We start from the raw sequence: 115,343 nt of genomic DNA, 5'->3' as shown, positions 1-115,343 counted from the left end.
CGACATGATTTGAAGGAACGTGTGAGGCTCAGTTTCAGATGCCCCCCCGGACAGCAGGAGTTCTATCGCGAGGCCATAGCGAAGACTCATCAAGAGGATGCGCTCGGGAGGTACTTGAGCGCCATCTCAATGGATCAGACACCAAACAGGGAGGTCATTCTTCTCGATCTGGCGATCAATTTCGACGCTGACTTGCATCTCGAGGAACATGCTCCGTCAGATATAACGTTCGTCGCCGACCTTCCGCTTGAAAGAGCCCTAAGTTGAACGCCATAGTCTTTTCAGCGCCATTCACTGCGGAGTTCGACGCCAACAACCAGGAGTTTTCACTGGCGGGCGTGATCCGGCCGCATTCGGTGGACGAGATCGCGGCAAGCATTTCTATGCTGAAAAGCGCGATAGCTGATGTGCGAGGGGTCCTCCACATCAATTTGCGACGCCTCGTCCAAATGAATAACACCGCTTTCCAGGCCATTTCTCGCGTCGTTCTTGATGCCTGTCGGGCGAGGCCGGATCTCCGGTTCGTCGTGGTGACCTCAAGCGTCGTCGGCTGGACCGAGCGCATGTTCACGCACCTGAACAGGATCGAACCGCGGGTGACCGTGGAAGTTTATGATTCCAAATTCTATCCCGGCCAAAGCTTCGTGGAGGATACGAGCTTCATTCCGATATTGCGGACTCAAACCAAAATGACATGGCGCCATGAGCGCACAATCCTTCCCCGTCACGGCATGCGTCCGGGAATCGTGATGGCCGATATCTGTTGTGGCATCGGTGATTTCGCCATTCTTGTCAAAAAAGAGTTCCAGCCAACGCGCATCGTGGCGCTCGACCACTCGAAGGCAAGCCTTGACTATGCGCGCGACATGGCGGCCAGATTCGGCATTGCCGATGTCGAGTATACCTACGGCGACGCATCGGAAATGCTGCTCGAGGACAATCAGTTCGACTTGGTGACCTGCCGGCATTCGCTTCAGATATTCAATCGGCCGACGGCGCTTTTGAAGGAGCTTTATCGGATCTGCAAACCTGGCGGGCGGGTGTATATTACCAACGAAAAGAATTCGCACTGCCTCGGAGAACCCCGATCGCAGAGCATTCAGTGGACATATGATGAGGTTGCAAAGCTATTCAGCCACTTCGAAATGGATGTGGAATTTGGACCCAAGAGCCGTCGACATCTCGTCGATGCCGGCTTCGACGATATCCTGGTGGAATCCTTCATGGTTACAAATTTGGACGGAGATCCCCAGGACTTTGCCGACGTGATTGCGGCATGGGAACAGGTTTACGCAGGAGAAATGGCCGTAAAACGTGGCGATCCTCCCGAATTCATTGAACGGTTCCGCCAGGGGTTCAGGGATCACATCTTTGCCGCCCTTCACCCTAAGGGATACGCCGGCTGGCCAATCTGGGCGGCATCCGGACGTAAACCACTATGAGGACATCAAGCCAGCAGGTCGCACGGTTTGGATTGCGCTCGTTCCGCGCGAAATTCGTAATCGTCGTCGGAAGCGCGGTTCTCTTCGATTTGCTCGTAACGGGTGGACTAGCGCTTTGGAATGTGCGACGTCTCTCGCAAGACGCAACCGCCGAGGTCGGCCAGGGGCTGGAAGAGGCCAATCAGGGTTATATCCGTTCTTACGCGGAGACGACGGCCGAGCATGTCAATCTGCTCCTGAACCGCGTCCATTCCGACGTAAACACGCTGGCGGGCGTCCTTCAGGCGCAGATTGACGGCCCTCCGATGGCAACCCAGATCGGGGAGGCGGTGGCTCGCAGTGCTCCGGAAACGGTCGAGGTCGTTTACGACGCCAAAGGAGGATGGGCCCAGAACCTGCCCGGCCCGCCATCCGTCGTCAGCGTGTGGGGATATCTCCTCGGTTCCGATCATCTCCCGGTGCCCGAAGTGCAGAAGGATATCGAGAACAGCACAGTCCTCGACCTCATTGCACCAAGTCTGCTGGCAAATGGTCTGTCAAAGCTGCAGATGTATTACATCGGCCCCAAGGAACGACCGATCTTCCGCACGGCGCCTTACACGGATCAGGCCCAGACTTTTGACAAGCTCTATCCGGGCCATAACAGCGCGGAGTTCTGGACCTTCTTCTTTCCGGGGCTTTACGAGTCCTGGGAGCAATGGGCCAAGGATCCGAACCAGCGGCCGGTCAACGATGATATTACCCAAACAGCCCCTTATACGGATGCGATCACCGGCAAGCTCATCGTCAGCTTCTTCCAGCCGCTCTGGTCTCGCGACCGCACGAAGGTTGCAGGCGCCGCCGGAACCGATATCACCCTCGACCAACTGGCAGAAATTGTCGAAAACGTCAAAGTCGCCGATAATGGCTTCGGCTTTCTCACCATGTCGGATGGCAATGTTGTTGCCATCAATCCCATCGGCGAGAAGATCATGGGCCTGCAGGCGTTGAGCGATACGGGCGGCGAAGGCGTGACGGGTCTGAGCCGCTCCCTCAGGCGGAGCATACAGCCGGAAATCGCGCAATTGCCGCTGGGGGAAGATGGACTGTTGCGGCACATCCTCCTCGACGAAAACGGCGAGAAGGTTCCGTATCTCGTCGTCCTAAAGCAGTTGCAGCCGACAAATCTCTGGGTCTCCGGCCCTGTCGGGCGTGAAGCCATGCTGCTCGGAATTATCGTGCCGGAACGCGAAATCTACGCTTCGCTGTTTGCCGCCCAGGCGGGGATTTCCAAGGCGACCAACCGGATCCTGATTTACCAGGTTCTTGCTCTTGCCGTATCCCTGTGCTTCGTCATCGGAGCGGTCTTCGCCATATCCAAGCGCATAACCAGAGGCATCAGCGCGCTCGCCGATGCCGCCAAACGCATTCAAGCTAAGGATTATTCTGTTCGGGTGGATATTCCGACGCATGATGAGGTCGGCGAAGCCGGACTAGCCTTCAACCGCATGGCGGAACAGATCAGTTTCCATACGGAAAACCTCGAACAGCTCGTTGACGACAGGACGAGGGAGATCGAAGAGGCGAACCTGCAGATTTCCGCCTTGAATCAGAAGTTGCGCAGCGAAAACCTGCGCCTCGGCGCGGAACTGGCCGTGGCGCGCCGAATCCAGATGATGGTGCTTCCAAAGGCCGGTGAGTTGGAAGAGATAACCGATCTGGAGATCACGGCCTACATGCGGCCGGCCGATGAGGTCGGGGGCGATTACTACGATGTCCTGAAGGACGGCGAGCGACTGAAGATCGGCATCGGCGACGTGACCGGGCATGGCCTCGAAAGCGGCGTCCTGATGCTGATGGTCCAGTCGATCGCACGGGCCTTGCAGGAGGCAGGCGACATGGATCCTTCGCAGTTCCTGAACAGCATGAACCGTGCCATTTACAAGAACCTTGTGAGGACCAGCACGAACAAGCACCTTTCCCTCGCCTTCCTGGATTACGACGGAAGGCGCCTCACGCTTTCGGGTCAACACGAGGAGTTGATCGTCGTGCGCAAGTTTGGAAAGGTGGAACGGATCGACACGCTCGATCTTGGCCTGCCGATTGGACTGGAACCGGACATTTCGCCGTTCGTGGCAACACGAGAAGTCACCTTCGATCGGGGCGACATGATTGTTCTTCATACGGATGGCGTGACCGAGGCAGAAAGCCCGGACGGCGAACTATTCGGGATCGAGCGGCTATGCGAAAGCGCCGGCCGGCGATACGGTTTGAGCGCGGAGGATGTGAAAAACGGGATCATCGACGACCTGATGGCCCATATCGGTACGCAGAAAATTCATGACGACATCACGCTCGTGGTCATGAGACACAGGTGATCGAATGACAACTTTATATGGGCTGGAAGCTCTGGCAATCGGAACCGGCGAAAAAGTCACACGGCTTTGCCTCTTCGAGGGACCTCTCGAACTCGGTTGGAAGCATTGTGCCATCACATCCGATTTTGTCGCCGAATTCGTCGCATTGCGCTACCGTACATCCCGCAACCTTTATAAGGAGGTTCGGCACAATGTCGGTTATCTGACGAATGAGCTTATTGAGAACGCCGTGAAGTTCCGTGCAGCCGGCGAGGTCGTCGTGGAAGCTTCGGTCGACGACAATGTTTTCCGGGCAAAAGTCTCCAATCTTATCGATGAGGAGCCCGCGCTGCAGTTCCAGCATTTGCTGTCGGAAATCACGACTGGCGACCCAGGGGACCTTCTTATAAAGCGGATCGAGGCGAATGCGACCAGCACGACCGAAAATGGCTCGGGCCTTGGGCTTTTGACCCTCATGAGCGATTATGGCGCTCACTTTGCGTGGGTTTTCGGAGCCGAGGAGCCGGGCGGCAAGATCCCGCTCGAAACCTACGCATCTATCGCGGTTCCAGATGTCTCAAATTAACGGGCGGTTCAATATGGAAGTCACGGAAGACGAATATCGTGTCTGGTCAGAGGGTACGGAGATTTATTTCGACGGGTCCATGCGCTTGCCCAACACAGAGGCCTACGCGCCTATCTTTTCCCTCGTCATGAATATCATTGAAACCGAACCGGATCGCGTTACGGTGGATCTTACTGGGTTGCAGTTTCTCAATTCATCCGGGATCAACCTGCTCGCAAAACTCACGATCGAGGCGCGCAACAGGCCGAATATCCGATTAACGGTGCGCGGAAGCTCGGAATATCCTTGGCAGGCGAGGTCCCTTCCCAACCTGAAGAAGCTTCATCCTGGCGTCGATCTCACGCTCACTTGACTGAAGGAGCCCATATCTCCCGGGCAACAAGGCCTGATTAACCTGCCAGCGCCAGCCAATCGCCGATCGTTGTCTCGTGACTGTGTGTGGCAAAAGCCGCCGTGCTGGCCACGTGTTCCGTCGCCATCGCCCTTCGGATTTCGCGAGGGCTAACTCCGAATTCATGGCTGAAAGCGCGTGTGAAATTAGCCGCCACGTCGAAGCCGGCAGCGTCTGCGATCTCGGCGATCGGCCTGTGGTTGGTTCGATCGCTCAGCTCCGCATACGCTTGCTGAAGACGACGTTTTCGAATGTAGTTTAGCACGCCTCCACTGGATTCGAACAGTTGGTAGAGGCGCGTGCGCGAGATGCCCAGTGCCTGGCACATGGTGTCGGGTGTCAGATTACCTGAGTGAAGGTTGAGATGAATATAGCGATGTGCCCGCTCCATCATCCCCATGTTGGTCTGCATCTGTTTTGCGTCCAGCTTCGTCGATGAAGTGACGCTTGCAATAACCATGTCCTTGACCGCCCGTATGACCCCCGGCACTTCCCCTGCCGTGAGGCTGCTAAGCTTTGCCTCCATTTCGTTGATATAAGTGACGAGCAAATCGGCGAGGCTGCCGGATAGGATGGTGTTGTTGGCCGCCTGCAGAAGGCTGGCATCATTCGCCAGCGATTCATAGGAGAAGAAGAGGAGTACGGCTGTAGAATCGGTTATCCGCCCGCGATAGGGATAACTGAGAGACCTGAAGAATATCTCCTCCGGGGCGGTCTCTGTGACGTGGCGGTCAACTTCGGTCCATGCTCGGCCGCTACGAAGAAGACCGAGATTCCAATGGTCGATCGGGCTCGATCGGAGCATGGCCTGGTCACGGATATAGCTGTGCTCGGGTGTACGTTGCTGAACGACGAGCATATCGCCGAGCCGCCACCCGATCTGCTCGGCAAGGAAACCATCATCGGGAGACTTCCCATTCGGCAAATGCACCTCGACGAGTGGAGCCATATGTGCCCGCCACGCTTCGAATTGCTCCAGAAGAGGCAGATCCAGTGTCGAGAACCTCAGGGGGATCAGTGCGGGTGGAGCTTCGGGACGGTCTTCTTTCTGGGTAGCAGGCTCGCGCGGCCACCGCCGCCGCTCCAGATGGTCTGGCCACCCTTCTCCCTTTGCCGGTTTGTTTGCAGATCCGAACTCTTCACTCATTCAAATCCTCCGGCTCACAAACCGAGCCCGGGCAGCCTGAAGTTAAGAACGGCAATCTCGGAGCGCCTGCCGAAAAGGGAGAAAATCCCGAAGTGCCACAGCTAAAAGTTATAATCCATATTACTTATTTAGAAAAAATGTACAGAGCGATAATTTTTAGGATGTGATGATAACGACAACTGTCCCATTTGCTTGTATCTAAATAAAAAAGCAAGACCCCCGGAGAGATACCCGGAAATATCTAAATATTCACCTGTGCCAGCATCCAAGGCGAACGTCGTTGGATAGGTGAAACTGCGTCTTATTAAGAAAAATCCGACGAGTATGGAGGTAGTCGTGAACTATCTTGGTAAAATTCGTGCCCAATCTTCTGCAGAAGCGATTTATAGGAGGCGTTCCTCACCACAAAAAACCCAGAAGTCAAAAAAGATTATTGTCGCCGGAGGTGCCGGCTTTCTGGGATCACATCTTTGCGAGACTCTTCTCCAGGCCGGTCATCAAGTCGTTTGCCTCGATAACTTCTCCACCGGTTTGAGACGCAATATAGCCCATCTGGAGCGGTTTGACACGTTCAAGGTCATCGCGCACGACATAGTGCAGCCGTTCGACCTGAAGGTCGACGAGATATACAATCTCGCCTGTCCGGCATCGCCTCCGCATTATCAGCTCGACCCGATCCACACCACGAAAACCTGCGTATTGGGTTCGCTCAACCTGCTGGAACTGGCCTCACGCACTGGCGCACGCATTCTCCAGGCATCCACCTCGGAAGTCTACGGCGACCCGAACGTCCATCCCCAGATCGAAAGCTACTGGGGCAATGTTAATCCCTTCGGCCCGCGCTCCTGCTACGATGAGGGCAAGCGTTGCGCGGAGACTTTGTTCTTCGACTTTCACAAGAAGCTTCAGGTCGAGGTGAAGGTCGTTCGCATCTTCAACACATACGGCCCACGCATGCGTCCGGATGACGGCCGCGTCGTCTCCAACTTCATCGTCCAGGCTCTCACGGGGCAGGATATCACGATATACGGCGACGGTTCGCAGACCCGCTCATTCTGCTTCGTCGATGATCTCGTTGAGGGTTTCCTCCGCATGATGGCCTCCCCGCCGTCGTTGACGGGGCCTGTCAATCTCGGCAATCCCGGGGAATTCACGATCGGGGAACTGGCCGAACAGGTGATAGGAATGACCGGTTCCCGGTCGAAAATCATCCATCATCCGCTGCCAACCGATGATCCCCGCCAGCGCCGCCCCGACATTTCGCTCGCCACGCAGGAGCTCGGCTGGCGTCCGCATGTGGATTTGGCGCAAGGCCTCGTACAGACGATCGACCATTTCGGGCGCCTTCTCGCTCGCCCGACGCGCGAGCTTGCGGAGGCCATGTGATGACCACGCCACGGATCCTTGTCACGGGCGGGGCCGGTTATATCGGTAGCCACACCGCTAAGCTGCTCCGCTCGGAAGGGATCGAGCCGGTCGTCTACGACAACCTGACGACCGGAAACCGTACCTCGGTGCGCTGGGGCCCTTTCGTCGAAGGCGATGTCCTCGACCTGCAATGCCTGATCGAGACCATCGAGAAATACGTACCGGATGCCGTCATCCACTTCGCAGCGTCCGCCTATGTGGGCGAATCCGTGCAGAACCCGGCGAAGTACTACAACAACAACGTCTGTGGCGCGTTGTCACTTGTGGATGCCTGCCGACAGACCGGCCTCCAGAACATCATTTTCTCATCGAGTTGCGCGGTCTATGGGGTGCCCTCCGTACTGCCGATCGACGAGGCGACGCCAAAGGCGCCGATAAACCCTTACGGCAGAACCAAGTTGATCGGCGAATATATGCTCGCCGATTATGCGGCGGCATTCGGCCTGCGTTACGTCGCCTTGCGCTATTTCAATGCCTGCGGAGCCGATCCCGAAGGAGAGCTCGGCGAATGGCATGTTCCGGAGACCCATCTCATCCCGCGGGCCCTGCTGGCAGCGGCCGGCAGAATTCCGCATCTGGAGATATTCGGCGACGATTATGATACGCCGGACGGAACCTGCATAAGGGACTATATCCACGTCGCCGACCTCGCGCAGGCACATCTGCTGGCCTTCAGGCATCTTGCCGGAGGTGGAAGCAACCTTGCTGTCAATCTTGGCTCCAGCCACGGTTTCTCCATCAGGGAGGTCCTGATGGCGATTGAGGAAATTACCGGGAGCAAGGTCCCAGTCATGATGCATACGCGTCGGCAGGGCGATCCGCCGAGCCTCTATGCAGATGCCAGTCTCGCGCGCCGCACCCTGGGTTTCCAGCCACGATATTCCGATCTCGAAACCATCGTGCGTACGGCTGCCCCCTTCTTCGGGCTGGAGGTGCGGTCGTGACCGAGCTGGCAACCACGAAAGTGCAGGACATCCCGAATGTCGCTCAGGAGCCGCTTCTCGTGCCGGTTCTGGCCGGGTCCCGCCGGGTGGAATATCTGGTCCTGGCCGGGCTCTGGGCCCTTGCCCTTCTCTACTTCTGGGCTTGGTGGCTGGAGCCGCGCCATCACAACGACGCTTTCGGCTCCGTGATCGTAAGCCTGGTGCTGATCTGGATCACCCTGCTGCCCGCCTATTTTATCGTCATCTTCTATCGGGCAACCAAACCAAACGGCCCCTTGCGCCTGCCGGCCGAAAGCCGGGTGGCCATGGTCGTGACCAAGGCGCCTTCTGAGCCGTTCTCCGTCGTCAGGAAAACCTTGCAGGCGATGCTAGCCCAGGATGTGCCGCACGATACATGGCTCGCCGACGAGGACCCGTCCTCCGAAACGATCGCCTGGTGCCGCAGCCATGGTGTCTCCGTCTCGACCCGCAAAGGGCGAACCGATTACCACAGGGCCTCCTGGCCGCGACGCACGCGATGCAAAGAGGGCAATCTCGCCTTCTTCTACGACCACTATGGTTACGATCGTTATGATTTCGTCGCGCAGCTCGACGCCGACCACGTTCCCGAGCCCGGTTATCTCTTCCAAATGCTGCGCCCGTTCGCCGACCCGAAAGTCGGCTATGTCTCCGCACCCAGCATCTGCGACAAGAACGCGGCTGAAAGCTGGTCGGCTCGGGGAAGGCTCTACGCAGAAGCGAGTATGCACGGTTCGCTTCAAGCCGGCTATAATGCAGGACTGGCGCCATTGTGCATAGGATCGCATTATGCGGTGCGCACGTCGGCGATCAGACAGATCGGCGGCCTGGGGCCGGAACTGGCGGAAGATCATTCCACCACGTTGATGATGAATGCCGCCGGTTGGCGGGGCGTACATGCCCTTGACGCTATTGCCCATGGCGACGGGCCTGCCACGTTCAGCGACCTTGTGACACAGGAATTCCAGTGGTCGCGCAGCCTCGTCATGCTGCTTCTGCAGTATTCTCCCCGCCTCGTCGGCCGGTTGCCATTCAGGCTCAGGTTCCAATTCCTGTTCTCCCAGCTCTGGTATCCGCTTTTTGCTTTCTTCATGCTGCTGATGTTTGCAACGCCAATTGTCGCGCTCGTGCGCGGTGAAAACTTCGTGGCTGTGTCCTATCCGGATTTCCTGCTGCATTTTGCAGGGCTCGCGATCACTCTCGTGGTGATGGCCTATCGCTGGCGGGCCAGCGGTTCGTTCCGCCCATACGACGCCAAGGTCCTGAGCTGGGAATGCATGCTCTTTCTTTTCGCGCGCTGGCCATGGGCGGTTGCCGGCACGTTGGCGGCAATCCATGACTGGTTCACAGGATCCTTTGTTGATTTCCGGGTCACTCCAAAGGGGCGGTCCGAAGTCGATCCGCTGCCGCTGCGTGTCCTGGCCCCCTATGCCTTCCTTGCGCTTGTCGCGGTGCTGCCGGCGTTCGCCATCGCCGATGCCGGAGCGACGAAGGGGTTTTACCTCTTTACGATCCTGAATGCTGCGATCTATGCCCTGCTGTTGCTGGTCATCGTCATCAGGCATTCCCGCGAAAACAGGATTGCCACGCCCCGATTTTATCGTCCCGCCATGGCGCTTGCGCTGTTGACGCTCGTCATCCTCCCCGGAGTTGCAACGACTATGCGTGGAAAAGACGGGGTTGAGGCGCTCGCCTGGGGGGGCAGCCTTCAATTCTTCACCGAACGCTACGGGGTCGCCGGGGCGGGCAGAGGTGGAGCCGCGCTACGCACGATCATCTTGAAGCCACGATGGGTTTCCGTTCCGGCGGGAACTGAATTGAGAACGGATGCCGTTTATCCGGATTGGCGATATCCGAGCCTGAAGGAGGAGGACAATGCATAACCTGTCGAAAGTAATAGCCTTGTCGTTAACCAGCCTGTTGTTGTCGGGATCTGTCCTTACGGCGATCATGCCGCGCAATCTTCCCGAAGCAGGACTACTTGCGTTTGCTGCGCCATCAGCCATGACAGCGGCGACACGGTCGATAAAGAGGCCGATCGTCACCCCTGATTCAATAACCTTCGGCGCCTATGACCCGCATGGCGACTTCGACGAACCGTCGAGTTCCAGGATCGAGCACCTCTTCCTGCCTTGGGAAGACGTCGACCTGTCCACGCTGACGCTCGCCGACGACTACGCGCAAGCACGCGGCCGTTCGCTGCTGATTTCAGTCGAACCATGGTCCTGGTCGCCTGACTGGCGCTTAACGCCGCAGGAACTGCTGCAGGGCATTCTGAACGGTTCGCGGGACGAGTACATGGCGACCGTCTGCTCTGCCGCCGCGACATTGAAAAGCCCGGTCATCATCCGCTGGGCCCAGGAAATGGATGAGACAGACAACCAGTTCTCGTGGTCGCACTGGCAGAGCAACGACTATATAGCCGCCTACCGCCGGATGGTGCAGGTTTGCCGGACCCATCTGAAGACGGCCCAATATATGTGGTCACCAAAGGGCAATGAGGGCCTTGAGGCCTTTTATCCCGGGGATGACGTGGTCGATGTCATTGGCCTCTCGGTCTTTGGCTTTCAGCAGTACGATCGCTATACGACCGGCCGGGACCAGACGTTTTCTGAACGGCTGACGCCAGGATATGGCCGTGTCTCGCGTTTTGGCAAGCCGATCATGGTCGCCGAACTCGGCTATGAAGGTGACGAGTCATACGTTCGTAACTGGGCCGAAAGCGTGACCAGACGGTATCCCGACTTTCCGGTCCTGACCGCAGTGATCTACTTCAACGACCGCGAAGTCTATCCCTGGCCGAACGGCTTTGGCCGGCCGGATTGGCGGGTGGCCCGCGAAACCACGAATTGAAGAAGGAACTCCGACATGCTGACATTTCCGAAAATGTTTCTGGCGTTCGCTTTAGCCGGTGGTTTTGCGACGGCGGCATCCGCTGCCGGGTCGTCCGGAGGCGCCAACGTGAAGGCCACTACCCCCCTGAACAATACAGAAATCTACAGGCTTTATGGCCAAAACTCGTGGATCTGGAAGGCTGGTGCGGGCCATTTTTCGGTGCGGGCGCGACGGTTCACAGCCTGGTCAAGGGAAGAAGGTCCTCCTTCCTATGGGGTCGGCCGATGGTTTATTACCAAGCCGGGCAAGCTCTGCTTCAATGCTCGTTGGTACGCCCAAAGCGGCTCGGCTCCGGCAATCACCTGCTTCAGCCATCGCAAGAAGGGAAACGTCATCTACCAGAAACGTGAACCTGACGGTCAGTGGTACATCTTCAGGAATGCGCCAGTGAACTCCTCCGACGAGTTCACCAAACTACGCTATGGCGACTATGTAGGCGCGCAATTGGGCAAGATCCAGGCGATCGTCGGCAAAGCCCCATAACCGGGCCGGGGGGAGGGGAGTTGCGCGCCTGGCATCACTGTCGATTCGGTACAGCGTATTGACCTGATGCCGGCGCGCAACTCCTACCGCATGAAACAGCGCGACGTGCTTCCGAAACCGCTCGGCGTGCAGATATAGGGGGCACGACCGAGGTAGCTCGTCTGGATGATCTTTGCTTCTTTCTGCTTCACGATCGCTTGCCCGCGTTCGACAGGTTTTCTCGTCGGCACCGAATAGCCGACCTGCTTGACCGACAGCGGCGTCCGCTGACCCTGATCGGGTACGAACGAACATCCGGCAATGCCTGCCACAAGCAACGTTGCGACGGCGCAGCACAGCGTCTTCTTCGCGAAGGTCTCGGGCAAAAATTTGATTGGCAATGTCACGGCGAGTTCCCCTTTTTGATGACCCCGTGCCGATAACCCTAGCTAAAAGGCTTTAATTAGGCGTTTCTGAAAAAGTGATAATCCACGGAATTCGTACAGCTTGATCGGCTGGCGCTTCATCCAAGTAAGACCTGCCGAAGCGGCTCAGGCCCTCTTCAAAACGCGGTCACTGGCTGCGTATGTTATTACGTAACATTTCATTTGACGAACGTAATAACATTACCTAAAGAAACGCTTCCAGTTTTCGAGGGCGCGATGAGCGATATCAGCCTGAAATCCAAACATCCGACGCCCGGCTATCAGGACCACGCGGCGCTCCGTCATCTTTGCGGGGCACTGGCGCATGGTTCGCTCACCGTGATCGTAGGCGAGACCAGGCGGGTATCGATCCATGAAGCTTGGCCGAAGTCTCGAAGGACGACGTCGAATATGGCGTTGCGGCCTGCGAAGTGAGGCTGAGCGGACAATTTGATATCCAATCAAAAATGGAGAATGCGATGCGCATGATGAAGGCGCTTTTCCTAACGCTGACGCTCGGAGCGCCGATATCGGTCAGTTCCGCCTGCGCCGAAACGCTCAAGGTCGCGGGACCCTGGGAGATTGCCGGCATCGAACCGGCGCAGACCGGCTATGTCTTCAGCCGGCTTCAGGTCGCCGAGACGCTTGTCACGACCGACAAGCAGGGCACGCTCGCCCCCGGCCTTGCGAAAAGATGGACGGTTTCCGATGACGGTTTGAACTGGTCCTTTGCGCTTCGCGACAACGCCGTTTTCCACGATGGGACGAAGGTCACCGCAGAGGCCGCCGTTGCCAGTCTTAGGCGGACGCTTGGAGGGGTAGGCGTCCTTGCCCAGGCTCCGATTGCCGAAATCGCAGGCGAGGGCGGCGAGATCCGCATCAAGCTGCACAAGCCGTTTTCTGCCTTACCCGCCTATCTCGTGCATTTCAGCACCATTATCCTTGCTCCGTCTTCATTCGACGGTGCAGGCAAGATCACCGGCATCGTAGGGTCCGGGCCTTATCAGGTGAAGACACTCACCCCGCCGGCCCGGCTCGAACTGGAGGGCTCGGGCAGGTGGTGGGGCGGCGAGCCCGGCATTTCGGAGGTGAGCTATCTCGCCGTGGGGCAGGGGGAAACCCGCGCGCTTATGGCCGAGAGCGGCGAGGCCGACCTCGTCTTCTCCATGCTCCCGGTCTCGGTCGATCGCCTGAAGGCCAATCCGAAGCTGGACGTCCAGATCGCCACGATCCCGCGCACCCGCATCCTCAAGGTCAATGCCGCGTCGCCCTTCTTCGATCAGATCGAGGAGCGGCAGGCGATCAGCGCCGCCATCGATCGGGTGGGGATCACCAAGGTCATCCTGCGCAATGCCGATCTGGCCGCCACCCAGCTTTTCCCGCCGGCGATGAAGGGTTGGAACATAGCTCGTGTCGAGCCGCTTACGCAGGATGTCGAAAAGGCGAAGGCGCTGCTGGCGGCAGCCGGCTGGACGCCGGGCAGGGACGGCATCCTCGAAAAGGATGGAAAGCGCTTCAGCGTCACCATGCTGACCTATTCCAGCTGGCCGGAACTGCCGCCGCTCGCAACAGCGCTTCAGGCTCAGCTTCGCCGGGTCGGCATCAACGTCAAGGTATCTGTCGGCAACAGCTCGGAAATCCCCGCCCGCCACAAGGATGGAACGCTGGAGATGGGGTTGATCTCACGCCTCTACTCGATCGTGCCCGATCCCGTCGGCACGCTTCTGCAGGACTATGGTCCGGGTGGAAGCGACTGGGGCGCTACGGGGTGGGACAACAAGGAGATGCAGGCTGTCGTGGAAAAGCTCGCCGCGACAAGCGATGCCTCTGTCCGCGCTCCCCTCCAGACACAAGCGGTCGAGATCCTGCAACAGGAACTGCCGAGCATCCCCGTTACTTGGTCGGAACTTGCCATCGTTTCCAGCAAGCGCATCACGGGCGTCGCGGTGGATCCGCTTGAGGTGAACTACGGCCTCTCCTCGATCCGTTGGGTAAAGTGACGGGCAGCGCGATGAAGAACTTCCTTGTCGCGCGCCTGCTGCAAGCCGGCATCGTCTCGGTCGCGGTCGGGGCCTTGTGCTTTATCCTGATGCGCGTCCTGCCGGGCGATGCGGCCATGCGCATTGCGGCGGGCCGCTACGGGCCGGATGCAAGAATTGCCGATGCGGCGGAAAAGGTGCGTCTCGAACTTGGTCTCGACCGGCCGATCGCGATGCAGTTCCTGGAATGGCTTGGTAGCCTGGCGCGTTTCGACCTCGGCCATTCGCTGGTGACCGGCCGCGCCGTTGCCCACGAACTGCAGGTGCAGCTCGGTGCTTCCGTCTGGCTGGCGGCGGCTGCTCTCGTGCTGTCGCTGCTGATCGGTCCGATCGTCGGGCTCTTCGGCGGCCTCAAGCCGGGGGGAGCCGCGGATCGTCTCGGTCTCATGGGCGCCGTCATCTTTCGCGCCATTCCGCCTTTCGTGCTGGGGCTGATCCTGATGCTGGTCTTTTCCCGGCAGCTCGGTTGGCTGCCGCCGGCCGGCTTCGGCTCGCCGCGCGAGATCCTGCTTCCGGCATTGACCCTGGCGCTTGGGCTGGCGGCCATGTCGAGCCGGGTCACCCGCAATGCGGTCGCGGCCGTTGCCCAGGCACCCTATTTCGCCTTCGCTCGCTACAAGGGACTTTCGGAACCCATCGTCGTGCGCCGTCATGGGCTCCGGAACGCGGCCATTCCCGTCGTCTCCTATCTTGGCCTCCAGGCGATCTATCTGATCGAAGGGGTCGTGGTGGTGGAGTCGCTCTTTGCGTATCCGGGCATCGGGCATGCGCTGGTGCATGCGATCGTCGAGCGCGACATCCCGATGGTGCAGGGGACGGCGCTGATGATGGGGCTGATGTTCGTCGCGATCGGAGCCGCCGTGGACCTTCTCACCCTCTGGCTGGACCCGCGTACAGGGAAAACCGTATGAGCACCATCGACAACATGACATCCACGAGAGCCAGAACGGGTGTCGGGACGGCGCGACTGGCCGGCGCCGGGCTGCTGATCCTGCTCGGCGGCTTTGCCCTTCTTGGACCTCTGGTCATCTCATCCGATCCGTCGGCACAGGATCTCGGCGCAAGCCTGGCCCCGATAGGCGGCGATTACCTGCTGGGTGCGGATCACTACGGGCGCAGTCTCCTGGCGCGTCTCGCCCACGGCGCACGCCTCTCCTTCGGCATGGCGTTTCTCACCATGCTGGCGGCGGCGGTGCCCGGCATCCTGCTTGGTCTTGCCGCGGCGTGGAAAGGCGGATGGGCAGAACGCATGCTTGAGTTTGTGGCGACCGTGGTGCTGGCCTTGCCGGGGCTCATGCTGGTGCTGCTGCTGCTCGCCTTTTCTCCGGGCGATTACGGGCCGCTCTTCCTCGGGCTGTCGCTAACCCTATGGGTCGAGTTCTACCGCCTAACCAAGGCGACGACGCGGACGGTGCTTGCCCAGCCGCATATCGAAGCGGCGCGCATGCTTGGTTTCGGTTCCCGCTATATCCTCGTCCATTATGTGTTGCCGGTCATCGGGCCGATGATCGCCACGCTGTCTGCTTTCGCCATGGCGACCGCCATTATTGCCGTTTCGACGCTAAGCGCGATCAGCGTTGGATTGCAGCCCCCGACGCCGGAACTGGGTAGCATGATCGTCGAACTTCTCCCCTATTTCGCTGAAGCGCCCGTTCATGTGTTGCTTCCGGCCGTCCTGATCTTCCTGCTCGTACTTGGCCTGCAACTGCTCGCGCAAGGAGATCGGGCATGAACATACCCATCAATACCGACCTTTCCGTCTCCGACCTATCCGTGCATTCCCAGTCGGGTCCCATTGTTTCCGGTGTATCTCTTGCCGTGGGTCGCGGTCGGCCCTTGACCCTGCTCGGAGAAAGCGGGTCTGGAAAGTCCCTCGTTGCCCAGGCGATCATGGGCAACCTGCCAAATGAGTTGCGCGCCACAGGCCATATCCTCTTCAAGGGCGCGGAAATTCTTCGGGAGACGCCGTCGGAGCGACGTCGCCGCTGGGGCCGCAGCATCAGCCTCCTGCCGCAGGAGCCGTGGCTGGCGCTCGATCCGACCATGCGCGTGGCGCCGCAGGTGGCCGAGGTCCATCGCTATGTGAAGGCAAAGTCGGTTGAAGACAGCGCAGTAGCAGCAAGGAGCAATCTTTCCGATGTTTCCCTCCAGCAGGCGGCCGAGCTCTACCCGTTCCAGATGTCCGGCGGCATGGGCCAGCGGGCGGCGATTGCCATCGCGCATGCTGCGGATGCCGAGCTTCTGATCGCCGACGAGCCGACCAAGGGTCTTGATGCGGCGCTCAGGCGTTCGGTAACGGCCCGTCTGCTGTCGGAGGTAGAGGCAGGGCGTCTGCTGCTGACGATCACCCACGACGTTGCCGTCGCTCGCGCCCTCGGCGGAACTATAGGCGTCATGCTGGACGGACGCCTCGTGGAGTACGGCGAGGCCCGGAAGTTGCTGGAGGCACCCGAGCATTCCTACACAAAAGCGCTGCTGGCTGCTGAACCGGCGCGATGGGAGCCGCGGAAACAGAAGAACGCGGGCGAGATGGTCGTTGCCGGGCGTGGACTGGAAAAGCGTTACGGCGACAAGGCTCTGTTTTCCGGCCTCGATATCGAAGTCGCGGCCGGCGAGATCGTCTCGATCTTCGGCCCGAGCGGCTGCGGCAAGACGACCATCGGCAACATCCTGCTTGGCCTGGCCAAATCAGACGAAGGCATGGTCGAACGCAAGCCCGACCTTTCGCCGCTACGCTTCCAGAAGCTCTACCAGGACCCGCCGGCGGCGTTCGCACCCCATCAAACCATCCGCAAGGGACTGAAGGATCTCGTCCGGCTGCATGGCAAGGACTGGGCCGATGTCGAAGCATTGGCAGGTCGCCTGCGTTTGTCCGATATCTTGCTCGACCGTCTGCCGGGGCAGATTTCCGGCGGAGAGTTACAGCGGTTTGCTCTGCTGCGGGCGTTGCTCCTCGCCCCCGTTTTCCTGTTCGCGGACGAGGCGACATCCCGTCTCGATCCCGTCAGCCAGAAGGAAGTGGTCACATTCCTGCGGGAGATCGTGGAGGAAACCGGGCTTGCCGTCCTACTGGTGACCCACGATCGGGATGTTGCCGAGAAGATTTCGACGCGCATGATCGATCTTGGGGGCAGCAGGCTGCGTGATAGATGACGCCGGCTCTTTGCCCGCTGCATTGGCGTGGCTTGCGGCTCTGCGGAAGAAGCTCTCATATCCGTGAGAGCTTCTGGAATTCACCTTGCTACGACCCCGAGTGGCGATACCGAGCGCAGATCGGGGTCCGGCAGGCCTGTGACTCTTGTGACCTTGGCACTGCTCATGCTGTAACCGTAATCAAGGATACGCACACCATCCATGATGAACAGTTGCGCCTTGTCGAGGCCAGGCCTCAAAGAGCCTGTCACAGTGATGACCTCGTATACGCGCGACATCCGGAAAGGCTCGTCCGAAACCACGTGGACCAGTTGATTGGGCGGCGGCGGCGCGCTGTGGCTGCATGCGCCGGCCCACGGCACCAGCATGAATTCGTAGACGAGATCGCCGTCCTGATCGATCGGCAGGATGAAGCCCGTCAGTTCGATCACGCGTCCCTCTTCATGCCATGCGAGCGTTTCGCCTTGCGAGCGGCTGATTGCCATGCCGGGCAACGGCATTGTCGCAGTCGACTGGTCGGAAGGTCGCAGGGCATTCCACTGAATGGGCTGCGCATCAGCAAGAACACTGGATGTCTGGCAGGCGAGGGCGGCGGCAAGCGCCACAGGTTTCAGGATGGAAAGAGTAAGCCTCATCTCTGTGTCTCCATGCCTCAGGGTCATATCATGGCCACGGGGCATGGCGATGGTATTTGCAACACCGCTCAGTCGTCAAAGCAAAAAGGTGGCGAACAGCTCCAGCAAGGCAAGCAGGTCTCAATAAGCCATGCGGCGCACATCACTCCGCATCGGCGGGGTTTTGGTCGCTGAACGCGCGCACCATCGTTTCGGCCGAGCTTTGGCTTGCGATCAGGCTGGACAAAAGAATGCGCGCCTGGGCGGGGCGCAGCGTCTGGGAATGAACCGCGCCGGCCTTGGCCAGGTCGTGCCCGCCGCCACCGCCGCCATAACCAGGGGTCAGAAGCCCCACCGGAACGCGGCTGGAGATAACGACGGAAACGCCACGCTCGGTGCAGTGCCTGACGGCGTCGACTATGGCGGGATTGGCGTTGCCGGAGCCGAGGGCCGCGAGCACGATGCCATGGGCGCCTGCGTCGACGCTTGCCCGGATATGGGCGGCATCGCAGCCGGGATAGATTGCGACGATATCGACGCGGATGCCGTCGACCGGCGCCGGCAGATGCGGACTTTCGGCAAAGGGAAACGAACGGGCAGACCGGAAAGCGTCCGCCTCGTCGCTGCTATGCTTGAAGAGCCCCCATGCGGGCAGGGTTCGACCGCCGAAGGTTACAAGAACACCCCGCTCCGCGTTGGCGGGATCCGTTGCGAGCCGGATGGCGGCTAAGAGGTTTGCCGGGCCGTCCGCGTCGGGATGATCCGCCGTGAATTGCGCACCGGTGAATATTACCGGTTTCTGCGTCGTAAGCTGCAGATGGACGAGCAGGGCGGTTTCTTCCATCGCGTCCGTGCCGTGCAGCACGACAATACCTCCCACATCGGCATCATTGAGCTCCAACTTTACGGCATCGCTGACGCGCTGCATGTCGGACAAGGTCAGGCTGGCGGAATCCTTCGACATCAGGTCGACCGGACGCAGATGCGCATCGGCCTGCGGGAGGAGCGCCAGAAGATCCTCACCGGTAAGCGTCGGGGTGCTTGCGCCGTTCGTGCCGCGCTTGCTTGCAATGGTGCCGCCGGTGGCGATAACCGCCACCAACGGCTTCGTCGCGCTCTTTTTCAACGCTCGTTCACTCACCTGCGATCCCGGGTGCAAGAGTGCGTTCTGCTGCAAGGCGGTTGATGCGATCACGCAACAGATACCAGCCGATGGCAAGCGCAGGCGCGATGAGCGCCAGCGACGCGATGGTCCAGGTCCCGACGGGATAGTCGAAAGCCATCAGCACCAGCACGCCGAAGAGGAAAAGAAGCGTCAGGATACCGGTATAGGGCGCACCGAACATGCGGAAATCCGGACGGACAAGCTCGCCCCGGCGGGAGAGGTGCCAGAGCTTCAGCTGGCAAAGCACGATGACGCCCCAGGCGCAGATGATGCCAAGCGCCGAGAGGTTGAGGGCGATCTCGAAAGCGGCGGCCGGGATAATCGCGTTCAGCGCCACGCCGATCACGGTGACGACGGCGGTCACCGCGATGCCGCCATAAGGTACGCCCGCCTTGTTCATCTTCGCAAGAGCAGCCGGAGCCGACCCGGAAACCGCCATCGAGTGCAGGATGCGACCGGTGGAGTAGAGCCCCGCATTGAGCGAGGAAAGCACGGCCGTCAGCACCACCAGATTCATGATGATGTCGGCACCTTCGACGCCGATCGTCCCGAAGAAGGTGACGAAGGGGCTCTCGCCGGCTTTGTATGCCGTATAGGGCAGGAGCAGGGAGAGCAGCAGGACCGAGCCGACATAGAAGACGATCAAGCGGAAAACGACCGTGCGGATCGCGCCCGGCATGACCTTGCGAGGGTCCTCCGTTTCACCGGCGGTGGTGCCAATCAGCTCGATCGAGGCATAGGCGAAAACGACACCCTGAATGATGACGAAGGCCGGCAATATGCCGTTGGGGAAAAGGCCTCCGTTGTCGCTGATGATGCTGAAGCCGGCAGGATGACCGTCAGTCGGCGTGCCGGAGACGACGAAGTAGATGCCCACTAAGAGGAAAGTCGCAAGAGCCAGGACCTTGATCAGGCTGAACCAGAATTCCAGTTCACCGAAGACCTTGACCGACAGGAGGTTCATCGCCAGCACGATCACCAGCGCAACGAGAGCGAACACCCATTGGTCGATGCCGCCGAGCCACGGCACATAGTGTTTGAAGAAATTCATGTAGAGCGCGACGGCGGTCACGTCCGCCACTGAGGTCATCGCCCAGTTCAGCCAATACATCCAGCCGGTGACGAAGGCCGTCTTTTCCCCGTAGAACTCGCGGGCATAGGAGACGAAGGAACCCGAGCTCGGACGATGCATGATCAGCTCGCCGAGCGCACGAAGGACCAGGAACGCAAAGAAGCCGCAAAGGGCATAGACCAGGATGAGCGCGGGTCCGGCTTGGGCAAGGCGTCCGCCTGCCCCGAGAAAAAGACCGGTTCCGATCGCGCCTCCGATTGCGATCATCTGGATCTGGCGCGGCTTCAGCGCCTTATGATACCCGCTATCCTCTTCGATGAACACTTCGCGGTCGACAGCGGCGGCTTTGATGGCTTCCGTTGACATGGCTCCTCCCTATGAGCGTGCTTTCCCACGATCCCCGCAACAGTAAAGGGATCGCCTCTCTAAGCTGTTTTACAGATTCTCGATTTCAATCTCTGCGTCTTGTGCAGACGTTGCTCGGCGATCTGTAGCCCTTCTTGCGACATTTGCGGAAATCTGTCAAACAGCTTTACAGATTTACCCGTAATCAGTCCAGGAGGAAAATGTGGCCGAGATGCGTATCGAATATGATCTGCTGGGAGCGAAGGAAGTACCGGCCGAGGTCTATTGGGGCGTTCACACCGCGCGGGCGGTGGAGAATTTTCAGGTTACCGGCATGCCGATCGGGCGTTTTTCGCACCTCGTCCGCGGCCTGGCTTTTGTGAAGGAGGCCGCAGCGCTTGCCAATCATGAGCTTGGTCTTCTGGATGACAGGCGGCTCGAGGCCATCGCCCTCGCATGCCGCGAAATTCGCAATGGTGCGCTGCACGACCAGTTCGTGGTTGATGTCATTCAGGGCGGGGCAGGCACTTCGACCAACATGAACGTGAACGAGGTGATCGCCAATCGTGCGCTGGAACTACTCGGCCATCGCAAGGGCGACTACTCTCACCTGCATCCCAACGATCATGTCAATCTGAGCCAGTCGACCAACGACGCCTATCCGACGGCGGTCAATGTCGCGCTGATCGAGGCGATCGACGGCCTTTCGGCATCGATGGAGATCTTGCAGGCCTCGTTCGAGCGGAAGGCGTGCGAGTTTGACGGCATGCTCAAGATGGGGCGCACGCAGCTTCAGGACGCTGTCCCGATGACGCTCGGCCAGGAATTCCGCACCTTCGCCGTCATGCTCGGCGAGGACAGGGCGCGTCTTCTGGAGTCCGCCAAGCTGCTCCACGAGATCAATCTCGGCGCGACCGCCATCGGCACGGGCCTGAACGCGCCCGCCGGATACGCCGCCTGCGCCTGCGCCCATCTCTCACGTTTGACGGGGCGGCCACTGGTGACGGCGAGCGATCTGATCGAGGCGACCCAGGACCCCGGCGCCTTCGTTCACCTCTCCGGCGTGCTGAAGCGCGTCGCGGTCAAGCTGTCGAAGACGTGCAACGACCTGCGCCTGCTTTCATCCGGTCCAAGGGCGGGGATCGGAGAGATCAATCTGCCTCCCGTACAGGCGGGCTCAAGCATCATGCCCGGCAAGGTCAATCCGGTTATACCGGAAATGGTCAACCAAGTTGCCTTCGCCGTGATTGGCAACGACATCACCATCACCATGGCGGCCGAGGCGGGCCAGTTGCAACTGAATGCCTTCGAGCCGATCATCGTCCGTTCGCTTTCGGAGAGCATCAGCCATCTGAGCGCCGCCTGCCGTATCCTGGCCGAGCGCTGCGTCGATGGTATCAGCGCGAACCCGGAGATCATGGCGCGCCGCGTGGAAGAATCGATCGGCCTGGCTACGGCGCTCAATCCGCTTATCGGGTATTACGCAGCCACGAAGGTCGCGCAGGAGGCGCTCGCAACCGGGCGAACGGTCCCGCAGGTGGTGCTCGAACAGGGCCATCTGACGGCGGCGCAACTTGAGGAGGCGCTGAAACCCGAGCATCTGGCAAACCTGTCGCCTGCAAGCCTTGCTGCCGAAGCATAGCGTGAGCACTTTTAAGATAGGAGATAGAGCGGCCTGTTACGGGCCGCTCTATTGCAGTGGTTGTGCCGGATCGTTTCCGATGATCGTGGTGACGACCTGCTTGACCTCGCCGAGATGCGCTTCCATGGCTTTACGCGCCCGCTCCTCCGAGCCCTCCCGGATCGCGTCGACGATCTGGCGATGCTCGATGTTGGACGCTACGCGACGCCCCGCCATGAGGTTGACCAGCTCGGACTGCTGCATCAGCGCGTCCCGGGCATCGGCGACAATCTTCGCGAAAACGGCATTTCCCGAAGCTTCGGCGATGGCACTATGGAACCCGGAATCCAGAAGTACCCATTGATGTGGGTCCGTCTGCCTATCCATCTCGTCACAGATGGCGAGCAGCGCCGCCAGCTGTTGCTCGCTGCGTCGCAAGGCAGCCCATCCAGCGGCCGGGCCTTCGATAAACGGGCGAGCCTCTATAAGATCGCGGGCAGAATAGCCGCCGTAGTTGAGATCGGGGTTGGGTGAGGCGGTCAGGACATAGGTGCCGCTGCCAGTGCGCGTCTGGGTAAGGCCAAGTGTCTGGAGCGAGCGCAGCGCCTCGCGGACAATGGGTCGGCTTACCCCATATCTGCCGGCCATCTGAGCTTCCGAGGGCAATCGGGTGCCGACGGCAAGCCGCCCTGACGTAATGGCTGAGCGGAGGTCTTCGAAGATGGCTTCCGCCGCGTTCTTCCGACTGATCGGACTTGTATCAGATAGCCAATCAGTCAAACCGTTCATGCCCAAAGCTTCCATCGATGCGCCAATCTGTCAAGCTGCTCGGCAGCTTAGCACAGCTTTCATACTACCGGGAGGCCGACCCGGAGCCTGGTGGGCGCAATGGTTCCTCAATTTCCGTTCCCAGCGCATTGACAAAAAGCCGATAGGGATCTTTATTGCTCAGATGTCAGACCAATTTGAACGTCGTGGGCTAATCCCTCTGCTTCCCCCGATTGACAGGGCTCGCCAAGTCGGGGAGGCGCTGGCCGATTACGTGGAGAACGGCGATCTGAAGGCAGGCGACCGGTTGCCGGCCGAGCGGGAGCTGATGGCAGCCCTCGGCGTCGGGCGCTCGACGATCCGTGAGGCGATCCGTTGGTTTCAGGCGCTTGGCGTCGTCGAGTCCCGAAAGGGAAGCGGGAACTACCTGCTAAAGCCCATTTCGCGGCGCACGATCCATATGCCCCTGTCGCTCGATACCGCCAACCTGCGCGACGCGCTTTTGCAGACGCTGCAGGTACGCAGGGGGCTGGAATGCGAAGCGGGAATGGTTGCTGCGCGAATGCGGACGGAAGAAGACCTGAAGATCATCGAGGCGCGACTGGAGGAGATGGAACGGGTCCACCATGCCAAGGGCGCGTCGGGGCCGGAAGACCTGGCGTTCCATCTCGCCATCTACGACGCTACCCACAATCCGCTCTTCCGTCAGCTGCTTGAACAGATGCGCGAAACGTTCGAGCGGTTCTGGAGCCACCCGTTCGAACGTTTCGATTTCGCGCGCCGGTCCTTCCCTTACCACCGGACCCTGTTCAACGCGATCGTCGCGCAGGATGCTGAAGCCGCGCGCGGCGAGACACTGAAGATTCTCCAGATCGTCGAGGAAGATATCAAGGAAATGTCCAAATGAATGACGGCCTCGACCCATTCGAACTCGCTTCGCTGATCACCGCCCATGACGACGGCAATTTCGCAGAGGCGGTGGTTCCGCCGATCTTCCAGACCTCGCTCTTCACCTTCTCCGACTACGACGACATGATCTCCGCCTATCGCGGTGAGAAGATGCGGCCGATCTACACGCGTGGTCTCAATCCGACCGTACGCGCCTTTGAGGAAATGCTGGCAAAACTTGAGGGCGCGGAGGATGCCCTCGGTTTCGCGAGCGGTATGTCGGCGATCTCGTCTGCTGTGCTGAGCTTTGTCGAACCGGGTGACCGGATCGTGGCGGTGAACCACGTTTATCCCGACGCATTCCGGCTGTTCGGCACCATCCTTAAGCGGATGAAGGTCGAGGTCACCTATGTCGACGGCCGCGACGAGGAGGCTGTCGCCAAAGCGCTACCGGGCGCCAAGGTCTTCTACATGGAAAGCCCGACGAGCTGGGTGATGGAAGCCCATGACGTCGGTTCGCTGGCGGCGCTCGCCAGGAAACATGGCGCAGTGTCGATGATCGACAACAGTTGGGCGAGCCCCTTCTTCCAGCGGCCGATAACTCTAGGGGTAGATCTCGTCATCCATTCGGCCTCGAAATATCTCGGCGGCCACAGCGATGTCGTCGCAGGCGTCGTTGCGGGGTCCAAGGAGATGATCGCCCGGCTGAAGGCCGAGGCCTATCCCTATCTCGGCGGCAAACTTTCGCCCTTCGACGCGTGGCTCCTGATCCGCGGGCTCAGGACGCTGCCGATCCGCATGAAGGCACATGAGGCTGCAGCCCTCACTATCGCCCGCCGCCTGCAGGAACTCGACGTGGTGGAAAAGGTCTGCCATCCGGGCTTGGCGAACCGGCTTCCGGCGGGGCTCAACGGCACGTCGGGCCTCTTCTCGTTCATCTTCCGCGACGGCGTCGATATCCGCGCTTTTGCCGACCACCTCAAATTCTTCAAGCTCGGCGTCAGCTGGGGCGGCCACGAAAGCCTGATCGTGCCAGGCGAAGTGGTCCTGCAGCAGAAGGCCCAGCCGAATTCCGCGCATGCCTTCGGCATTCATGCGCGGTCCGTCCGTCTCCATGTCGGCCTCGAGGGAACCGAGGCGCTGTGGAGCGATCTTCAGGAGGCGATCGCCGTCGCCTCTTAAAGCATCAACCGATAACTACTGGGAGAACGACAATGAAGACGCTAATAACAACCGTACTTTTTGCCACGCTGATGGCCGGCAGCGCGCTGGCCGATACCACACTCAAGCTGGTCGAAGTCATCACCAGCCCGGAGCGCACCGAAACGCTGAAGTCGATTGTCGGGAAGTTTGAAGCCGCCAATCCCGGCACCAAGGTCGAGATCATCTCGCTGCCGTGGAACGAGGCCTTTCAGAAATTCGCGACCATGGTTTCCGCCGGCGACACGCCGGACGTGATGGAAATGCCCGATACCTGGCTGTCGCTCTACGCCAACAACGGAATGCTGGAGAGCCTCGAGCCCTATCTTGCGAAGTGGGAGCAGACCAAGGAACTGACGCCCCGGGCGCTCGAACTCGGCCGCGACGTCAAGAAGACCGCCTATATGCTGCCTTACGGCTTCTATCTGCGTGCCATGTTCTACAACAAGAAGCTGCTCGAGCAGGCCGGCGTCAAGGAACCGCCGAAGACCATGGACGAGTTCACCAAGGCCTCCGAAGCCGTCTCCAAACTGCCTGGCAAATATGGCTACTGCATGCGCGGCGGCCCGGGTGGCCTGAACGGCTGGATGATCTTCGCCGCCTCGATGGCCGGCGACAACAAATATTTCAAGGAAGACGGTACCTCGACCATGAACAGCGAAGGCTGGGCCAAGGGCATCGAGTGGATGGTCGATCTCTACAAAAAGGGGTACGCACCGAAGGACAGCGTCAACTGGGGCTTCAACGAAGTCGTCGCCGGCTTCTATTCCGGCACCTGCGCCTTCCTCGATCAGGATCCGGACGCGCTGATCGCGATCGCCGAGCGCATGAAGAAGGAGGATTTTGGGGTCATCCCGCTGCCGAAAGGACCTGACGGCAAGTCCTTCCCGACCATCGGTTATGCCGGCTGGTCGATGTTCTCCACGACGAAAGACAAGGATCTGTCGTGGAAGCTGATCGCGACGCTGGAAGGTAAGGAAGGCAATCTCGAGTGGAACAAGAAGATCGGCGCCCTGCCGGCCTATACGTCCGCCGAACAGGACCCGTTCTACGCGGGCGACCAGTTCAAGGGCTGGTTTGAGGAACTTGCCGATCCGAACACGGTGCCGACGGTGATGCCGACCTATCTGGAAGAGTTTGCCTTCTTCAAGGATTCCTTGGCAATCAAGACCTCACAGCAGGCGCTTCTCGGCGACATCACCCCGAAGCAGCTTGCCGACCAGTGGGCTGAATATCTCACCAAGGCGCAGCAGAAGCATCTGGCGAAGAAGTAAGGGATAGGGCTCCGAACCCGGAGCCCCCTCATCCGCCTGCCGGCACCTTCTCCCCAATGGGGAGAAGGGAAGTTGCTGTAATGCCTCCCGTTCTCCTCTCTCCTAGAGGAGGGGGTGGCCGAGCGTTAGCGTAGGCCGGGTGAGGGGGCCGCAGGTGGTGCCACCAATTGAAGAACACACGGAAAGCCGACCATCGATGACCATCACCGCCGATACGCTTGGCAGGGACCACGACCACAGGCCGTGGCTGACGCGGCTCGCGCATGCTTGCGAGCCCTATCTCTATAGCGCCCCGTCGCTGATCCTGATCGTTGTGGTCATGCTGGTGCCGCTGGTCATCGGCATTTCCTATGCGTTTCGGGATATCCAACTGCTCAATCCGTTTTCTGGAGGTTTTATCGGCCTTGAGCATTTTCGAGAACTTTCCAGGGACGCCGCCTTCTATGGCGCCTTGAGAAATACCCTGTGGTGGACAGGCGCTTCCGTCCTCTTGCAGTTTGTCTTTGGGCTTATCCTTGCTCTGCTGCTCGATAAGCCTTTTTGGGGGAGAGGCCTTGTTCAGGCGCTCGTATTCATTCCCTGGGCTGTGCCCTCATTCCTCGCCGGCCTGAATTGGGCGTGGCTTTTCAATCCGGTGATCGGACCGCTGCCGCATTGGCTGTTCGGGCTCGGCCTGATGTCGCAACCGGGCAACATCCTCTCCGATCCGCAATATGCGATGTGGGGGCCGATCGTTGCGAATGTCTGGTGGGGCATCCCGTTCTTCGCCATCACCCTGCTCGCCGCGCTGCAGGCGATCCCGCGCGATCTCTACGAGGCGGCGTCGATCGACGGGGCAAATTGGTTCCAGCGGTTCTTTTCGATCACTCTGCCCTTTCTTGCGCCGACGATCGCCATCACCGTGCTGCTCCGCACCGTCTGGATTTCCAATTTCGCGGATCTCATCGTGGTCATGACCGGCGGCGGCCCTGCGGATCGCACCCAGATCGTCGCGAGCTATATCTTCACTCAGGCCTTCAAGGCGCTCGATTTCGGCTACGCATCGGCGATCGCGCTGGTGCTGCTCGTGCTGCTGCTCGCCTATTCGATGCTGATCATCCTGCTGCGGCAGACCTTGCTGAACAAGGATTGAACCCATGAAACAATCCCTTCTGCCGACTGTCGCGCATCGCATTGCGATCCTCTGCTATATCGCCTTTGCGCTCTTCCCGCTGTTCTGGCTGCTGAAAGTGTCGGTGACGCCAAACGATCTTCTTTATTCGGAAGGCGTGCGGATGTGGCCCTCGCGCACGACGTTCGATCATTATGCCTTCGTGCTCCGGCACAGCTCCTTTCCGACCTTCTTCAAGAACAGCCTGATCGTCTCGGGATCGACGGCCGTGGTCGTCACCGTCTGCGCATCGCTTTCCGGGTATGCGCTCTCCCGCTTCAGCTTCCGGGCGAAATACTGGATCGTCGCGCTGATGCTGCTGACCCAGATGTTTCCGCTGGTCATGCTGGTGGCGCCGATCTTCAAGATCCTCTCGCCGCTCGGCCTCACCAACAGCCTGACAGGTCTGGTATTCGTTTATTCGGCGTTCAACGTGCCCTTCGCCACGTTTCTGATGCAGTCCTTCTTCGACGGCATTCCGAAGGACCTGGAAGAGGCGGCGATGATCGACGGGGCGACCAAGTTCACGGCCTTCCGGCAGATCATCCTGCCGCTGACGTTGCCAGGCATCGCCGCGACGCTCGGTTTCGTCTTCACCGCCGCCTGGAGCGAGCTTCTCTTCGCGTTGATGTTGATCAACGGCAACGCTGCGGCCACCTTCCCGGTGGGTCTCCTGACCTTTGTTTCGAAATTCTCGGTCGACTTCGGCCAGATGATGGCAGCCGGCGTCCTCGCCCTCATCCCGGCCGGGCTCTTTTTCCTCCTCATCCAGCGTTACCTCGTCCAGGGTCTGACGGCCGGCGCGGTCAAGGGTTAGTCAAATGGCATCGATTGAGATCGAAAAACTCGAAAAATCCTACGGCCATGTCTCCGTGCTGCATGGCATCGACCTCGACATCCGCGACGGGGAATTCATCGTCCTGGTCGGCCCCTCGGGCTGCGGCAAGTCTACCTTGCTCAGGATGATTGCCGGGCTGGAAGGCGTCAGCAAGGGTGAGATCCGCATCGCCGGAAACCGGGTTAACGACCTGCATCCGAAGGACCGCGACATCGCCATGGTGTTCCAGTCCTATGCGCTTTATCCACATATGAACGTTGCCGGCAACATGAGCTACAGCCTGCGGCTCCGGAAAACGGCAAAGGAAAAGATCGGCGCGGCCGTTGCCGGCGCGGCGGCCAAGCTCGGGCTCGAACCGCTTCTGGAACGCCGCCCGAAGGCGCTTTCCGGCGGCCAGCGCCAGCGTGTCGCAATGGGCCGCGCCATCGTGCGCCAGCCGAAGGCTTTCCTGTTCGACGAACCGCTGTCCAACCTCGACGCCCGGCTGCGCGAGCAGATGCGGGCCGAGATCAAGAAGATGCATGCCGACCTGAAGGCGACATCAATCTACGTGACGCACGACCAGATCGAGGCGATGACGCTAGCGGACCGCATTGTCGCAATGCATGGCGGCGTGGTGCAGCAGGTTGGAAGCCCTCTCGATCTCTACGACCGGCCAGCCAATCTGTTCGTTGCGGGCTTCATCGGCTCGCCCGGGATGAATTTCCTCGACGTGACCTATTCAGGTGGGGCGTTGCGATTGAAGGATGGAAGCCAGATCGAGGCCAGCGTCCCGGAATCCACCCCGGAAGGAAGCAGTCTCACACTGGGCATCCGGCCGGAGCATGTGGTGATCACCAGCGATGGAAGGGGCAGGCGCGCCCTTGTTGAGCTCATTGAGCCGACCGGATTTGGCATCATCCTGCATCTTTCGCTGCATGGCATAGCCTTCAAGGTCTTCACGCTGGATCGGCAGGCATTGGCTGTCACCGGTGAGATCATGGTGGCTTTCCCGGCCGAGCACATTCACCTGTTCAATGATGAGGGGAAGCGGATAGGTTAGCGTAGCGGCATTCGCCCGCCGATGGAACGCTTGCAACATCTAACGTGGACGGGAGGCGGACCCAGTGGGTTCGTTCGCCCAACGAAAGGGTTAGGCCGCCGTATGATCCGGGCCCGTTCGGGGACGAGCGGACACCGCGTAGATGCGGTCGATCACCTCGGCTACGTTGACAAGCCTGTCGCAGGCGGGATCATACGCTTCTCCAGCTGCCAGCTTTCGGACCCAGTCCGCTGCCGCTCGTCCGCCCCAATCGTCGGGAGGCCGGATGAGGACTTCGCGCGACGTCCCGTGGAAGCGTTGGACCATAAAATCGTAGAACGACCCTTCGACGTTGTGCATCGATATCCCGCCGCCGGTGCCGTAGAAGCTGGCTTCGATAATCGCCTCGCAGCCTGCCTGCAAACGCCATGAGCAGGCGAGGCGGATAACCGTTCCATTGTCGAGCGTCAGGCTCGCGACGCCGTAATCCTCGACCTGATGATCGTCTAAGGCGATCGGCCGACCGCCGGCCATCAAGTGACCGGAGACTGATGCAATAGTCGGGAAGTCCAGCGACCAGAGAGCCATGTCGATCAGGTGGACACCGAGATCCATCAAGCAGCCACCACCCGATAGATTCTTATCGTAGAACCAAGGCTTGTCGGGCCCGTAGGCGTTATGGAACACGAGATCGGCTGCGAATATCTTGCCCAGTTCTTCTGTCCGCATGACTTCCCGGATCCGGTTCATGCTCGCGGTATGACGATAGGAGAGGTCGACCCCGAGCAAGCGGTTGGCCTCTCTTGCTCTATGCACGACGGCTGCGGCCTCCCTAGCTGTGCGTCCCAGCGGCTTTTGGCAGAAGACGGCGACGCGGGCCTCCAGCGCCTTGATCGACTGTGCCGCATGTTGTGCGCTTGGGGTGGCGATGACGATCCCGTCGATATCGCAGGTCAATAATTCATCCAGGCTCTCGGCCAGGATGGCGTCGGGTGCGAGCTTTTTTGCTTCTGCGGCCATCTCGGGCGACGGATCGGCGATCGCGACCGCTTCAGCGACGCCGGTATCGAGGATTGCCTGCATGCGGTGTCGGCCGATCCAACCGACGCCGAGAAAGCCGAGCCGAACCGGTTTCGGAGAGACCGAAAGTGTTCTCTCAGCAAGCATTTCATTCATCGTACATCACCAGTGCCTTGAGGAAATTTTGCGGACGATCGCGGGTATCGTTCAGCGCCTGGTCGAGTTGGTCCAGACGGTAGGTATGTGTATAGAGGGACGAGGGATCGAACTGGCCGGTCGCGACGGCGTCGACCGCTTCGCGAATACCCTGAACATAAGTGGCCGGATCACGCTCATGCGCGTTGACGACATCCAGCCCGCGCCAGTTCCAGAGCTGCATGTTGACTTGCCGGGGCCCGTCCTGGTGGTACCCGGCTATGATCAGCCGGCCACGCTCCATCGCCAATTCGGCGGCAAGATCGAGCGGCCATTGCTTGCCGACGGCCTCGATAACGCGATCGCAGAAGCGCCCGTCGGTGAGTTTCCGCACGTCCTCGATGATGCGCCAGTGGTCGTCCATGGCGATCGTCTCGGCCGCTCCCATTCGTTCGGCTATTTCGAGCGAGAACGGTCGTCGCGAGATAGCGATCACCCGGGCGCCGGCCTTCGACGCGATCTGGGTCAGGAGCGCGCCCAAAAAACCGATACCGATGATCGCGATGGTTTGGCCGGCCGTTATTCCGCTGCGGCGGAAGATGTTCATTGCGCAACCGAGCGGTTCCCCGGGAAACGGTTTGCCGTTCAGCGCCGGCGGCAGAGGCACGACCATGGTCTCGTCAGCGATGTCATACGTGGCGTAGGCATGGTAGGATAGTGCCGCGACCCGGTCGCCCACTCCGACACTGTGAACATCTGATCCGAGCGCATCGATATAACCCCAGCCCTCGTGACCGAGACCGCCGGGTTCTGTTGGAAAGGTCATCCAGTCAGGCCCTGCCCAAGGGCCGAGATTGGAAGCGCAGACGCCGCAGCCCTCCAGCCTGATTCTGACCTGATGAGGCCCCGGCGCTGGCAGTGATTGGGCCTCGACAGCGATCCTGCCGGGTCCAGTCAAAAGTGCGGCCTTCATTTCCTGCGGGCGCCGCATCGTCGTGCTGTCCATGCAGATCTTCTCCTTTTCCGGCGGCCTGATCACCTCTCGATCCATCTGAACTGAAAAATGCGAGACAGAGTTCCGGAAGAAGTTGAAGAAGATGAAGTCATAGAAGATGATGCCTGCTTAATGATCTCTCTGCCGCTCGATCTCTTCCATGACCACCTCGGGCGGTACGTTCTGCTTCATCTCGTCGATTTCCTGCTGGTCGACTTCCGTTTCGATGCCGAGCTTGTCGGTAATAGCGGATACCATCGCGATCAATTTTGTCGTCTCGTGCTCGTTGAGAAGCGAGATCTGCAGGCTAAGGTCGGCGCGTCTGTCGTCTACGGCGGCCATGCGGTTCTGGCTGATCAGCACGAAGGTAGAAATGAAGATCGCCTCGACCGAAGCCACCATTGCCAGGATGACAAGTGACGGGTCGAAAGCAGGCAGCATCGGCAGCCATCCCACATTCACAAGGATCCAGAGGCTGAAAACGATCGCGTGGAGGTACACAAAGAGCATGCTGCCCGCAAAATTTGTCATTGCCTCAGCGATCCGCTCCTGCAGCGACATTGTCCCCTGCTCGGCGGCGCGCCGCTGAATGAGTGCATTGATATTGCGGTCCAGAACGGCGGAGATCGGTTGAGCCATCCGAGGGCCATCGGAGGCGGGCGCCTGTTCCTTTTTTTGAGCGGTCACATCTCTATCCCGTCATGGCGTGTGAATTTCTGCCCTAACCGGAGACTCTGCTTACGGTTCCTGCCGCATAGGAAGATGTCATTGATGAAGTCATAGAACACAAAGATGTCATTGATGAAGGAACTTTTGTTCCTGACCGCTGTTCGGCCAGCATCAAAAGCTTTGTTCCATACCTCTAGGAAACACAATGGCAGCAATTCTTGTAACTGGTGGTTGCGGCTTTATCGGCCGTCATGTGGCCGAGGAACTTCTCGATAACGGATATGAGGTGCGTATCCTCGACGCGTTCATCGACCAAGTTCACGGTGATGGGGAAGCGTCGGTGCCTGATGCGGCGGAAGTCTTTCGCGGCGACGTTCGGGACAAGCCGGTGGTGGAGAAGGCCCTTGACGGCGTGGAAGGCGTCATTCATCTCGCGGCGGAAGTTGGTGTAGGCCAATCCATGTACGAGATCGCCCGTTATGTTGGCGGCAACGACCTTGGGACCGCGGTTCTTCTGGAAGCTATGATCGGCCGTCCGATCAAGCGCATCGTCGTCGCCTCATCGATGAGCGTATATGGCGAAGGGCGATATCGCACCGAAGATGGACATCAGCTGGATCTCGTTCGCCGCAGGAGCGAGAGCATCAAGGCAGGGCAATGGAATCCGCGCAGCCCCATTGGCGAAGCCCTGATACCAGTCGCGACCGATGAGGAAAAGCCCGTCGATCTCGCATCGATCTATGCGCTGACAAAATACGCGCAGGAAAAGCAAGTGTTGATCTTCGGCGAAGCTTATGGCGTCGAGGCGGTAGCGCTTCGTTTGTTCAACGTCTTCGGTGCAGGGCAGGCTTTATCCAATCCCTATACCGGGGTGCTTGCCAATTTCGCTTCACGGCTCGCCAACGGCCAGCCGCCGATGATTTTCGAAGACGGCGAGCAGCGGCGCGATTTCGTTCATGTCCGTGACGTCGCGCGTGCCTTCCGGCTGGCACTCCAGAAGCCGAATGCCGCGGGGCATGTCATCAATGTCGGCAGCGGCCAGGCCTATACCATCGCCGAGGTCGCAACGTTGCTGGCCGATGCCATGGATGTACCCCACATCCGGCCGGACATCATGAACAAGGCCCGCTCCGGCGACATCCGCAACTGCTTCGCCGATATTTCCAAGGCGCGTGAGCTTCTTGGTTTTGAGCCGGCGCATCGTTTGGAAAATTCGCTGAGGCCTTTTGCCGACTGGGTCCGAAATGCGGGCGCGATCGATCGCGGAGCGGAGATGAAGCGGCAGCTCGAAGAGCGGGGGCTGGTATCATGAGCGCCGCAGGTTCTTCGTCACGCCGCGCGGGCAACCATCGGTCCTATGGTTTCGTTGAATGGTTTCGCCCGGGTGAATTCGAGCGGACGGAGCAGATCCTTCCCGGTATCCTCGCAAGCGGAGCAAGCTATCTGCGCACCCATCTGTCCTGGGCCGAGTATCTTGCATCGGGTGGGGAGGAATGGTTCGACTGGCTACTCCCCAAGCTTGGCAAGGAGATCGATCTTCTGCCTTGTATTCATTATACGCCGCCTTCGCTCTCGCGGACAGGCCGCTCTTCCGGAGCTCCGTCCGACCTTAAATCCTATGCGGATTTCGTCGATCATGTGCTGACTCGATACGGAAAGCATTTCAGTCATATCGAACTCTGGAACGAGCCAAACAATCTGCTCGACTGGGATTGGCGCGAGGACAGCGACTTTCTGCTGTTTTGCGAAATGGTCGGAGGTGCAGCCTATTGGGCCAAACATCGGGGCTGGAAGCCCGTCCTCGGAGGACCTTGCCCATTCGATCCCTATTGGCTGAACCTGATGGGCGAGCGCGGTGTTTTGGGTGTCGTCGACGCCGTCGGCTTCCATGGTTTCCCAGGTACCTGGGACAGCGAAACCGGCACCTGGGGCGGCTGGGACATGCATCTCGGCGAGATGCGCAAGATCCTGGATCGCTACAATCGGAATGCGGAGGTCTGGGTTACCGAGACAGGATATTCCACTTGGCGCAGCGACGAGATGGAGCAGGCTCGGCGTTTCACGAAGGCGCTCCACGTCCCGGCCGATCGCATGTACTGGTATTCCTGGTGTGACGTGCCCCCCAACGTACCCGTGCAGGAGGGATTGTGGTTCGACCCCCGGCATTATCATCTCGGCGCGGTCACCCACGACTATCAACCGAAACTGCTTGCCCGGTTGCTCATGGAAGGCGGCGTCTCGCGTATCGAGGAGGTGACGCAGCTCGCAACTCCGAACCTTAACACCGGTGCAGCGCCTTTGGTCATTACTGGCGGGAGTGGCTTTATCGGCTCCAACATTGCCGATAGCTTGCTGCAGGAGGGCGAGGATGTGGTGATCCTCGACAATCTGGGCCGACCCGGCGTCGACCAGAATCTTGCCTGGCTTATGGATCGTCATGGCAAGCGTGTCCATCCGGTGCTCGCGGACGTGCGCGACCTGCGCGGAATCGAGGCCGCCTTCAGCGATGCCAAGGCGGTCTTTCATTTGGCCGCTCAGACCGCGGTCACCACGAGTCTTGCTCATCCGATCGACGATTTCGAGGCGAATGCGCGTGGCACGATCAATGTGCTTGAGGCCGTACGCAAGGCAGGCAGGAATGCCCCGGTAATCTTCGCGAGTACCAACAAGGTCTATGGTGCGCTGGAAGATCTGAAAATGGTCGAAGTGGAAGATCGCTATATTCCCATCCATGAGGATGTGCGGTCACATGGCATCGGCGAGGACAGACCTCTCGATTTCTGCACACCCTATGGCTGCTCGAAAGGTGTCGCGGACCAATATGTCCTCGACTATGCCAAGTCCTATTCGATCCCCACCGCCGTCTTGCGCATGAGCTGCATCTATGGGCCGCGCCAGTTCGGAACCGAGGACCAGGGCTGGGTGGCGCATTTCCTGATCCGCGCCCTGTCTGGTGAGCCGATCTCCATCTATGGCAACGGCAAGCAGGTTCGCGATATCCTGCATGTAGACGACGCGGTGGCAGCCTATCGCGCGGTCCTTTCCAACATCGAGAGGGTCAAGGGCGGGGTGTTCAACCTCGGCGGCGGCCCCCTCAACGCGGTCAGCATCGTCGCTGTTCTCAGCGAGATCGAGAAACTGACTGGCCATTCCCTGGAAACCGGCTTCGGTGATTGGCGTGCTGGGGACCAGTATTACTTCGTCGCGGATACCCGCAAGCTGGAACAGGAACTCGGTTGGCAGGCTCGGATACGCTGGCAGAGCGGTTTGCGACATCTAGCGGAATGGTTGGCTGACAATCGCTTCGGGGGCCGGCCGCGCCTCCCGGAAAAGCGGAAGGTGCGGGCATGACGGCACAAGACGGACGGCCGGAACTCGGCCGAGTATTGATGACCGTCGATGCGGTTGGCGGGGTCTGGCGCTACGGGCTCGATCTGGCGTTGGGATTGCGGTCGAAAGGCGTCGAGACGGTGTTTGCCGCTTTCGGGCCACGACCATCATCCGAACAGGTGCGGGAGGCGGAGTCTATCGGCAGCTTCGTCTGGCTGGACGCCCCGCTCGACTGGCTGGTCGAAGATGAAGAGGCGTTGAAACAGGTTCCTCGCCTCCTCGACGATCTTATAGAACGAGAAAATATCGACCTCGTCCATCTCAATCTGCCTTCCCAGGCAGTGGGGCTGGAAACGTCGGTGCCGGTGGTGGTGGTGTCGCATTCCTGTGTCGTCACTTGGTTTGCCGCAGTGCGCGGCCAGACAGTGCCTAACGAGTGGCAATGGCAATTTCGATTGAATTATAGAGGCTTCGATCGCGCGGACGCCGTGCTTTCACCGAGCCATAGCCATGCGGCGATGCTGCGTCGGGCATATGGCCCGATCGACGGATTGCAGGTTGTCTACAATGCGAGCCGGGTCGCGGCGCGCTCACGGGACAAGGAGGATTTTGTCTTCGCCGCAGCCCGCTGGTGGGATGATGGAAAGAACGGCGTCATCCTGGACGCTGCAGCAGGTCAGATAAAATGGCCGCTAGTAATGGCGGGTGCGTGCCATGGACCTAATGGCCAGTATCTCCCCATTCGCAACGCTGTTCACAGCGGCGAGCTTGCCCACACGGACGCTATGGCGATGATGGCTCGGGCGGCAATCGTCGCATCTCCATCCGTTTACGAGCCCTTCGGCCTTGTTGCCCTGGAGGCGGCCAGAAGCGGAAGCGCTTTGGTGCTGGCGGATATACCCACCTACGGGGAACTCTGGGACGGAGCTGCCTTGTTTGCCGATCCCCGTGAACCGCGGGCATTTGTCGACGCCATCAATCGGCTTTCGCGCGACGTTTCCCTGCGAACAACACTTGCCGAAGAGGGGCTTGTCCGATCGGAAAAGTACAGTCTGGAGGCGCAGGCCGATGCGGTGATGGCGCTTTACTTACGCCTCCTTTCGGCGAACCGCCCAGCTCTTACCGCAGCGGAGTGATCATGAAGTTCATCTTTTATACCCATTCCCTGATTTCGGACTGGAATCATGGAAACGCTCATTTCCTCCGGGGCGTGATGCGCGATCTCATCCGCCGAGGGCATCGAGCATTCGCGCTCGAACCGGAAAACGCCTGGAGCCGCACCAGTCTGGTCGAAGATCAGGGGCCGATGGCGATCGAGAAATTCCATGAAAATTTCCCCGAACTTCAAACCTATGTCTACGGCAGCAATTTCGAGCACGAAGAGGCGATTGCTAATGCCGATGTCGTAATTGTCCACGAATGGACCGAACCGGCACTGGTGGAACGGATCGGAAGGGCTCGCCGCGACGGCGGCAAATTTACGCTGCTCTTCCACGATACCCATCACCGCGCGGTATCGGCCGAGGGGGATATAGCCGGCCTCAAACTCAGCGATTACGACGGCGTTCTAGCTTTTGGTGAAACCCTGCGCGAACGCTATCTCAAAGCCGGCTGGGGCAAGTCCGTCTTTACCTGGCACGAGGCTGCGGACGATACACTTTTCCGTCCCTTGCCGCAGATCGAAAAGGTCGGCGACCTGATCTGGATCGGCAACTGGGGCGACAACGAACGATCCGCCGAAATCATGGAATATCTCGTGCAACCGTCCCGGCGACTTGGCCTGAAGACGACGGTACGCGGCGTGCGCTATCCCGGCCATGCGCTGCAAGCGCTCGAAGAGGCAGGGATCGCTTATGGAGGCTGGATCGCCAATGCTGAGGCACCGCGGGCCTTTGCTCAGAACAAGGTGACGGTTCACATCCCTCGTCGACCTTATGTCGAAAATCTTCCCGGCATTCCGACCATCCGCGTCTTTGAGGCCCTGGCCTGTGGCGTTCCCCTGATCTCCGCCTTCTGGAACGATGCCGAAAATCTCTTTCGGCCCGGCAGCGATTATCTCATCGCGCGCGACGGGGAAGAGATGATGCAACTGCTTCGCGACGTTTTATCCGACTCCGGCCTGTCCGCCTCGCTCGTGTCATCGGGCCTCGAAACCATCCGCGCGCGCCACACCTGCCGCCATCGTGTCGATGAGCTGTTTTCCATACTGGCCGCATGCGGAACGCAGAGGGTGACCCAGAAGCTCGCTGTCAGGGAGGCCGCGGAATGAAGATTGCCTTTTATGGATCAAGCCTCGTATCCGCCTACTGGAATGGCGCTGCCACCTATTATCGCGGTCTGTTGAGAGCCCTGGCGGACAAAGGTTACGACATCACCTTCTATGAACCGGATGTCTTCGATCGCCAGAAGAACCGGGATATCGATCCACCGGAATGGTGCAGGGTGGTTGTCTACGAGGGCACGGTGGATGCCTTGAACGCGGTGACTGCCGAAGCTGCCGAGGCGGATATCGTCGTCAAGGCGAGCGGCGTCGGTTTCGAAGATGATCGCCTCCTTGAGAGGGTTCTCCAGAATGCACGCCAGACGGCCCTAAAAATATTCTGGGACGTTGATGCGCCGGCCACGCTTGCCGACTTGCGGGCCGCTCCGGATCAGCCGCTTCGCAAGGCCTTGAGCGACATCGATCTTGTGCTCACCTATGGGGGCGGCGAACCCGTCGTGAACGCTTATCGCTCCATGGGCGCGGCAAATTGTGTGCCGATTTACAACGCTCTCGATCCCGAAACCCATCATCCGGCGCCACAGGATCCACGCTTTTCCGCCGATCTCGGTTTTCTCGGCAATCGCCTGCCGGACCGCGAGGCGCGGGTAGAGCAGTTTTTCTTCGAACCGGCTGCCCAACTCCCAGGTCAGACGTTTCTGCTTGGCGGCTCCGGCTGGGAAGAAAAGCCGAAGTCTTCGAACGTAAAATATATCGGGCACGTTTCCACCCGAGACCACAACGCCTTCAATGTCACGCCGAAGGCCGTTCTCAATATTTCTCGTGCCAGCATGGCGGAAAACGGGTTTTCGCCGGCAACGCGTGTTTTCGAGGCGGCTGGGGCGGGAGCTTGTCTGATTACCGATCATTGGGAAGGCATCGACTTGTTCCTCAAGCCTGAGGAGGAAATCCTGGTCGCACGCGACGGCCGCGACGTTGCCGATATTCTCTCCGGCCTCACGCAGGAAAGAGCAAAGACGATTGGTGAGAGGGCGCTTGCACGGGTACTTGCCGATCACACCTATGCCCATCGTGCCGAAGAGGTGGATGCGATCTTCCGCGCCCATGCCGGTGCCCGGATGGAGGCGGCTGAATGACAAAGCCATTGAACATCGTTTTCCTCGGTCTCTCGCTCTCCTCCTCCTGGGGCAATGGCCATGCCACGACCTTTCGCGCGCTGATCCGTGGATTGCAGGCGGGCGGGCACCGGGTGCTGTTCCTCGAACGGGACGTGCCCTGGTATGCCACAAGGCGCGACCTGCCGGATCCCGACTTCTGCGAACTCGCCTACTATTCCGATATTGCTGGAATGATCGGCTCCCATGCAGGCCGCCTTCATAATGCGGACGCGGTGATTATCGGCTCCTATGTGCCGGAAGGAGTGGCGGTCATTGATGCAGTCGCCGCATTGCAGCCCAAGCGGTTTTGCTTCTACGATATCGATACTCCCGTTACGCTCGCGAAGCTCGATCGAGGTGATGAGGAATATCTTGCCCGGCGGCAGATTCCCCTCTTCGATGCCTATTTCTCCTTCTCTGGAGGAGAGGTTCTTCCGCGTCTGGAACAGCGATATGGAGCAAGGAAGGCGGTAGCCCTCTACTGTTCTGTGGATGTTGAAAGGTATCATAATACCCAGGAGGCCTTCCGCTGGGATCTCGGTTATCTTGGTACATACAGCCCGGATCGCCAACCGACACTGGAGAGGCTTCTCATTGAACCGGCCAGGCGACTGCCGCGACTGCGGTTTGTGGTGGCTGGGCCGCAATATCCCCATGAGATCGACTGGCCGGCTAATGTCGAACGTATCGAGCACCTTCCGCCGAGCGAGCATGCGAGCTTCTACAGCCGGCAACGCTTCACGCTCAATGTCACCCGGTCGGACATGATTGCAGCCGGCTGGTCGCCGAGTGTCAGGCTTTTCGAGGCTGCCGCATGCGAAACCCCGATCATTAGCGACCATTGGCGAGGACTTGATGAGCTTTTGCCTGACAGCGAAGCGATCATCGTCGCCAAGCGGACGGAGGATGCGGTCGAGGCGCTCACAGGATTGGATGAGGGGCACCGCCGGTCGCTAGCCAAAAACGCGAGGAGTGTGGTCGTGCAGAGCCATACCGGGATTGCCCGCGCCCGCGAACTTATAGCGGCTCTCGGAGATTGGCCTCAGCGAATGTCCCGAACAGAATCCACATTTCAGCCCGTTTCAGCTTGAGGAGATTGTAATGCTGCAAAGAACCGGAACCGGAAATGGTAAAACCGTTCTTGTCGCCGGAGGGGCCGGCTTTGTCGGTTCGCATCTCTGCGACGCCCTGCTTGCGCGCGGCGATCGGGTGATATGCGTCGACAGTTATATTACCGGTTCGAAAGACAATATCCGCCCGCTGATGAACCATCCCGGCTTTCGGCTGATCGAGAAGGATATCTGCGAATTCCACGAGATCGACGAGCCCTTGGATCAGATCTACAACCTCGCTTGCGCGGCCTCACCGCCCCAGTATCAAGCCGATCCCGTCCATACGATGATGACCTGCGTTGCGGGCACCGGAAACCTGCTGGCGCTTGCGGAACGGGATGGCGCTTCATTCCTGCAGGCTTCAACAAGCGAGGTTTACGGGGACCCGGTGGAACACCCCCAGCGTGAGGATTACCGCGGCAATGTCAATTGCATCGGCCCTCGCGCCTGCTACGACGAAGGCAAACGGGCGGCCGAGGCCCTTTGCTTCGACATGCTCCGGGCGGAAAGGGTCGATGTTCGTGTCGCCAGGATTTTCAACACCTACGGACCGCGCATGCAGCCGAACGATGGTCGCATCATTTCCAACCTTCTCGTCCAGGCGATTTCGGGCAAGCCGCTTACCATCTACGGCACCGGCGAGCAGACCCGCTCATTTTGTTACGTCAGCGATCTTGTCAGGGGTTTGATGGCGTTGATGGATGTCGATCCGAATCCCGGCATGCCGGTCAATCTCGGCAATCCGGGCGAATTCACCATCAACGAACTTGCCGAGATGGTGATGGCAATCGCACCCACCATGGCCAAGCCGGTTTATAAACCTTTGCCCGCGGATGATCCGCAACGGCGTCGCCCGGACATTTTACGCGCCAAGGAACTCCTCGGATGGGAGCCAAAGGTCCCTCTTTCGGAAGGGCTGCGGCACACCGCGGACTGGTTCACGGTCGTGCTTGGAACTGGTGCCGGAAAACCGTCCTGGCAGGCCGTTCGGCAATCATCTGCTTACGAAATGGATGTGAGGGCTTAAGGGTGGAGGCAAGAAAGAGCAGGGAGAGCCACAGCCTGCAACGCGAGATCGCCGAGCTCGGTCCCTGGTTCCACAACATGCGGATTCAAGGCGTCGAGACCGCACCGGACCACTTTCTCGGGGATTATCCGGCCTTCAAGTGGAAAAATTTTCAGCACGCCCTTCCAGACGATCTGGAAGGGCGCAGCGTTCTCGATATCGGCTGCAATGCCGGATTTTATTCGCTGGAAATGAAACGACGAAATGCCGGCCGCGTGCTGGGCATCGACTCCGATCCTCACTATCTCCGCCAGGCCCACTTTGCTGCCGAACATAGCGGGCTCGATGTCGAGTTCCGGCAGATGTCGATCTATGAAGTCGGCAAATTGAACGAAAAGTTCGACCTGGTGATTTTCATGGGGGTGCTCTACCACCTTCGCCATCCGCTCCTGGCGCTTGACCTGCTTTACGAACACGTCGTTGGAGATCTGATGCTTTTTCAGTGTCTTCAGCGGGGGGACGAACGCACCCCCGATCTCCAGGAAGACTATGATTTTTCAGAATGGGCGGTCTTCGATCGCCCGGACTATCCGAAGCTCTTTTTCATCGAAGAACGCTACGCCTCCGACCCGACCAACTGGTTCATTCCCAACAAGGCCGCAATGGAGGCAATGCTTCGTAGTTCGGGCTTCGTTATTGAGGCTAATCCGGAACGCGAAGTTTACCTCTGCCGGCGCGGTGAGAGGCATTACATGGTCGGACCGCCCCCTCAAACTTAGGGGCATCGGGGAGGATCCTGATATCGAAAGGAGCGGCTTCAGCCATCTTTTGTGCTGGCGAATGCACGCCGGCAGGCGATCTCGCAATTCGTTAGTTATGGTGGCCCGATGGATAGCTGTCCGCCTGTGGGGGCGGGGAGGCTTGCCTGTTCAGTATGCCGAGCGCCATTGCGGCCCTTCGCTTGGCCCGATAGCGGTTGAACTGCTGATCTGCGAGAACCCCGGCGAGAATCACCGTTCCCATTACCGCGAAGTTCAGCGATGAGGGGATGCCTAAAAGATTGACGAGGTTCTGCAATTCCTGAAGCAGGACCGCCCCCAACACGACGCCGATGATCGAGCCTTCTCCGCCACGAAGCGAGAAGCCGCCGAGGACGGCGGCGGCAATTGCGTAGAGTTCGTAGAAGTTGCCATGCGACGAGGGCTGCACCGATCTGGTGAACATGGCGAAGTAAACCGCAGCAACGGCGGTCAGCACCGCGCAGATCACATAGGCGGTCGTGATAACGAAACCGGTGCGGATGCCAGAGTAGCGCGCTGCGTCCTCATTCTTGCCCACAGCCTGCAAATGTCGGCCAAAGACCGAGCGATGAAGCAGGAACCAACAGATTATGCCGATGACTATCATGGCATAAAAGGAGTGTGGAACTCCAAAAGTGCGCCCGATCGTCAGCCATTCCAGCGCGGGATACCTGGTGCCGAAGGGAAAGCCGGCAGTGGCTTCTCCCGTATAGCCGCGCGCGGCGCCGCGATAGATCAGCAGGCCGCACAGCGTCACGACGAAGGGTTGCATCTTGAGCTTGGTGATTAGCAGCCCATGAGCCAGCCCAAGAAGCGTTCCGATCACGAGGACGGCAAGAATTGCCACCGGCCACGGGACGCCGAACTTTCCCACCATGTCGACAAATAGGACGCCAAGCAGTGCTATCATCGAGCCGACCGAGAGGTCGATACCACCCGTCATGATGACAAAGCCTTGTCCGATGGCGAAGAGACCAAACAGACCGATGAGGTTTGCCGTATTGCCCAGATTGATCGGCGAGAGGAATAGCGGATTCCGCAGGTAAACGACCGTTCCAACAATTATGATCAGGACTGCCAATCCCAAATCTTTTTTATGCATCGGTCTGTTTCCTAGTTTGCGCCGACAGCGAGCTTGAGAACATTGTGTTCGGAGAATTCCGGCCGCGATAGCGATCCGGCGATTTCCCCTTCTCGCAATACCACTATACGGTCCGACACGCCGATCACCTCTTCCATGTCGCTGGAGATCATCAGGACGCCGACGCCGGCGTTGGTCAGAGCACGCATGAGCCTGTAGATCTCCGCCTTGGAGGCGACATCGATGCCGCGGGTGGGCTCGTCAAAAATGACCAGCGCCGGTCGCATCGAAAGCCATTTGCCCAGGACAACCTTCTGCTGATTGCCGCCAGAGAGTTCCGCGGTTCTGCGCATGACATCGGTGGTTCTGATTCCAAGTTTTATACGCTGATCCTCGGCACGCGCCTTGACAGCGCTCTGCGAAACCAAGCCGTTGCGCGACACGGCTGCGAGATCGGCGAGGCAGATATTTTCACAGATGGCCGCTTCGAGCACGAGGCCCGTCCGTTTCCGATCCTCCGGCACGAGATAGACGCCGGCCTGGATGGCGTCGTGCGGCGACGCGGCCCTGAACGGCTTGCCCGCCAGCGTGATCTGACCCTCGACAATGGCGTCGATGCCGAAAATGGCTTCGGCCAATTCTGTCCGTCCCGCGCCCACCAGTCCGGCCATTCCCAGAATTTCGCCATCGTGGATATCGAAGTCGACAAGGGCCCGTGGTCGCGCGCGGGTTCTGACACTCCTTAAGGACAGGATGGACCTGCCGGCTGGGCGTGACGGCGGCGAATACAGGGAATGAAGGTCGCGCCCGATCATCATGCGGATCATGGCATCATGATGGATCTCCGACCTGCAGAGTTCACCGGCTGCCTTGCCGTCACGCAGAGCGAAGACGCGGTCGGCGCATTCCTCGATCTCGCTCAGGCGGTGCGATATGTAGATGACCGCGATGCCCTCGGCCTTGAGGCTGGCAACGACGCTCATCAGCGTTTTCGTTTCCGACAAGGTGAGCGAGGAGGTTGGTTCATCCATGATGATGATGCGCGCCTTGATGGAGAGCGCCTTGGCGATCTCGAGCAATTGCCGCTCGGCGAGTGACAGAGCAGCGACCGGGGTGTCGGCCTCGAACGTGGCACCGACGCGCCTTAAAAGCGGTTCGGCTGCGGCACGCATGGCCTTTACATCCAGCAGTCTGAGGAAACCTTTACGTATTTCGCGGCCCAGAAACATGTTGGCGGCCACGTCGAGATTATCGAATACGTTGAGCTCCTGATGTACGAACGCGATCCCCGCGGACTGGGACTCAGTCACCGAAAATCCGTCGCATCGCACATCATCGATAATGATATGACCCGAGCTGGGCTGGACGACACCCCCAAGAATCTTCATCAGTGTGGATTTGCCGGCTCCATTCTCTCCGATCAGAGCCAGCACTTCGCCGGCCATGACCGTGATGGACACATTGCAGAGCGCCACGACGCCGGTATAGGCCTTGGAAATGTTCTCGAGCACCAACAGGGGGCGCTTCGGATCCTCTTTAGTCATCATAAGTCGTGGCCATCTGATTTTGCAGCAACAGTGATGCTTCGGCCCGTTGAGCGGATATACGAAGTGACAAGCGCACACCGGGCCCGGCGAGGCCCGAGCCCAATGCCGCAGCGCCGACCGGGAAGAGTTTTACCCGCCAATGCGCTCTTTGAGTTCCTTCTCGAAGGCATCGACATTGGATGCTTTGATGACTTTCGTCGGAACGATTATAAGGCCATCCGCAGGAATGCCCGACTTGTCCCCTTCGAGATATTTCGCCATCAGATGCATGCCCTGATAGCCCCACTGGTAGGGGTCCTGTACGACGGTGCCGGCGAAGCTGCCTTCGCGGACCGCTCCGAGGGTAACCGGATCCTCATCGAATGCGATGACCTTGATGGCTCCGAGTTTGCCCGCAGCCTGGAGAGCCTCGTAAATCTTGGGAGGGTTATAGGAATAAAACCCCACCATGCAGGTGATGTTTGGGTTTGCGGCAAGCACGTCATCGACGTTTGACCGGGCTCGGGCAAAATCCACGTCGTCTCCGCGCACGTCGACGAGCTCGATCCCGGATCCTTCGACGGCCTTGCGGAAGCCAGCGATACGTTCGACTGCGTTGTCCGCTCCCAGGAACCCGACAAAACCCGTGCATTTTCCGCCTTCGGGCATCGCAGCAACGGCGATTTCGCCGGCCTGAACACCTGCTTGGGTGTTGGAAGAGCCGAGATAGGCGATGCGCTTGCTGTTGGGCGCATCGCTGTCGGTGGTAAACAGGGGCACCTGCGCTGCAATGCGGTTGAATGCATCGATTGAATTCTTCGGATCGGCCGAAGATATCATAATTGCATCGGTACCGGCAGCGACAAGATCATCCATCAGGGCGTTCTGCAGGGCAGCGGTACCCTGGGCCGGGTAGCGGAACTGCAGTTCGTAGCCCGGCAATTCCCCTTGGGCCTTCTTGACCCCGGCTTCGGCGAGTTTCCAGAAGTCGGAGGCCGCGTTCACGACGAAAGCCAACTGGGGTTTGTCTTGAGCGACAGCGGGGCCAGTCAGACCGGAAGCCAGCATGGCAAGCGAGACGGCAAGTTTCAGTTTCATTGTCCATCCTCCCATTTTGGGAGCACAGACACGGCCCTGCTCCCCAACGTTTCTGAATGCCCTCGCTACATTTACGTGCCGCGGGCGGTACATCCTTGGCCTGGCGTTGCCCGTGCGGCCACATGCGGGACCGCCTGGAGCCGGCGTCGGATATTGTTGGCGCGTGTGCTACCCAGGGTACCAGACACGGCGCGGGTCATCGGGCGCTCGGGAATAGGCCCAGGCGCGTTGTATGAGGAGCTCGGAATCGACAACCGGGCGCCAGCCGAGCAGCATCTTCGCCTTGGTATTGTCGAGCCAGTTGCTGTGGTAGGGCGTCGAAATTTCCACTGCAGGCAGGCCATGCGAGGCCTTCAGCTGGGCTGCGACGCCGGCGTAATCAAGCGGAACATCCATTGCGATGTTGAAGAGTTCGCCATCGGTAGCCGGATTATCCAAGGTCAGAAGAATGGCGCTGACGAGATCGCTGACATGGATGAAATTGCGTTTGAGTGGAGCGCCGCCTGCATCGCGAAGCAAAGGGATGGCGCCGGCCTCGGCATGCCGGGCGATTTCCTCCGGCGACAGGAGTTCATTCCACGCGGGCCCGCCGAACTGGTCCCGAAAGCTCAAGACATAGCGGAAGTCGTCCTTCTCCATGATCCAGGGTGCCCGAAGGCAGCAGGCATTGATGCCGTACTGGATGCGGTACTGCTCAAGCATGACCTCCTCGATCACTTTGATAAGCGCATAGCAACCCGGATAGGCCCGGCGAGGGGAATTCTCGGTAATGGGAGCATCGTAAGGGTGGAAAATGTGCCCCACGGAGCAATCTCCGCCGATCAGAACGAACTGCTTCGCGGTCTTCGAGGCCCGAAAGGCCTCCAGCAGGTTGAAGAGGCCTTTGACGCCGACGTCGATCGCCAGATCGGGCGATTCCTTGACGGCTGCCATGTGCAGCACATGAGTTACGCCATCCATGGCGGCGTAAACCGTCTGCGCATCCGCCAATGAACCACGCACGATTTCGGCCGCCGGATGTTCGATGACGCGATTGTTGCAGAGCGCACGCAGGGACCAGCCGGAAAACTTTTCGGCGGCCAGAAACCCGGGCAGGAAATTGCTTCCCACCTTTCCCGTTAGTCCAGTGATCAGAAGTTTCAATTTACTTCCCCTAAAATCCCATGCGCACGCTGAAACAAGGATATAGCTCCGCAACCTTGGCGGGCCGTCACGGTGTCGAAGCGCCGTGACGGGATCGCATCGGGACTACCCTATGGGGCTACTTGGCGCAGAAGCCCGGTTCTTCGCGCGTGCAGACATCCAGGCCGGTGTAGATCGTGTCTTCCACGGCCTCCCCCTTGATCAACCGGATCATGACCTCGGGAGCGCGCTGGCCCATTTCGAAGGGACGCTGACCCACCTGGGCGTGACTTCGGCCATCTTTGAAGGCCTGTACCTGCGGCGGCAGGGTGTCGCCTGCCACGATGATCAGGTCATTGCTTTTCAGGCGATCCATCACCTGGTCGGTGACCTGGGCATAGGCCTGCGGCGCAAACTGCGCCCATCCTCCGATCAGTATAAAGGCATCGAGATCGGGGTTGGAGGTGAAGACATCGGCCATCTGCTGATTGGCAAGGTCGATCTGATCATTCGTGAAAACCGGGCAGCTTTGGATTTCGCTCCAGCCGCCTTGCCCGGACAGGCGATCGACCCCTTTGGAGCCTGCGATGGTATCTCGAAAACCGGCTGCGCGGGCATTGATGTTATCGGCGCCGACGTTGCCCAACTGCAGACAAACCGTTCCGCCCTTCGGCTTAAGCCGCTTGGCCTGCTCGGCCATTTTCACGCCCATCAGGTAATTGTCGGTTCCAAGATATGCGGCGCGCAGCTTACGGTCTGCCTCCGAGAGGTCGGCATCGACCGTCATGACCGGCATCTTCGGCCCAATCTCCTTGAGCCGGTTGGCCATGGCCGACGCATTGGATGGGGAAATGGCAAGTGCGGCAACGCCTTTGGCGATAAGGTCATCAACGAGCTGCACCTGTCCGGCCTCGTCGGCACTGGATGCCGGACCTGTGTAAAGGCATTCGTATTCTGAATTGGGATTATTCTTCGCCCAGTCCTTGCAACCCAGGTTGATCTGTTCGAAGAACGGATTGTCCAGTCCCTTGACGACGATAGCCAAGGTCTTTTTGTCCTGCGCCTCTGCTGCGCCGGCGGCCAGGACAAGGGCAGCCGCCAAAATCTGATTTACGTACCTCAAAGCAGTGCACTCCTCCGTTTGGGTTTCATCCGGCGCGGCCAAACACAATTCTGTCCAAGCGCGCGCCAGAACTGTCTGCCGCCCTGACCCTCCGATTGCGGCACAAATCTGCGGTGCGAACCGAAGCCGGTTCGGACCAAGTTCGATGATCTACTCTATTGCGAATTTGATCATATTATGTGCTAATAACAGCACTTAATTAGCGAAGCAGTCAAGCGGGAATTTAGCAGGCGTCGCAGCCAGGGCCGCGGAAATGCAGCAAGACTGGCTGGCCCTGCCAAGGCACGAATCGCGCTCCGCGATCGGTTCTCATCCGAAGAGGAGCAGAAAGGGAGGCATATGAGCGCGCTGAGACTTGAGGGAGTGAGCAAGCATTTTGGGGCAATCCATGCATTGAGCGACGTGTCGCTCTCCGTCGAGCCGGGAGAAGTCATCGGCCTGATGGGCGACAACGGGGCTGGCAAGTCCACTTTGGTGAAGGTCATAGCCGGAAATTTTGCGCCGAGCTCCGGCGAGATCTTCATCTCCGGCAGCAAAGCCGAGTTTCATAGGCCGTTGGATGCCCAGCGCGCCGGAATCGAGGTGGTCTATCAGGACCTCGCCATTTGCGACAACCTGTCGGCGGCCGCGAATGTATTTTTGGGACGCGAACTGACCAAGCAGCTCGGCCCGCTCCGCATCCTTGACTACGCGCAGATGCGCATGAAGGCCGGAGAACTGTTCGCTCGCCTCAAGTCCGAGACGAGGCCTCGCGATCTGGTCAGGCGCATGTCCGGCGGCCAACGGCAGGCCGTGGCCATTGCCCGCGCGCTTCTCAGCGATGCGAAGATCATCCTTATGGATGAGCCCACGGCCGCGATTTCCGTGCGGCAGGTTGCGGAGGTGCTCAATCTCATACGTTATCTAAGCGACCATGGCATTGCGGTGGTGCTGGTCAGCCATCGCATGCCGGATGTATTTCAGGTGGCGGACAAAATCGCAGTGCTGCGCCGCGGCCGTCTGGTGGCCCACAAGAAGTCGGGTGATTCCTCGCCCGAGGAGATTACCGGTCTCATCACCGGTGCAATCGAGTTCGCATGAACGATCAGGGGAAGAGAAATTCAATGTCGACAGCAAATTCACTGGCTGACGTCATCGACCAGTCCGAGCATCGCGGTCTGCGATCGCGCCTCATCAGCCACCAGACATTCTGGGTCTTCATGGCTGCGATACTGGCCTGCCTGGCACTGTCGGTGCTGACCGACACATTCGCGACCGAGCGGAATCTGTTCAATGTCTCGCGTAACTTCGCATTCGTCGGCATCATTGCGCTCGGGATGACCGCGGTGATCGCTTCGGGAGGCATAGATCTGTCGGTTGGGTCGACCGTCGTGCTCTCGTCCATGACCGTAGCCGTTTTGATGTCGGCGGGCATGCCGTTCTGGATCGGCGTCCCGGCGGCGCTGGCAGTCGCAATCCTGGTGGGGGTGGTCAATGGGGTGCTGATCGCTTACGCCGGCATGCCCTCCTTCGTGGTCACGCTGGGGATGTTATCCGTGGCGCGATCTCTCGCCATGGTATTGTCCAACAACAAGATGATCTACCAGTTCGGCCCGGATCACGCTCTGCTGCTGGCGCTGGGGGGCGGCTCCACCATGGGATTGCCCAACCCGCTCATCGCCCTGGTCGTTCTGGCTGCAATCACGGGTTTCCTTTTCAGATGGACCCGCTGGGGGCAACACCTCTTCGCTATGGGAGGAAATGAAAATGCGGCCAAGCTTACGGGCATTCCCGTCAGGCAATTGAAGGTTTCGGTCTATGTGTTTTCAGCACTGACAGCCGGGATTACCGGCGTGCTGGAAGTTGGCTGGCTGGGCGGTGTTACAACCAATCTTGGTCAGGGCATGGAGCTTTCCGTTATAGCGGCGGCCGTCATCGGCGGGGCCAATCTCGCCGGAGGAATAGGCACGGCCTTTGGAGCGCTCGTGGGGGCGCTCCTCATCGAGGTGATCCGAAACAGTCTGATATTGCTGGGCATCAGCACCTTCTGGCAAGGCGCCTTCGTCGGTTCGTTTATCGTCATTGCAGTGGCCTTCGACCGCTTTCGCAGCATCCGTCAATCGGGCTGATGCAGGCATCCCGCCGCACGGGCGGGTGTCGTCAAGCGATCACTGCGCTGCCACGCTGGATTCGATATCGTCGAAGCGGCGCTTGGCCGTGGACCCTCGCGCAATCAGTTCACATTCAACCTTTATGCGGCTGGGAGTAGTGTGCAGGCCGCCGGCCGCGTCGATAAGCAGTTCTGCGGCCGTCCGCCCCATCTCGTAGAGGGGAAGGACAAGGGTCGACAGGGGAGGGTGCGTATACTGCGCGATATCGCGATCGTCAAAGCCAATGACGGCGACATCATCCGGGACTTTGGCGCCTAATTGCTTGAGCGCGTCGAAACAACCGACCGCCATCATATCGTTGGCACAGAAGATGGCATCGGGCGGGTTGTCCAACGCCATCAGTTCCAGCGTCATCTCGTAGCCGGCCGATGGTTCCCAGTTGCCTGGGCGCACCAGCGCGGGATCGTAGGCTATATCGTTGCTGGCCAATGCCTGCTTGTAACCCTTGAGACGATCTCGTGCGGCATCCACTCCCTGCTGGCCATTGATGAAGCCGATCCGCCGACGCCCCGACAAAAGCAGGTGCTCGGTAGCGCTGCGACCGCCCAAGAGATCGCCGGGTAGAACGGAATGATGTTCGCGATGCTCGTCATAGCAGTTCACGAGGACGATGGGCAGGTCGGCAATGGCTGCGGGAATCTGCACGAGCCTGGTCAGGATCGTTCCGTAGATCAGACCGAGGATGGGCAACTTCCTCAGGTTGGCGACGATACTGGTCTCAACATCGGCGTCGCCGTGGCTGACTGCCATCAGAACGTTGATGCCGTATTCAAGGGCCTTGTCCCGGGCGCCTTCGAAGGCCAGCGACATCCAGGGATCCGTTGAGGTTTCGTCGGCGACGAAGACGATCGTGGATCGCCCGCCCGGCGCCGTCTTGGTTCCGCGGCGCACGAAACGATAACCAAGCGTTTGCGCCGCTTCCAGCACGCGGCTCCGCGTGGCGTCGGCAAGCCGGGCGCCTTTCGATCCACTGAGAACCAATGAGACGGTAGCTTGGGAGACCCCCGCCGCGGCAGCAACATCCATCATCGTGGGGCGCCCCACGCTTACTCGCTTCTTAGACTTCGACATTAATGATCATTCCCTGATAGGCCTCCGGCTCTTTCATGCATCCGCTGTGATAATATCACACCGAAAATGGGTCTATTTTGCAAATGCATATTGCTGATATTAGCAAATAAAATCTTATAGACCCCGAAGGCGTGAGGATCGGAGCAATTTCGAGCTTCATTGCCTTAGTGATTCCGTAGTTTTTGGCGGGTTGACACAGTTTGATCAGAGGCTTTTTGCGTCGGAGATCCTGCGGGTCACCGTGAATGCCTTGCCGAGATCCGGGTGCAGTTCCATTCCGAGGCCCGGGCCGGGCGGTACGGTGATCACGCCGTTCTTCACTTCCGGGAGCGCGGTGACGAGGTCGCGATACCAGGTGCGGTAGAAGGCCCGCACGCTTTCCTGAATGAGCGCGTTCGGCGCGTTCAGCGAAAGATGCGTCGAGGCGCAGAGCAGCACAGGTCCGGTGCAGTCATGCGGGGCGATCGGCAGGTGCCAAGCTTCCGCCATCGAGGCGATCTTGCGGGCTTCGGAAATGCCGCCGCACCAGCCGATATCAAGCATGACGACACCGGCCGCGCCGGTTTCCAGCAGATCGCGGAAAGCCCAGCGGGAGCCGAGCGTCTCTGATGCCGAGATCGGAGCGGGCGAAACCTCGACATAACGTTTCAGGTCCGAGAGACTGTCCATCTTGATCGGGTCTTCATGCCAGAACGTTTGGTAGGGCGCCAGCGCCTTGGCGATCTGCATGGCGGGCAGGAGCTGCCACATCGAGTGGAATTCGACCATGATGTCCATCTTGTCGCCGACGGCTTTGCGGATCTTCTCGAACGGCTCAAGCGCAGACTTCAGATTCGGCAGGGAGATGTATTGGCCGCGGGTCTTTTCGGCCGCCGGATCGAAAGGCCAGATTTTCATGGCCGTAATGCCTTCTTCCAGCAGCGATTCCGCCAGCTCGTCGGCGCGATAGAGAAAGCCGTTCAGGTCGTCGTAGCTCGTTCCGGCGGTGAGGCCGTAATTGCTGGTCTGCTGTCCTGTATTGCGCTTGACATATTCCGTGCCGGCGCAGGTGTTGTAGGTGCGGATCTCGCTTCGGGTGAAACCGCCGAGAAGCTGGGCGATTGGCAGGTTGGTCGCCTTGCCGAAAATATCCCAGAGCGCGATGTCGAAAGCCGAGTTGCCGCGCACTTCCGCGCCGGAGGAGCGGAAACCGATGTAACCGACCAGATCCTGCGCAAGCAGGTCGATCTGTAACGGATTACGGCCGATGACGCGCGGCGCGATGAATTCATGCACATGCGCCTCGACGGCCTGAACGCCATAGAAGGTCTCGCCAAGACCAGTGATCCCTTCATCGGTGTGGACCAGAATCCAGAGAAGGTTTTCGCGTTCGTCGATGCGAACGGTTTCGATGCCGGTGATTTTCATGATGTTTTCCGTGAACGTGGATTGCAGGTGGCGGGACAAAAAGGGAGGTTGATCTTCAATCTATCTGCTGCGATCGGTTTGCGAAATCCAAGGCTTCAGCCGGCACCCGATTTTTCTGTCAGGCTGACGCCGTCATATCGTCGTTGCTGCCGGGCTTGATGGCATTTATGAAGGCCTCCGCGGTCCAGGACAGCGGTGTTCCGGGAAGGATGATGATCCCATAATCTGAGACCTTGTCAGGCAGGAACGGGCGCATGGCGACTGCGTCGCTGCGGAAAAACTCGGCGATCAACGATGGCACGATCGCTATGCCGAGCCCCTGGGCGGCGCAGGCGCAGGCGGTTTCTACCGAATGGACTTCAAGGCTGCAGCGATAGGTCGGAACCATGCGGCGCAGTTCGTGCTCCAGCTCGTTGCGGTTGATCCTTTGCCGGCCAAGCAGGATCAGGTCGTTTCGGGCAAGATCGTTGACATCGATCGCTTCTTTTGCCGCAAGCGGGTGGCCGGCGGGCATGACGCAGGTCGTGCCGCTCACAAAGAGCGGTCGGGCGTCGAAGGAGTGCTGTTCGACCGGCAGGCGCACGAAGCCGAGGTCGGCTGTGCGGTTGTAGACCATGCGCTCGATCGCGTCGTACGGACCGCTCAGGATCTCCACCGTCACACGTGGATGATCCGCCTTGAAACGCGCGACGATGGGCGGCAGCATGGTGGTCGAAAGGCTGTGGGGGAAGGCAACGCGCACAAGCGCCTCGCCGAAGGCGCCGGAAACCACGTCGCCGACCTTGGTTCGGAGCCGAGCGACGCTTTGAGCCACGTCGTCCACCTCGTTCACCAGAAGCCGGGCCTCCGGGCGCGGGATGAGCCTGCCCTTGTCGCGCAGGAAGAGTTCACGGCCGATCTGTTCTTCCAGCGAGGCGAGCTGACGGCTGATGGCCGATTGCGACAGGCCGAGCTGGGCTGCAGCCGCCATGGTCGAGCCGGTATCCATGATCGTCTTGAAGATTTCGAGCTGCTTGAAATTCATGATCCGATCCTATGGGCAACGGACCGCCGAACACAAGCGGAGACAGCCAGGCACGTCTGCCTCGCGCGCAAAACGCATAGGCTCATGCATTCCACTCATAATATTGCGCATCTCTCCGGCGCCGTTATCGTGATCGTCAACAAACAGAAAAAGGGAACATTTTTCCATGGGAATTCTCTGTCCTTGGGGGATGAAGGGTAAGCGGGAGCGTACGTCATGACGGTCTTCGTCATCCGCCGCTTCCTGCAGAGCATTGCTGTCTTGGTCGTGACCGCGGTCATCGTCTTTCTAGGCATCTATGCGATCGGCGACCCTGCGGAAATGTTGATCTCGCCGGATGCGAGCCAGGCCGAACGCGCCCAGGTGGTTGCGTCGCTCGGCCTCGACAAGCCGCTTTGGGAACAGTTCTTCACCTTTACCTGGAACGCGTTGCACGGCGATCTCGGCCGCTCTTTCGTCTTTAACCGCCCGTCGATCGCGCTGATCTTCGAGCGCCTGCCGGCGACGCTGGAGCTGACGCTGACCGGCCTCGTCTTCGCGATCCTGCTCGGTATTCCGCTCGGCCTGCTTTCGGGCCTGAAGCCGAACAGCGCCACAGACGAAGTGATCATGACCGGCTCGATCTTCGGCTTTTCGCTGCCGAGCTTCTGGCAAGGCATGATGCTGATCATGATCTTTTCCGTCTGGCTCGGCTGGCTGCCCTCCACGGGCCGTGGCCCGGTGGGGGAGTTTCTCGGTCTCCATTCCAGCCTCTTCACGCTGGATGGCCTGAAGCACCTCATCCTGCCGGCGATCAATCTCTCTCTGTTCAAGCTATCGCTGGTGATCCGTCTGACGCGCACCGGGGTGCGCGAGACCATGCCGCTCGATTTCGTGAAATTCGCTCGCGCCAAGGGGATTTCCGAACGCCGCATCGTGTTCGTGCACGTGTTCAAGAACATCCTCATCCCGCTGATCACCGTGATCGGTCTTGAACTCGGCAGCATGCTGGCGTTTGCCGTCGTCACCGAAACGATCTTCGCATGGCCGGGCATCGGCAAGCTGCTGATCGATTCGATCATGCGGCTCGACCGGCCGGTGGTGGTCGCCTACCTGCTGGTCATCGTCAGTCTGTTCATCTTCATCAATTTCGTGGTCGACGTGCTTTATTCGCTGGTCGATCCGCGCGTTCGCCTGGGAGATGCATCATGAGCGCCACTGCTCTTTTCCGCGAGGACATGCTGCTTGGCCGTCTGATCATGGGTATCGGCCGCAGTCCGAAAGCCGTTATTGCCGCCGTGGTCTGCGTCATCCTGCTGTTTGCCGCGATCGCCGGGCCCTTTCTCACGCCGCAGGACCCCTACGACCTCGCGGCTCTCGATATCCTCGATTCCAAGTTGCCGCCGGGCTCGCAAAACATGGACGGCCTGACCTACTGGCTCGGCACCGACGGCCAGGGCCGCGACATGTTTTCCGCCATGGTCTACGGCCTGCGCACCAGCCTCGGCGTCGGCGTGTTCTCCGGCATCGTGGCGCTGGTGGTCGGCACGGTGCTCGGGTTGACCGCCGCCTATTTCGGCGGACGTATCGATACACTGATCATGCGCGTCGTCGACCTGATGCTCGGCTTCCCGACCATTCTGGTGGCGCTGATGTTGTTGGCGCTTTTGGGGCAGGGGCTGTGGAAGGTGATCTTCGCGCTGATCCTTGTGCAGTGGGCGACATTTGCCCGCGCCGTCCGGAGTGCGGCACTGGTCGAGAAAAACAAGGATTATGTCGAGGCGGCCGTCACGCTCGGCATCTCGACGCCGCGCATTCTGATCGGCCATCTCCTGCCGAACTGTCTGCCGCCGCTGATCGTCATCGGCATGCTGCAGGTGGCGAATGCAATCTCGGCGGAAGCGACGCTTTCTTTTCTCGGCATCGGCCTGCCGATCACCGAACCCTCCCTCGGACTGCTGATCGCCAACGGCTACCAGCTGCTGATGTCCGGCGAATACTGGATCAGCGTCTACCCCGGCGTGCTTCTCCTCATCCTCGTCTTCTCGATCAACATCGTCGGAGACAGGTTGCGTGAAGTGCTCAATCCTCGGCTGGGCGAAAGGTGAGCATCCTATGACAAGTATTGGTCCCCCAGTTCTCGAAGTCCGAAACGTTTCCACCCATTTCATGACCCGCCGCGGAGCTCTGAAAGCTGTCGATGACGTCAGCTTCACGGTCGGCCAGCGCGAAATCGTCGGGCTGGTCGGCGAATCCGGCTCGGGCAAGTCGATTACCGGCTTTTCGATCCTCGGCCTCGTCGATCCGCCGGGCCGTGTCGTGTCCGGGCAGATCCTGTTCAACGGAGAGGACCTGTTGAAGATGTCGCCGTCTGCGATGCGGACGATCCGGGGTAAACGCATCGCGATGATCTTTCAGGATCCGATGATGACGCTGAACCCGGTTCTCTCGGTCGGCACGCAGATGATCGAGACGGTGCAGGCCCATGACAAGGTTTCGCGTGCGGAGGCGCGTGCCCGGTCCCGCGATGCGCTCGGTCTGGTCGGCATTCCTTCGCCGGAGGAGCGGCTCGACGCTTACCCGCACCAGTTCTCGGGAGGCATGCGCCAGCGCGTAGCAATCGCAATTGCGCTGTTGCACCGGCCCGACCTGATCATCGCCGATGAGCCGACGACGGCGCTCGACGTGACGATCCAGTCGCAGATCCTGTTCGAGATCAAGCGGCTCGCCGCCGAGTTCGGCATGGCGCTGATCTGGATCAGCCACGACCTCGGCGTGGTGGCGGCGCTCGCTGATCGCATCATGGTCATGTATGCGGGCAGGATCGTCGAGGCGGGGAAGGTGGACGGCGTGCTTTCCGAGCCGCGCCACCCCTACACCTCCGGCCTGCTCAGCGCCATTCCCGCCGCGGTGCCGCGCGGCGAGCCGCTTCGTCCTATCCCCGGCTTTGCCCCCTCGCCGCTCTCGCGTCCCTCCGGCTGTGCCTTCCGCGACCGCTGTGTCCGGGCCACCGACATCTGCGTCACCGAACCGATGCTCGAAATCGCCGCCGGTCGTGAGTTCCGCTGCTTCCACCCGTATCTCTGGAGCGCCGCATGACAAGTTCGATCAGGCAAACCGTGCCGCTCGTAGAAGCCGTCAACGTCAGCCGACGCTTTTCGCGCAAGCTCGACTATGCCGAAAGGATCGCCAATCTTTTCGGGGCCGGACTGGAGGAGAAGACCGTTCACGCGGTCGACAAGGTGAACCTCGCCGTCTATCCCGGTGAAGTCGTTGGCCTCGTCGGCGAATCCGGCTGCGGCAAGTCGACCCTCGGCCGCGTGATGGCCGGAATCATGCCGGCAAGCGAAGGCGAGGTGCGCTGGAAACGCAAGCCGCTGACGGCGCTTCAGGGCGAGGAGAGGCGCGCCATGCGGCTTTCCGCCCAGATGATTTTCCAGGACCCGATGTCGACCCTCAATCCGCGCAAGCGGGTGATCGACCTGATCGGCGAAGCGCCCAAGGTGCATGGCATCGTCAAGGGCCGCGACGTTCGTGACTATGTCGCTTCGCTTGTCGAGCGTGTCGGCCTCGATGCCTCCTATCTCGACCGTTACCCGCACCAGTTCTCCGGCGGCCAGCGGCAGCGCATCGGCATTGCCCGGGCGCTGGCAGTGAAACCAAGGCTGCTCGTCTGCGATGAATCCGTTGCGGCACTCGATGTCTCGATCCAGGCGCAGATTCTCAACCTTTTCATGGACCTCAAACGTGAATTCGGCCTCACCTACCTCTTCATCAGCCATGATCTCGGCGTGGTGAAGCACATCTGCGACCGGGTGGTCGTGATGTATCTCGGTCGCGTGGTCGAAAGCGCGACGCCGGATGAACTCTTCGACAATCCGAAACACCCCTATACCCAGGCGCTGATCCGCGAACTGCCGAGCGTCACGGATCGCCGCCGTGTCTTCACACCGATCAAGGGTGAGATCCCGTCGCCGCTCCATCCGCCGCCGGGATGCCATTTCCATCCGCGCTGTCCCATGGCTTTCGATCGCTGCCATGCGGACCGGCCGGCTCTGAAGGAAAACGCCGACGGCCATGTCAGCGCCTGCCACCTGAACGATCTCGCCGCCCATCAGGCAACAAATGCGACGGCCGAACCGGCCATCTAAAAAGGAAGGGAACAGATAGAATGAAACCGATGAAATTTCTCCTGGCCGGGATTGCCGCCTCGGTCATCGCGCTCGGCTCGGCCGAGGCCGCTGACCTCGTGCTCGGCAGCGCCACCGAGCCGTCGGCGATCGACCCGCAGTTTTCGCGCACCGGCAACAACCAGAACATCGCCATGCAGGTCTTCGACCGCCTGGTGCAGACCGACCCGACAATCAACGTGGAGCCGGCGCTGGCGGTCTCGTGGACGAACATCGATCCGCTGACCTGGCATGTGAAGCTGCGCGAAGGCGTCAAGTTCCATGATGGCAATCCGCTGACCGCCGAAGACGTGATCTTTTCGCTGACCCGCGCCAGGAATATCCCGAACAGCCCGGCACCTTTTTCCGGCAATGTCGGGGCGATCGACAGCATGAAGGCGCTGGACGACCTGACCATCGAATTCAAGACGAAAAAGCCCACTCCGGACTTCATCGAGCAGATCGGTTTTGTCTACATCGTCGAGAAGAAGGTCTCAGAAGGCGCGTCGATCGAGGACTTCAACAGCGGCAAGGCAGCGATCGGTACAGGAGCCTACAAATTTAAGTCCTGGACGCCGGGCGACAACCTGGTTCTGACCCGCAATGACGGCTTCTGGGGCAAGAAGCAGGACTTCGACAATGTCACGATCAAGTTCATCTCGAACGATGCGTCCCGCGTTGCAGCGCTCCGCTCCGGCGCAGTCGATCTGATCGATGCGGTGCCGCCGGGCGATGTGAAGACGCTCCAGGGTATTTCCGGCCTCAAGGTTTTCTCGACTGCATCGGCCCGGATAATCTACCTTGCGCTCGACAGCGCCCGCGACAAGAGCCCCTTCATCACCGACAAGGACGGCAAGCCGCTCGACAAGAACCCGCTGAAGGACGTGAAGGTGCGCCAGGCACTTTCGAAGCTCGTCAACCGTCAGCTGATTATCGACCGTATTCTCGATGGTTCGGCAGAACCTGCAGGCCAGCTCGTGCCCAACGGCGTGGCTGGAAACGATCCATCCATCGAGGCACCTGCCTTCAATGCGGACGAGGCCAAGAAGCTGCTGGCCGATGCCGGCTACAAGGATGGCTTCGGCATCACCCTCCACACCTCCAATGACCGCTTTCCGGGCGACGCGGAGGTCGCTCAGGCGCTCGGCCAGATGTTCGCCCGTGGCGGCCTGAAAGTGAACGGGGTCGTCGCTCAGCCCTATAACGTCTATACCAAGGGGGCTGGGGCCGGCGAATTCTCCGCCTTCATCTTCTCGCTTGGCAACTCGACGCCGACGTCTGCCACCGGCCTTCGCAATCTGCTGATGACGGCCAACAAGGATGCCGGCACGGGTTCGTTCAACCGTACCAAGTATTCCAACCCGGCTTTCGACGAGGCGATGCGCGTCGCGACTGCCGAGTTCGATGCAGAGAAGCGCGTGGAGCTTCTGCAGAAGGCGACCAAGCTGGTGTTTGCTGACGTACCGGTCATTCCGCTTTACTGGCAGAAGGTTCATTGGGCCGGCAAGGCAAACCTTTCCTACGTTGCCAATATGACGGAAGACACGAGCGCAACGCTCGCCGGTCTCGCCAAATGAGGCCCTCTACAAAGGAGAGGGCGGGTGATCCACAGAGGCCGAAACCCTCTCTGCCGTCATCCTCGGGCTTGTCCCGAGGATCTGCAAACGGTTGATTTTTGACGTGGTTGGATCCTCGGGACAAACCCGAGGATGGCGTGAAGTACGGGGTACAGGTTTGTCATCAACCCGGTGCCTCCCAATATTTTCGAGGATACGGATATGGATACCCTGACGCCATCGCGCTTCGAGGTGATTGCCGACGACGTGATTGTCGAACGCGATGTGATGGTGACGATGCGCGATGGCGTGAGGCTCGCGACGGACGTCTACCTGCCGGCCAAGGACGGCAAGGCGATCGATAGCCGGCTGCCGGCAATCATGGAGCGCACGCCCTATGGCAAGACGGAGCGCTCGCGTTCCGAGATCGAAGTCGGCATGGCGACGCCGATGAAGCGCGAGGAAGTCGCCCTATATTTTGTGCGGGCCGGCTATGCGGTGATCTATCAGGATTGCCGAGGCCGCTACAATTCCGAAGGCGAGTTCAGCAAGTATATTTCCGAAGCCGCCGACGGCTACGACACCGCTGGCTGGCTGGTGGAACAGCCCTGGTCGAATGGCAAGTTCGGGACGATGGGCCTTTCTTACGCGGCACATACGCAGGCAGCACTCGCCTGCCTCAACCCGCCGGGCCTCGCCTGCATGGTCATGGATTCGGGTGGGTTTTCGAACGCCTATCAATGCGGTATCCGCCAGGGCGGCGCATTCGAGCTGAAGCAGGCGACCTGGGCCTACAATCAGGCGATCGGCGAGGGCAATGAACTGGCCCGTGCGGCAATCGAGGCGGAGGACATCCACGCATGGTTTTCCGCAATGCCCTGGAGCGAAGGCGTTTCGCCGGTGCGGTGGATGCCGGAATACGAAGACTACCTGCTGGAGCAGTGGCGAAGCGGCACGTTCGACGAAAGCTGGCGCCGTGTCGGGCTTTACATGGAAGGTTTCTATGAGACTTTTCCGGAAATACCCATCGTGCTGATGTCGAGCTGGTACGACGCTTATGTGAAGTCGACGCTCGACAATTATCGGGGTCTCTCCGGCAAGGATAGCCGGCCGCTGCAGCTGATCATGGGGCCGTGGCTGCATGGCAACCGCAATTCCACCTTTGCCGGCGACACGTCCTTTGGGCCGGCGGCACCGCTTGGGGGCAATGTAACGGAAAGTTGGCTCTCCTTCCGGCGCGACTGGTTCGATCGATGGTTGAAGAGCAAGGAAAACCAAGTTGCAGCGGCGCCGGTTGTCCGCCTCTTCGTCATGGGCGGAGGATCGGGCAAGCGCAACGCTGAGGGACGGCTCGACCATGGGGGATACTGGATCGAGGCGAGCGACTGGCCGCTGCCGGAAACGGAATTCAAGTCGTATTACATCCATGAGAACGGCTCGCTTTCCACCGACATGCCGCAGACGGGCGCCGCACCATTCGCCTATGACTTCGATCCGAAGAACCCTGTTCCAACGATCGGCGGTTCGCTGACGAGCGGTCAACCGATCTTCGAGGGCGGCGGCTTTGACCAGCGCGAGGGGGAAAGGTTCTTCGGCTCCCGGCATCCCGGATTGCCATTGGCGGCGCGGGCCGATATCTTGTCGTTCGAGACCGCTCCGCTTGAGGACGAGATTGCCGTGGTAGGGCCGATCGTTGTTGAACTTCATGTGTCGTCGGATGCCCCCGACACCGATTTCACCGCAAAGCTGATCGATGTCTATCCACCGAGCAAGGACTATCCGACCGGTTATGCGCTCAATATCACCGATGGGGTCATCCGCTGCCGGTATCGCAATTCCTGGGAAAAGCCGGAGCCGATCGCGGCGGGAGAGGTTTTCAAAGTGCTCATCGAGCCTTTTGCGACTGCCAACCACTTTGCCAAGGGGCATCGCATCCGGCTGGATATCTCCTCGTCCAACTTCCCGAAATATGACGTCAATCCGAACAGTTTTGCGCCGGAAGGCAGAGGCCGCACGACCCGGATCGCACGAAACAGCGTATTTTGCGATGCTGCAAGACCCTCTTCAATCCGCCTTCCGATCGTAAGCCGCGCGGCTTTGAAACCACTGGCAAAGTGAGCGGAACATGCTTTCCGTCGGTGTCACGGGCCAGATCCTCATCCATGGTCCGCTCGATCTCTCAGGTCGAGGACAGGCTGAGGTGCGGGACTTTCTCAAGACGGATGTCGCCTTCGGAAATCTGGAAGCGACGGTTGAGGCGATGGGCGCTTGGCCGACGAAAACGAAGACGCTGCATCTGGCCTCTCCCGCGGCGTTGAGTTCGCTGCGCAGCCTCGGTTTCCATGCGGTGACGCATGCCAACAACCATGCCTTCGATCTTGGCCCGCCCGGAATCCTTGCGACGCGCTCGGCTGCAAATGCTGCCGGCTTGCGGCTTGCCGGGAGCGGTGCGAATATCGATGAGGCAGCAGCGCCAGTGGTAGTCGGCGATCCGGATCGGTCGCTGGCGGTCTTTTCCGTCGACCTCGGGCCGCAGCCGGACATCAATTACGCCTCCGCCGACCGTGCCGGCATCGCACCGCTGCGGGTCAGGCGGTCGGTGACGATGCCACTGGCCGACTTTGCGGTGCTAGCACGGATTGTGACGGCGCTTGGCGACGATGCACGCGAGGCTGCCCGCGCCTCTGTCGGTTACCGTTCCGGGCTTTGCGAAGGGGTAGAAGTCTTTGGCACGCCGGTCACCGCGGGTGATGAGATCACGGCTGTCTGGGCGGCGGACGAGGGAGACATGCAACGCCTTATAGCTGGCATGGCAATCGCCAAATCCAACGGCTGCTGCATTGCCGTGGCAATTCATGGCCACCACTGGGATGCGGCCTGGTCCCAAACCCCGCCCTGGCTGCTCGACCTTTTTCGCGGCCTGATTGATGAGGGGGCGGATCTGATCCTCGGTACGGGCGCACCGGTCATGCAGCCCATACACTTTCATCGTGGCCGCGCCATCATTCCGGGGCTCGGTAACTTCGTATTTCACACCCGGCGAGCGGAGAGCTATCGGCAAAGGGGTGTTGATGTATGGCGCAGCGCGGCAATCCGGCTGGAGCTTTCTGCCAACGGTGAATGCCAGCGGCTGGAAATCCTGCCGATTGCGGTCGGCCGCCCCGCGGATGACGGGTTAGCGAGAGCGCCCGAACCTCTCGAAGGTGCGGAAGCCCAGGAGATTGCGAATATTGCTTGTCGAGAGATTTCTCCCGCCGACTATCATCGGATAAAGCCTCTCAAGGCTTGAGCGACAGATCCAGAACACGGCCTTCGAACAGGCGGTCACGTGAACCTTCCAGGTGCTTTCGCATGAGGTCACGCGCGTCCTCGGCGCGACCCTCGCTGACGGCCTGAAAGATTTCCTGATGTTCCTCGTAAACCTGCTGCAGGCCAGGGCGTGCGCCCATCAAAGAAAGACCGTGCAGATGCATGCCGACAGCGATATGTGCCTTCAACGCCTCCATCGAGGCGGTATAGAAATGATTGTTCGTGGCCTGTGTAACTGCCCTGTGGAAGTTGAAGTCCGCCTCCACTCTGTGCAGCTGGTGGCTTGTCGCCTCCCGCAATTCGGCAAGTGCTTCGGCAATCCTGTCGATTGCTGCTTTGTCTCGCCGCTGCGCCGCAAAATAGGCGGCGGCCGGCTCGATGGTCAGGCGAAATTCATAACACCGTTGGATATCGGCGATCGATTTGACCGGGGAGTAGGCGAGCTGGGCTGTGTTGGACGCCTGGGCGCTGACGAAGGTGCCCGCCCCCTGACGCGAATAGATCATCCCCTGGTCGCGTAACCGGCTCAACGCATCGCGCACGACAGGTCTCGACACTCCGAGCAACGCGGCAAGTTCATGTTCGCCGGGAAGCCTGGAGTCCGGCGCATAGTTTCCGGTGCGGATACGATCGAGGAGCTGGTCGACGACCCGATCCACAAGTTTGACCGACCGGGCCCGGTCCGGTTTCCCCTGTGCCACTGGCCGCGCCTGTTTGCTCAATCCTTCAGCCAATCGATCTGCCATTTGGTCCCATCATAAGCTCCGCCTTGTTTCAGGTGGATTTGCAAGCGCTTTTATCAGAGTTTCCGGCGATCCGAACCCCCCCGATTTGACCGCCAATCGTATCGGCCGGCCGTCCTGCAGAACCAGTTCGCACCATGGAAAACCCGGCTCGATCTCACCTTTCGGCGACAGCACGCCAACGCCCAAAGCGCGCAAAAGCGCATGGGCCGTGTCGCCGCCGCCGGCTACGATTGTATCGGCCTTCGTTCGTTCGACGATGTTGCCGACCTGTCGGGCGAAACGGACGGCGACCGCAGCAGCGTCTTCGATGATCTCGCCGCAGCAGCGGATCAGAACCGGCAGAGCCACTTCAGGTGGTACAGAAAGAACGCCGCCCGGAGCGTCGAGCACCCCGTTCAGCCGCCCGCAGGCCTCCAGGGCCTTCATCTGCTCAATAGTGATGGGGTCGCGCGAGCCGATTGCAAACAGGGTGGCTGCGGTGGGGGAAAAAAGGCTGGTATCAGGACGGCTCCGGCAAAGCCTGCGCGCCAGAGCAAGGCCGAGGCCACGCGCTCCGACGAGTAGGGTCTTGCCGTCGAGTTGGGCGACGATCCGGTCGAGATCAGCGTCGGTTTCGGCATCGGCGATGTAGAGTTCCACGCCGGGACCGGTAAAGAGCGGCAGGATCGGCAATGGCGTCTCCACGCCACGACCGACGACCGAACCCCCGTGTGTAAACCGATGCTGATCGGGGACGGCGGGCGCTACGACGAGCTTGTCATAACCAAAGACATCGGCGATCGCCTCACTTTCAATGGCGACATGTCCTTTAAGGCGGGAATCGATCTTCTTGAAGACAAAGGAGGGGCTCGCCGCGGTGATCGTCTTAGCGGCTCGGCGCACGGTCTGCTCCGCCTGTGGAGCCGGCATGGCCCTTGATGCTGTATTGACGACCAGGACGTCCGGTGCGTCCTTAAGCGCTGTCGATATATTTTCCACGTCGACTGCCACGGAGACAGTCAATCCCGCTCCGATGAACGGCGTGCCGGTATCAAGCGCGCCCGTCAGATCATCGGCGATGATTGCGACTTCCAGGCCCATTATGCGGAACTCGGGTTGACGGCATGGCAGGCAACCAGATGGCCGGGACGGGCCGCCTTCCATTCCGGGACGATCTTGGTACAAACGTCTGCTGCGATCGGGCAGCGTGTATGAAACCGGCAGCCGGACGGAGGATCGAGAGGACTCGGAACGTCGCCTTCCAGGATCTGGCGCTTTCGATTGCGTTCCCTCAGCGGGTCAGCTTCCGGCACGGCCGACAACAGCGCTTTCGTGTAGGGATGAAGCGGCGTCTCGAAGAGCGCGTCGCGCGGCGCCAGTTCCGCCAGACGGCCGAGATACATGACCCCGACCCGGGTCGAGATATGACGCACGACCGCTAGATCATGGGCGATGAAAAGATAGGTGAGTCCGTACTTTTCCTGCAGGTCGAGCAGGAGGTTGATGATTTGCGCCTGGATCGAAACGTCCAACGCCGAGATCGCTTCGTCGCAGACGATGAATTTTGGCTGGCAGGCCAATGCTCTGGCAATCACGACGCGCTGTCGCTGGCCGCCGGAAAGCTCGTGCGGGTAACGCGAGGCGAAACGGGACGGCAGGCCGACATCCTGGAGAAGTGTGGCGATCTTGTCATCCAGTTCCGTCTTGGCCGCAAGTTTGTGAAAAAGCATCGGTTCGCCGATGGCTTCGCCGACAGTCATGCGTGGATTGAGCGTCGAATAGGGGTCCTGGAAAACGATCTGCAAATCGCGGCGGAAGGGCCGCATGCGCTTGTCATCGAGCAGGGTCAGGTCCTGACCTTTGTAGATCACCCGTCCCCCGCTGGCGCGATGCAGGTTCAAGATGGTGAAGCCAGTCGTTGATTTTCCGCAGCCGGACTCGCCGACGAGGCTCAGCGTTTCCCCTTGTTGGATGTCGAGGCTGACGTCATCGAGTGCGTGGACAGTCGCCGTCCTTTCGCCAAAGGCGCCGAGACGCACGTGAAAATGCTTTACGAGGTTTTCGACCTTGAGCAAGGGTTCGACATTCATCATGCGGCCTTCAGCGCTTTCTGGACGGCGAAGCAGGCGGCGCGATGGCTGCCCTCAGAGGAAATGGGTTCCAGTTTGGGCACATCTCTACGACAGATATCCATGGCGAGTGGACAGCGCGGCGCGAAAGGGCAGCCGGGAGGGCGGCGTCCCGGTTCAGGCGGTGTACCGCCGATCGAACTCAACCGCGCCGCCGGCGCGTCCGAAAGTGTCGGGATCGAGGCGAGCAGGCCGCGTGTATAGGGATGACTCGGATTGGCAAAAAGCGCGTCGACCGGCGCATCCTCAACCACGGTGCCGGCATAAAGCACCACAACGCGGTCGGCGAGGCCGGCGATCAGCGCAAGATCATGGGTAATCCAAACGACGGACATGCCGAGTTTGGAGCGAAGTTGCTTCACAAGATCGACGATCTGGGCCTGGATCGTCACGTCGAGCGCCGTTGTGGGCTCGTCGGCGATCAGCAGCTTTGGGTCGCAGGCCAGGCCGATCGCGATCATCACCCGCTGCCGCATGCCGCCGGAGAGTTCATGCGGATAGGCGTTCAGCCGTTCCTCAGGGCCCGGAATGCCGACGAGCCGCAGAAGCTCGACAGCCCTTTTGCGGGCATCCTGGCGAGACATGCCACGATGATAAAGGAGCGGTTCGCAGATCTGGTCGCCCACCCTCATGACTGGATTGAGGGATGTCATCGGATCCTGGAAGACGAAGCCGATTTCGCCGCCTCGCACCTTGCGCAGCGCCCGCGCCGACATCTTCTGCAGGTCTTGCCCATCGAAATCGGCAGAACCACTCGTCACTTTGATCTTGTTGGGGAGGAGCCGCATGAGGCTGAGCATGGTGAGGCTCTTGCCACAACCGGATTCGCCGACGACGCCGAGCGTCTCGCCTTTCGTGACATGAAGGTCGATTCCGTCCACTACCACGGCCGGACCGCGGCGGCCGTCGATTTCGACGGTCAAGCCCTTCACGTCGAGCAGCCTTTCCTTGGTGTCCTGAGCTGTCACTTCGTACCTCGCGGGTTGAGAGCATCGTTCAGGCCATCGCCGAGAAAGGAAAAGGCGACGGAGGCAAGGCCGAGCACGGCGGCGGGGGCGGCAAGCAGGTGAGGATGATGTTGCCAGACCCGCAGTCCGTCGGAGATCATGTTGCCCCAACTCGGCGTCGGCGGGTTTACACCGACGCCGAGGAAGGAAAAGGCGCTTTCCAGGACCATGGCGGTGCCGAGGCCGGCGCTGACCGAGACGATCAGCGGTCCGAGCGCATTCGGCACGACATAGCGCATCATGATGATGCGGTTCGACAGCCCGAGCGCCATGGCAGCAGTGATGTAGGGCCGGCTTCGGATCGACAGCACCTGGGCGCGGACGAGGCGCGCGTAAGGCGGCCAGGAGATCATCGCCATCGAGCCGAAAACGAGGAAGAAATCGATCCAGATCGTTTCCCGATAGAAGGGATTGAGCGTCGCCATGTATTGGGTTTCCATCCAACGTGCGATCGGCGTCTTCAGCGATGCGTTGATGACCACGACGAGCAGCAGGTTCGGCACCGACATGGTCATGTCCGTCAGCCACATGATGACACGGTCATAGGGGTCGCCGAAGAAACCGGCGACAGCGCCCAAGGTCGTGCCGATCAAAAGCGCGATTGCCGTGACAACGATGGCGACCAGGAAGGCAGTTCGGGTGCCATAGACGACACGGCTGAAGACATCGCGGCCGAGGTCGTCGGTGCCGAAAAGATGAGCGAGCGAAGGTGCCTGGTTGCGGGCCTGTAGGTCCTGGCTCAGGAAGTCATGGGGTGTGAGATAGGGACCGAAAATTGCCACGAAGGCCAGCAGCACGACAATGCCGAGGCCAAAGATCGCCAGCTTGTTGCGTTTCAGCCGGTGCCAGGCATCGCGCCAGAGGTTGACCGGCCGATCCTCCTCGCCGACGGCGGGATTGGTTTCAACGAGCGTCATCGTCAGCGGCTCCTTTTGGAATCGTTGGCGCGCGGGTCAAGCAGCGGATAGAGGATGTCGACCAGCAGGTTGGAGATCATCACCAGAAAGGATCCGATCAAGGTGACCGCCAGAATCACCGGATAGTCCGAATTGATCAGCGCCTGTACGGTGAGGCGTCCAAGACCGGGCAGGCCGAAAACGAGCTCCACGAAGATCGCCCCATTGACGATGGTGATCATGATAAGGCCGAGCTGGGTCACGACCGGCGTCAGCACCGGCCGAAGGATGTGGCGCAACGCCACCATCATCTCCGGCACGCCCTTGGCACGTGCGGTCCGCACGAAATCCTCCGACAGCACTTCGATGACTGCAGCGCGCGTTTGGCGGATGATGAGCGCGATCGGCTGGAAGGAGAGCACGAAAAGCGGCAGGAGGATGCGCATGTCAAACACGCCGCCCCAGCCATAAGGCACTTTCGCGCCCGGGAAGAGGACGATGAGGGCCACCATCAACAGCGGCCCTGCGACATAGGCAGGGATTGCCCACAGGAAGAGCGCAGATCCCAGAATGGCGTAATCGGTCCGGGTATTCTGGTTGAGCGCAGCAATCATGCCAAGCGGGATCGCGACGACTGCGGTCAGGACGATGGAACAGAGGGCAAGCTGGAAGGAGACCGGCGCGGCAGCCTTCACCAGCGCCCAGACCGAGCGGCCAGAGGTGAGGGAGTTGCCGAACTTTCCCTGCAGGAGGTTCCACACATAGTAGCCGAACTGCTCGATAAAGGGCTTGTTGAGGCCGGCGCTCTCGCGGATTGCCTCGATACGTTGAGGGTTATAGGCGACATCGCCCGGTGCGCGCAGGAAGATGAGTTTGATGGGATCGCCGGCACCATAAAAGGCGAGCGCATAGACCGCCAGCATGACCAGCAGGACCGATGGGATCCAGATTGCAAATCGTGTCGCAACGTAACGCAGCATCGCCGAGTTTCCCTTCCCGCATGGGCCGGTCGCCGGCAAAGGCTTCCTGACGCTTTCATGCCGTCTTTCCGCAGCCTCCAGATGTGTGCGGAACAAGTTTGAATTTCCGATTTGCCGCAGGAAAACGATGCGCCAACTGAATACTGCGCATCGCATTCCTGCCGGGTCGGGATCAGCCCTTCGGGCCTTTCCGGGTTGCCTCAGGCGATGGTTATTTCCCAGGGCCGTGCAACCTGCCAGTCAAGGTTTTTGTCGATACCCTTGACCTTTTTGGTGGCCCAGCGCGACATAGCTTGAGCATACCAGGGAATGAAGGCCCAGTCTTCGCGGAAAGCCTTCTGTGCCTCCTGCGCAAGCGCGATGCGCTTCGGATCGTCGGCCGCCTTGGTAGAAGCCTCGGCCAGTGCCGCATCGACCTTGGGATTCTTGTAGCCTCCAAGCTTGTTCTGCGCGTTGGAAGAGGTGGAGGCGATTGAACCCTGCAGGTAGGAGACGGCATCCGGAACACGGGTGCCGACATCGTCACGGAAGATCTGCACGGCATTCTGATCGGGGCCGGCATAGGCATCCTGCTGCGGCTTCATGTCGACGGCCGTGATGCCGAGGTTCTGGCGCCACTGTTCGGCTATGAATTGCGCCGCCGCCTCGATGGCCGGCCCGGAGACGCCGACAAAGAGGAGTTTCGGCAGGCGCTCGGGACCGCCATATTTCGATTCCGACAACAGCTTTTTGGCAGCGGCTGGATCGAATGGATAAGGTTCGAAACCGGAATTGTCCGCCCCCGGCACTGAATTGATCACCTGGTCCGTCTTCTTGTGAGGACCGTCGGGATACGACGCCTTGAACAGGCCATCGCGGTCGACAGCCATGATCAGCGCCTGGCGCACCTTCGGGTCGTCCATCGGCGCGCGGGACGTATTGAACCAGAAATGCTGGCTTGTCGGGATCAATGGACCGGCGGAAAATTCAGCCCCCAGATCCTGTACGATCGTTGAGGTAATGAGCTCGGTATGGGCGTTGAACTCCCCCGACTTGATCAGGGAGGTTGCGGTGATGTTGTCTTCGATGGAGGAGATCTCGATGCGCGCAAGCTTCGGCTTCGGTCCGAAGAAATGCTCATTGGGCTCAAAAGCAAGCTTGCCGGCGTCGAGATCGATTTCGACGAGTTTGAACGGTCCGGAATAGACGGCATCCTGGTCGGGCATGTACCAATCCTGGATCTCCTCGCCATCACTGCCGCGCGATTGCGACGCCTTGGTAATGGGCGCGATATGGTTTGCAACGCGCATGAAGAATATGGGGTCGGCTTCCGAAAGCGTCACGACGACTGTCCCGGCGTCGGGAGTGGCCACGCCGGAAAGCTCGGTGGCTTTGCCATTGCTGACTTCACCATAACCTGCGACCTTGCCCAACACCTGATCGGCCCGCTGGTTTTTGGTGTTCGGCATGGCCGAGACGTTCCAGGACCCTTTGACATCCTCAGATGTGATCTTGCTGCCGTCGGAGAAGGAGGCCTTCGGATCGATCTTGAAAGTCCAGACCTTACCGCCCTGAGACGGGGTCCAGCTTGTGAAGACATAGGGATGAATCCCGCCCTTCTCATCGAAATACATCGGCGATGCCCACCAGATGGAATTCCAGCGATAGGGAACGCCGCCGCCGCGCAGCGGAGACCAATCCTGGTTGAAAGCCGGATTTGCGACCTTGAGGATCTGCCCTTCCTGTGCGATCACAATACGGGCGCTGCCGGCGAACACCGATGCCGCGATTGTCGCCCCCAAACCAAGCTTCAATGCATCCCGCCGGGACACTTGCGCTGAATGTGCCGGACCCGCTGCTGCTTTCGTCATCCCTACCTCCCAATAGAATGCCCGGCCGCTCCTCCTGGCCGTTGATGACGTACACTCCCGCGATATTGTAAATATGTCAATATTTTTCTGATGATTTCGCCATCGAATTCGAAAATGCCATAAAAACTTCTTTATTTTCAAAACGTTGTTGGAAAACAAACGAAATCAAGGTGGTTTGTTTGTTGACAACTGCCAGGGTTTCGGGGGAGAAAACGGGAAAGACGCGGGCGTTGTCCCTGCTGGATACGCGGTTGCCGCGATGGGAGGAGAAGATGTTAAACAAGCAGGCCGTAAGAGGCGTGTTCTGTGCGGCCGCGACGCCCCTGAATGGCGATGGTTCACCGGACCTCGCGTTGTTCTCGAGCCATTGCAGGCAGCTGCTCTCCGAGGGCTGCCACGGCATAGCTCTGCTTGGTACGACGGGGGAGGCGAATTCCTTCTCCATTGCCGAACGTCGAGCAATCCTTGAGGCCGCCATTGCCGCTGGCATCGAACCGGGCAGATTGATGCCCGGCACCGGACTGGTTTGTCTGGCGGACACGGTCGAATTGACCCTGCATGCCCTATCCTGCGGCGTCAGTACGGTCGTCATGCTGCCTCCGTTTTATTACAAGGGCGTAAGCGACGATGGCTTGTTTGCGGCCTATGCGCAGATCATCGAGAAGATCGGCGACCCCAGGCTTCGCGTCATTCTTTACAATATCCCCCAGGTCTCGGGGGTGCCGCTCTCCCTGGCACTCTTGAAGCGCCTCGTTGAGGCTTTTCCGCAGGTGGTCGTAGGGATCAAGGATTCCTCCGGCGATCTGACCAACATGCAGGCAATTTCCGCCGCCCTCCCGGATTTTTCCGTCTTGGCTGGTGCCGATCCGCTCATGTTGCCACTGCTGAAATCCGGGGGAGCGGGGTGCATTACCGCCACTTCCAATCTGGTGGCCGGATCGTTACGGGTCGTTTACGACCAGTTCGCGGATATAGCCAAGACCGGGGAGGTCGAGGCTGCCCAGGCCCGCATCAATGCCTATCGGTCGCTTTCCAATTCCTATGTCCAGATTCCAACCATCAAGGCGATGGTCGGTTTGAAGCGAAACGAAAGCGCCTGGCGTCGCACTCGCGCCCCGTTGATGCCGTTGACCGATGCCGAGCTCTCCGAGCTTTCCGCCCATTATTCAAGACTTCCGTGAACCTTGGACGTGCCATGACCACGACAGCTCTCGACCCCGCAGAAGTCCCAGCCCTGATGACCGGAAGATTGGCCCCAAGCGATAGCGCCGCCGATCGTGCTGACGCATATCTGCCTTCCCCATGCGTTCAGAACCATGCCGCCAATTTGACCTTTCTTGCCGATGGGACGCTTACCTGTGTCTGGTTTGGCGGCACGATGGAAGGGATGGGCGATATTTCCGTTTACATGTCGACGCTCTTGCCCGGAGCAGCCGCATGGTCGAAACCCGAAAAACTGAGCGACGATCCCTTGCGGTCGGAGCAGAATCCCTTGCTGTTTCAATCCCCCGACGGGACGATATGGCTGCTTTATACGTCGCAGACATCCGGGAATCAGGATGGAGCAGTTGTCAAGAAACGCATATCCACGGATGGCGGACGCACGTTCTCCGCGCCCGACATTCTTTGTGGGATACCTGGTACATTCATACGCCAGCCACTCGTCGTAAACGGTGACGGCGCGTGGCTGTTGCCGGTCTTCCGTTGCCTGAGCGGGTCGGGGCGCCGGTGGACCGGCGATATCGATAGGGCCGCGGTGCTGGTTTCCAAGGATCGCGGTAGTAGTTGGGATATGGTGGAAGTGCCCGGAAGCCTCGGCGCAGTCCATATGAACATCGTGCCGTTGAGCGGCGGCGACATGGTGGCCTTTTATAGAAACCGCTTCGCCACGCAGGTATTGCGGAGCCATTCAGACGACGGTGGGCTCACCTGGAGCGCTCCGGAACCGACAGAGCTTCCCAACAACAATTCGTCCATACAGGCCGCAAGACTGAAAGATGGAAGAATTGCAATGGTTTACAATCACAGCAATGCCCAAACATCGGATGCGCGCCGCCATTCGCTTTATGACGAGATCGAAGGTGCTGAAGATGCGGGGGCGATCCCGGCAACCGCCGTTGCAAATCGCAAAGGCGCAGTCTGGGGCGTGCCGCGTGCGCCCCTGAGCCTGGCGATATCGAGCGACGGCGGCAGGACGTTTGCGGTGCGCTTCGACCTCGACACGGGGGACGGCCACTGTCTGAGCAACAATTCGACGGACATGCTGAACCGCGAGTTCTCCTATCCTTCCATCGTTGAGGGCCCCGATGGTGCTCTTCATATCGCCTACACCTATTTCCGCCGCGCAATCAAATACGTTCGCCTGGAGCCATCGTTCTTCATGGAATGACGAGTTAGGAGGCGGACCATCGGCAGTCGGCGTGTGCTGAGGTCGCGTTTTGGTGCCGTTTTGAAGGGACGCTTCGCCAAAAATCTCATTACTGCTTGTCAAGTTTACGCGACACGGATAACAACTTTACATATATTGGCGGAAGTAATTCGTTGCGCCGCCGGAGGAGGGTAAGCCGATGAGCATGTTGAGCACGCCGATCTCGATGATCCGACCGCCCGTGATCGAATTCGGGATCGGGACGGCGGAGCGTCTTGGCGCTTGGGCCGGTGCGCGGGGGTGCAGGCGTATCCTTGTCGTTTCGGACGCTTTCAACGCGCCGCGTATCGCTTTGCTTGGCCTCCCGGGTAAGGTGAGTGTATTCGGCGAGGTTCGTGCCGAGCCAGATACCGGCGATCTTGAGCGCGTGCTGGCTGCGGCAGATGCGGCGGAAGCTGATCTTATCATCGGTTTCGGCGGTGGAAGCGCCATGGATCTGGCCAAACTCGCCGCCGCGCTAGCCGGTTCGGGGCAAAAGCTGTCAGATGTGGTTGGTGCCGGGAAGATTGCGGCGCCAGGAAGGGCGGCTTTGGCGCAGGTGCCGACGACCGCCGGCACCGGAAGCGAGGCGGGCATTCGGGCCCTCGTTACCGACCCAACTACGAAGAGCAAGCTGGCGGTCGAGAGCATCCATATGCTGGCGGATATCGCCGTCATCGACCCGGCGCTGACATTCACGGTCCCGCCGGCGATTACCGCCGCGACAGGTGTCGACGCCATGGCGCATTGCGTCGAGGCTTTTACGAACAGAAAGTCGCATCCCGCGGTCGATCTTTATGCGATCGAGGGCGTGCGTCTGGTCGGCCGTTATCTTGCCCGCGCGGTCGCCGACGGCCAGGATGCCGAAGCGCGCGCCGGGCTGGCGCTTGCCTCGCTTTACGGAGGATACTGCCTCGGGCCGGTCAATACTGCCGCGGGCCATGCGCTTGCCTATCCGCTTGGAACGCGCTGGCATATGGCCCATGGCGCAGCCAATGCGCTGATTTTCCCGCATGTTCTCGCCTTCAATACGCCGGCCGTCCCGGAAAAGACCGCAGCCGTGCTCGAGGCTCTTGGACTTTCCCAATCCGGCACGGTGGGCTCCGTCTACGAGGCGGCACATGCTTTCTGCGCTTCGCTCGACATCGAGATGAAGCTTTCGAAGGTCGGCGTGCCGCAGGCGGATCTGGGCGCCATGGCTGACGATGCCTTTGCTATTCGTCGCCTGCTCGACAACAATCCCCGTGAGATGTCGCGCGCCGATATATTGGCGATCTACGAGGCGGCCTATTGAACGGCACGAAAGGGAAAGGCACCCCAAAATGAGCAAGGACACGCGTATCGCGATCACGCTGGGCGACCCGGCAGGCGTCGGGCCGGAGGTGATCGTCAAGGCTCTCAATACCTTGCCGGAGGCGGAGCGGAAAAATTTCACCGTCGTCGGTTCCGAGGAAGCCTTGCGGCGGGCAAACGGTGCTTGCGGCACTTCGCTGTTGTTTTCGCCAACGCCGAAGGACGGCGCGATTCTTGTGGACGAAGTGCCGATAGAGGGCAGGCTGCCGCAGATCGGCAAGGTGGATGCTGCTGCCGGCGACGCTTCAGTCCGCTACATCCGCCGGGCAGTCGAATTGGCGCTGTCAGGCGCCGTCGACTGCATCGTGACGGCTCCGATCAACAAGGAGGCGATGAACCTCGCCGGCCATCACTACGATGGCCATACCGGGCTGCTGGCGCACCTTACCGGATCGAAGAGCTCGTTCATGCTGCTCGCCTCCGAACGCCTCAACACCATTCATGTCTCCACCCACATTTCCTTGCGTGGCGCGATCGAGCGCGCCAAGACCGAACGCGTTCTAGCGACGATCATGGCCGGCCATCAGCATTTCCTGCGCATCGGCAAGGCGCCGCGTATCGCAGTTGCAGGCCTCAACCCGCATTGCGGGGAAAACGGACTTTTCGGTACCGAAGACACCGAGTTCCTGGCCCCAGCCGTCGAGCAGGCCCGTGCAAAGGGCATTGACGTGGTGGGACCCATCTCGGCCGATACGGTCTTTGCGCGTGCCTATAACGGTGCCTTTGATCTTGTTGTCGCTCAGTATCACGACCAGGGCCACATACCGATCAAGCTGGTCGCTTTCGACAGCGCGGTGAACGTTTCGCTCGGCCTTCCGATCGATCGCGTCTCCGTCGATCACGGCACCGCCTTCGACATCGCCGGAACCGGAAAGGCGAACCACGTCAACATGCTGTCGGCGATTTCCTATGCTCGGCTGATCGCCGGAGCCCATGCCTGACGGCACTCTGCAGCCTCGCTGGGCGACAATCTGAAATGTGAGCCTTGCGATCGAAGGGATTTCGGCCCAATATGAAAATATTGGGGGTTCGTATGCATCTAACCGAACGTCAGTCGAAAATCGTAGCGCTGGCCAAGTCCGCCGGGCGGGTGCTTGTCGAGGAACTGGCGGGCGAATTCCAGGTGACGCCGCAAACGATCCGCAAGGATCTCAACGATCTTTGCGCGGCGCAGCTTCTGACGCGTATCCACGGCGGGGCCACCTTCCCGCGCGGAACGGAGAACGTGCGCTATGATGCGCGCCGCCAGATCGCCGCGGCCGAAAAGCAGGCGATCGGTATCGCCGCGGCCGGGCTCATTCCCGACAATGCCTCCCTCTTCATCAATATAGGTACGACGACGGAGGCGGTCGGGGAAGCTCTGGATCACCATCAGGAATTAATGGTGATCACCAATAACATTAATGTTGCCAATCGGTTACGCCTCCTTGACGACATTGAAGTTGTGATCACCGGCGGCGTCGTGCGCCAATCCGATGGCGGTATCGTCGGAGAGGCGGCAGTCGATTTCATTCGTCAGTTCAAGGTGGATTTTGCGGTGATCGGAGCTTCGGCGATCGATTCGGATGGCGCCCTTCTGGACTACGATTTCCGGGAGGTGAAGGTAGCGCAGGCCATCATCGCCAACGCGCGTCATGTCATCCTGGTCGCGGACTCGACGAAATTCGAGCGCACGGCTCCCGTGCGCATCGCACAAATTTCCCAGGTTCATACCTTTATCACCGATCAATGCGACTCTCCTTCAATCCGCGATATCTGCCAACAGAGTGGTGTTACCATCATTGAGACGGCGAAAGAAAACCAATAATTTTTTGGCGCATTTGACATTCGTTTGACATTCGGAAAATTTCGTTCTTAATGGAATGGCTTTCGAAAAAGTCGAGGCGCTCTTTGATGGCGACTCGAAGTGGGGGAGAATGAGCGAGATTATCCACGATATCTTCGTGATCGGCGGCGGCATCAACGGGTGCGGCATAGCCCGCGACGCCGTTGGGCGCGGCTATTCGGTCGCGCTTGCGGAAATGGATGACTTTGCCTCCGGGACGTCTTCGGGAGCCACCAAACTCATCCACGGCGGTTTGAGATATCTCGAGCATTACGAATTTCGGCTGGTGCGCGAATCGCTGATGGAGCGCGAGGTGCTTTGGGCGATGGCGCCGCATATCATCTGGCCGATGCGTTTCGTCCTTCCCTATCACAAGGGCGGGATAAGGCCGGCCTGGCTCATTCGCATGGGCCTCTTTCTCTACGATCACCTGGGCGGGCGCAAGCGGTTGCCTCCGACGGCTGTCCTCGACATGCGGACCGATCCGGCAGGCAAGCCCCTCAAGGCGCTCTTCACCAAGGCTTTCGAATATTCCGACGGCTGGGTGGACGATGCCCGCATGGTCGTTCTCAACGCGCGTGATGCGGCTGACCGTGGCGCGCTTATCCTGCCGCGCACGAAGGTCGTGGCTGCCAGGCGCGAGAACTCGATCTGGACCGTCGACACCGTCGATGTCGTCTCGGGCCGGACGCAATCGCATCAGACGCGCATGCTCATCAATGCCGCAGGCCCTTGGGTCGATCACGTGATACGCTCCGCCTTCGGTCAGAGTGCGGCCCACAACGTCCGCCTCGTCCAGGGCAGCCATATTGTGGTGCGGAAGAAATTCGAAGGTCCGAGGGCCTATTTCTTTCAGAATCCCGACAACCGCATCATCTTCGCCATACCCTATGAGGATGATTTCACGCTGATCGGCACGACCGACCGTGATTACCATGGCGACCCCAAGGACGTGCACATCTCCGAGGAGGAGACGGAATATCTGTGCAAGGCGGCCAGTGAATATTTTCGCGAGCCCGTCACGTCGCGTGATATCGTGTGGACCTATTCGGCCGTTCGGCCGCTTTTCGATGACGGCGCCTCCAAGGCACAGGAGGCCACCCGCGATTATGTGTTGAAGCTCGACCTGGAGAACGGCGCGCCGCTGCTCAACGTGTTTGGTGGAAAGCTGACCACCTATCGGCGCCTGTCGGAGCATGCACTGCAGAAGATCGGCGAGGCGATAGGCTCCAAGGGACATTCCTGGACCGCGGGCAGCCATCTTCCAGGTGGTGATTTTGCCGTGGACGGTTACGAGACCGAGGTCAAACGACTAATGCAGCGGTATGGGTTCCTGACGACGGGGCATGCGCGTCGTCTGGTCCGCCGGTACGGGACAAAGGCACAGGTCATGCTTGATGGCGTGACTGATGCCGAGGGGCTTGGCCGTCATTTCGGCAGCAATCTTTATGAAGCGGAAGTGCGCTATCTCGTCGATCAAGAATGGGCGATGACGGCGCAGGATGTACTCTGGCGCAGGACCAAGGAAGGACTGCGTCTTACCGAACAAGAAGCGAAATCTTTGGAGGAGTACATGGCTGCCATACCGGCAAGAATGGTCGGTTAGGCAGGCATGTGGTCCCCGTTGCGAGGAGGCACGGGAGCCTGAATGCTGGAATTGCGAAACGTGGCCAAGATGGTTGCGGGAGATTATCATATCTACCCGACCGATCTTGCCTTTGAACGAGGCACGCTCAATGTCCTGCTCGGGCCGACGCTGGCGGGCAAGACATCGCTGATGCGATTGATGGCCGGGCTCGACCGGCCGACGAGCGGCTCGGTCTTCTTCGACGGCGCTGATGTCACGGGCGTGCGCGTGCAAGAGCGCAACGTGGCAATGGTCTATCAGCAGTTTATCAACTATCCGGCTCTGACCGTCTACGAAAACATAGCCTCGCCACTGCGCATCGCTGGCAAGGATTCCGCATCGATCGACAAGGCCGTGCGCCAGGCGGCGGAACTCTTGAAGCTGACGCCATATCTTGATCGCACGCCTCTCAATCTTTCCGGTGGGCAGCAGCAGCGAACTGCACTGGCTCGTGCGCTCGTCAAAAATGCCAGCCTCGTCCTGATGGACGAGCCGCTTGCCAACCTCGATTACAAGCTTCGCGAGGAATTGCGCGAGGAACTGCCGAAGATCTTTGCCCAGTCGGGAGCCGTTTTCGTTTACGCAACGACTGAGCCCTCGGAGGCACTCTTGCTCGGCGGCAATACGGCGACCCTTTCCGAGGGACGGGTGACGCAGTTCGGAAAGACGATAGACGTCTATCGCAGGCCCGCGGATCTCGTGACCGCCAAGACATTTGCCGATCCACCGCTCAATTTCATCGACGTGATCAAGTCCGGCGCCGTCTTTCGCCACCAGGATGTCGACAGTTTGCCCGTCCCTTCACATCTGTCCGAAATCCCGGACGGAGCGATGACGGTGGCCTTTCATCCCCATCATCTGGGGCTTACCCGGCAAACGGAGGATGCCGCACCATTGAGGGCGGTCACGCAGATCTCCGAAATCACCGGTTCGGAGAGTTTCGTGCATCTGGATTATAATGGCGCGCGCTGGATCATGCTGGCGGCGGGCATTCATGAGATCGATCCGGATACGCAAGTCGACCTTTTCCTCGACACGCGTCACCTTATGGCCTTTGGCAGCGACGGCCGGGCCATTGCCGTCAATGCCGTGGCCTAGGCGGGAGGAAAACTATGGCTCGCATCACACTCGATCATATTCGCCACGCTTACGGTCCCGCTCCGAAGTCTCCAAAGGACTATGCGCTGCGCGAAGTTCACCACGAATGGAATGACGGCGGCGCCTACGCGTTGCTTGGACCCTCCGGCTGCGGCAAGACAACCCTGTTGAACATCATTTCCGGACTGCTTCAACCGTCCGAGGGGCGCATTCTGTTCGACGGCAAGGATGTGACATATCTGTCGACCCAGGCCCGCAATATAGCGCAGGTTTTCCAGTTCCCGGTCATCTATGACACGATGACGGTCTACGACAACCTGGCCTTCCCTTTGCGCAACCGTGCGGTGCCCGAGGCGGAAGTCGATCGGCGCGTTCGCGAGATGCTGGAGATCATCGATCTTTCGGGATGGTCAAAGCGCAAGGCGCAAGGGTTGACCGCCGACCAGAAGCAGAAGATTTCGCTCGGACGGGGTCTCGTCCGAAATGACGTCAATGCTATCCTGTTCGACGAGCCGCTCACCGTCATCGACCCGCATATGAAATGGGTGCTGCGCTCGCAGTTGAAACGGCTGCACAAGCAGTTCGGTTTCACCATGGTCTATGTGACGCACGACCAGACGGAGGCTCTGACCTTCGCCGACAAGGTGGTGGTCATGTATGACGGCCAGATTGTCCAGATCGGGACGCCTGCGGAGCTTTTCGAGCGTCCGACCCACACGTTTGTGGGCTATTTCATTGGCTCCCCGGGTATGAACGTCATGCCGGCACGCGTGGAAGGTTCCGCCGTCGTCGTCGGAGGCGAGAGGATCGCGCTCGATTATTCCCCGCAGATCGGTGCCGGCGACCGCGCCGAACTCGGTATTCGGCCGGAATTCATTCGCATTGGCCGGGAAGGCATGCCGGTTGCGGTGAACCGTATCGAAGACATCGGGCGTCGAAGGATCGTCCGTGCGGATTTCCAGGGCCAGCGGATCGCCATCGTCGCATCCGAGGATGCCGAGATTCCGGCAGAGCCGCGCATCACCTTCGATCCCGCAGCCATCAATATCTACGCCAATTCCTGGCGCGTCGGCAGGGAGGCCTGAACTCATGCAGAAGACATGGAACAATAAAGCGTGGTTTCTGGTCCTGCCGGTTCTCGTGCTTGTCGCCTTTTCAGCGGTCATCCCGCTGATGACGGTGGTGAACTACTCGGTACAGGACACGTTCGGCAATAACGAATTCTTCTGGGCCGGCACCGACTGGTTCCTGGAGATTTTGCATTCCGATCGCTTTTGGGAGGCACTGCAGCGCAACCTGTTCTTCTCTTTCGTCATTCTCGCCCTACAGATACCGCTCGGGATTTTCATCGCGCTCAACATGCCCAAAAGCGGCATTGGCGTGCCGGTTTGCCTTGTGCTGATGGCGCTGCCGCTGCTCATTCCCTGGAACGTTGTCGGCACCATCTGGCAGGTCTTTGGCCGTGTCGACATAGGCTTGCTGGGCTATACGCTGCGGGCCTTGGGTGTTGACTACAACTATGTCCGCGATCCTCTCGACGCGTGGATCACGATCATCGTCATGGATGTCTGGCACTGGACCAGCCTCGTCGTGCTGCTCTGCTATGCCGGTCTCGTTTCCATTCCCGACGCTTATTACCAGGCGGCCAAGATCGACGGTGCGTCGCGCTGGTCGGTATTTCGTTACATCCAGCTTCCGAAGATGAAACGCGTATTGCTCATCGCTGTACTGCTGCGCTTCATGGACAGTTTCATGATCTACACCGAACCGTTTGTCGTGACCGGTGGTGGTCCCGGCAATTCGACCACCTTCCTTTCGATCGACCTGGTCAAGATGGCTGTCGGGCAATTCGACCTCGGACCGGCGGCCGCCATGTCGATCATCTACTTCCTCATTATCCTGCTGCTCTCATGGATCTTCTATACCGTGATGACCAGCAGCGACGCGAACGGTTGAGGGGAGAGCGCCAATGGCCGAGACAACTAAATTTAAGCCTGCCGGAAACCTCTCCTGGCTCGTATCGACCCTTTACATCCTCTTCCTGCTTTTGCCGATCTACTGGCTCATCAATATGAGCTTCAAGGAAAACGCGGAAATCACCGGTGCCTTTTCGCTCTGGCCGCAAAATCCGACGCTTAGAAACTATAGCGTGATCTTTACCGATCCGTCCTGGTACAACGGATATATCAATTCCATCATCTACGTCGTGCTGAACACGATAATCTCGGTATTGGCCGCGCTGCCGGCTGCCTATGCGTTTTCCCGCTACCGTTTTTTGGGCGACAAGCACCTTTTCTTCTGGCTGCTGACGAACCGCATGGCTCCGCCGGCAGTCTTCGCCTTGCCGTTCTTCCAGCTCTATTCGGCTTTCGGTTTGATCGATACACACATTGCGGTCGCTCTCGCCCATTGCCTGTTCAACGTGCCGCTGGCGGTGTGGATCCTGGAAGGGTTCATGTCGGGCGTGCCGAAGGAGATCGATGAGACGGCCTATATCGACGGCTATTCCTTCCCGCGGTTCTTCGTGAAGATATTCATGCCGTTGATCGCGTCGGGGATCGGCGTTGCTGCCTTCTTCTGCTTCATGTTCTCCTGGGTCGAGCTCCTGCTCGCTCGCACGCTGACGACAACTGCCGCAAAGCCGATCTCCGCCATCATGACCCGAACGGTTTCGGCCGCCGGCATGGACTGGGGGGTGCTGGCCGCGGCAGGCGTTCTGACCATCGTTCCGGGAGCGCTGGTGATCTATTTTGTCCGCAACTACATCGCCAAGGGCTTTGCGCTCGGCCGCGTTTGAGGAGGAGAATTACCTATGACCTTTTCCTGGATGGCCTGGACGCTGCCGACGGCGCTGTTTTTCCTGTCGATCCTCGCGCTTTTGATCGGCATGAGCGTTTGGGAATATTTCGCTCCAGGCGGTTCGCCGCGCGTAGGGATTCTCCGCTTCGAGACGACTCGTGGAGACCGGCTGTTCATTTCGCTGCTCGGGGCGGCATTCATTCATCTCGCATGGTTGGGACTGATTGGTCCCAACCTGTGGTGGGCTCTTGCCATAGCCGTGGTTTACGCAATCGGCGTTTTCCGCTTTGTCTGAGGCAAGCTGATACGGTGTCCGGATGTACCGGCCATCTTCTAACTGAACGTGCACTCGCAAACTCTGGGAGGATATCATGCGACGGCATCTTATGACGACAACAGCGGCAATGCTGCTGGCAATGACGGGTTCGGCTTTCGCGGGCATGAACGAAGCCAAGCAATTCCTTGACAAGGAAATCGGCGACATGTCGACGCTTTCCAGCGCCGAGCAAGAAAAGGAAATGCAGTGGTTTATCGATGCGGCGAAGCCTTTCGCCGGCATGGACATCAAGGTCGTTTCCGAAACCATCACCACTCACGAATACGAGTCCAAGGTGCTGGCGCCTGCCTTCACGGCAATCACCGGCATCAAGATCACCCACGACCTGATCGGCGAAGGCGACGTGGTTGAAAAGCTGCAGACGCAGATGCAGTCGGGCGAAAACATCTATGACGCTTACATCAACGACTCCGACCTGATTGGCACCCATTGGCGCTATCAGCAGGCGCGCAGCCTGACCGACTTCATGGCGAAGGAAGGCAAGGACGTCACCAACCCCAACCTCGACATTGACGATTTCATCGGCAAGTCCTTCACCACTGCACCGGACGGCAAACTCTATCAGCTTCCGGACCAGCAGTTCGCCAACCTCTACTTCTTCCGCTACGACTGGTTCAACGACGAGAAGAACAAGGCGGACTTCAAGGCCAAGTACGGCTATGATCTCGGTGTTCCGGTCAATTGGTCGGCCTACGAAGATATTGCCGAGTTCTTCACCGGCCGCGAGATCGACGGCAAGAAAGTCTATGGCCATATGGACTACGGCAAGAAGGACCCATCGCTCGGCTGGCGATTCACCGACGCCTGGCTCTCTATGGCCGGCAACGGCGACAAGGGCATCCCGAACGGCAAGCCGGTCGACGAGTGGGGTATCAAGGTCGATGAGAAGTCGCGTCCGGTCGGCTCGTGCGTTGCGCGCGGTGGCGACACCAATGGTCCTGCGGCCGTCTACTCGATCCAGAAGTACCTCGATTGGATGAAGGCCTATGCGCCGGCGGCTGCCCAGGGCATGACCTTCTCTGAATCCGGTCCGGTGCCGTCGCAGGGCGAAATCGCCCAGCAGATGTTCACCTATACGGCCTTTACCGCGGACTTCGTGAAGGAAGGCCTGCCGGTCGTGAACAAGGACGGCACGCCGAAGTGGCGGTTCGCTCCGTCACCGCATGGGGTTTACTGGAAGGATGGCATGAAGCTCGGCTATCAGGATGCCGGTTCCTGGACGCTGATGAAATCCACGCCCGACGACCGCGCCAAGGCCGCCTGGCTCTATGCGCAGTTCGTGACCTCGAAGACTGTCGACGTGAAGAAGAGCCATGTTGGCCTTACCTTCATCCGCCAGTCGACACTCGACCACAAGTCCTTCACCGACCGTGCGCCAAAGCTCGGCGGCCTGATCGAGTTCTACCGCTCGCCGGCGCGCCTGCAATGGTCGCCGACCGGTACAAACGTTCCTGACTATCCGAAGCTTGCCCAGCTGTGGTGGCAGGCGATCGGCGACGCGTCCTCCGGCGCCAAGACCGCTCAGGAAGCAATGGACTCGCTTTGTGCCGAACAGGAGAAGGTTCTGCAGCGTCTCGAACGCGCCGGCGTTCAAGGCGATGCGGGTCCGAAGCTCGCCGAAGAGCATGACCTCGAATATTGGAACAAGGATGCCGTGGCGAAGGGTAACCTCGCGCCGCAGCTGAAGGTGGCAAACGAGAAAGAGAAGCCTCTGACGGTCAACTATGACGAACTCGTCAAGAGCTGGGCGAAGGCAACCAAGTAGACGCAGCTTTCAGATCAGATCCGTCGCGAAATCGTCCTTCCCGGTCGCCCGGGAAGGACAATTTGTTTTGTCTGAAAGAGGACACGCAATCTCGCGGAACGGTCCCCGGTGTCGTGAAAACGACGAATTGCTTGATCAATTCTGATACCTATGCTTCGATTGTCTCAACTGGCATTGGCGCTTGCACTCGGCAGGCCCTTGTTTTCTAGCCCGGGAATTGGATGTCTGGATCATTTAATGCTGTTCCGCTGCAGCGTCGCACTGCGGCGGATGCGTTCCCGCTGAAGCAGAGCATTGTCAGCATTGCTGTGATCAGCGGTATCGTCAATATCCTGGCCCTGACCTCGCCGTTGTTCATGCTTCAGGTCTATGACCGGGTGCTTGCAAGCGGCAGCGTCCCGACGCTGATCGGTCTTGCCGCGCTTGCGACCGGCCTTTACGCCTTTCAATCCATGCTCGACGTCATCCGGGCACGGGTGCTCCTGCGGATCGGAGAGGGCTTTGATCTGCGGCTCTCAGGCCGGGTCCACGACGCGGTGACCCGCTTGCCTTTGCTGACCCGCATGCCGGGCGATGGTCTGCAGCCCTTGCGCGACCTCGACAATGTCCGCGGCTTTCTCTCAGGCAATGGCCCGACGGCCTTTTTCGACCTGCCCTGGATGCCGCTCTACCTGGCGATCTGCTTTCTGTTTCACTTCTGGATTGGCGTCACGGCCCTTGCAGGCGCAATCATCCTCGTATGCCTGACCTTGCTCACCAATGGTCTGTCAAAAAAGGCGATACGTGATGCCATATCCTCGAATATGGCCCGTAACGGCCTCTTGGAGGCTGCCCGTCGCAACGCCGAAGTGGTGCAGGCGATGGGGATTGGTCGGCGGATTGCCGCGCGCTGGCAACTGACCAATGCGGACTATCTGGCCGCCAACCGCAAGGCAGGCGATGTCGCCGGTGGATTTGGCAGCATTTCCAGGTCGTTGAGGATGGTGCTGCAATCGGCCATTCTTGCCGTGGGTGCCTATCTTGTCATTACGCAGCAGGCGACCGGCGGTGTGATGATCGCCAGTTCGATCATGATGGGTCGCGCGCTTGCGCCCGTCGATCTCGCCATAGCAAGCTGGAAGCCCTTCCTGATGGCGCGGCAGAGCTGGACGAGGCTGAAGGATCTTCTGGCGAAGGTTCCGGAAACTGCTTCGATGACGGCGCTGCCGGTTCCTGAAAAGGAGTTGCGCGTGGAGGGCGTGACCGTCATGCCTCCGGGCGAGAGAAAGCCGACCGTGGCGGGACTGGGCTTTGCAGTTGCTGCTGGGAGCGCATTGGGAATCATCGGCCCCTCGGGCTCGGGCAAATCAACGCTGGCGCGCGTGCTCGTGGGGGCATGGGTCCCTGCCGCCGGCAAGGTCCGTCTGGACGGCGCAAGCCTCGATCAATGGGATGCCGAAGCCCTCGGACGTCACATCGGCTACCTACCTCAGGGCGTGGAACTGTTCGACGGCACGATCGCGGAGAATATCTCCCGGTTCGAGGATGACGCCGATGCGCAGGCCGTGGTCGCCGCCGCTAAGGCCGCGGGAGCCCATGAGCTTATCTTGCGTTTCGATCAAGGTTATGAGACGCGGATTGGCGAGGCGGGGTCGGCGCTTTCGGCCGGACAGCGCCAGCGTATCGGACTTGCCAGGGCGCTTTACCGCGATCCCTTCCTCGTCGTTCTTGACGAGCCCAACGCGAACCTGGACGCCGAGGGCGAAGCCGCAGTGATCAGGGCTATCGCCTCGGTTCGCCAGAGGAAAGGCATCGCCATCGTGGTTGCGCATCGTCCAAGCGCCATTGGCGCGGTTGATCTGGTGCTGATGATGGAGGCTGGCCGCCAGAAAGCTTTCGGACCGAGGGACGAAGTGCTGTCGCAGGTTCTCAAGGCCACGCCGGTGCCGCCGCCCGCAAACGCGGGCTTTCCCGCAACTGGTGCCGCTGTAACGCCGCTGCGTGTGGTTGCAAGTCCTTTCCGCCCCGCGGCGAGCGATGAAAGCAAGGCGGGATCTGAAATTGGTTCGGAGGAATCCGATGTCAAACGTTGATCGCCTGACCGGCGAGGTCACGGGTTCCATTCGACGGCATCTGGCGGTTGGCCTGTTTACCGGCGTGTTGATGGTGGGTGGTGCAGGCGCCTGGGCTGCCGTGACGAATTTGTCCGGTGCGGTGGTCGCTTCAGGACATTTCGTGGTCAACTCCTATGTGAAGAAAGTCCAGCATCCCAAAGGCGGGGTCGTGGGCGAAATTCTCATTCGCGAGGGGGACGAAGTCGCCGCGGGTCAGATTGTCATGCGGCTCGATGCGACGCAGACGCGTGCGAACCTCGCAATCGTCACAAAACGGCTGGACGAACTGTCCGCCAGAATGGCGCGGCTGGAAGCCGAGCGCGACGATCTTGATACGATCGTATTTCCCGATCCGCTGACGACGCGAAGCAACGATCCGAATGTCGCCTCGGCGATGCGGAGCGAGACGCGCTTGTTCGAATTCAGGAAGCAATCGAGGGAAGGAAAGAAAGCGCAGCTTCGCGAGCGCATCGCCCAGTTCGAACATGAGATCGAAGGGTTGAAGGCGCAGGAAGCGGCCTACCAGCAAGGGATCGAGGTATTGAACAAGGAAATCGCCTCCCTGGGCGGTCTGCGCGAGCAGGGTATCGTATCGGATCAGCGCTTGAACAGCTTGAGAACACAGGTCGCGACTTTCGGGGGCGAACGGGGAGAGAAGGTTGCCTATCAGGCACAGGCAGCGGGCCGCATCACCGAAACAAGGCTTCAGATTCTCCAGGTCGATCAGGATCTGAAGGCGGAAGTCGGACGCGAGCTCAGGGAGGTGCAGGCCCAGGTCGGCGAATATATCGAGCGGAAGATTGCCGCCGAGGACGAATTGAAGCGCGTGGACATCATTGCACCGCAATCCGGCATCGTCCACCAACTTGCCGTGCATACGGTTGGCGGGGTGATTTCACCGGCCGATCCGGTCATGCTGATCGTACCGGAAGGCGACGATCTGGCATTGGAGGTGCAGATTGCGCCGAAGGACATCGATCAGATCCAGCTTGGCCAGAAGGCGGTCCTGCGGATGTCCGCCTTCAACCAGCGGACGACCCCCGAACTGATAGCCCATGTCAGCCGGATTGCCGCCGACCTGACCACGGATGAGCGGAATGGGCTGTCCTTTTATCTGGTGCGTCTCTCTGTTACGGCGGAGGAAATGAAGAAACTCAGGGACCTGTCGCTCGTTCCCGGGATGCCGGCCGAGGCGTTGATCCAGACTGAAGACCGCACCGCTCTTTCCTATCTGTTGAAGCCCCTCTCAGACCAGATCAATCGAGCCTTTCGTGAAGAGTGACGGGGACGACAAAGAGCTCGGCGTTCGGCTTGCATAAGGTCTCTGCGAAGTATCAGACGAGTGTCGGGAAGCGTTAAGCGGTGCGGATGTGAAAGCGAAGATCGGATTGAAAGATGTCGCGCTCGACGCAGGCGTATCCCTCAGCACTGCCTCGCATGTCTTGAACGGCACTGCCCCCATTTCCGTCGAGGTGCGGGATCGCGTGCTGAATTCCGCCCAGCGGCTGGGTTATCTCGAGAAACGGAAAAGCCGCGCGACGATCGCAACATTGAGGACAATCCTTTTGGCTGTGACCAGCGACGCAGCGCCGCGCAGCGATCTCAATCTGGTCAGCTGGACGATGCTTAATGGTTTGCGCCAGGAATGCGAGCGGCGCAGCATTCGCTTCGTACCGTTGGTCAGTGCCAGCAACCGGATCGACCCGGCGGAGGTGCGTCGATCGGCTGAGGCGGAGAAGGTGGATGGCATCGTCGTTCTCAACGACGACCGACCCGAACTTATCCGCAGTCTGGCGGCGCTTCAGACGCCGCTCGTCATCCTGAACGGCGAGGATCCCTCCATGCTGGTGGATACGGTGACGGGGGAGAATCGGTTCGGAGCTCGTCAGGGGGCGGAACATCTCCTTTCACTCAGGCACCGGCGGATCATGCACTTGACCTGGAAAGGGCGGACGACCATTCGGCGGCGATATGACGGGTATACCGATGCACTGCTTGCGGCAGGTATTCCCATTTCGCCGGACTTGGTCATCGAGGCGGAGGGATTCGAGCCGGTTCAGGGCGAAAAAGCCATTGCGAGAATTTTGGCCGAAGACCGCGATCTGCGCGGTGCCACGGCGATCTTCTGCGCAGCCGATAACCTTGCTCTTGGCTGTCTGAAGGCGCTTTCCGACGCAGGCATTCGAGTGCCTGAGGATGTTTCGGTCCTGGGCTTCGACAATATTATCCTTGGCGAATTCAGCTCGCCGCCGCTTTCGACCGTTCAATTGCCGAGTGATCGGCTTGGCGCCGCTGCGCTCGGGTTGCTGGAGCAGCGGCTGCTAGCCAATGATCCTCTACGCCCCGCTCACCGCCTGGAACTCGGCTGCCGCCTGGTATTGCGGGGCAGCGTTCAGCCACCCCGCCGCTGAAGTCATTTCATTCCCGTGCCGGCGATGCCGGTGGTGATGTATTTCTGCAGAAATAGGAAGACGGCAGTCACCGGTAACAGGCTGAGAAATGTCATGGCGAGAATGTAGTGCCATTGGACCGAGAACTCTCCCTGGAAGGCGTTGAGCCCCACCTGCAGCGTAAAGTTTTCCCGACTGCTCAAGACGATCAGAGGCCAGAGGAAGTCGTTCCATCGCCAGAGGACCGAGAATATCGCGAGAACCGCAAGCGCTGGAGCCGTGAGCGGCAGGATTATACGCCAGAAGATACGGAACTCGGTTGCGGCGTCGACGCGTGCGGCTTCGATCAGCTCGTCCGGAATGGTCAGCATGTATTGACGCAACAGGAAGACGCCGGTCGGCGAGGCAATTGTGGGAATGATAATCCCCCACAGACTGTCGACGAGGCCGACTCCCACGACGACCAGATAGGCCGGTACCATGACGACCGTCAGCGGGATCATCAGTGTCGAGATGATCAGCACGAAGATCGCGTTCTTGCCGCGGAAACGGTATTTGGACAGCGCAAAGGCCGCCATAGCGTTGACGATCAACGTCAGAAGGGTCGCGACAAAGGTAACAAAGACCGAGTTTTTCAAGAAGGTCAGGAAGTCGAACCTGGTCAGGGGATCGGTGTAGTTTTCAGTCGCTGCGGTCAGTTTCTGGATGGGCGACATCGTCCTGACGTCGACGCTCACAGGTGCTTCGGGCGACTGCGGATCGACCATTTGCGCTTTGAGGCCGATGCGACGGACCATCGCCATCTCGCGCGTCTTGCCGTCTATGGTGACCGTCCAGAGGCTCAGCGGCTTGTCGTATCCCGGAACGTTCATTTCTACGGCGGTGCGCGGCAGCAGGGTAGGCGGAAAACGGGTGATTTCAGCAGCCGGTTTAAGGGAAGACAAACCCGCCCATGCGACCGGAACGAGAACGGCGAGGGTGCCGGCGATCAGCCAGAGCCAGGACAGGATGTCGGTCATCCCGATACGTCCAGGCCGGCGGGTGCGAGTGAGAAAACCGATGGGATTGAAGCCATGCGACATGATCAGGACTCCATCTTGCGGCCGAGGCGCAGCTGAATGAGTGTTAGAACCAGAAGCACCAGGCCCATCAGCACGGAAGCTGCCGAAGCAAGGCCGAACAGGCGAAGATCGCTGCCGAATGCCATTTGGTAGATATATTGCACAATGAAGCTGTTGGCCGTGCCGGGCCCACCGCCATTGGTCAAGACCCAGGCTTCGTCGAAGATCTGCACGGAACGGATCATCAGCAGGATAAGTACGACGAGAAGATTTGGTCCAAGGAGCGGCAGAGTGATGCGCAGGAGCGTGCGGCGCGGCGAGGCGGCGTCGATTGCGGCCGCTTCGTAGAGATCCTTCGGTATCGCCTGCAACCCGGCAAGCAGGATGAGCGTATAAAAGCCCATATGGAACCAGACGGAGACCACCACCACGAAAAAGCGCGACCAGCCGACGTCGAGAAGGAAGATTTCCGGCGGGACGCCGAGCATCTGCAGAAAGGCGTTGAGCAAGCCGTTGCGGTCCAAAAACCACTTCCAGATCAAGCCGATCACCACGGGTGACAACAGAACCGGATAAAAGAAGATCGCTCGAAAAAAGCCGCGCGCAGCAATGGCGCGATTGAGTATCAACGCGGTGATCAACGCCGCCAGCAAGGTCGCCGCAACGTTGAAGGCGACGAACCAAAGGGTATTCCAGATCGCCGTCCAGAAGAGGGACTCTCGGCAGCTGCCTGGGCGTAGATAATCCTCGCACTCGAGAAGCTGGCGGAAATTGTCGAAACCCACGAAAGGGCGATCGGAGACGAAAAGCTCCGTACCGCCCGTAAAGGCATATCCGGCGGCAATGGCGATCGGCAGGAAAGTGAAAATGCCGAAAAGGATCAGATTGGGCGCGAGGAAAAGATAGGGCATCCGCTTTCGCCCCATAAGGCTTTCCAAGGCGTTGACCGGAGCCTCGATGATCCCCATCAATAACTCGCCGAACCGTCCGATCATGTCTCTTCCCTTAAGCAACGGCATGGGATTCATCCCGCTGTTTGGCTTTACGCGGGATTGCCAGACCTGTTTCGGGATCAAAGACGTGCAGCCGCTCGGGTGGCGGTGCGATCCTCAGTCTGGAGCCTGGGGCCGGCGAGAAATGCCCCGCTTGATGGATGATGATCTGATCACTTTGGCCCTCAAGCGTCCCATAGACATAGGTTTCGGTTCCAAGGCTTTCGTAATAATGGACCACGAAAGGCAAGCCGTCTTTCTCGTTGACCGAAAAATGCGCCGGCCGCACACCCGCCAGAACCGGCTTCCCGATCATCGAGGCGTTGGGCTCGATCCCCGCCGACCAGGTGGTGCCGTGGCCCATATCCAACGTCATGCACCCATCATGCATGCCGATGACGGTTCCCTTCAGCATGTTCATGCGGGGCGAACCCAGGAAACCGGCGACGAACAGGTTCTTCGGCCCCTCGAAAAGTTCGAGTGGTGTCCCGACTTGCTCGATTCGCCCGCTGTTCAGCACGACGATCTGGTCGGCCATGGTCATGGCTTCGACCTGGTCATGGGTGACGTAGATCATCGTGGTCTTGATGTCCCGATGCAGCTTGGTGATCTCCGCACGGGTCTGAACGCGCAAGGCGGCATCCAGGTTGGAGAGGGGCTCGTCGAACAGGAAGATGTCGGGGTTGCGTACGATCGCCCGCCCGATCGCGACCCTCTGGCGTTGACCGCCGGAAAGCTGCCTGGGTTTTCTGTCCAGATAAGGTTCGATGGCCAGCATGCGCGCGGCTTCGTTGATGCGGACCTCGATCTCGTCGCGCTTGAATTTCAGATTTTCCAGGCCGAAGGCGAGGTTCTTGCGTACGCTCATATGCGGATAAAGAGCATAGGACTGGAACACCATGGCGATCTTGCGCTCCGCAGGCGACAGGTGGACGACATCGCGTCCACTGATCTCGATCTCTCCTGCCGTGATGTCTTCCAGACCGGCTATGATCCTCAGGAGCGTTGACTTTCCGCAGCCCGACGGACCGACGAATACGACAAATTTGCCTTCGTCGATTGACAGGTTGATATCGTGCAGGACCGTGAGCGCGCCGAACGATTTACTGATATTGGTAAGCTTTAGATTTCCCATTTCCTGCTCCCGTCAGGTTCAGCGCGCCTGATAAACGACTGGCTCTTCACTCCAGCCGATTGGCAGCGGCTCAGGTCGGTCGACCTGCATGTCGTCGATTGTTATTCCTTCAACGCCGGCGGCAAAGAGCACCGGCATTCCTCCCGGATAATTGACCATTCCGATCACGCGCCCGTCTGCCCCTTTGGTCCAGGCGTTCGCCCGGCCCGCCGCATCGGTGCTGGGCGCCAGATCGGCATTGGTCGGCCTCAGATCGTAGCAAAGGGCCGTACCGAGGGCCCCCATTTCTTGTTGGAGCCTGAGGCGTGACAGCTTCACATCCGTAATTCGGGCCGCCGAAGTCGAGACAAGCGTCATGGCGCCCTGCATGCTGCCTGAAAGATCCTCGACGATGAGATTCGAGACCTGTCCCGCTTGTCGCTCGGGCATGCGATCGACGACTGTTACAGTCAGGGCTTCGCCCGAACCCCAGAAGCCGTCGAGCGTCTCATGGCAATCGACCGCAATGCGGTGGAAGCGGACATTGGTGATCCGACCGCCATCACGGGAGAACAGCCCCAGGGCGCGGTTGGAACTTTGGACACGGCAGTCCTCGAAAAGAATATCGGAGAAGTCGCCATAGGACTCCGTGCCGATCTTCAAAGCACAGCTGAAACTTTCGACGAGGCAGCGGCGCACGTGGATGTCAATGCACTCTCCGATCGCGCTACCGTCCGGGCCGGCGCTGGTTTTGAGGCATATGCCATCGTCTGCGGTGGAAATCACGCAGTCTTCAATGAGTGCATGGCGACAGGCGTCGAGAACGATGCCGTCGGTATTGGGAAGCCGTCTATTGTTGGATACCGTCAGACGCCTGACATGGACATCCGCGCAATTTACCAGGTGCACCGTCCACATCGGGGAATCGCGAATTTCCAGTTCTTCGAGCCGGACACCTCGGCAGTTTTCGAAGACCACGACACGCGGCCGCAATGGCGCTGGAATGAACGTGCCCATGTCGGGATCGTCGCCGGCGATGAAGCATTCGCCGGCTGCTTCAATCCGGCCGGGGCCGGTCAAGCTGATATCGGTAGCGTCCTTTGCGACAATGATACCGCGATCCGATTTTTCGGCGATGACCGAAACGGTCGTCCCTCCATAGGCGTCATAGGAGGGGATCGGGCGCAGGATCGCATCATTCGCCAAATGAAGCTCCACCCCGGACTTCAGCCGGAGGCCGCGGGTCATGTGGACCCCTGCACCCAATTCGACGCAGCCACCGCCACTATCGCAAGCCTGATCGATCGCAGCCTGAATGCGGTCGGTCTGATCCTGATCGGAGGCATCAATGAGAAGGGCGGGACGCCTTGTCATTCTTGCTCCTCGCCTTCGAGGAGCACTTCGGTCAACAGCAGCATTGTAAGCGCCTGGCCGTAAGGGGTAGGCAGGTTTGGAATGCGCCGATAGAATTCCAGGTCATGCCCCATGGGTGTGCCGTCGGAAACGCCCTGCACAACGCCCTCGTTGTCGATATGAGCAAGGACGGCCGCCAACGCGTTTTCGGCATGTCGGCGGTCGGCCGCCGGCAGAATCCCCGCTTCGATACCGCGCAGGATTCCATAAGCAATACCAGCGGTCGCCGAAGTCTCCACCGGCGAGGTCGGATCATCCAGGAGGGTATGGAACATGCCGTCGGGCCGCTGGAGTTTCTTCAGCGATCGTACCTGGCTGGCCAGAACATTTGCCAGGAAACGCTTGTCCTTGCTGTTCAGCTCGGGAACCAGCTTGAAGAGCTCCGGAATGGCGACGGTAATCCAGGCGTTGCCGCGTGCCCAGAAGGCCTTGGCAAAATTGTGCCGGCCGTTGAAGGTCCAGCCGTGATACCAAAGCCCGGTCACCGGATCCGAAAGATAGCGTGCATGGACCATGAACTGATAAACGGCTTCGTCTACCCAGTCGGGCCGGCCGATGACGACGCCGGCTCTCGCCAGGAAGAGACAGGCCATGAACAATGTATCGTCCCACAGTTCCCCGTCGTTCAACCGCTCCTTTACGACATGCTGAAACCCCCCGTCTTCGGTCTTCGGCAAAGCGTGGACAAGCCAGTCCGCCCAATCCTCAACGAGGCCGCGAAATTCCGGCCTGTCGACATGCTCGATCAGGATGGCGAGTGGAAGCATCGGAGCCGTACTGTTGATCTGTCGTGGCGGCAGGCCGCGCGCAATCTGGCGCGCATACCAATCGACAAGATCGTCTATGGCGAGCTGATCCTTGGCGGCGGAGGCGCGCCGCAGGAAACCATAGAGACCGACGCCGACTTCCCAATCCCATTCATCGAACTGGATACCGCCGGCATCCGCACCGACCAAGCCTTCCTTGATGCCCTTGAGGCGGCTGAAAGCTTTCGCAACCAGGTCGATCTTGTTCCTGAGAACGGGCTTGGTGAGGGGCATCGCATCCATAGGCTCAAAAGGTCCTTTATGCATAGAACGGGTGGTCGATCTGGTTTTCGGCCACACTGTCATAGGTGATGATCGGCTGGGGCTGGTCGTGGACGAAGGGTCGCGGCTGATTGCCGACGGTAAAGTCACCGGAATAGGAAAGCGTCAGCGTGGCGCGTCCGGGAGGCGTCACTGAGAGTATCCTTCCAGCCATATCGAATCTGATGTCTGTCGCCCTGACACGTTCGGAAAACCGCTGAAATGCCGCAGCATCGCCGGAGCCGACTACCGCTACCCAGCCGGCGACGGAGCCTGACGAACGCAACTCCCGGCCCGCCGTGGGGCCTTCGTCCACCAGTTGAAGGCCGTTTGTCCCATGAAGGGCCGCGAAACCTGCACCGGCGCGCACCAGGAGCCATCCGTTGTCGACAATGACTTCATCAAGCCCATCCCGTCCAAGATAGGCATGGGTCCAGGGCAGGCGGGAACCAGTCGTATCGGCAATCAGCAAGGCGACGTCGCGATGCTGCATGACGCGCGGAAGAATCCCGTTCCCGGCCCAGTATGAAGGACGTTGGGTTCCCCATGGATCATCCTCTCCCGGATGATTGATCCAAAGCCGCGCCATCGGATGGCCTGAAAGGCGGATGTCCAGCACGTGCTGCTGGTGCCCCTTTTGACCGGTCTTGTGATCGACGACGGTGGAAAGCTGGGATGAAGGGGTCTTGAACAGGACGAGCTTTGCAGGTTCGAGACCCTGGCTATACCGAGCTTCGATGCTGCGATTGCCCTCGAGTTGTGCGTATTGGGCAAGATCCCGGGGCGGCTCGTAGGAGCCGGCACAGAACATTGGCAGCGAGGCGACGCCCCCATTTAGCCAGCCGTTGCCAAAAGCGACCCTTGCAAAAGGAGCGAGTTCTGTCAGAGGTCCGGCGCGCAACTCCTTGTCATAGGCGCGCCCCTGCGAGCCGGCCGGCACTCCTGCCAGCGTATGAAGCGCAATCATGCGGAAGATCAGGTCCAGCTGACCGCGTGCTCTCGCGGCAATCTCAGGCTCGGCCCATCGCTCGAGGGCAAGCAGGCCGATGAAGTCGACCGGATAATATGCGGCCGAATTCCATTCCGCCAAACCGTCGGCTTCGACGCTGTCAAACCAGCGATGGAGGCGGGTGGTCGCCAGTTCGGCTTGTTGCCGGCCGGTCCGGCCGGATGCGGAAAACACGGTGTCCGGCAACAGCTGGCCAGCAATCAATTGGCTGGTGTGGAAACAAAGGACGTGGTTCTCACTCCAAAACCACATGACGTCGTTACCAGGCTCATCCACCCAATAGCGGTAAGCGGCAATGGATGCCCGGATCTTCGCCGCGGTCGAAGGCGGCAACATCTTTTCGTAGGCGGCGAGAAGCCACAGAAGCGGAACCATGGAGAAATCGGAGCAGTCCTCCCGCCGGTCGATGCTGGCGAGGGTGGCGTCGATGATCCGGTCCATGGCTTTTTCGTCGACCTCGCCAGATGCGGCCATAGCCAGAACCCGGCCTATGCGGTCTGCGCCGTGACGGGCGCTGAAGACGAGCGCCTCCTGTTTGCGTTGCGCAAGCGAGGGAGCGGATTTCGGCGGCATAAGGCTGCCAATGAAAGCCGCATCGATCTGGCGATCGACGATGGCTGTGCCGGAGCCGATCTTTACTCTGACGCCGTGATAGCCGTCCGGCAGGTCCGTGACGGTCTCGGCGATGAGAGCAGACTGGTGGGCAGGCAAGGTACGGTCGGCGCTGGCGAGAATGGATCGGTCATGGCCGTGGCTATAGACCTCCAGATGGACCGGCACGTCGAAATCGGGCGGGTTATCGAAGATGATCTCAAGCGGCTGATTGACGAAGACATCTGCAGACGGCCGGATATTGCGGGCAAGAGGCTCGAGCTGCCGTACCGCGTCGGGGTCGACTGCCGAGGGAAGGGCGATTTCGAGAGGGCTGTCGCCACTCAATTGAAGCTCGAAGAACCAGATCGTGTCGCGTTCGGCAAGATCTTCGGTCAGAAGCAGGATGTCGTTGCTGCCGGCTTTCAACGCCAGCACGACATCGGTTTCGCTTTCCGTATTGCGCCGGAAGGGCTCGAAGCGCACCTGCTCACTGCCGTTCACCCAGATCCTCACGCCACCGCATGTGCGTAGCCGCATGCTGACCTCTTGCGGCTGATCGACAAGGAAGGTGCTGCGTAACCAACGGCTGACATGGGTCGGTACATGCCAGAAGCCAGTAAATTCGACCCGCCGATTGGCGCCCGGAAGGCTGAGGGCCGCCGGCTGCCAGTGCAATCGTGGTTCGATTTGGCGTCCGACCATCTTCGCCCAGAAAGCTTTACGACAGGGCAGGTCGCCGACATCCACAAAGCCATTGATGAATTTGTATCCGGCACGATCTTCGGCCGGAGCAGCCTGACCCGGGAAGTAAGCCTCCGACACTTCCGACAGAATCCAGGCAGTGACCGTTTCGCCCGGTGAAACGCGGTAAACGGAACGAGCCGGTTGCCCGCTGTCAGATAAACCGTCCTCCACGGTCTTCTCCCTAATGAAAATATTTGCATTTAATTCTGGAAGAGCCGCTGTTCTGACACGACCTTCCTGAATTTGAGCAAAACAGCTTGACGTTTGCGTTGTCAAGCGTCAAAAATTAGAAAATCGAGCACGGGATCCGTTGGCGAACATCTCGATCGAACGAAAATATTTTCATTGGGAGGATGAAATGCTGAAATTCCTATCGCAAGTTAGTGCCCTGGTAATCGCGACCTTCGCCTTGACGGAAGCGGCCCTTGCCGAGAGCAAAACGATCACCTTCTTGTTCACCGATGACGACCAAAGCTATGTCGAGCGGATGGCGGCGCTGAGCAAGGAATTCGAAAGCGCGCATCCGGACGTCAAAGTAAATTTCGTGTCCTCGGGATATGATGCCGTGTCAAAGCAGCTGCCGGTTCAATTGGCCGCCGGCAAGGGGCCCGACATTGCCAAGATAACCGATTGGCAATTGGCGCCTTACTATCTCGACATGCGTCCATACATGAAGGATCCGGATTCCTACGCCAAGCTGCATGGGGCCAGCCTCGATCAGTTGCGGCTGCCGAACATCAATGATCCGAAATCCATCAACGGATACGTGGCGTCCCAGACGCTGAACCTGCCTTTCGTCAACAAGACGCTGTTCGAACAGGCGGGAGAACCATTGCCAGGTCCCAAGGCTACGCTGAAGGAGATCGTCGAAGCATCCGCACGCGTGGCGAAAGCGACCGGGGCACAGATCCCCTTCACCATGGACCGGTCCGGTCACCGTTTTTCCGGCGGGGCCTATTCCTACGGCTCTACCTATATCAAGGACGGCAAGTTCAGCTTTCCGGATGCTGCAGCAAAGAAATACATTGCCGACCTCTATGCCTGGACACAGGACGGCAGCTTTCCGAAGGAAATGTGGGGTGCTGCCGGGGGATCCCAATACAAAAACATGGGCGATGAATTCGTCAACGGCAATGTCGTGACCTATCTGGCCGGCAACTGGATGGTCAATCCGTTCCAGAAGAAGATCGGCGACGCCTTCCAGTGGACTGCGATCAATGCCCCGTGCGGTGACGCCGGTTGTTATGCCATGCCTGGCGCCACGGCGATCGTTGGCTTCAAGCGGACTGAGCATCCGGAAGCGGTTGCGCAGTTCATCGAGTTCCTCGGCTCTGAAAAGGTCCAGCGCGAAATCGCCGAAAGCTACGTGATCCTCACCGGTGCCGAGATCAAGGATCCGCAATACAAGATCTCCAGCGACGACGCCAAAGCCGCTATGGCCGTCTTTCTGGAAAACAAGAAGAACGTTCCCCAGGCGGCGCGCGAGTTTGAACGCATCAAGGGTGGCACAGCCATCTATCAGACGATCGTACAGCGGATGAGCCAGTTGATCGTCGGGGAATTGAGTCTCGAGGACACCTACAAGAACCTTGAGGCAGACGTTGCCAAGATCAACGAGTCGCTTGCTGTCAAGTGACGCGGCGGAGGTGTCGGGTACGGATCACAGCCCGACACCTCATTCCATCTGCAGAGATCCTCCCGGAGATGGGCGGGGCGCGAATGCCCCGCCTGTTTCTTTTTTGATCCTGCTGCAAAAGGAAGAGCTGCGCAGGCATCGCCAGACGCAGCTCTTCTTCAGGTCATACCATTGGAGGCTGGTGCTAATTCAGGCTTTTCATGTCCACCATATCCATGTCCGTGAAAGACTGGTTGTCACCGGCCATGCTCCAGATGAAGGCATAGGCCGAGGTGCCGGATCCGCAATGGATCGACCAAGGCGGCGAGAGCACGGCCTGTTCGCTGCGGACAATCAGATGGCCGGTGGCTTCCGGTCGCCCCATCAGATGCACGACGAAGGCATTTTCCGGCAGATCGAAATAGAGATAGGCTTCCATGCGCCGGTCATGAAGGTGCGCCGGCATTGTATTCCACACGCTTCCGGTCTCCAGTCGCGTAAGTCCCATCAGAAGCTGGCACGTCGGCAATACCTTTGGATGGATATACTGGTAGAGCTTGCGCTTGTTGGACGTGGCGCTGTCGCCGAGATTGTTTTCGATCGCGTCGTTCTTGGTGACGATGCGGGAAGGGAACCGGGAATGGGCAGGGGCGCTGTTGATATAGAATTTGGCCGGTGCCGTCGCCTCCGCGCTTTCAAAAGCGATTTCGCGCGCTCCCTGGCCGAGGTAAAGCCCATCCATCGGCTGCAGGTCGTAGGTCGTGCCGTCGGCGACGACGCGGCCTGCTCCCCCAATATTGATCAGCCCGAGTTCGCGCCGCTCCAAGAGGTATTCCGACCCGACAATTTTTGCCAGGTCGTCACCCACGATCAGAGAGGTGCTGGTCGGCATCGCACCAGCCACCAGCATTCGATCATAGTGGGTATAAACGGCCTCAAGCGCTCCCGCCGAAAAAAGGCTTTCGATCAGAAAGTTTTCCCTGAGTTCCGCACCGGTCATGCGTTCAGATTGTGAGTAGTGAACGGCATGGCGCGTTTGAATGGTCGTGGTCATGTTCTTCCTTTCGTATCGCAAGCAGATTTGTCGCCGAGATCCCCTGTGTCGGACATTCTTTGGGATCAAGGCGAACGCCTATTGCTCGAGTTTGAACGCGGGTATGGGTGAACCTTCTGATCGGACAAGCTGTTCCAGTTCCGCGAGATCGGGGCATGCCGGCGGCGTCTGCAATGCCGTTTCGGTATCGGTATCAAGAGGCAATGCCATCGCCGCGGTGGCCAACACTGTCGTACCGGCAGTGATCTCGCCCTGCAACTGCGGCAGCAGCGCTTTGGCGTGGATGAGATTGGTGTTTGCAATTGGTGTCATTGCAAAGCCAGCTCGTTTCGGTCCTGGCGAAAGATCGATGATGGCGCTGATATCGCTCTGGCCATGCCAGACGGCCCGACCTTCGGACTGTTCGGGCCGATCGCGATTAAAATCGGCCCGCTCAATCGCGAAGCCGCCCTCGACGGCGCGCAGTCGGCGCGGCGTCGCGATCCGGTGGATGCGAATATGCCAGGGATTGGCAGGGAGAAGCCAGGTTTCCACCGTGACGTCGGGCCAAGGCCGCCAGCGCGAGTAAAGTCGGTCGCCAGCGATCAGCGCCTCTTCCAATGTTTCTCGCATTCGGAAGTGAACGCCGTCATCGGAGAGGCCGAGCATTCCATCGAAGCTTGCGGCGGAAAAGTTCCGGTCATCAGCCTCGATATTGAAGGCGTATCGCGTGGAATAGGCGAACTTCGAATATTTCTCATGTGCGCCGCGCATCTTGTCATGCTGTTGGCCGGACGACAAAATCACCACATTGCCGGGTGTGTGCATGGCCACCATGCCTGGTTCCTTTAAGGGAACGGGCTCTGCAAACTCCGGCATGGGCGCTTCTTCAGCAACCCAGAACGGATGATCTTCGGGCAGCGCCAACGGCAGAAAGAACTTCAGCGCCCAGTAGGGAGAACCGGCCGAATTGTAGCTTTCGCTCATGAGCAGGTTCGGATAACCGTAGCCGATTGAAAGAACGCCATCGCGATCGGCGATCGGCAGCTTCGACCACCACCGGATATGGCGCATGTAGTAGCCCTTGATCTCCGGCCATGGCAGCGCCTCGACATCGGCAAACGCCAGAGCGCCCCAAAAGCCGCCGGCTGCAAAGCGGTAGGTCTGGCTGCGACCAAAGGCGACGGCGGCACCATCCGGCCCGAACCAGTGGCGGATATCTCCAGCAAAAGTTTGAGCCCGCGTCCGGAAGCGCTCCTTTCGGGCATCGTCGCCTTTCGCCAGCACCGTATAGATCAGGCCATAGAAATGCATGGCGAAGGGAATGTAGTGATCGACCCGCCGCACCGGTCCGTCGCGATACCAGCCTTGCCCGATATCAAACGCCTCGAGCTCATTAAGATAGATCTCAGTTTTCGTTCGGTCGAAATCGATGCCGACCCGCTCAAGCCCAAGGTCGATCAGCACCCGGAAGAACTTCCAGTTGTTGTCGACGAATTCCAGCTCGCGGGCGCGCAGGAGATAGGCCGCCACGGTTTGCTGTGCGGTCTCGCTCAACGGGTCCCAGATGTGCTCGGGTACCAGCGCCAGGGCGAAGCCGATGGCAGCGAGTTCCACCAGCCTCTGATTGCGGTCGGCAAGGTCGCCCCAATATTCGGGATGGCCGGGATCCGTTCCGTTTGCGACACCGCGCCGATAGAGATCCCAGTACGGAAAACCGCCGCCTCCGGCGACAAAAGGCACGATACCCCAAAGCGGTCGGGCAAAACCCTCGAGATCAGCTGCCGCCCGATCGAATATCGCGCCCGCCGCATTGAGGCGCACGCGTGCGCCTCCTTCGGAAAAGTAGGGCAGAAGTGGCTTGAAGAGGTCGATGACGGCTCGTGAAACGTCGTCGCGGCTCTTTAAAGGGTTGCCAAAAAGCGGATTGGATTGGGCGGGATTGTAAATCAAAATCAAAATCCGGGAAGTTTCAGGAAAATGGCCGCAGGCGAGGAACTGCCCGCGGCCATGGACAGGGGCAAAGGTTACTTGATCGCCTTCACGCCGTCGGTCATCTCCTTCAGGCCATCATCGATCGAGATATTATCCGTCATGATGGAGTCATGGGCGCGATTAAGTACCACCTCGATCTTGGCTGCATTGGGGTTCACCGCCATTTCGAGGTACGACTTCCCGGCCTTCAGCGCCGCTTTGCTTGCTTCGTCCTGTGGGAAGCCGGGAAGCGCGGCGATCTTTGCCCCAACATCATCGGTACGCTGGGCCGGAATGGTGCCTGTATCGGCGACGATCTTTGCACCCTCCGGACCGCTTGCAAACTTGATGAAGTCGAGCGCTGCCTGCTTGTGGTCGGAATTGGTGTTGACAGCGAGACCGGCAATCTGCGCCGCGGTCGTACCGGCGGCGACGCCGTCTGGATGCGGGAACTTGACGATACCCCAGTTCTTGCTTTTCGATTCACCGGATTTGACCTTGGCGATCTGGGTTCCAATGAACCATGTCCCCATCGGCAACATGCCGATCGTGCCGTTGAAGAACAAAGCCGAGTAGTGCGTGTTCGATGTCTTCAACGAAGCATAAGAGGGGATGGCGCCTTCCTTTTGGAGGGCAAGTGCCCGCTCATACCATGGCTTGAGGAAGGCATATTCTCCGTCCACCAGCGTCTGCTTGCCGTCGAGAATGCCGGGCAGCTGAACCGTCGAACGCCAGGTATGCAGGAGCGCGCCATAGGTCTTGTTAGCCCCCATGCCGCCTGTGAGCTTCGTGGCGATCTGGTCGAACTGGGCCCAGGTCATGTCGTTGGTCGGATAGGCAACGCCAGCTTTGTCGAAGATATCCTTGTTGTAGTAGACGACCCAGAAATCGGACCGGAAGGGCAGGGCATAGATCTTGCCGTCGATCGTCAGTTCCTCGATCAGCCCACCGAACGGTGCGGGATCGACCTTCTGTTCTTTCATGAAGCCGCTGAGATCGCTGATGGAACCGGCCCGCACGAGGTTGGCGTAACCCGGCACGTCCTTGACCGTGACGATGTCGATATCCTTCGAACCGCCGGTCAGCTGCGTCGAAATCATTTGCTGATAGTCTTGCGACCCGAGGTCGACCGGCTCGAACTTCACGTTTGGATGTTTTGCCTGATAGGCCTCGATCAGAGGCTTGTAATAGGCGACCTTGTCCCAATCCCATAGCGCCCATTTGAGCGTTACGGCGTCGCCTGACTGGGCGAATGCCGATCCGGCGGTGGTGACGGCCAAGGCCATACCTGCCAGAGCGCCTATTATCGATCTCCCGAAGTTATCCAAATACATTCCGTTTCTCCTTCCCTGAAGTGTTTCTGGATTTCATGTGTTGCCTGGCGTCATGCGCACGCGGTTCGTTTTGCTGCTGATTTGCGATCGGCAGAGCCAGAACCGTGACCACTGCCCGGCGGGCGCCGAATGCAACGGCGAACATTCCGAGCGAAAAATTGAGCGTTGCCGGCATGAAGACTGACACCGGATAAAAAACGACATGCGCCAGCCAGAGCAGGCCCACAAAGGCTAGCGAGACAAGCGCCGGAAGCGGACGGATGATGGTTGCGGTGGATGCAAGGCGTAGCAGCGTCAAGGGCGGCAGGTCGCGCATGACCATCAGCATAACCAGGTGGCAGGCCAGCACTGCAATCAAAACCGTAACGACGAGGCTGACAGCGAGCGGTGCGGCCATCGCCAGGGTTTCTCTCGCAGCCGCAGCGTAGGTGACGATGGCATAAATTCCAATGCCGAGGGCGACGGTAAAAACGACACCCCAGAGCGTGGCGCGCCAGAAGTATCGGAGGAAGGCTTCTGTGAAATCCCGCAGAAGATAGGTGTTGCGATCTTCGACGAAGGCGACACAGATCCGCGCCAAGGCGACGAGTGCGGCGGGGAGGGTCACTACGAACATCGCTGCGAGGACAAACAGGATGTTCAGCTTGACCATCTCCCACCATTCGCGTGCGAAGATTTCTGCGAACAAGGCAAGCCCGGTCTTCTTCGGCGCATCCTTGGAAATGCCCCGGCCTTCCTTGATCCACATATCCCGCAACCACTGCATGGCCTTCTCCCGCAGGCGCCTCAGTACAAGATCGATCGTTCCGTTTGCTTGTCGAAGAGCTGTACATTGGTCATATCGGCCACCAGCGCGACCTCGTCGCCGATATTCGCCTTGAACCGCGGCGAAACCCGCGCGATCAGGTTTCGTCCGCCTGTCGTCATGTTCAGATGCACCTCGGATCCCATCGGCTCGGCGAGATCAAGGACGGCCTTGAAGGCCGCCAGATTTTCCGCCGGGATATCGGCAGGCGCCAACTCATGGAAATTTTCCGGGCGAATGCCGAGCACCAGTTCCTGCCCTTGGTAAGGCGCAATGCGGATCTTGTCGAAATGGGCCGGCAACGGCAGCTCTCGGCCGTCGAAGATCGCGACGAAGCTTTCCCCACGGCACTGGATGACGCAGGGCAACATGTTCATCTGGGGCGCCCCGATGAAGCCGGCGACAAACATATTGACTGGACGGTCATAGAGATTTTGTGGGGTATCGACCTGCTGGATATGCCCGTCCTTCATGACCACAATTCGATCCGCCATGGTCATGGCCTCGATCTGGTCGTGGGTGACATAGATGAAGGTGGCATCGAGCCGCTTGTGCAGCTTGGTGATCTCTGCGCGCATGGTGCCGCGCAGTTTTGCATCGAGGTTGGAGAGCGGTTCGTCCAAGAGAAACACTTCCGGATTGCGCACCATGGCGCGGCCGAGCGCCACACGCTGGCGCTGTCCACCCGAAAGAGCCTTCGGCTTGCGGTTGAGAAGGTGCGTGATATCGAGGATTTTCGCGGCCTCCTGCACCTTGGTGTCTATGATTTCTCGGGAAGCCTTTCGCAACTGCAGGCCGAAAGCCATGTTTTTGTAGACCGTCATATGCGGGTAAAGCGCATAGTTCTGGAAGACCATGGCGATGTCGCGGTCCTTGGAGGGAACATCGTTCATCAGGTCGTTGCCGATTTTCAGTTCACCTCCCGAAATCTCTTCCAGACCGGCAATCATCCGCAGCGTCGTCGATTTCCCGCAGCCTGACGGGCCGACGAGGATGATGAATTCCTTGTCTGCTATCTCAAGGTCGATGTCGTGGACGACGGTCAGCGCACCGTAGGTCTTGTTCAGTTTCTTGAGCGAAATGCTGGCCATCAGATGCTCACCAGTAGGAGGACCAGCTGCGCGAAAGGCGCATCAGGGCCTCCATGTAATAGTAGTCGCCCCAGGAGACGCACTCGTCGACGCCTTCGCCGCGACAGGTGTTGAAGGGCGATTTCTTGGAATAGGTGCCGTGCAGGACCAGGCCGTTGGAAATGGCGGGATCCTTGACCGCATAGCCATCCGCCAGGCTCTTGATCATCCGGCGGGCGAGGTCACGGTAACGCGCGGCATCCTCCCGCGGGACGAGGTCGGCCATCTCCAGCAGGCCGCAGGCGGTGATCGAAGCGGACGAGCTGTCGCGAGGTTCGCCGTCTTTGTCCGAAAAGGTCAGATCCCAATAGGGGACCATGTCCGTCGGCAAGCGGTTCAGATAGAAGGCAAGAAGCCGCTCGAAGGCTTCGCGATATTCCGGAAGCGGCTCGTAGCGATAGGAAAAGGCCATGCCGGCTATGCCCCAGGCCTGACCCCGCGCCCAGGCGCTCTCGTCACTGTAGCCCTGTTTGGTGACGCCGCGCACTGGCGCGCCGGTGACCGGATCCATGTAAAATGTGTGATAGGTGGAGTCATCGGGACGAACGGAATTGGCGAGCGTCGTGCGCGCATGCACCAGCGCCACCTCCCGATATTTCGGATCACCGGATTCTGCACTTGCCCAGTAAAGCAGCGGCAGGTTGAGCAGGCAGTCGATGATGTACCGATATTCTTCCGCGACGCCCTTGCGGCCCCAGGCTTGAATGAACTGGCCGATCGGCTGAAAGCGCTCGATCAACTGGTCCGCGGCAAGCAGGGCCGCCTTCCGACCGTCCTCGTCGCCCACCAGCTTCCAGGCGGCGACGCAGGATGGGGAATAGAGAAATCCCATGTCGTGATGGTCGGTCTCGATGCGGTTCACGATCCGATGCAGGAAGCTCTGGACCTGAATTTGTGCTGCGTATTGGAAGATCTTGTCGCCCGTGTGCTCGTAGGCGAGCCAGATTTCTCCCGGCCAGAAACCGGCTGTCCACTGATCGTTGGAAACGGCCGGATAGATATTGTCGACGCTGGAGTGGTTTTGCGACGCATAGGTGAATTTCGGCAGATTTCGCCTGACCTGCTCTACGGCGATATCGAGGGCGTTTCTTACCTCGATATCGGTAATCGGCTGCGGGGCGAAGGAAGGGATGGCGTTCATGGACTTAACCCTTGAGGCCCGACGAGGCGACGCCCTCGACGAAGAAGCGCTGCAGAGACAGGAAAACGATGAGGACGGGAATGAGCGCGACGACGGAGGCCGCCATGATCAGCCCGTATTCGGCCGAATACTGGGCGATGAACATTCGCAGGCCGATCTGGATGGTCTTCAACTCCGTCTTGGTCAGATAGATCATCGGTCCCAGGAAGTCGTTCCAGGTGGTGACGAAGGTGAAAATGGTGAGCGTCGACAACGCCGGCTTCGAAAGGGGCAGCATGATGCGTGCCCAGATCTGATACTCGTTCATGCCGTCGATCCGGGCAGCTTCGCACAACTCGGTGGGGATCGACATATAAAATTGCCGCATCAGGAAGACGCCGAAGGCGGTGAAGGCTTGAAGGCAGATCAGCGCCAGATGCGTGTTGTTGAGGCCAAATTCCCGCATCAGCAGGAACTGCGGCACCATGTAGACCTGCCAAGGCATGGCGATGGTGGCGATATAGCCGAGAAACAGCGTGTTCTTGTACGGAAAATCAAGCTTTGCAAAGGCGTAGGCCGCAAAGCTCGAGGTGAGAAGCTGAAGAAGCGTTACGATGATCGTCAGCTTAGAGGTGTTGTAGATGAAGAGCGCCAGCGGGATCTTCGTCCAGATGTCCACATAGTTCTGCCATTGCGGCTCGGATGGAATCCATTCGACGGGGAAGACGAAAACGTCGCGGCTCAGCTTCAACGAGGCTGACAGCATCCACGCGAAAGGCATGAGCATGACCGCGGTGATAACGATGGCGGTGGCATAAATGACAACGGTCTTCACGGCTATCTTGCGTCCGGCAATCCGCATGGCGGTCAGTCCTCCCTCTGGCGACGGAACTGGACGACAGTAACGGCGAGCACCAGGAAGAACAGCACCAGGGCGATCATGCTGGAATAGCCGAGATCCCAGGAGATGAAGGCCTCATTGTATATGTGATAGACGAGTACCAGTGTCGATGTGCCCGGGCCGCCCTGGGTGATCATGTAGACCTGATCGAAGACCTTGAAGGACTGGATCGTCAGCATGACGGTCACGAAGAACGTGGTCGGCGCAAGCTGCGGCACCGTGACATAGATGAATTTCTGCCAGGCGTTGGCGCCGTCCAGATCCGCCGCCTCGTAGAGCTCCGAGTTGATGCCCTGCAGGCCGGCAAGATAGATGACCATGTAATAGCCCATGCTCTTCCAGATGCCGAAGAGGATCACCGTCACCATGGCCCAATGACGATCGGCCGCCCAACCGGGCATGTCCTTCGGGTCGAGGCCCAGGGTATAGAGGATCATGTTGACCGGCCCCATTTCGGGGTTGAAGATCATGTTCCAGACAACTGCGACGGCGACCAGCGAAGCGACATAGGGAAAGAACATCGCCGTGCGGAAGAAGTCCCGTCCGAAGATCTTCTGATTGAGTAGGATCGCCAGGCAAAGCGCGCAGGCGAGCGTGGCCGGTACCGATACCACCGTATAGATGATCGTGTTCCAGAATGCTGCGATGAACGCCTTGTCCTCAAAAAGCCGCCAGAAATTGTCGAGGCCGGCGAAGGTGATCGCGTTGGAACCGTCCCAGTGCATGAAGGCCAGTGCGAAGGCGAAAAGGATCGGGCCGAGCGTAAAGACGGCAAAACCGATAAAATTCGGCGCGATAAAGGAATAGGCGACGAGCGCATTTTGAAGTTTGCGGCGCCGCCTGGACAAGACCTTGATCCTGTTTCGAGGAACTGCCGGTGCCCGGCCCGTCGCGGACGCCGTATCTGAAATGGACACCGATCATCTCCTCCAGGCCGATCGACCGCGGCGCAGAGCCGCAAGAGTTCAATCCGCATTCGTGAAAACGGGCGCCTTGGTGCGCTCGCTCCTGCCTCCTGATCCACCACATAGCATATCTTCCAGAGTGGTCAAACAACTTATGAATAAATCATACGAATTTTGTGGAACAGCATGAATACGTATGATAGGTGGAGGCTCCAGGCCAGCCTCAAGGAGTTGCGGAGGAGACACGTGTTCAGCGAGGTGGTAGCAAAGTTGCCGGACATTCTGTTCGAATTTTCGCCGGGCGCGCTCCAAAGGGACCGCCCGGCCTGGGCCGCCGTGCCGGCTTCCATTCGTGACGCGGTTCTCCTCGACGCAAAGAAAACGCTTCAGCAAACATGGCCGCTTATCCGGGCTTCCGACTATCGCGAATATGTCGAGACCGGCAACCGCTCACGCTTTGAGGACCTCTACTTCACCCGGCGCAGGATGCTGAACAACCTGGTGCTTGGTGAGCTGCTTGAAGGCAAGGGGCGTTTTCTTGCCGGAATTGTCGACGGCATCTTCCTGATCGCGGAAGAAAGCGGTTGGCAGTTGCCCGCGCACAATTCCTATGAGCGGGGCGGGACCCGATCCTTGCTCCCTGACGTGTCGAAACCGGTCATCGATCTTTTTGCCGCGGAAACCTCGGCGCAGCTGGCAACCGTGGTTGCATTGATGAGAGACGAACTGGACGCGGTCAGTCCGCAGATCGTTTCGCGTATTGAGCGCGAAGTCGAAATCCGCATCTTTGAACCCTATCTCGGCAGACATTTCTGGTGGATGGGGCGCGACGATGAAAGGATGAACAACTGGACGGCCTGGATAACTCAAAACGTCCTTCTGTCCGTCTTTTGCCTTCGCACAGACCAGATGTTGCGCCGGAGGGTGGTGGAGAAGGCGCTTGGCAGCCTGGATGCCTTTTTGAAGGATTATGCCGAGGATGGGGCCTGTGAGGAGGGCGTCGTTTACTATCGGCATGCCGCACTGTGTCTGCACGGGGCGATGACCATTCTTGATTCCGCGGCGCCGGGTGTGGTCAGGCCGCTCTGGGGCGAGCCGAAAATCCGCAACATGGCGGAATACATTTTAAACATGCATGCCGCAGGCAGCTATTATTTCAACTTTGCAGATTCCTCTGCGGTCGTGGAGCCTTGCGGCGTGCGGGAATATCTGTTCGGGAAAGCGGTCGGGTCCAAAGCATTGATGTCCTTCGCCGCTGCCGACAGGACGATGGCCGAAAATCAACATCTGCCGCAGGAATGGAACCTCTGGTACCGGGTGCAGGAGCTGCTCCTTGGCCCGGCGGTTCCCCGCAAGGATCAGCGCCAGCCGGGGCGAGATATCCTCTATCCGGGCATCGGGCTCTTCATCGCGAGGGACGAGCGCTACGCGCTTGCGGTGAAGGGTGGCCACAATGGCGAAAGTCATAATCACAACGATGTCGGAAGCGTGACCCTTTACAAGGACGGCCGGCCGTTCCTGATCGATGTCGGGGTCGAAACTTATACCGCCAAGACGTTCTCTCCGCAGCGCTACGATATCTGGACGATGCAGTCGGCATTTCACAACTTGCCGACATTTGGGGAGGTCATGCAATCCGATGGACAAGAGTTTGCTGCGCGAGACCTTGTGACTGAATTCAGCTCTGTCGAAGCTCGCATATCGCTCGACATCGCCGGAGCCTATCCGGGCGAAGCGCGGGTGCGAAGTTACCAACGCACAGTTTCGCTGCTGCGAGGTCGGCATGTCGAAATCCTCGATGTTTTTGATGGCGATGTCCCGGCAGTTCTGTCGCTGATGACATCTATCGAACCGCAGATATCGCCCGGACTGATCGATCTGCCATCCTTGGGCCGGATTGAGGTCGAAGGCGCCGGGGCGATCGATGTCGAGCCCATCGAAATAAGTGACGCGCGGCTGAGGATCTCATGGCCCCCCATGATCTACCGCCTGCTTGTCCCCCTTGCAGACAAACGCCTGACCCTACGGATCGTCTGAGGAGGACGAGAATGGAACTGACGTTGAAAATCGTTAGCGTCGAGGGAACCATCCTGGCATCTTCGACAGGGGAGCAGGAGGTTTTCCTGGTCTACCGTCAAAATTACCAGGAAGGCGATCAGATCATTGTCGAGGCGTCCGAACCAGGGCATGTCATCTTGGCACTCGATGACGCGATCGGTAGTGCCACGGTTTATCTATTGGGCTCTTTATTTGCTCTCAAGATCCCCTTCGGCGCCAGGCGGGCATCCCACTCGCCAAAGGCTTTCCAAGGCGACATCCATCGCCTTTATGTGCGCAAGGCCCGACAGGACGAGATCGCGCATCGGCGGAACCTCGCCTTAAACCCCTTCGACGACCACGCCAACACAACCCTGTTTCCGCATGTGAAAGCCAATGTCGAGACCCGGGGGGAGGCGGCATTCGCCGCGCGCAATGCAATCGACGGCGAGAAAGCCAGTGATGGTCACGGCTTCTGGCCCTATACGAGCTGGGGAATCGATCGCAATCCGCAAGCTGCGCTGACCGTGGAGTTCGGGCGACCGATCCAGATCGACGAGGTCGTGCTCTACTTGAGGGCGGACTTTCCGCACGATTCCTGGTGGGAGAGGGTGAGCATCACCCTTTCCGGAGGAGAGACGTTTTGTTTTCCCTTGAAAAAAACGGGCATGGCTCAATCGCTCCGGATAGAGCCGCGGACCGTTGACTGGGTAAGGCTGCACAGCCTGATAAAGGCGGATGATCCGTCACCATTTCCGGCGCTCACGCAGATCGAAGTCTGGGGGCGGGAAGCCCGTTACGTTCAATCCCAGTCAGGAGCGAAATTCGGCTGATCCGTCCTCGATGTCGTCTAGCCGACGGTCGTCCGCAAAGCCTTCAGCAGGTCGCGGTATCTAAGCTGACTTCCCCGCAAATGGTCGCGCATGGCGTTGCGAGCAGCCTCTTCATTCCTGTCGGAGATGGCCATAATGATCGCCTCATGCTCCTTGTGGATCAGCCGTCTGTAGGCCGTTTGTTCAGCCGAGCGCGATTCTGCAACCACTTTCGACTGAGGTATGACCGCAGAGCCGTGCGATTCCAGAAACTGGCGGAACAGGGGGTTGTTTGTGGCATCGGCGATGGCGAAGTGAAGGGCAAGATCCGCTTCGCGGATCGACCTGTCATTCTCGATGCAATCGAGAATGTTGCGGTGGCAGGCGAACATTGCCTCCTCCTGGGCCGGTGAGCGGCGCATGGCTGCCAACCCTGCGGCTTCGATTTCGAGCGGAGTTCGGATCTCCAGCACCTCCAGATCGGAGGAGACGCGCGCCTTGTCGATCTTTCGATTGGCTCCTCCGGGGCCACCATCGGGAGGCAGGACGAATATCCCTGCTCCCTGGCGTACTTCGACAAGTCCATCGGAACGCAGGACGGCTACGGCTTCGCGAATAACGGTTCGGCTGACGCCGTGGGCCTCGGTCAGTTCGATTTCGCTCGGCAGCTTAGCGCCCGGCTCATATTGCCCGCTCAGAATCGCCTGGCGAAGGATTTCGCCGACCTGCGAGACCAGCGATCCAGGCCCCCTGCTGCGATCCTTTGCTTGTATAGCCACGCTTTGATCCTTCATTTTGAGCGCCTGGAGCCCATTCGGTGAAGCTGAACCCTGGGTCCAGGATTCATCACACATGTATGACAAATATGGATCGCTTTCAACGGAAGAGTGCGGTTGGCAGCCGTCAAGAACGGTTCAGTGTCTTGCCGGCGCGCCGATTGAAGATGAACGCCAGTGCGGCACTAGCGCATAGCGCTGCACCCACAGCGATCACCAGGTGGTAGTCTGAAATGGTATTGGCCTCACCGCCGGAGGAAAGAAGGCCAAGCAGGCCGCCCGCCAGCGCGAAGGAGAGTGCGGACGCGACCGGGCGCGAGACGGCGGCGATCGCAGTTGCGTGACCGGCTTGTTCGGGGGCCGTATCCGCGACTGTAAGCACGGCGTGACCTGTGAAATAGACCGAGCGGACGAGACCGTTGATGAAAAGCAGCGCCATGATCAAAAGGGCGGGCGTAGACGGAAGAAGCGTTGCTTTGACGGCGATGCCGACGCCGGAAAGCAGCGCGGATAAGATCATTATTCGCATAAAACCCATTTGTTTGAACAGGGGCGCCACGATGAATTTCGCAGCGAGCGCGCCAATCGCACCGGAAAAGACGAGAAGACCGGCTTCAAACGCGTTCATGCCGAACCCCAGCTGGAGCATGAGCGCCGTCAGATAGGGAAGGGCCGCACAGCCCATCAGCATCAAGCTTGTGCCGATGGTCGTCGCCCGGAAGGTAGGCTCGCGGAATACGGACATATCGAGGACCGCATCGGTCCTTTTCCTGGCGTGTCGCAGATATCCGAATCCCGTTAGTCCCCCAAGGGCAATCGTGGCGAGCGTAACCCCGACGGGAAGGATCGGCATGCTGATCAGAGAAGCGCCGAACACGAGGCCTGAAAGGCTGATGGCGAGAAGAACGAAGCCTTTGAAATCCAAGCTGCGGGTGGGCAGGCGGACAGGTTCGGGCATGAAGCGCGAGATCAGCACGATTCCCGCCACGGCGAGGGGAAGATTGACGAGGAAAATCCACTGCCAAGCAGCGAAGGTCGTCAGGAAGCCTCCGAGCGGTGGGCCCAGCATGGGGGCGATCGTGGGCGGGATCGTCAACCACGATGTCGCCCGAACCAGGTCTTCGCCGGGCGTCACTCTGAAAAGGGCGAGCCTGGCAACCGGCGCCATGAAAGCCGCACCGATCCCCTCGACGAACCGGGCGAGGACAAAGCTTGGAAGGGACTGGGATGCCGCACAGCCGATCGAACCGAGGATAAACAGCGCCATTGACGTGCGCAGGACCGTCCGGCACCCGATCCTATCGGCCAGCCATGCGCTCAAAGGCACGAAAATCGCCATCGCGACATAATAGGCGGCAAAGGAGAGTTTCAGAGCGGCTGCAGTGGTGCCGATATCTGCCGCGATCGCCGGAAGCGAGGTCGATACGACGGTAGCGTCCATGCTTTCCATGAACAGAGCTACCGACAGGATGAGCGGCGTGCGAGACAATCGGGAGACCAGCTATCATGCGATGATCCCTTTTGGCTTGCCGGCTATGTGTCGTCAAGTCGGATGACGATTTATGGATTGATATGATGAATTCAATCCGGCATTTCTCTGCCGTTCTCTGCAGGCTGGGCTTACGGTATCCTTGACATTACCAAGGAAAAATCCTCCGTACCGGCCGGAGGAGCCCGTAGCGGGCGCTTAAAATGGTTTGTGCCGGCTGCGCCTTAGCGGCGGGACATAGGTGCATGTCGCGGGCCCGCCAATTCGTCTTTGATAGCGGTCAGCTGATCAATGGGAGCAGGCCGGCCGACATGAAACCCCTGGACGTGGTCGATGCGGAATTTCTGCATCAAAGCCAGCTGCTCTTCCGTCTCCACGCCTTCGACAAGGATCTTCGGGCCCCGGTTGCGGATGAGGCCGATTATATCCTGCAGCATTGCCCTGCCTCGCGGGGAGGCGCTGTCGTGCAGGAAAGAGCGGTCGATCTTGACCGTGTCGAAATCTATGAGCCGCAACCACGACAGGCCGGCAAATCCCGTTCCGAAATCGTCCAGCCAGATATTGATGCCCAGGGTTTTCAAGTCGCTGATGCACCGCAAAATATCCGAATGTATTTCCATTTCGAGACCTTCGGTAATCTCGAAAGCGAGCCTGCTACCGTTAACTCCCGTCTCGTAGAGGATTGCCGCGACGCTTGCCGCAAAGCCCGGGGTCTTGAGCTGGATCGGCGAAACGTTGACGCTGGCGATGTGGACGTGGTTCGGAGCCAGGAGATCCCGGCAGACGGTTCGAATGAGCCATCGACCAAGTTCGATAATGATGCCGGTCCGCTCTGCAATCGGAATGAACAGGCTTGGCGGGACCATGTCGCCGTCGAGCGTCTTCAGCCGCATGAGGGCCTCTACCGCGTCGCGTTCGCCGGACTTGAGGTCCACGATGGGCTGATAAACGAGCGACACCAGGTTCTGGTCGATAGCGATCTTGAGCAAGGCCGCGATGTTCTCGGTCTCGTCGCTGTTGTTTGGGTCGTCGGGATCAAACAGGCGGACGCAATTGCGGCCGCTGGCCTTGGCGCTGTAGAGCGCCCTGTCGGCTTCATGAATGATCTTTTCCAGCTTTGCTCCGGTCTGGTCCCTGGTGAAAGCCGTACCCACACTCACGGTGACGATCGATGTGCCGTCGCGACGCTCCCTGTGGGGGAGGCCAAGCTCTTCGACCGTCAGGCGGATTTTCTCCGCCAGTTCGGCCAGCTGCTCTTTCCGGTCAATCGGTGCAAGAACAATGAATTCCTCGCCGCCATAACGGCCGATTGAGCCGCCGAAGGGCGCTATTGCCTCCTTGATCGCGGTGGCGACCTGGATCAGGCAACGATCACCTTCCTGATGGCCATAGCCGTCGTTGTATTTTTTGAAGAAGTCGACATCGGCGAGGATAGCGGTAAAGCCGCGGCCCTTTGCCTGCCATTCATTCCAATACTGCCTCAGCCTGTGATCGACGGCCCGGCGGTTTTCCAGTCCAGTCAGGTAGTCGGTATTGGACATGCGCAGCAGCGCCTCGCCCCGGTCGGTCGCTTCTTTCTGCTGGATCTTGGCTTCAAGCGCGTTCAGGAAAACGTGGTACCGCTCGAGGTTCAGCTTCCAGTTCACGTAAGACGTGAAGACGAAGCAGGAGACGTAGAAGGTGCCGAAGGCAAGCGCATAGATGTCAGTCGGCCAGAAGGTCGAAAGGGTCAGGAAGAAAGTTACCAAGACAGCGCTGGACGCTGCGACTGACAACCCGAAACGGAAGCTGAAGAACAGATTCGCGCCCATCATGAAAATGGCGCCGAAGATCATGTAATAAGACAAACTATCCGTATAGATCGTCTGCACGGCCGGGATCGCCCATATCGCATATCCCATGACGAGCGCCAGAGCGCTTGTTCGGTCGAGCCATTTGATGCCGAGATCAAGGCGGAACTGGGCTTCAAGCAGCACAAGCGCAATACCCCCGACCACCAGCCGGGCCGTGATTGTCTGGACGGCGACGTCGGGGATGAGCAATATGTCGGTGGCCGAGAAGAGCACATAGATGATAACGGCGATCCACAGGCCGTGTCGCGTGGCGATCCGTCGCTCCGCTTCGGCGTCGCTCTCATAAAGTCTGCGAAGCTCGTGCACCGACGGCCTCTGCAACTTCTTTTGCAGATCGATTTCCACCGCATCGGCAAACGTGTGCTTCATGCACTGTTCCATCCGCTCGCATTTCCATTTCACGAGGGGACTGGCCGCCTCGCCTGCCCCAGGCTCTCTTGGCTCGTGCGGTCGCTGATCCCTTCTGGGATCAAAGAAACGACGAGACGTGGTTTCAGCCACCAAAATGAGGGGGTGCTGTTAAATCTTGTTAAATTTAACCCGAAATCCCCGCCGTTAATCTTATTTCGTAAATGTGATAGTTAACCAGAAGTTTCCAGCTATGATAAAAATCATCGGGACGACCAGAACGCTACAATGCGCAACGCCCCGACCAGTCGAATCCTTTTGTAACTGGAGTATTTTCGCGTGACGCAAATGAAGATTGAATTTGACGGTCATAGTCTTATCACCCCCGCAGCCATCGCTAATGAACTTGTGGCACCCAAGAGCGAACAGTTCGAGGAGCAACTGGCTGTTGCAAAAGCTGAAATGGCGCTGATGCTGGAACTGACCCGCCAACAGTTCGAACGGGGCGACGATCCCATTAAGATTGCGGACAAAGTAACTAACTCGCTTCATGAAAGCCGGCACAAACTGGATCCGCGCGTCTGGCAGGAACTGGTTCCCTTCGTCCAGAACCATCCCGTTGCCTCATTTTTTCTGCAGGATCCCCTGACGCGCTGGTCCTACGACAAGCCACGAGGCTATTCCGGAGACGCAAGGCTCCTGGATTTCATCTATCGGCATGAAAGTGTCGCCGAGGATGTGGCAAAGGCATCGAAGCTCGGCCAGGCCTTGTTCGAATATACGAGCACGGCACCGTCGTCGCTTGCCAACTGGGACCGCCGTGACATTCTTGCACGCCATGTCGATGAGGTGGCCGATGCCCGCGGACCTGAAACGGAAGTGTTGAGCGTCGCCGCCGGTCACCTGCGCGAATGCGAACATTCCGTAGCCCTGCGTGAGACGCGGCTGAAGCGCTGGGTCGCACTCGATCAGGATCCTTTGAGCGTCGGGACGATCGCCAGGGACTATCAGGGAACGGCCGTCGAGGCGATCGATGGCTCGGTACGCCAGATATTGACCGGCCGCCTGCGACCGGGGCAGTTCGACCTGGTCTATGCTTCGGGCCTCTACGACTATCTCGTCGACAAGGTCGCCATCAAGCTGACTCAGCGTTGCCTGGAAATGCTGAAACCAAACGGCGTTTTCCTGTTTGCCAATTACTCCTATCCAATCCAGGTCGACGGCTATCTCGAAACCTTCATGAACTGGGCTCTGCTTTTGCGTTCGGAAGCGGACATGTGGAACATCATCCACGCCAGCACCGAGGGCCAGGATTTCGAGGCGAGCGTATTCTTCGGCAAGAACCGCAACATCGTTTACGGCGTGTTGAAGAAGCGTTCCTGAGCCCTGCGGTCCGCGTTGGCCTAACCTGCCCATCGTCTGCGGCAGGGTCGGAGAGGTCATTTATCAGAGATATCACCCCGGCAGTTGCGCGTGCTTCGCCGGGGTGATGATATTTTGCAACTGATGCACCGTCCGCAGAGCTTGGAGTGTCAGGTAAGGTCAAAAGCGCTTTATGTAAGGCCTGCCTTCCTTTACCACCAATCCCTACGAACCTGTTGGCGATCAGACTATCGGCACAGGAAACGCTTTCTACGTCTGAGGTGCATCTGAAT

99 protein-coding genes and 1 pseudogene (2 of these 100 cut by a window edge) are annotated in these 115,343 nt (G+C 59.4%); 59 read left to right on the top strand and 41 right to left on the bottom strand.

Annotation, left to right across the window (positions count from 1 at the left end; all coding sequences use genetic code 11):
• The 5 genes in view from C5L12_RS06975 to C5L12_RS06955 are tightly spaced (at most 13 nt apart) and all read left to right on the top strand, a layout consistent with a single transcriptional unit that may run on beyond the window.
• Positions 1 to 267, top strand: the 3' portion of a protein-coding gene (locus C5L12_RS06975) for a ubiquinone biosynthesis methyltransferase UbiE (protein WP_105371285.1). The gene continues 252 nt to the left of window position 1, outside the view; 267 of the gene's 519 nt are visible here — the last part of the coding sequence; the start codon falls outside the window, past its left edge; the stop codon is at positions 265 to 267.
• Complete coding sequence (locus C5L12_RS06970; RefSeq protein ID WP_105371284.1) at positions 264 to 1,442, top strand: class I SAM-dependent methyltransferase; 1,179 nt, start codon at positions 264 to 266, stop codon at positions 1,440 to 1,442. Before C5L12_RS06975 ends, C5L12_RS06970 begins: the two co-directional genes overlap by 4 nt.
• Positions 1,439 to 3,799, top strand: coding sequence for a SpoIIE family protein phosphatase (locus C5L12_RS06965; RefSeq protein WP_105371283.1), 2,361 nt, complete (start codon positions 1,439 to 1,441; stop codon positions 3,797 to 3,799). The genes C5L12_RS06970 and C5L12_RS06965 overlap by 4 nt, the downstream gene beginning before the upstream one ends.
• A gap of 4 nt (positions 3,800 to 3,803) precedes the next feature.
• Positions 3,804 to 4,364 (top strand): slr1658 superfamily regulator, encoded by a 561-nt coding sequence (locus C5L12_RS06960; protein WP_105371282.1) that lies wholly within the window; start codon positions 3,804 to 3,806, stop codon positions 4,362 to 4,364.
• Between the two features lie 13 nt (positions 4,365 to 4,377).
• Complete coding sequence (locus C5L12_RS06955; RefSeq protein ID WP_105371281.1) at positions 4,378 to 4,716, top strand: slr1659 superfamily regulator; 339 nt, start codon at positions 4,378 to 4,380, stop codon at positions 4,714 to 4,716.
• Between the two features lie 37 nt (positions 4,717 to 4,753).
• On the opposite strand, the gene C5L12_RS06950 is transcribed toward C5L12_RS06955, so the two are convergent.
• Positions 4,754 to 5,902, bottom strand: coding sequence for a helix-turn-helix transcriptional regulator (locus C5L12_RS06950; protein ID WP_105371280.1), 1,149 nt, complete (start codon positions 5,900 to 5,902; stop codon positions 4,754 to 4,756).
• Positions 5,903 to 6,238: 336 nt separating this feature from the next.
• On the opposite strand from C5L12_RS06950, the gene C5L12_RS06945 reads away from it, so the two are divergent.
• Genes C5L12_RS06945 through C5L12_RS06925 form a run of 5 tightly spaced genes read left to right on the top strand, consistent with a single transcriptional unit; the run spans position 6,239 to position 11,670 of the window.
• Complete coding sequence (locus tag C5L12_RS06945) at positions 6,239 to 7,288, top strand: UDP-glucuronic acid decarboxylase family protein (protein WP_170109062.1); 1,050 nt, start codon at positions 6,239 to 6,241, stop codon at positions 7,286 to 7,288.
• A complete protein-coding gene (gene galE / locus C5L12_RS06940; protein WP_105371278.1) occupies positions 7,288 to 8,274 on the top strand; it encodes a UDP-glucose 4-epimerase GalE in 987 nt (328 codons plus the stop codon). Before C5L12_RS06945 ends, galE begins: the two co-directional genes overlap by 1 nt.
• Positions 8,271 to 10,175 (top strand): glycosyltransferase family 2 protein, encoded by a 1,905-nt coding sequence (locus tag C5L12_RS06935; protein WP_105371277.1) that lies wholly within the window; start codon positions 8,271 to 8,273, stop codon positions 10,173 to 10,175. The genes galE and C5L12_RS06935 overlap by 4 nt, the downstream gene beginning before the upstream one ends.
• Entirely contained in the window at positions 10,168 to 11,145 is a 978-nt protein-coding gene (locus C5L12_RS06930; RefSeq protein WP_105371276.1) for a glycoside hydrolase family 26 protein, read from the top strand. Before C5L12_RS06935 ends, C5L12_RS06930 begins: the two co-directional genes overlap by 8 nt.
• 15 nt (positions 11,146 to 11,160) lie before the next feature.
• On the top strand, positions 11,161 to 11,670 hold the full coding sequence (locus C5L12_RS06925) for a DUF995 domain-containing protein (RefSeq protein ID WP_105371275.1): 510 nt from the start codon (positions 11,161 to 11,163) through the stop codon (positions 11,668 to 11,670).
• Between the two features lie 83 nt (positions 11,671 to 11,753).
• On the opposite strand, the gene C5L12_RS06920 is transcribed toward C5L12_RS06925, so the two are convergent.
• Positions 11,754 to 12,056, bottom strand: coding sequence for a hypothetical protein (locus tag C5L12_RS06920; RefSeq protein WP_105371274.1), 303 nt, complete (start codon positions 12,054 to 12,056; stop codon positions 11,754 to 11,756).
• Between the two features lie 255 nt (positions 12,057 to 12,311).
• Here C5L12_RS06920 and C5L12_RS28040 point away from each other — a divergent pair, with 255 nt between their 5' ends.
• From C5L12_RS28040 to C5L12_RS06900, 5 genes are read left to right on the top strand one after another with little or no spacing between them, the layout of a single operon-like run.
• A complete protein-coding gene (locus tag C5L12_RS28040) occupies positions 12,312 to 12,509 on the top strand; it encodes a hypothetical protein (protein WP_157948998.1) in 198 nt (65 codons plus the stop codon).
• A gap of 44 nt (positions 12,510 to 12,553) precedes the next feature.
• The gene (locus C5L12_RS06915) at positions 12,554 to 14,074 is read left to right on the top strand and encodes an ABC transporter substrate-binding protein (protein ID WP_105371337.1); all 1,521 of its coding nucleotides are present in this window, start codon (positions 12,554 to 12,556) and stop codon (positions 14,072 to 14,074) included.
• Between the two features lie 11 nt (positions 14,075 to 14,085).
• Positions 14,086 to 15,024: an ABC transporter permease gene (locus tag C5L12_RS06910; RefSeq protein ID WP_105371336.1), complete on the top strand. Its 939-nt coding sequence runs from the start codon at positions 14,086 to 14,088 to the stop codon at positions 15,022 to 15,024.
• A complete protein-coding gene (locus tag C5L12_RS06905) occupies positions 15,021 to 15,845 on the top strand; it encodes an ABC transporter permease (RefSeq protein ID WP_105371273.1) in 825 nt (274 codons plus the stop codon). Before C5L12_RS06910 ends, C5L12_RS06905 begins: the two co-directional genes overlap by 4 nt.
• Positions 15,842 to 17,266, top strand: a complete 1,425-nt coding sequence (locus tag C5L12_RS06900) for an ABC transporter ATP-binding protein (RefSeq protein ID WP_105371272.1) — start codon at positions 15,842 to 15,844, stop codon at positions 17,264 to 17,266. Before C5L12_RS06905 ends, C5L12_RS06900 begins: the two co-directional genes overlap by 4 nt.
• A gap of 80 nt (positions 17,267 to 17,346) precedes the next feature.
• Here the strand turns inward: C5L12_RS06900 and C5L12_RS06895 are convergent, their stop codons facing one another.
• The 3 genes from C5L12_RS06895 to C5L12_RS06885 all read right to left on the bottom strand — a co-directional run bounded on the left by C5L12_RS06895 (position 17,347) and on the right by C5L12_RS06885 (position 20,483).
• Positions 17,347 to 17,901, bottom strand: a complete 555-nt coding sequence (locus tag C5L12_RS06895; RefSeq protein ID WP_105371271.1) for a DUF3299 domain-containing protein — start codon at positions 17,899 to 17,901, stop codon at positions 17,347 to 17,349.
• Positions 17,902 to 18,043: 142 nt separating this feature from the next.
• Entirely contained in the window at positions 18,044 to 19,021 is a 978-nt protein-coding gene (locus tag C5L12_RS06890) for an asparaginase (protein WP_245422788.1), read from the bottom strand.
• Positions 19,014 to 20,483, bottom strand: a complete 1,470-nt coding sequence (locus C5L12_RS06885; protein WP_105371269.1) for an amino acid permease — start codon at positions 20,481 to 20,483, stop codon at positions 19,014 to 19,016. Before C5L12_RS06885 ends, C5L12_RS06890 begins: the two co-directional genes overlap by 8 nt.
• A 211-nt stretch (positions 20,484 to 20,694) precedes the next feature.
• On the opposite strand from C5L12_RS06885, the gene C5L12_RS06880 reads away from it, so the two are divergent.
• A complete protein-coding gene (locus C5L12_RS06880) occupies positions 20,695 to 22,104 on the top strand; it encodes an aspartate ammonia-lyase (protein WP_105371335.1) in 1,410 nt (469 codons plus the stop codon).
• Positions 22,105 to 22,152: 48 nt separating this feature from the next.
• Here C5L12_RS06880 and C5L12_RS06875 read toward each other — a convergent pair whose 3' ends face one another.
• Entirely contained in the window at positions 22,153 to 22,872 is a 720-nt protein-coding gene (locus tag C5L12_RS06875) for a FadR/GntR family transcriptional regulator (protein ID WP_105371268.1), read from the bottom strand.
• A gap of 163 nt (positions 22,873 to 23,035) precedes the next feature.
• On the opposite strand from C5L12_RS06875, the gene C5L12_RS06870 reads away from it, so the two are divergent.
• The 6 genes from C5L12_RS06870 to C5L12_RS06845 all read left to right on the top strand — a co-directional run bounded on the left by C5L12_RS06870 (position 23,036) and on the right by C5L12_RS06845 (position 29,243).
• The gene (locus C5L12_RS06870; RefSeq protein WP_105371267.1) at positions 23,036 to 23,758 is read left to right on the top strand and encodes a FadR/GntR family transcriptional regulator; all 723 of its coding nucleotides are present in this window, start codon (positions 23,036 to 23,038) and stop codon (positions 23,756 to 23,758) included.
• A complete protein-coding gene (locus tag C5L12_RS06865; protein WP_105371266.1) occupies positions 23,755 to 24,921 on the top strand; it encodes a PLP-dependent transferase in 1,167 nt (388 codons plus the stop codon). The genes C5L12_RS06870 and C5L12_RS06865 overlap by 4 nt, the downstream gene beginning before the upstream one ends.
• A gap of 32 nt (positions 24,922 to 24,953) precedes the next feature.
• Positions 24,954 to 26,213 (top strand): ABC transporter substrate-binding protein, encoded by a 1,260-nt coding sequence (locus C5L12_RS06860; RefSeq protein ID WP_105371265.1) that lies wholly within the window; start codon positions 24,954 to 24,956, stop codon positions 26,211 to 26,213.
• Between the two features lie 196 nt (positions 26,214 to 26,409).
• Positions 26,410 to 27,345, top strand: coding sequence for a carbohydrate ABC transporter permease (locus tag C5L12_RS06855; RefSeq protein ID WP_105371264.1), 936 nt, complete (start codon positions 26,410 to 26,412; stop codon positions 27,343 to 27,345).
• A gap of 4 nt (positions 27,346 to 27,349) precedes the next feature.
• Positions 27,350 to 28,180 (top strand): carbohydrate ABC transporter permease, encoded by an 831-nt coding sequence (locus C5L12_RS06850; protein ID WP_105371263.1) that lies wholly within the window; start codon positions 27,350 to 27,352, stop codon positions 28,178 to 28,180.
• A gap of 4 nt (positions 28,181 to 28,184) precedes the next feature.
• Positions 28,185 to 29,243, top strand: coding sequence for an ABC transporter ATP-binding protein (locus C5L12_RS06845; RefSeq protein WP_105371262.1), 1,059 nt, complete (start codon positions 28,185 to 28,187; stop codon positions 29,241 to 29,243).
• Positions 29,244 to 29,333: 90 nt separating this feature from the next.
• Here the strand turns inward: C5L12_RS06845 and C5L12_RS06840 are convergent, their stop codons facing one another.
• The 3 genes from C5L12_RS06840 to C5L12_RS06830 form a co-directional block, all read right to left on the bottom strand.
• Positions 29,334 to 30,398: a Gfo/Idh/MocA family protein gene (locus C5L12_RS06840; protein ID WP_105371261.1), complete on the bottom strand. Its 1,065-nt coding sequence runs from the start codon at positions 30,396 to 30,398 to the stop codon at positions 29,334 to 29,336.
• A complete protein-coding gene (locus tag C5L12_RS06835; protein ID WP_105371334.1) occupies positions 30,391 to 31,383 on the bottom strand; it encodes an MDR/zinc-dependent alcohol dehydrogenase-like family protein in 993 nt (330 codons plus the stop codon). Before C5L12_RS06835 ends, C5L12_RS06840 begins: the two co-directional genes overlap by 8 nt.
• Before the next feature lie 117 nt (positions 31,384 to 31,500).
• The gene (locus C5L12_RS06830; RefSeq protein ID WP_105371333.1) at positions 31,501 to 32,010 is read right to left on the bottom strand and encodes a DUF1003 domain-containing protein; all 510 of its coding nucleotides are present in this window, start codon (positions 32,008 to 32,010) and stop codon (positions 31,501 to 31,503) included.
• 235 nt (positions 32,011 to 32,245) lie between these two features.
• Between C5L12_RS06830 and C5L12_RS06820 the strand changes: the two genes are divergently transcribed.
• The 8 genes from C5L12_RS06820 to C5L12_RS06785 are packed head-to-tail and all read left to right on the top strand — an operon-like array spanning position 32,246 to position 41,645.
• Entirely contained in the window at positions 32,246 to 33,352 is a 1,107-nt protein-coding gene (locus tag C5L12_RS06820; protein ID WP_105371259.1) for an NAD-dependent epimerase/dehydratase family protein, read from the top strand.
• Positions 33,349 to 35,391, top strand: a complete 2,043-nt coding sequence (locus C5L12_RS06815; RefSeq protein WP_105371258.1) for an NAD-dependent epimerase/dehydratase family protein — start codon at positions 33,349 to 33,351, stop codon at positions 35,389 to 35,391. The genes C5L12_RS06820 and C5L12_RS06815 overlap by 4 nt, the downstream gene beginning before the upstream one ends.
• Positions 35,388 to 36,506, top strand: a complete 1,119-nt coding sequence (locus C5L12_RS06810) for a glycosyltransferase family 4 protein (protein ID WP_245422787.1) — start codon at positions 35,388 to 35,390, stop codon at positions 36,504 to 36,506. Before C5L12_RS06815 ends, C5L12_RS06810 begins: the two co-directional genes overlap by 4 nt.
• A 2-nt stretch (positions 36,507 to 36,508) precedes the next feature.
• Positions 36,509 to 37,639, top strand: coding sequence for a CgeB family protein (locus C5L12_RS06805; RefSeq protein ID WP_105371257.1), 1,131 nt, complete (start codon positions 36,509 to 36,511; stop codon positions 37,637 to 37,639).
• Positions 37,636 to 38,727, top strand: a complete 1,092-nt coding sequence (locus C5L12_RS06800) for a CgeB family protein (RefSeq protein ID WP_105371256.1) — start codon at positions 37,636 to 37,638, stop codon at positions 38,725 to 38,727. Before C5L12_RS06805 ends, C5L12_RS06800 begins: the two co-directional genes overlap by 4 nt.
• The gene (locus C5L12_RS06795) at positions 38,724 to 39,839 is read left to right on the top strand and encodes a CgeB family protein (RefSeq protein ID WP_105371255.1); all 1,116 of its coding nucleotides are present in this window, start codon (positions 38,724 to 38,726) and stop codon (positions 39,837 to 39,839) included. The genes C5L12_RS06800 and C5L12_RS06795 overlap by 4 nt, the downstream gene beginning before the upstream one ends.
• Positions 39,840 to 39,849: 10 nt before the next feature.
• Positions 39,850 to 40,887, top strand: a complete 1,038-nt coding sequence (locus C5L12_RS06790; protein WP_105371254.1) for a UDP-glucuronic acid decarboxylase family protein — start codon at positions 39,850 to 39,852, stop codon at positions 40,885 to 40,887.
• A gap of 2 nt (positions 40,888 to 40,889) precedes the next feature.
• Positions 40,890 to 41,645 (top strand): TIGR04290 family methyltransferase, encoded by a 756-nt coding sequence (locus C5L12_RS06785; protein WP_170109053.1) that lies wholly within the window; start codon positions 40,890 to 40,892, stop codon positions 41,643 to 41,645.
• Positions 41,646 to 41,736: 91 nt separating this feature from the next.
• Here C5L12_RS06785 and C5L12_RS06780 read toward each other — a convergent pair whose 3' ends face one another.
• From C5L12_RS06780 to C5L12_RS06760, 5 genes are all read right to left on the bottom strand, one after another.
• The gene (locus tag C5L12_RS06780) at positions 41,737 to 42,768 is read right to left on the bottom strand and encodes an ABC transporter permease (RefSeq protein ID WP_105371252.1); all 1,032 of its coding nucleotides are present in this window, start codon (positions 42,766 to 42,768) and stop codon (positions 41,737 to 41,739) included.
• Between the two features lie 11 nt (positions 42,769 to 42,779).
• A complete protein-coding gene (locus C5L12_RS06775) occupies positions 42,780 to 44,291 on the bottom strand; it encodes a sugar ABC transporter ATP-binding protein (RefSeq protein WP_105371331.1) in 1,512 nt (503 codons plus the stop codon).
• Between the two features lie 132 nt (positions 44,292 to 44,423).
• Positions 44,424 to 45,371, bottom strand: a complete 948-nt coding sequence (locus tag C5L12_RS06770; RefSeq protein WP_105371251.1) for a sugar-binding protein — start codon at positions 45,369 to 45,371, stop codon at positions 44,424 to 44,426.
• Positions 45,372 to 45,539: 168 nt separating this feature from the next.
• Entirely contained in the window at positions 45,540 to 46,514 is a 975-nt protein-coding gene (locus tag C5L12_RS06765; protein WP_105371250.1) for an NAD-dependent epimerase/dehydratase family protein, read from the bottom strand.
• Between the two features lie 118 nt (positions 46,515 to 46,632).
• Positions 46,633 to 47,616 (bottom strand): sugar-binding protein, encoded by a 984-nt coding sequence (locus C5L12_RS06760; protein WP_105371249.1) that lies wholly within the window; start codon positions 47,614 to 47,616, stop codon positions 46,633 to 46,635.
• Between the two features lie 339 nt (positions 47,617 to 47,955).
• Between C5L12_RS06760 and C5L12_RS06755 the strand changes: the two genes are divergently transcribed.
• Both C5L12_RS06755 and C5L12_RS06750 read left to right on the top strand, forming a co-directional pair.
• On the top strand, positions 47,956 to 48,696 hold the full coding sequence (locus C5L12_RS06755) for an ATP-binding cassette domain-containing protein (protein WP_105371248.1): 741 nt from the start codon (positions 47,956 to 47,958) through the stop codon (positions 48,694 to 48,696).
• Between the two features lie 23 nt (positions 48,697 to 48,719).
• The gene (locus tag C5L12_RS06750; RefSeq protein ID WP_105371247.1) at positions 48,720 to 49,724 is read left to right on the top strand and encodes an ABC transporter permease; all 1,005 of its coding nucleotides are present in this window, start codon (positions 48,720 to 48,722) and stop codon (positions 49,722 to 49,724) included.
• A gap of 39 nt (positions 49,725 to 49,763) precedes the next feature.
• Here the strand turns inward: C5L12_RS06750 and C5L12_RS06745 are convergent, their stop codons facing one another.
• From C5L12_RS06745 to C5L12_RS06735, 3 genes are all read right to left on the bottom strand, one after another.
• Positions 49,764 to 50,795, bottom strand: a complete 1,032-nt coding sequence (locus C5L12_RS06745) for a LacI family DNA-binding transcriptional regulator (protein WP_105371246.1) — start codon at positions 50,793 to 50,795, stop codon at positions 49,764 to 49,766.
• A 246-nt stretch (positions 50,796 to 51,041) separates the two neighbouring features.
• Positions 51,042 to 52,244 carry a mandelate racemase/muconate lactonizing enzyme family protein gene (locus C5L12_RS06740; protein ID WP_105371245.1) on the bottom strand — a complete coding sequence of 401 codons (1,203 nt, stop codon included), beginning with the start codon at positions 52,242 to 52,244 and terminating at the stop codon, positions 51,042 to 51,044.
• A gap of 118 nt (positions 52,245 to 52,362) precedes the next feature.
• Positions 52,363 to 53,268 (bottom strand): LysR family transcriptional regulator, encoded by a 906-nt coding sequence (locus tag C5L12_RS06735; RefSeq protein ID WP_105371244.1) that lies wholly within the window; start codon positions 53,266 to 53,268, stop codon positions 52,363 to 52,365.
• A gap of 216 nt (positions 53,269 to 53,484) precedes the next feature.
• On the opposite strand from C5L12_RS06735, the gene C5L12_RS06730 reads away from it, so the two are divergent.
• From C5L12_RS06730 to C5L12_RS06700, 7 genes are all read left to right on the top strand, one after another.
• Complete coding sequence (locus tag C5L12_RS06730) at positions 53,485 to 54,459, top strand: ABC transporter permease (protein WP_105371243.1); 975 nt, start codon at positions 53,485 to 53,487, stop codon at positions 54,457 to 54,459.
• Positions 54,456 to 55,355 carry an ABC transporter permease gene (locus tag C5L12_RS06725; protein ID WP_105371242.1) on the top strand — a complete coding sequence of 300 codons (900 nt, stop codon included), beginning with the start codon at positions 54,456 to 54,458 and terminating at the stop codon, positions 55,353 to 55,355. Before C5L12_RS06730 ends, C5L12_RS06725 begins: the two co-directional genes overlap by 4 nt.
• Positions 55,356 to 55,362: 7 nt before the next feature.
• The gene (locus tag C5L12_RS06720; protein WP_205839312.1) at positions 55,363 to 56,346 is read left to right on the top strand and encodes an ABC transporter ATP-binding protein; all 984 of its coding nucleotides are present in this window, start codon (positions 55,363 to 55,365) and stop codon (positions 56,344 to 56,346) included.
• A complete protein-coding gene (locus C5L12_RS06715) occupies positions 56,343 to 57,398 on the top strand; it encodes an ABC transporter ATP-binding protein (RefSeq protein WP_105371241.1) in 1,056 nt (351 codons plus the stop codon). Before C5L12_RS06720 ends, C5L12_RS06715 begins: the two co-directional genes overlap by 4 nt.
• Before the next feature lie 29 nt (positions 57,399 to 57,427).
• Positions 57,428 to 58,993 (top strand): ABC transporter substrate-binding protein, encoded by a 1,566-nt coding sequence (locus C5L12_RS06710; protein ID WP_245422786.1) that lies wholly within the window; start codon positions 57,428 to 57,430, stop codon positions 58,991 to 58,993.
• 201 nt (positions 58,994 to 59,194) lie between these two features.
• On the top strand, positions 59,195 to 61,090 hold the full coding sequence (locus C5L12_RS06705; protein WP_245422785.1) for a CocE/NonD family hydrolase: 1,896 nt from the start codon (positions 59,195 to 59,197) through the stop codon (positions 61,088 to 61,090).
• A gap of 7 nt (positions 61,091 to 61,097) precedes the next feature.
• A complete protein-coding gene (locus C5L12_RS06700; protein WP_105371239.1) occupies positions 61,098 to 62,261 on the top strand; it encodes a CapA family protein in 1,164 nt (387 codons plus the stop codon).
• On the opposite strand, the gene C5L12_RS06695 is transcribed toward C5L12_RS06700, so the two are convergent.
• The 7 genes from C5L12_RS06695 to C5L12_RS06665 form a co-directional block, all read right to left on the bottom strand.
• On the bottom strand, positions 62,251 to 63,027 hold the full coding sequence (locus C5L12_RS06695; RefSeq protein WP_170109061.1) for a FadR/GntR family transcriptional regulator: 777 nt from the start codon (positions 63,025 to 63,027) through the stop codon (positions 62,251 to 62,253). The two genes, C5L12_RS06700 and C5L12_RS06695, sit on opposite strands and share 11 nt — an antisense overlap.
• A gap of 9 nt (positions 63,028 to 63,036) precedes the next feature.
• Positions 63,037 to 64,107 carry a four-carbon acid sugar kinase family protein gene (locus tag C5L12_RS06690; protein WP_105371238.1) on the bottom strand — a complete coding sequence of 357 codons (1,071 nt, stop codon included), beginning with the start codon at positions 64,105 to 64,107 and terminating at the stop codon, positions 63,037 to 63,039.
• Entirely contained in the window at positions 64,107 to 65,096 is a 990-nt protein-coding gene (locus C5L12_RS06685) for an ABC transporter ATP-binding protein (RefSeq protein ID WP_105371327.1), read from the bottom strand. Before C5L12_RS06685 ends, C5L12_RS06690 begins: the two co-directional genes overlap by 1 nt.
• A complete protein-coding gene (locus tag C5L12_RS06680; RefSeq protein WP_105371237.1) occupies positions 65,096 to 66,103 on the bottom strand; it encodes an ABC transporter ATP-binding protein in 1,008 nt (335 codons plus the stop codon). The genes C5L12_RS06685 and C5L12_RS06680 overlap by 1 nt, the downstream gene beginning before the upstream one ends.
• On the bottom strand, positions 66,100 to 67,059 hold the full coding sequence (locus tag C5L12_RS06675) for an ABC transporter permease (RefSeq protein ID WP_105371236.1): 960 nt from the start codon (positions 67,057 to 67,059) through the stop codon (positions 66,100 to 66,102). Before C5L12_RS06675 ends, C5L12_RS06680 begins: the two co-directional genes overlap by 4 nt.
• A 2-nt stretch (positions 67,060 to 67,061) precedes the next feature.
• Positions 67,062 to 68,018: an ABC transporter permease gene (locus C5L12_RS06670; RefSeq protein ID WP_105371235.1), complete on the bottom strand. Its 957-nt coding sequence runs from the start codon at positions 68,016 to 68,018 to the stop codon at positions 67,062 to 67,064.
• A gap of 200 nt (positions 68,019 to 68,218) precedes the next feature.
• Positions 68,219 to 69,868 (bottom strand): ABC transporter substrate-binding protein, encoded by a 1,650-nt coding sequence (locus C5L12_RS06665; RefSeq protein ID WP_105371234.1) that lies wholly within the window; start codon positions 69,866 to 69,868, stop codon positions 68,219 to 68,221.
• A gap of 272 nt (positions 69,869 to 70,140) precedes the next feature.
• Between C5L12_RS06665 and C5L12_RS06660 the strand changes: the two genes are divergently transcribed.
• The 15 genes from C5L12_RS06660 (at position 70,141) to C5L12_RS06590 (ending at position 87,583) form a co-directional block, all read left to right on the top strand.
• Entirely contained in the window at positions 70,141 to 71,049 is a 909-nt protein-coding gene (locus C5L12_RS06660) for a dihydrodipicolinate synthase family protein (RefSeq protein WP_105371233.1), read from the top strand.
• Between the two features lie 14 nt (positions 71,050 to 71,063).
• A complete protein-coding gene (locus tag C5L12_RS06655; RefSeq protein ID WP_105371326.1) occupies positions 71,064 to 72,257 on the top strand; it encodes a sialidase family protein in 1,194 nt (397 codons plus the stop codon).
• Between the two features lie 178 nt (positions 72,258 to 72,435).
• Positions 72,436 to 73,569: an iron-containing alcohol dehydrogenase gene (locus C5L12_RS06650; RefSeq protein ID WP_105371232.1), complete on the top strand. Its 1,134-nt coding sequence runs from the start codon at positions 72,436 to 72,438 to the stop codon at positions 73,567 to 73,569.
• 28 nt (positions 73,570 to 73,597) lie between these two features.
• Positions 73,598 to 74,569 (top strand): 4-hydroxythreonine-4-phosphate dehydrogenase PdxA, encoded by a 972-nt coding sequence (gene pdxA, locus C5L12_RS06645; protein WP_105371231.1) that lies wholly within the window; start codon positions 73,598 to 73,600, stop codon positions 74,567 to 74,569.
• Between the two features lie 92 nt (positions 74,570 to 74,661).
• Positions 74,662 to 75,435: a DeoR/GlpR family DNA-binding transcription regulator gene (locus tag C5L12_RS06640; protein WP_105371230.1), complete on the top strand. Its 774-nt coding sequence runs from the start codon at positions 74,662 to 74,664 to the stop codon at positions 75,433 to 75,435.
• A 109-nt stretch (positions 75,436 to 75,544) separates the two neighbouring features.
• Positions 75,545 to 77,059, top strand: coding sequence for a glycerol-3-phosphate dehydrogenase (glpD, locus tag C5L12_RS06635; protein ID WP_105371325.1), 1,515 nt, complete (start codon positions 75,545 to 75,547; stop codon positions 77,057 to 77,059).
• Positions 77,060 to 77,101: 42 nt separating this feature from the next.
• A complete protein-coding gene (locus C5L12_RS06630; RefSeq protein ID WP_105371229.1) occupies positions 77,102 to 78,178 on the top strand; it encodes an ABC transporter ATP-binding protein in 1,077 nt (358 codons plus the stop codon).
• Between the two features lie 14 nt (positions 78,179 to 78,192).
• Positions 78,193 to 79,263, top strand: a complete 1,071-nt coding sequence (locus C5L12_RS06625) for an ABC transporter ATP-binding protein (protein ID WP_105371228.1) — start codon at positions 78,193 to 78,195, stop codon at positions 79,261 to 79,263.
• 4 nt (positions 79,264 to 79,267) lie between these two features.
• Positions 79,268 to 80,134, top strand: coding sequence for a carbohydrate ABC transporter permease (locus C5L12_RS06620; RefSeq protein ID WP_105371227.1), 867 nt, complete (start codon positions 79,268 to 79,270; stop codon positions 80,132 to 80,134).
• A 13-nt stretch (positions 80,135 to 80,147) separates the two neighbouring features.
• Positions 80,148 to 80,975, top strand: a complete 828-nt coding sequence (locus C5L12_RS06615) for a carbohydrate ABC transporter permease (protein WP_105371226.1) — start codon at positions 80,148 to 80,150, stop codon at positions 80,973 to 80,975.
• Positions 80,976 to 80,990: 15 nt separating this feature from the next.
• Positions 80,991 to 81,272, top strand: a complete 282-nt coding sequence (locus C5L12_RS06610; protein WP_105371225.1) for a DUF2160 domain-containing protein — start codon at positions 80,991 to 80,993, stop codon at positions 81,270 to 81,272.
• Positions 81,273 to 81,348: 76 nt separating this feature from the next.
• A complete protein-coding gene (locus C5L12_RS06605; protein ID WP_105371224.1) occupies positions 81,349 to 83,079 on the top strand; it encodes an ABC transporter substrate-binding protein in 1,731 nt (576 codons plus the stop codon).
• A gap of 221 nt (positions 83,080 to 83,300) precedes the next feature.
• Positions 83,301 to 85,151, top strand: a complete 1,851-nt coding sequence (locus C5L12_RS06600) for a type I secretion system permease/ATPase (RefSeq protein ID WP_105371223.1) — start codon at positions 83,301 to 83,303, stop codon at positions 85,149 to 85,151.
• Positions 85,138 to 86,454: an HlyD family type I secretion periplasmic adaptor subunit gene (locus tag C5L12_RS06595; protein WP_105371222.1), complete on the top strand. Its 1,317-nt coding sequence runs from the start codon at positions 85,138 to 85,140 to the stop codon at positions 86,452 to 86,454. The genes C5L12_RS06600 and C5L12_RS06595 overlap by 14 nt, the downstream gene beginning before the upstream one ends.
• Before the next feature lie 88 nt (positions 86,455 to 86,542).
• Positions 86,543 to 87,583, top strand: a complete 1,041-nt coding sequence (locus C5L12_RS06590) for a LacI family DNA-binding transcriptional regulator (protein WP_105371221.1) — start codon at positions 86,543 to 86,545, stop codon at positions 87,581 to 87,583.
• A gap of 2 nt (positions 87,584 to 87,585) precedes the next feature.
• On the opposite strand, the gene C5L12_RS06585 is transcribed toward C5L12_RS06590, so the two are convergent.
• The 6 genes and pseudogenes from C5L12_RS06585 to C5L12_RS06560 form a co-directional block, all read right to left on the bottom strand.
• A complete protein-coding gene (locus tag C5L12_RS06585) occupies positions 87,586 to 88,644 on the bottom strand; it encodes a carbohydrate ABC transporter permease (protein ID WP_105371220.1) in 1,059 nt (352 codons plus the stop codon).
• 2 nt (positions 88,645 to 88,646) lie between these two features.
• Positions 88,647 to 89,618: a carbohydrate ABC transporter permease gene (locus C5L12_RS06580; RefSeq protein ID WP_245422784.1), complete on the bottom strand. Its 972-nt coding sequence runs from the start codon at positions 89,616 to 89,618 to the stop codon at positions 88,647 to 88,649.
• A 10-nt stretch (positions 89,619 to 89,628) separates the two neighbouring features.
• Entirely contained in the window at positions 89,629 to 90,750 is a 1,122-nt protein-coding gene (locus C5L12_RS06575; RefSeq protein ID WP_105371218.1) for an ABC transporter ATP-binding protein, read from the bottom strand.
• Positions 90,738 to 92,103, bottom strand: a pseudogene (gene pglB, locus C5L12_RS06570) (polygalacturonase PglB). Before pglB ends, C5L12_RS06575 begins: the two are co-directional and overlap by 13 nt.
• On the bottom strand, positions 92,100 to 93,191 hold the full coding sequence (gene bglB / locus C5L12_RS06565; RefSeq protein WP_105371216.1) for a beta-galactosidase BglB: 1,092 nt from the start codon (positions 93,189 to 93,191) through the stop codon (positions 92,100 to 92,102). The pseudogene pglB and the gene bglB overlap by 4 nt, the downstream one beginning before the upstream one ends.
• 16 nt (positions 93,192 to 93,207) lie before the next feature.
• Positions 93,208 to 95,727 (bottom strand): hypothetical protein, encoded by a 2,520-nt coding sequence (locus tag C5L12_RS06560; protein WP_105371215.1) that lies wholly within the window; start codon positions 95,725 to 95,727, stop codon positions 93,208 to 93,210.
• Between the two features lie 187 nt (positions 95,728 to 95,914).
• Here C5L12_RS06560 and C5L12_RS06555 point away from each other — a divergent pair, with 187 nt between their 5' ends.
• Positions 95,915 to 97,192, top strand: a complete 1,278-nt coding sequence (locus C5L12_RS06555) for an ABC transporter substrate-binding protein (RefSeq protein ID WP_105371324.1) — start codon at positions 95,915 to 95,917, stop codon at positions 97,190 to 97,192.
• Positions 97,193 to 97,376: 184 nt separating this feature from the next.
• On the opposite strand, the gene kduI is transcribed toward C5L12_RS06555, so the two are convergent.
• The 8 genes from kduI to C5L12_RS06515 form a co-directional block, all read right to left on the bottom strand.
• Entirely contained in the window at positions 97,377 to 98,225 is an 849-nt protein-coding gene (gene kduI / locus C5L12_RS06550) for a 5-dehydro-4-deoxy-D-glucuronate isomerase (RefSeq protein WP_105371214.1), read from the bottom strand.
• A 78-nt stretch (positions 98,226 to 98,303) separates the two neighbouring features.
• On the bottom strand, positions 98,304 to 100,157 hold the full coding sequence (locus C5L12_RS06545) for a DUF2264 domain-containing protein (RefSeq protein WP_105371323.1): 1,854 nt from the start codon (positions 100,155 to 100,157) through the stop codon (positions 98,304 to 98,306).
• Positions 100,158 to 100,231: 74 nt separating this feature from the next.
• A complete protein-coding gene (locus tag C5L12_RS06540) occupies positions 100,232 to 101,512 on the bottom strand; it encodes an ABC transporter substrate-binding protein (protein ID WP_105371213.1) in 1,281 nt (426 codons plus the stop codon).
• Positions 101,499 to 102,278 (bottom strand): DUF624 domain-containing protein, encoded by a 780-nt coding sequence (locus tag C5L12_RS06535; protein ID WP_105371212.1) that lies wholly within the window; start codon positions 102,276 to 102,278, stop codon positions 101,499 to 101,501. The genes C5L12_RS06540 and C5L12_RS06535 overlap by 14 nt, the downstream gene beginning before the upstream one ends.
• A 20-nt stretch (positions 102,279 to 102,298) precedes the next feature.
• Complete coding sequence (locus C5L12_RS06530; RefSeq protein ID WP_105371211.1) at positions 102,299 to 103,408, bottom strand: ABC transporter ATP-binding protein; 1,110 nt, start codon at positions 103,406 to 103,408, stop codon at positions 102,299 to 102,301.
• Positions 103,409 to 103,415: 7 nt separating this feature from the next.
• The gene (locus C5L12_RS06525; protein ID WP_105371210.1) at positions 103,416 to 104,588 is read right to left on the bottom strand and encodes a glycoside hydrolase family 88 protein; all 1,173 of its coding nucleotides are present in this window, start codon (positions 104,586 to 104,588) and stop codon (positions 103,416 to 103,418) included.
• Between the two features lie 4 nt (positions 104,589 to 104,592).
• Positions 104,593 to 105,429 carry a carbohydrate ABC transporter permease gene (locus C5L12_RS06520; RefSeq protein WP_105371209.1) on the bottom strand — a complete coding sequence of 279 codons (837 nt, stop codon included), beginning with the start codon at positions 105,427 to 105,429 and terminating at the stop codon, positions 104,593 to 104,595.
• A 5-nt stretch (positions 105,430 to 105,434) separates the two neighbouring features.
• On the bottom strand, positions 105,435 to 106,385 hold the full coding sequence (locus C5L12_RS06515) for a carbohydrate ABC transporter permease (protein ID WP_105371208.1): 951 nt from the start codon (positions 106,383 to 106,385) through the stop codon (positions 105,435 to 105,437).
• Positions 106,386 to 106,619: 234 nt separating this feature from the next.
• Here C5L12_RS06515 and C5L12_RS06510 point away from each other — a divergent pair, with 234 nt between their 5' ends.
• Together C5L12_RS06510 and C5L12_RS06505 are read left to right on the top strand one after the other, a co-directional pair.
• The gene (locus C5L12_RS06510; RefSeq protein WP_105371207.1) at positions 106,620 to 108,410 is read left to right on the top strand and encodes a heparinase II/III domain-containing protein; all 1,791 of its coding nucleotides are present in this window, start codon (positions 106,620 to 106,622) and stop codon (positions 108,408 to 108,410) included.
• 11 nt (positions 108,411 to 108,421) lie between these two features.
• Positions 108,422 to 109,243, top strand: coding sequence for a carbohydrate-binding protein (locus C5L12_RS06505; RefSeq protein ID WP_105371206.1), 822 nt, complete (start codon positions 108,422 to 108,424; stop codon positions 109,241 to 109,243).
• 17 nt (positions 109,244 to 109,260) lie between these two features.
• Here C5L12_RS06505 and C5L12_RS06500 read toward each other — a convergent pair whose 3' ends face one another.
• The 3 genes from C5L12_RS06500 to C5L12_RS06490 form a co-directional block, all read right to left on the bottom strand.
• Positions 109,261 to 110,016: a FadR/GntR family transcriptional regulator gene (locus tag C5L12_RS06500; protein ID WP_205839311.1), complete on the bottom strand. Its 756-nt coding sequence runs from the start codon at positions 110,014 to 110,016 to the stop codon at positions 109,261 to 109,263.
• A 109-nt stretch (positions 110,017 to 110,125) separates the two neighbouring features.
• Positions 110,126 to 111,487, bottom strand: a complete 1,362-nt coding sequence (locus C5L12_RS06495; protein ID WP_105371205.1) for an MFS transporter — start codon at positions 111,485 to 111,487, stop codon at positions 110,126 to 110,128.
• Between the two features lie 224 nt (positions 111,488 to 111,711).
• Positions 111,712 to 113,709: a putative bifunctional diguanylate cyclase/phosphodiesterase gene (locus C5L12_RS06490; RefSeq protein ID WP_105371321.1), complete on the bottom strand. Its 1,998-nt coding sequence runs from the start codon at positions 113,707 to 113,709 to the stop codon at positions 111,712 to 111,714.
• Between the two features lie 318 nt (positions 113,710 to 114,027).
• Here C5L12_RS06490 and C5L12_RS06485 point away from each other — a divergent pair, with 318 nt between their 5' ends.
• Both C5L12_RS06485 and C5L12_RS06480 read left to right on the top strand, forming a co-directional pair.
• On the top strand, positions 114,028 to 115,071 hold the full coding sequence (locus tag C5L12_RS06485) for a class I SAM-dependent methyltransferase (RefSeq protein ID WP_105371204.1): 1,044 nt from the start codon (positions 114,028 to 114,030) through the stop codon (positions 115,069 to 115,071).
• 270 nt (positions 115,072 to 115,341) lie between these two features.
• Positions 115,342 to 115,343, top strand: a 2-nt sliver of a protein-coding gene (locus C5L12_RS06480) for a DMT family transporter (RefSeq protein WP_245422783.1). Its footprint extends 913 nt past the window's final position; only 2 of the gene's 915 nt are visible here; only part of the start codon is in view: it crosses the right edge, with 2 bases visible at positions 115,342 to 115,343; its stop codon lies off the right edge, out of view.

It is taken from the genome of Neorhizobium huautlense, assembly GCF_002968575.1.
GTDB classification, from domain to species: Bacteria; Pseudomonadota; Alphaproteobacteria; order Rhizobiales; family Rhizobiaceae; genus Neorhizobium; species Neorhizobium huautlense.
The sequence above is the reverse complement of the archived record's forward strand: the minus strand, read 5'-3'. Positions and strand labels throughout refer to the sequence as shown.

Coding starts and splice junctions, on each gene's coding strand:
- C5L12_RS06675 (WP_105371236.1), bottom strand. CDS start 67,059: ATGACGCTCGTTGAAACCAATCCCGCCGTCGGCGAGGAGGATCGGCCG.
- C5L12_RS06670 (WP_105371235.1), bottom strand. CDS start 68,018: ATGCTGCGTTACGTTGCGACACGATTTGCAATCTGGATCCCATCGGTC.
- C5L12_RS06845 (WP_105371262.1), top strand. CDS start 28,185: ATGGCATCGATTGAGATCGAAAAACTCGAAAAATCCTACGGCCATGTC.
- C5L12_RS06650 (WP_105371232.1), top strand. CDS start 72,436: ATGAGCATGTTGAGCACGCCGATCTCGATGATCCGACCGCCCGTGATC.
- bglB (WP_105371216.1), bottom strand. CDS start 93,191: ATGGATGCGATGCCCCTCACCAAGCCCGTTCTCAGGAACAAGATCGAC.
- C5L12_RS06755 (WP_105371248.1), top strand. CDS start 47,956: ATGAGCGCGCTGAGACTTGAGGGAGTGAGCAAGCATTTTGGGGCAATC.
- C5L12_RS06865 (WP_105371266.1), top strand. CDS start 23,755: ATGAATGACGGCCTCGACCCATTCGAACTCGCTTCGCTGATCACCGCC.
- C5L12_RS06575 (WP_105371218.1), bottom strand. CDS start 90,750: ATGGGAAATCTAAAGCTTACCAATATCAGTAAATCGTTCGGCGCGCTC.
- C5L12_RS06925 (WP_105371275.1), top strand. CDS start 11,161: ATGCTGACATTTCCGAAAATGTTTCTGGCGTTCGCTTTAGCCGGTGGT.
- C5L12_RS06800 (WP_105371256.1), top strand. CDS start 37,636: ATGAAGATTGCCTTTTATGGATCAAGCCTCGTATCCGCCTACTGGAAT.
- C5L12_RS06795 (WP_105371255.1), top strand. CDS start 38,724: ATGACAAAGCCATTGAACATCGTTTTCCTCGGTCTCTCGCTCTCCTCC.
- C5L12_RS06840 (WP_105371261.1), bottom strand. CDS start 30,398: ATGAATGAAATGCTTGCTGAGAGAACACTTTCGGTCTCTCCGAAACCG.
- C5L12_RS06735 (WP_105371244.1), bottom strand. CDS start 53,268: ATGAATTTCAAGCAGCTCGAAATCTTCAAGACGATCATGGATACCGGC.
- C5L12_RS06745 (WP_105371246.1), bottom strand. CDS start 50,795: ATGATGGATGTTGCTGCCGCGGCGGGGGTCTCCCAAGCTACCGTCTCA.
- C5L12_RS06850 (WP_105371263.1), top strand. CDS start 27,350: ATGAAACAATCCCTTCTGCCGACTGTCGCGCATCGCATTGCGATCCTC.
- C5L12_RS06620 (WP_105371227.1), top strand. CDS start 79,268: ATGCAGAAGACATGGAACAATAAAGCGTGGTTTCTGGTCCTGCCGGTT.
- C5L12_RS06815 (WP_105371258.1), top strand. CDS start 33,349: ATGAGCGCCGCAGGTTCTTCGTCACGCCGCGCGGGCAACCATCGGTCC.
- C5L12_RS06630 (WP_105371229.1), top strand. CDS start 77,102: ATGCTGGAATTGCGAAACGTGGCCAAGATGGTTGCGGGAGATTATCAT.
- C5L12_RS06655 (WP_105371326.1), top strand. CDS start 71,064: ATGACCACGACAGCTCTCGACCCCGCAGAAGTCCCAGCCCTGATGACC.
- C5L12_RS06855 (WP_105371264.1), top strand. CDS start 26,410: ATGACCATCACCGCCGATACGCTTGGCAGGGACCACGACCACAGGCCG.
- C5L12_RS06500 (WP_205839311.1), bottom strand. CDS start 110,016: ATGAAGGATCAAAGCGTGGCTATACAAGCAAAGGATCGCAGCAGGGGG.
- C5L12_RS06490 (WP_105371321.1), bottom strand. CDS start 113,709: ATGAAGCACACGTTTGCCGATGCGGTGGAAATCGATCTGCAAAAGAAG.
- C5L12_RS06710 (WP_245422786.1), top strand. CDS start 57,428: ATGAAATTTCTCCTGGCCGGGATTGCCGCCTCGGTCATCGCGCTCGGC.
- C5L12_RS06835 (WP_105371334.1), bottom strand. CDS start 31,383: ATGGACAGCACGACGATGCGGCGCCCGCAGGAAATGAAGGCCGCACTT.
- C5L12_RS06505 (WP_105371206.1), top strand. CDS start 108,422: ATGGAACTGACGTTGAAAATCGTTAGCGTCGAGGGAACCATCCTGGCA.
- C5L12_RS06875 (WP_105371268.1), bottom strand. CDS start 22,872: ATGAACGGTTTGACTGATTGGCTATCTGATACAAGTCCGATCAGTCGG.
- C5L12_RS06690 (WP_105371238.1), bottom strand. CDS start 64,107: ATGGGCCTGGAAGTCGCAATCATCGCCGATGATCTGACGGGCGCGCTT.
- C5L12_RS06810 (WP_245422787.1), top strand. CDS start 35,388: ATGACGGCACAAGACGGACGGCCGGAACTCGGCCGAGTATTGATGACC.
- C5L12_RS06530 (WP_105371211.1), bottom strand. CDS start 103,408: ATGGCCAGCATTTCGCTCAAGAAACTGAACAAGACCTACGGTGCGCTG.
- C5L12_RS06555 (WP_105371324.1), top strand. CDS start 95,915: ATGCTGAAATTCCTATCGCAAGTTAGTGCCCTGGTAATCGCGACCTTC.
- C5L12_RS06700 (WP_105371239.1), top strand. CDS start 61,098: ATGCTTTCCGTCGGTGTCACGGGCCAGATCCTCATCCATGGTCCGCTC.
- C5L12_RS06895 (WP_105371271.1), bottom strand. CDS start 17,901: ATGAGGCTTACTCTTTCCATCCTGAAACCTGTGGCGCTTGCCGCCGCC.
- C5L12_RS06885 (WP_105371269.1), bottom strand. CDS start 20,483: ATGTCAACGGAAGCCATCAAAGCCGCCGCTGTCGACCGCGAAGTGTTC.
- C5L12_RS06730 (WP_105371243.1), top strand. CDS start 53,485: ATGACGGTCTTCGTCATCCGCCGCTTCCTGCAGAGCATTGCTGTCTTG.
- C5L12_RS06600 (WP_105371223.1), top strand. CDS start 83,301: ATGTCTGGATCATTTAATGCTGTTCCGCTGCAGCGTCGCACTGCGGCG.
- C5L12_RS06705 (WP_245422785.1), top strand. CDS start 59,195: ATGGATACCCTGACGCCATCGCGCTTCGAGGTGATTGCCGACGACGTG.
- C5L12_RS06960 (WP_105371282.1), top strand. CDS start 3,804: ATGACAACTTTATATGGGCTGGAAGCTCTGGCAATCGGAACCGGCGAA.
- C5L12_RS06905 (WP_105371273.1), top strand. CDS start 15,021: ATGAGCACCATCGACAACATGACATCCACGAGAGCCAGAACGGGTGTC.
- C5L12_RS06540 (WP_105371213.1), bottom strand. CDS start 101,512: ATGTATTTGGATAACTTCGGGAGATCGATAATAGGCGCTCTGGCAGGT.
- C5L12_RS06860 (WP_105371265.1), top strand. CDS start 24,954: ATGAAGACGCTAATAACAACCGTACTTTTTGCCACGCTGATGGCCGGC.
- C5L12_RS06915 (WP_105371337.1), top strand. CDS start 12,554: ATGCGCATGATGAAGGCGCTTTTCCTAACGCTGACGCTCGGAGCGCCG.
- C5L12_RS06695 (WP_170109061.1), bottom strand. CDS start 63,027: ATGGCAGATCGATTGGCTGAAGGATTGAGCAAACAGGCGCGGCCAGTG.
- C5L12_RS06665 (WP_105371234.1), bottom strand. CDS start 69,868: ATGACGAAAGCAGCAGCGGGTCCGGCACATTCAGCGCAAGTGTCCCGG.
- C5L12_RS06750 (WP_105371247.1), top strand. CDS start 48,720: ATGTCGACAGCAAATTCACTGGCTGACGTCATCGACCAGTCCGAGCAT.
- glpD (WP_105371325.1), top strand. CDS start 75,545: ATGAGCGAGATTATCCACGATATCTTCGTGATCGGCGGCGGCATCAAC.
- C5L12_RS06910 (WP_105371336.1), top strand. CDS start 14,086: ATGAAGAACTTCCTTGTCGCGCGCCTGCTGCAAGCCGGCATCGTCTCG.
- C5L12_RS06930 (WP_105371276.1), top strand. CDS start 10,168: ATGCATAACCTGTCGAAAGTAATAGCCTTGTCGTTAACCAGCCTGTTG.
- C5L12_RS06720 (WP_205839312.1), top strand. CDS start 55,363: ATGACAAGTATTGGTCCCCCAGTTCTCGAAGTCCGAAACGTTTCCACC.
- C5L12_RS06830 (WP_105371333.1), bottom strand. CDS start 32,010: ATGGCTCAACCGATCTCCGCCGTTCTGGACCGCAATATCAATGCACTC.
- C5L12_RS06900 (WP_105371272.1), top strand. CDS start 15,842: ATGAACATACCCATCAATACCGACCTTTCCGTCTCCGACCTATCCGTG.
- C5L12_RS06725 (WP_105371242.1), top strand. CDS start 54,456: ATGAGCGCCACTGCTCTTTTCCGCGAGGACATGCTGCTTGGCCGTCTG.
- C5L12_RS06770 (WP_105371251.1), bottom strand. CDS start 45,371: ATGAAACTGAAACTTGCCGTCTCGCTTGCCATGCTGGCTTCCGGTCTG.
- C5L12_RS06955 (WP_105371281.1), top strand. CDS start 4,378: ATGGAAGTCACGGAAGACGAATATCGTGTCTGGTCAGAGGGTACGGAG.
- C5L12_RS06615 (WP_105371226.1), top strand. CDS start 80,148: ATGGCCGAGACAACTAAATTTAAGCCTGCCGGAAACCTCTCCTGGCTC.
- C5L12_RS06715 (WP_105371241.1), top strand. CDS start 56,343: ATGACAAGTTCGATCAGGCAAACCGTGCCGCTCGTAGAAGCCGTCAAC.
- pdxA (WP_105371231.1), top strand. CDS start 73,598: ATGAGCAAGGACACGCGTATCGCGATCACGCTGGGCGACCCGGCAGGC.
- C5L12_RS06820 (WP_105371259.1), top strand. CDS start 32,246: ATGGCAGCAATTCTTGTAACTGGTGGTTGCGGCTTTATCGGCCGTCAT.
- C5L12_RS06595 (WP_105371222.1), top strand. CDS start 85,138: ATGTCAAACGTTGATCGCCTGACCGGCGAGGTCACGGGTTCCATTCGA.
- C5L12_RS06805 (WP_105371257.1), top strand. CDS start 36,509: ATGAAGTTCATCTTTTATACCCATTCCCTGATTTCGGACTGGAATCAT.
- C5L12_RS06965 (WP_105371283.1), top strand. CDS start 1,439: ATGAGGACATCAAGCCAGCAGGTCGCACGGTTTGGATTGCGCTCGTTC.
- C5L12_RS06525 (WP_105371210.1), bottom strand. CDS start 104,588: ATGAACGCCATCCCTTCCTTCGCCCCGCAGCCGATTACCGATATCGAG.
- C5L12_RS06610 (WP_105371225.1), top strand. CDS start 80,991: ATGACCTTTTCCTGGATGGCCTGGACGCTGCCGACGGCGCTGTTTTTC.
- C5L12_RS06870 (WP_105371267.1), top strand. CDS start 23,036: ATGTCAGACCAATTTGAACGTCGTGGGCTAATCCCTCTGCTTCCCCCG.
- C5L12_RS06585 (WP_105371220.1), bottom strand. CDS start 88,644: ATGTCGCATGGCTTCAATCCCATCGGTTTTCTCACTCGCACCCGCCGG.
- C5L12_RS06580 (WP_245422784.1), bottom strand. CDS start 89,618: ATGATCGGACGGTTCGGCGAGTTATTGATGGGGATCATCGAGGCTCCG.
- C5L12_RS06740 (WP_105371245.1), bottom strand. CDS start 52,244: ATGAAAATCACCGGCATCGAAACCGTTCGCATCGACGAACGCGAAAAC.
- C5L12_RS06520 (WP_105371209.1), bottom strand. CDS start 105,429: ATGCGGATTGCCGGACGCAAGATAGCCGTGAAGACCGTTGTCATTTAT.
- C5L12_RS28040 (WP_157948998.1), top strand. CDS start 12,312: ATGAGCGATATCAGCCTGAAATCCAAACATCCGACGCCCGGCTATCAG.
- C5L12_RS06660 (WP_105371233.1), top strand. CDS start 70,141: ATGTTAAACAAGCAGGCCGTAAGAGGCGTGTTCTGTGCGGCCGCGACG.
- C5L12_RS06640 (WP_105371230.1), top strand. CDS start 74,662: ATGCATCTAACCGAACGTCAGTCGAAAATCGTAGCGCTGGCCAAGTCC.
- galE (WP_105371278.1), top strand. CDS start 7,288: ATGACCACGCCACGGATCCTTGTCACGGGCGGGGCCGGTTATATCGGT.
- C5L12_RS06880 (WP_105371335.1), top strand. CDS start 20,695: ATGCGTATCGAATATGATCTGCTGGGAGCGAAGGAAGTACCGGCCGAG.
- C5L12_RS06625 (WP_105371228.1), top strand. CDS start 78,193: ATGGCTCGCATCACACTCGATCATATTCGCCACGCTTACGGTCCCGCT.
- kduI (WP_105371214.1), bottom strand. CDS start 98,225: ATGACCACGACCATTCAAACGCGCCATGCCGTTCACTACTCACAATCT.
- C5L12_RS06790 (WP_105371254.1), top strand. CDS start 39,850: ATGCTGCAAAGAACCGGAACCGGAAATGGTAAAACCGTTCTTGTCGCC.
- C5L12_RS06950 (WP_105371280.1), bottom strand. CDS start 5,902: ATGAGTGAAGAGTTCGGATCTGCAAACAAACCGGCAAAGGGAGAAGGG.
- C5L12_RS06780 (WP_105371252.1), bottom strand. CDS start 42,768: ATGCATAAAAAAGATTTGGGATTGGCAGTCCTGATCATAATTGTTGGA.
- C5L12_RS06605 (WP_105371224.1), top strand. CDS start 81,349: ATGCGACGGCATCTTATGACGACAACAGCGGCAATGCTGCTGGCAATG.
- C5L12_RS06535 (WP_105371212.1), bottom strand. CDS start 102,278: ATGCAGTGGTTGCGGGATATGTGGATCAAGGAAGGCCGGGGCATTTCC.
- C5L12_RS06685 (WP_105371327.1), bottom strand. CDS start 65,096: ATGAATGTCGAACCCTTGCTCAAGGTCGAAAACCTCGTAAAGCATTTT.
- C5L12_RS06775 (WP_105371331.1), bottom strand. CDS start 44,291: ATGACTAAAGAGGATCCGAAGCGCCCCCTGTTGGTGCTCGAGAACATT.